Origin of the sequence: Aquabacterium sp. J223, assembly GCF_024666615.1 — a bacterium.
Classification (GTDB): domain Bacteria; phylum Pseudomonadota; class Gammaproteobacteria; order Burkholderiales; family Burkholderiaceae_C; genus J223.
This window is the reverse complement of sequence record NZ_CP088297.1, coordinates 3,306,817-3,419,935: the sequence shown is the minus strand read 5'-3', so window position 1 is coordinate 3,419,935 and position 113,119 is coordinate 3,306,817. Positions and strand designations below refer to the sequence as shown.

Annotated in this window: 100 protein-coding genes, 2 tRNA genes and 3 pseudogenes (2 of these 105 running past the window's edge); 51 read left to right on the top strand and 54 right to left on the bottom strand. The window is 72.3% G+C overall.

Annotation, left to right across the window (positions count from 1 at the left end; all coding sequences use genetic code 11):
- Positions 1-904, top strand: the 3' portion of a protein-coding gene (locus LRS07_RS16265; protein ID WP_260499021.1) for a Bug family tripartite tricarboxylate transporter substrate binding protein. Its footprint begins 86 nt before the window's first position; only the last 904 of its 990 coding nucleotides appear in the window; its start codon lies off the left edge, out of view; the stop codon is at positions 902-904.
- A 126-nt stretch (positions 905-1,030) separates the two neighbouring features.
- Here the strand turns inward: LRS07_RS16265 and LRS07_RS16260 are convergent.
- The 8 genes from LRS07_RS16260 to LRS07_RS16225 form a co-directional block, all read right to left on the bottom strand.
- Positions 1,031-1,121, bottom strand: a tRNA-Ser gene (locus LRS07_RS16260).
- 76 nt (positions 1,122-1,197) lie between these two features.
- On the bottom strand, positions 1,198-2,619 hold the full coding sequence (locus LRS07_RS16255) for a sugar transferase (RefSeq protein WP_260499020.1): 1,422 nt from the start codon (positions 2,617-2,619) through the stop codon (positions 1,198-1,200).
- A 28-nt stretch (positions 2,620-2,647) separates the two neighbouring features.
- Entirely contained in the window at positions 2,648-3,616 is a 969-nt protein-coding gene (locus tag LRS07_RS16250; RefSeq protein WP_260499019.1) for a UDP-glucuronic acid decarboxylase family protein, read from the bottom strand.
- Between the two features lie 159 nt (positions 3,617-3,775).
- Positions 3,776-5,002, bottom strand: a complete 1,227-nt coding sequence (locus LRS07_RS16245; RefSeq protein WP_260499018.1) for a GumC domain-containing protein — start codon at positions 5,000-5,002, stop codon at positions 3,776-3,778.
- The gene (locus LRS07_RS16240) at positions 4,999-5,757 is read right to left on the bottom strand and encodes an O-antigen ligase family protein (RefSeq protein ID WP_260499017.1); all 759 of its coding nucleotides are present in this window, start codon (positions 5,755-5,757) and stop codon (positions 4,999-5,001) included. Before LRS07_RS16240 ends, LRS07_RS16245 begins: the two co-directional genes overlap by 4 nt.
- Positions 5,754-6,497 (bottom strand): hypothetical protein, encoded by a 744-nt coding sequence (locus LRS07_RS16235; RefSeq protein ID WP_260499016.1) that lies wholly within the window; start codon positions 6,495-6,497, stop codon positions 5,754-5,756. Before LRS07_RS16235 ends, LRS07_RS16240 begins: the two co-directional genes overlap by 4 nt.
- The gene (locus tag LRS07_RS16230; RefSeq protein ID WP_260499015.1) at positions 6,482-6,673 is read right to left on the bottom strand and encodes a hypothetical protein; all 192 of its coding nucleotides are present in this window, start codon (positions 6,671-6,673) and stop codon (positions 6,482-6,484) included. The genes LRS07_RS16235 and LRS07_RS16230 overlap by 16 nt, the downstream gene beginning before the upstream one ends.
- Positions 6,674-6,675: 2 nt before the next feature.
- A complete protein-coding gene (locus tag LRS07_RS16225) occupies positions 6,676-6,849 on the bottom strand; it encodes a hypothetical protein (RefSeq protein ID WP_260499014.1) in 174 nt (57 codons plus the stop codon).
- Positions 6,850-7,106: 257 nt separating this feature from the next.
- Here LRS07_RS16225 and LRS07_RS16220 point away from each other — a divergent pair, with 257 nt between their 5' ends.
- The 14 genes and pseudogenes from LRS07_RS16220 to LRS07_RS16155 all read left to right on the top strand — a co-directional run bounded on the left by LRS07_RS16220 (position 7,107) and on the right by LRS07_RS16155 (position 24,179).
- Complete coding sequence (locus LRS07_RS16220; RefSeq protein WP_260499013.1) at positions 7,107-8,228, top strand: GNAT family N-acetyltransferase; 1,122 nt, start codon at positions 7,107-7,109, stop codon at positions 8,226-8,228.
- Positions 8,225-9,349 (top strand): GNAT family N-acetyltransferase, encoded by a 1,125-nt coding sequence (locus LRS07_RS16215; RefSeq protein WP_260499012.1) that lies wholly within the window; start codon positions 8,225-8,227, stop codon positions 9,347-9,349. Before LRS07_RS16220 ends, LRS07_RS16215 begins: the two co-directional genes overlap by 4 nt.
- A complete protein-coding gene (locus tag LRS07_RS16210; RefSeq protein ID WP_260499011.1) occupies positions 9,349-10,329 on the top strand; it encodes a glycosyltransferase in 981 nt (326 codons plus the stop codon). Before LRS07_RS16215 ends, LRS07_RS16210 begins: the two co-directional genes overlap by 1 nt.
- Positions 10,319-11,407, top strand: a complete 1,089-nt coding sequence (locus tag LRS07_RS16205; protein WP_260499010.1) for a GNAT family N-acetyltransferase — start codon at positions 10,319-10,321, stop codon at positions 11,405-11,407. The genes LRS07_RS16210 and LRS07_RS16205 overlap by 11 nt, the downstream gene beginning before the upstream one ends.
- Before the next feature lie 3 nt (positions 11,408-11,410).
- Entirely contained in the window at positions 11,411-13,360 is a 1,950-nt protein-coding gene (locus LRS07_RS16200; RefSeq protein WP_260499009.1) for an SDR family NAD(P)-dependent oxidoreductase, read from the top strand.
- 143 nt (positions 13,361-13,503) lie between these two features.
- Positions 13,504-14,427 (top strand): annotated as a pseudogene (locus LRS07_RS16195) (ABC transporter ATP-binding protein); the annotation flags it as partial.
- Positions 14,421-15,224 (top strand): ABC transporter permease, encoded by an 804-nt coding sequence (locus LRS07_RS16190; RefSeq protein ID WP_260499007.1) that lies wholly within the window; start codon positions 14,421-14,423, stop codon positions 15,222-15,224. The pseudogene LRS07_RS16195 and the gene LRS07_RS16190, both read left to right, overlap by 7 nt.
- Positions 15,225-15,237: 13 nt before the next feature.
- The gene (locus LRS07_RS16185) at positions 15,238-16,122 is read left to right on the top strand and encodes a PIG-L deacetylase family protein (protein WP_260499006.1); all 885 of its coding nucleotides are present in this window, start codon (positions 15,238-15,240) and stop codon (positions 16,120-16,122) included.
- A gap of 291 nt (positions 16,123-16,413) precedes the next feature.
- Entirely contained in the window at positions 16,414-17,355 is a 942-nt protein-coding gene (locus tag LRS07_RS16180) for a glycosyltransferase (protein WP_260499005.1), read from the top strand.
- Complete coding sequence (locus LRS07_RS16175; protein ID WP_260499004.1) at positions 17,352-18,638, top strand: glycosyltransferase family 4 protein; 1,287 nt, start codon at positions 17,352-17,354, stop codon at positions 18,636-18,638. The genes LRS07_RS16180 and LRS07_RS16175 overlap by 4 nt, the downstream gene beginning before the upstream one ends.
- Entirely contained in the window at positions 18,635-19,870 is a 1,236-nt protein-coding gene (locus tag LRS07_RS16170) for a glycosyltransferase (protein WP_260499003.1), read from the top strand. Before LRS07_RS16175 ends, LRS07_RS16170 begins: the two co-directional genes overlap by 4 nt.
- Positions 19,867-21,072 (top strand): glycosyltransferase family 4 protein, encoded by a 1,206-nt coding sequence (locus tag LRS07_RS16165; RefSeq protein WP_260499002.1) that lies wholly within the window; start codon positions 19,867-19,869, stop codon positions 21,070-21,072. The genes LRS07_RS16170 and LRS07_RS16165 overlap by 4 nt, the downstream gene beginning before the upstream one ends.
- Entirely contained in the window at positions 21,069-22,991 is a 1,923-nt protein-coding gene (locus LRS07_RS16160; protein WP_260499001.1) for a GH39 family glycosyl hydrolase, read from the top strand. Before LRS07_RS16165 ends, LRS07_RS16160 begins: the two co-directional genes overlap by 4 nt.
- Positions 22,992-23,045: 54 nt before the next feature.
- Positions 23,046-24,179: a glycosyltransferase gene (locus tag LRS07_RS16155; protein ID WP_260499000.1), complete on the top strand. Its 1,134-nt coding sequence runs from the start codon at positions 23,046-23,048 to the stop codon at positions 24,177-24,179.
- Positions 24,180-24,205: 26 nt separating this feature from the next.
- Here the strand turns inward: LRS07_RS16155 and LRS07_RS16150 are convergent.
- The 4 genes from LRS07_RS16150 to LRS07_RS16135 all read right to left on the bottom strand — a co-directional run bounded on the left by LRS07_RS16150 (position 24,206) and on the right by LRS07_RS16135 (position 26,981).
- Positions 24,206-24,296, bottom strand: a tRNA-Ser gene (locus LRS07_RS16150).
- A 62-nt stretch (positions 24,297-24,358) separates the two neighbouring features.
- The gene (locus tag LRS07_RS16145; RefSeq protein WP_260498999.1) at positions 24,359-25,285 is read right to left on the bottom strand and encodes an SPFH domain-containing protein; all 927 of its coding nucleotides are present in this window, start codon (positions 25,283-25,285) and stop codon (positions 24,359-24,361) included.
- 42 nt (positions 25,286-25,327) lie between these two features.
- Positions 25,328-25,768 carry an NfeD family protein gene (locus tag LRS07_RS16140; RefSeq protein ID WP_260498998.1) on the bottom strand — a complete coding sequence of 147 codons (441 nt, stop codon included), beginning with the start codon at positions 25,766-25,768 and terminating at the stop codon, positions 25,328-25,330.
- Between the two features lie 49 nt (positions 25,769-25,817).
- Positions 25,818-26,981, bottom strand: a complete 1,164-nt coding sequence (locus tag LRS07_RS16135; protein ID WP_260498997.1) for an ABC transporter substrate-binding protein — start codon at positions 26,979-26,981, stop codon at positions 25,818-25,820.
- A gap of 228 nt (positions 26,982-27,209) precedes the next feature.
- On the opposite strand from LRS07_RS16135, the pseudogene LRS07_RS16130 reads away from it, so the two are divergent.
- Positions 27,210-29,481 (top strand): annotated as a pseudogene (locus LRS07_RS16130) (Orn/Lys/Arg family decarboxylase).
- Between the two features lie 98 nt (positions 29,482-29,579).
- Here LRS07_RS16130 and fabI read toward each other — a convergent pair.
- Positions 29,580-30,362 carry an enoyl-ACP reductase FabI gene (gene fabI, locus LRS07_RS16125; RefSeq protein WP_260498996.1) on the bottom strand — a complete coding sequence of 261 codons (783 nt, stop codon included), beginning with the start codon at positions 30,360-30,362 and terminating at the stop codon, positions 29,580-29,582.
- Between the two features lie 280 nt (positions 30,363-30,642).
- Between fabI and rimP the strand changes: the two genes are divergently transcribed.
- From rimP to LRS07_RS16090, 7 genes are all read left to right on the top strand, one after another.
- Positions 30,643-31,203 (top strand): ribosome maturation factor RimP, encoded by a 561-nt coding sequence (gene rimP / locus LRS07_RS16120; protein WP_260498995.1) that lies wholly within the window; start codon positions 30,643-30,645, stop codon positions 31,201-31,203.
- Positions 31,200-32,690: a transcription termination factor NusA gene (gene nusA, locus LRS07_RS16115; RefSeq protein ID WP_260498994.1), complete on the top strand. Its 1,491-nt coding sequence runs from the start codon at positions 31,200-31,202 to the stop codon at positions 32,688-32,690. The genes rimP and nusA overlap by 4 nt, the downstream gene beginning before the upstream one ends.
- A 95-nt stretch (positions 32,691-32,785) precedes the next feature.
- Positions 32,786-35,665 (top strand): translation initiation factor IF-2, encoded by a 2,880-nt coding sequence (gene infB, locus LRS07_RS16110; RefSeq protein ID WP_260498993.1) that lies wholly within the window; start codon positions 32,786-32,788, stop codon positions 35,663-35,665.
- 80 nt (positions 35,666-35,745) lie between these two features.
- Positions 35,746-36,132, top strand: coding sequence for a 30S ribosome-binding factor RbfA (rbfA, locus tag LRS07_RS16105; protein ID WP_260498992.1), 387 nt, complete (start codon positions 35,746-35,748; stop codon positions 36,130-36,132).
- A 9-nt stretch (positions 36,133-36,141) separates the two neighbouring features.
- Positions 36,142-37,146 (top strand): tRNA pseudouridine(55) synthase TruB, encoded by a 1,005-nt coding sequence (gene truB / locus LRS07_RS16100; RefSeq protein ID WP_260498991.1) that lies wholly within the window; start codon positions 36,142-36,144, stop codon positions 37,144-37,146.
- Positions 37,143-38,972: a translational GTPase TypA gene (gene typA / locus LRS07_RS16095; protein WP_260498990.1), complete on the top strand. Its 1,830-nt coding sequence runs from the start codon at positions 37,143-37,145 to the stop codon at positions 38,970-38,972. Before truB ends, typA begins: the two co-directional genes overlap by 4 nt.
- Before the next feature lie 93 nt (positions 38,973-39,065).
- Positions 39,066-39,989 carry a DMT family transporter gene (locus LRS07_RS16090; RefSeq protein WP_260498989.1) on the top strand — a complete coding sequence of 308 codons (924 nt, stop codon included), beginning with the start codon at positions 39,066-39,068 and terminating at the stop codon, positions 39,987-39,989.
- On the opposite strand, the gene LRS07_RS16085 is transcribed toward LRS07_RS16090, so the two are convergent.
- Positions 39,965-41,164: a hypothetical protein gene (locus LRS07_RS16085; protein WP_260498988.1), complete on the bottom strand. Its 1,200-nt coding sequence runs from the start codon at positions 41,162-41,164 to the stop codon at positions 39,965-39,967. The genes LRS07_RS16090 and LRS07_RS16085 overlap by 25 nt on opposite strands.
- A gap of 127 nt (positions 41,165-41,291) precedes the next feature.
- On the opposite strand from LRS07_RS16085, the gene LRS07_RS16080 reads away from it, so the two are divergent.
- From LRS07_RS16080 to LRS07_RS16070, 3 genes are all read left to right on the top strand, one after another.
- Complete coding sequence (locus LRS07_RS16080) at positions 41,292-42,287, top strand: helix-turn-helix transcriptional regulator (protein ID WP_260498987.1); 996 nt, start codon at positions 41,292-41,294, stop codon at positions 42,285-42,287.
- 673 nt (positions 42,288-42,960) lie between these two features.
- Complete coding sequence (locus tag LRS07_RS16075) at positions 42,961-43,887, top strand: DUF808 domain-containing protein (protein WP_260498986.1); 927 nt, start codon at positions 42,961-42,963, stop codon at positions 43,885-43,887.
- Between the two features lie 61 nt (positions 43,888-43,948).
- The gene (locus LRS07_RS16070) at positions 43,949-44,533 is read left to right on the top strand and encodes a hemerythrin domain-containing protein (protein ID WP_260498985.1); all 585 of its coding nucleotides are present in this window, start codon (positions 43,949-43,951) and stop codon (positions 44,531-44,533) included.
- A gap of 34 nt (positions 44,534-44,567) precedes the next feature.
- On the opposite strand, the gene LRS07_RS16065 is transcribed toward LRS07_RS16070, so the two are convergent.
- The 6 genes from LRS07_RS16065 to LRS07_RS16040 form a co-directional block, all read right to left on the bottom strand.
- Positions 44,568-44,789, bottom strand: coding sequence for a hypothetical protein (locus LRS07_RS16065; protein WP_260498984.1), 222 nt, complete (start codon positions 44,787-44,789; stop codon positions 44,568-44,570).
- A 167-nt stretch (positions 44,790-44,956) separates the two neighbouring features.
- Positions 44,957-45,961, bottom strand: a complete 1,005-nt coding sequence (locus LRS07_RS16060; RefSeq protein ID WP_260498983.1) for a Bug family tripartite tricarboxylate transporter substrate binding protein — start codon at positions 45,959-45,961, stop codon at positions 44,957-44,959.
- Positions 45,962-45,999: 38 nt separating this feature from the next.
- Positions 46,000-46,215, bottom strand: coding sequence for a tautomerase family protein (locus LRS07_RS16055; RefSeq protein WP_260498982.1), 216 nt, complete (start codon positions 46,213-46,215; stop codon positions 46,000-46,002).
- A gap of 11 nt (positions 46,216-46,226) precedes the next feature.
- Positions 46,227-47,666: an aldehyde dehydrogenase family protein gene (locus LRS07_RS16050; RefSeq protein WP_260498981.1), complete on the bottom strand. Its 1,440-nt coding sequence runs from the start codon at positions 47,664-47,666 to the stop codon at positions 46,227-46,229.
- Positions 47,663-48,214: a VOC family protein gene (locus LRS07_RS16045; RefSeq protein WP_260498980.1), complete on the bottom strand. Its 552-nt coding sequence runs from the start codon at positions 48,212-48,214 to the stop codon at positions 47,663-47,665. The genes LRS07_RS16050 and LRS07_RS16045 overlap by 4 nt, the downstream gene beginning before the upstream one ends.
- On the bottom strand, positions 48,211-49,107 hold the full coding sequence (locus LRS07_RS16040) for a fumarylacetoacetate hydrolase family protein (protein WP_260498979.1): 897 nt from the start codon (positions 49,105-49,107) through the stop codon (positions 48,211-48,213). Before LRS07_RS16040 ends, LRS07_RS16045 begins: the two co-directional genes overlap by 4 nt.
- Positions 49,108-49,232: 125 nt before the next feature.
- On the opposite strand from LRS07_RS16040, the gene LRS07_RS16035 reads away from it, so the two are divergent.
- The 6 genes from LRS07_RS16035 to LRS07_RS16010 all read left to right on the top strand — a co-directional run bounded on the left by LRS07_RS16035 (position 49,233) and on the right by LRS07_RS16010 (position 54,829).
- Positions 49,233-50,135, top strand: coding sequence for a LysR family transcriptional regulator (locus tag LRS07_RS16035; RefSeq protein WP_260498978.1), 903 nt, complete (start codon positions 49,233-49,235; stop codon positions 50,133-50,135).
- A 73-nt stretch (positions 50,136-50,208) separates the two neighbouring features.
- Entirely contained in the window at positions 50,209-51,186 is a 978-nt protein-coding gene (locus LRS07_RS16030; protein WP_260502137.1) for a tRNA dihydrouridine synthase, read from the top strand.
- Positions 51,187-51,191: 5 nt separating this feature from the next.
- The gene (locus LRS07_RS16025; protein WP_260498977.1) at positions 51,192-51,785 is read left to right on the top strand and encodes a DUF1415 domain-containing protein; all 594 of its coding nucleotides are present in this window, start codon (positions 51,192-51,194) and stop codon (positions 51,783-51,785) included.
- 69 nt (positions 51,786-51,854) lie between these two features.
- Entirely contained in the window at positions 51,855-52,982 is a 1,128-nt protein-coding gene (locus tag LRS07_RS16020) for an aminotransferase class V-fold PLP-dependent enzyme (protein ID WP_260498976.1), read from the top strand.
- 126 nt (positions 52,983-53,108) lie between these two features.
- Positions 53,109-53,468, top strand: a complete 360-nt coding sequence (locus tag LRS07_RS16015) for a hypothetical protein (protein ID WP_260498975.1) — start codon at positions 53,109-53,111, stop codon at positions 53,466-53,468.
- A 41-nt stretch (positions 53,469-53,509) separates the two neighbouring features.
- Positions 53,510-54,829 (top strand): M16 family metallopeptidase, encoded by a 1,320-nt coding sequence (locus tag LRS07_RS16010; RefSeq protein ID WP_260498974.1) that lies wholly within the window; start codon positions 53,510-53,512, stop codon positions 54,827-54,829.
- A gap of 57 nt (positions 54,830-54,886) precedes the next feature.
- Here the strand turns inward: LRS07_RS16010 and LRS07_RS16005 are convergent, their stop codons facing one another.
- Complete coding sequence (locus LRS07_RS16005) at positions 54,887-55,768, bottom strand: nucleotidyltransferase (protein ID WP_260498973.1); 882 nt, start codon at positions 55,766-55,768, stop codon at positions 54,887-54,889.
- 151 nt (positions 55,769-55,919) lie between these two features.
- Between LRS07_RS16005 and LRS07_RS16000 the strand changes: the two genes are divergently transcribed.
- From LRS07_RS16000 to LRS07_RS15965, 8 genes are all read left to right on the top strand, one after another.
- Positions 55,920-56,135 (top strand): hypothetical protein, encoded by a 216-nt coding sequence (locus LRS07_RS16000; RefSeq protein ID WP_260498972.1) that lies wholly within the window; start codon positions 55,920-55,922, stop codon positions 56,133-56,135.
- Positions 56,136-56,139: 4 nt separating this feature from the next.
- Positions 56,140-56,895, top strand: a complete 756-nt coding sequence (locus tag LRS07_RS15995) for a metallophosphoesterase family protein (RefSeq protein ID WP_260498971.1) — start codon at positions 56,140-56,142, stop codon at positions 56,893-56,895.
- A 273-nt stretch (positions 56,896-57,168) separates the two neighbouring features.
- Positions 57,169-63,480, top strand: coding sequence for a HAMP domain-containing protein (locus tag LRS07_RS15990; RefSeq protein ID WP_260498970.1), 6,312 nt, complete (start codon positions 57,169-57,171; stop codon positions 63,478-63,480).
- Positions 63,471-65,708 carry a response regulator gene (locus LRS07_RS15985; RefSeq protein ID WP_260498969.1) on the top strand — a complete coding sequence of 746 codons (2,238 nt, stop codon included), beginning with the start codon at positions 63,471-63,473 and terminating at the stop codon, positions 65,706-65,708. The genes LRS07_RS15990 and LRS07_RS15985 overlap by 10 nt, the downstream gene beginning before the upstream one ends.
- The gene (locus LRS07_RS15980; RefSeq protein ID WP_260498968.1) at positions 65,708-66,076 is read left to right on the top strand and encodes a hypothetical protein; all 369 of its coding nucleotides are present in this window, start codon (positions 65,708-65,710) and stop codon (positions 66,074-66,076) included. The genes LRS07_RS15985 and LRS07_RS15980 overlap by 1 nt, the downstream gene beginning before the upstream one ends.
- A gap of 25 nt (positions 66,077-66,101) precedes the next feature.
- Positions 66,102-66,368 carry a DUF5985 family protein gene (locus tag LRS07_RS15975; RefSeq protein WP_260498967.1) on the top strand — a complete coding sequence of 89 codons (267 nt, stop codon included), beginning with the start codon at positions 66,102-66,104 and terminating at the stop codon, positions 66,366-66,368.
- Between the two features lie 25 nt (positions 66,369-66,393).
- On the top strand, positions 66,394-66,666 hold the full coding sequence (locus LRS07_RS15970; RefSeq protein WP_260498966.1) for a DUF5985 family protein: 273 nt from the start codon (positions 66,394-66,396) through the stop codon (positions 66,664-66,666).
- A 228-nt stretch (positions 66,667-66,894) separates the two neighbouring features.
- A complete protein-coding gene (locus tag LRS07_RS15965) occupies positions 66,895-67,512 on the top strand; it encodes a hypothetical protein (RefSeq protein ID WP_260498965.1) in 618 nt (205 codons plus the stop codon).
- A gap of 19 nt (positions 67,513-67,531) precedes the next feature.
- Here LRS07_RS15965 and LRS07_RS15960 read toward each other — a convergent pair whose 3' ends face one another.
- The 10 genes from LRS07_RS15960 to LRS07_RS15915 all read right to left on the bottom strand — a co-directional run bounded on the left by LRS07_RS15960 (position 67,532) and on the right by LRS07_RS15915 (position 76,016).
- Positions 67,532-68,548 carry an ATP-binding response regulator gene (locus LRS07_RS15960; RefSeq protein WP_260498964.1) on the bottom strand — a complete coding sequence of 339 codons (1,017 nt, stop codon included), beginning with the start codon at positions 68,546-68,548 and terminating at the stop codon, positions 67,532-67,534.
- Positions 68,476-69,168, bottom strand: a complete 693-nt coding sequence (locus tag LRS07_RS15955) for a response regulator (protein ID WP_260498963.1) — start codon at positions 69,166-69,168, stop codon at positions 68,476-68,478. Before LRS07_RS15955 ends, LRS07_RS15960 begins: the two co-directional genes overlap by 73 nt.
- A complete protein-coding gene (locus LRS07_RS15950; RefSeq protein WP_260498962.1) occupies positions 69,165-70,043 on the bottom strand; it encodes a sensor histidine kinase in 879 nt (292 codons plus the stop codon). The genes LRS07_RS15955 and LRS07_RS15950 overlap by 4 nt, the downstream gene beginning before the upstream one ends.
- Entirely contained in the window at positions 70,040-71,044 is a 1,005-nt protein-coding gene (locus tag LRS07_RS15945; protein ID WP_260498961.1) for an ATP-binding protein, read from the bottom strand. The genes LRS07_RS15950 and LRS07_RS15945 overlap by 4 nt, the downstream gene beginning before the upstream one ends.
- A complete protein-coding gene (locus tag LRS07_RS15940; RefSeq protein ID WP_260498960.1) occupies positions 71,041-71,451 on the bottom strand; it encodes an anti-sigma regulatory factor in 411 nt (136 codons plus the stop codon). Before LRS07_RS15940 ends, LRS07_RS15945 begins: the two co-directional genes overlap by 4 nt.
- A complete protein-coding gene (locus LRS07_RS15935) occupies positions 71,438-71,836 on the bottom strand; it encodes an STAS domain-containing protein (RefSeq protein ID WP_260498959.1) in 399 nt (132 codons plus the stop codon). Before LRS07_RS15935 ends, LRS07_RS15940 begins: the two co-directional genes overlap by 14 nt.
- Positions 71,837-71,897: 61 nt before the next feature.
- Entirely contained in the window at positions 71,898-72,758 is an 861-nt protein-coding gene (locus LRS07_RS15930) for an STAS domain-containing protein (protein WP_260498958.1), read from the bottom strand.
- Between the two features lie 181 nt (positions 72,759-72,939).
- Positions 72,940-73,899: a glutaminase A gene (glsA, locus tag LRS07_RS15925; protein ID WP_260498957.1), complete on the bottom strand. Its 960-nt coding sequence runs from the start codon at positions 73,897-73,899 to the stop codon at positions 72,940-72,942.
- A 37-nt stretch (positions 73,900-73,936) separates the two neighbouring features.
- Positions 73,937-75,469, bottom strand: a complete 1,533-nt coding sequence (locus LRS07_RS15920) for an MFS transporter (RefSeq protein ID WP_260498956.1) — start codon at positions 75,467-75,469, stop codon at positions 73,937-73,939.
- Between the two features lie 64 nt (positions 75,470-75,533).
- On the bottom strand, positions 75,534-76,016 hold the full coding sequence (locus tag LRS07_RS15915) for a DUF456 domain-containing protein (RefSeq protein ID WP_260498955.1): 483 nt from the start codon (positions 76,014-76,016) through the stop codon (positions 75,534-75,536).
- A gap of 71 nt (positions 76,017-76,087) precedes the next feature.
- Between LRS07_RS15915 and LRS07_RS15910 the strand changes: the two genes are divergently transcribed.
- Entirely contained in the window at positions 76,088-77,053 is a 966-nt protein-coding gene (locus LRS07_RS15910) for a ketopantoate reductase family protein (RefSeq protein ID WP_260498954.1), read from the top strand.
- Between the two features lie 29 nt (positions 77,054-77,082).
- On the opposite strand, the gene LRS07_RS15905 is transcribed toward LRS07_RS15910, so the two are convergent.
- From LRS07_RS15905 to LRS07_RS15895, 3 genes are all read right to left on the bottom strand, one after another.
- Entirely contained in the window at positions 77,083-77,997 is a 915-nt protein-coding gene (locus tag LRS07_RS15905) for an alpha/beta hydrolase (RefSeq protein WP_260498953.1), read from the bottom strand.
- A 31-nt stretch (positions 77,998-78,028) separates the two neighbouring features.
- Positions 78,029-78,733 (bottom strand): substrate-binding domain-containing protein, encoded by a 705-nt coding sequence (locus LRS07_RS15900; protein ID WP_260498952.1) that lies wholly within the window; start codon positions 78,731-78,733, stop codon positions 78,029-78,031.
- A 70-nt stretch (positions 78,734-78,803) separates the two neighbouring features.
- Positions 78,804-80,807, bottom strand: coding sequence for a hybrid sensor histidine kinase/response regulator (locus tag LRS07_RS15895; protein ID WP_260498951.1), 2,004 nt, complete (start codon positions 80,805-80,807; stop codon positions 78,804-78,806).
- A 331-nt stretch (positions 80,808-81,138) separates the two neighbouring features.
- On the opposite strand from LRS07_RS15895, the gene LRS07_RS15890 reads away from it, so the two are divergent.
- Positions 81,139-81,906: a TerC family protein gene (locus tag LRS07_RS15890; RefSeq protein WP_260498950.1), complete on the top strand. Its 768-nt coding sequence runs from the start codon at positions 81,139-81,141 to the stop codon at positions 81,904-81,906.
- Positions 81,907-81,921: 15 nt separating this feature from the next.
- On the opposite strand, the gene LRS07_RS15885 is transcribed toward LRS07_RS15890, so the two are convergent.
- From LRS07_RS15885 to phhA, 7 genes are all read right to left on the bottom strand, one after another.
- Entirely contained in the window at positions 81,922-82,392 is a 471-nt protein-coding gene (locus LRS07_RS15885) for a c-type cytochrome (protein WP_409450553.1), read from the bottom strand.
- On the bottom strand, positions 82,389-84,428 hold the full coding sequence (locus tag LRS07_RS15880) for a hybrid sensor histidine kinase/response regulator (protein WP_260498949.1): 2,040 nt from the start codon (positions 84,426-84,428) through the stop codon (positions 82,389-82,391). Before LRS07_RS15880 ends, LRS07_RS15885 begins: the two co-directional genes overlap by 4 nt.
- Before the next feature lie 125 nt (positions 84,429-84,553).
- On the bottom strand, positions 84,554-85,969 hold the full coding sequence (locus tag LRS07_RS15875) for an aminotransferase-like domain-containing protein (RefSeq protein WP_260498948.1): 1,416 nt from the start codon (positions 85,967-85,969) through the stop codon (positions 84,554-84,556).
- Between the two features lie 61 nt (positions 85,970-86,030).
- On the bottom strand, positions 86,031-86,249 hold the full coding sequence (locus tag LRS07_RS15870; RefSeq protein WP_260498947.1) for a hypothetical protein: 219 nt from the start codon (positions 86,247-86,249) through the stop codon (positions 86,031-86,033).
- A gap of 101 nt (positions 86,250-86,350) precedes the next feature.
- Complete coding sequence (locus LRS07_RS15865; RefSeq protein ID WP_260498946.1) at positions 86,351-88,393, bottom strand: spermidine synthase; 2,043 nt, start codon at positions 88,391-88,393, stop codon at positions 86,351-86,353.
- Positions 88,394-88,523: 130 nt separating this feature from the next.
- Positions 88,524-89,600 carry a 4-hydroxyphenylpyruvate dioxygenase gene (gene hppD, locus LRS07_RS15860; protein WP_260498945.1) on the bottom strand — a complete coding sequence of 359 codons (1,077 nt, stop codon included), beginning with the start codon at positions 89,598-89,600 and terminating at the stop codon, positions 88,524-88,526.
- 16 nt (positions 89,601-89,616) lie between these two features.
- A complete protein-coding gene (gene phhA, locus LRS07_RS15855; RefSeq protein ID WP_260498944.1) occupies positions 89,617-90,513 on the bottom strand; it encodes a phenylalanine 4-monooxygenase in 897 nt (298 codons plus the stop codon).
- Between the two features lie 103 nt (positions 90,514-90,616).
- Between phhA and LRS07_RS15850 the strand changes: the two genes are divergently transcribed.
- The gene (locus tag LRS07_RS15850; RefSeq protein WP_260498943.1) at positions 90,617-91,099 is read left to right on the top strand and encodes an Lrp/AsnC family transcriptional regulator; all 483 of its coding nucleotides are present in this window, start codon (positions 90,617-90,619) and stop codon (positions 91,097-91,099) included.
- A gap of 106 nt (positions 91,100-91,205) precedes the next feature.
- Here LRS07_RS15850 and LRS07_RS15845 read toward each other — a convergent pair whose 3' ends face one another.
- Positions 91,206-91,652 carry a hypothetical protein gene (locus tag LRS07_RS15845; protein WP_260498942.1) on the bottom strand — a complete coding sequence of 149 codons (447 nt, stop codon included), beginning with the start codon at positions 91,650-91,652 and terminating at the stop codon, positions 91,206-91,208.
- Positions 91,653-91,874: 222 nt separating this feature from the next.
- Here LRS07_RS15845 and LRS07_RS15840 point away from each other — a divergent pair, with 222 nt between their 5' ends.
- Positions 91,875-92,915 (top strand): lysylphosphatidylglycerol synthase domain-containing protein, encoded by a 1,041-nt coding sequence (locus LRS07_RS15840; protein ID WP_260498941.1) that lies wholly within the window; start codon positions 91,875-91,877, stop codon positions 92,913-92,915.
- Here LRS07_RS15840 and LRS07_RS15835 read toward each other — a convergent pair.
- From LRS07_RS15835 to LRS07_RS15820, 4 genes and pseudogenes are all read right to left on the bottom strand, one after another.
- On the bottom strand, positions 92,912-93,655 hold the full coding sequence (locus LRS07_RS15835) for a sulfite exporter TauE/SafE family protein (protein ID WP_260502135.1): 744 nt from the start codon (positions 93,653-93,655) through the stop codon (positions 92,912-92,914). The two genes, LRS07_RS15840 and LRS07_RS15835, sit on opposite strands and share 4 nt — an antisense overlap.
- Before the next feature lie 54 nt (positions 93,656-93,709).
- Positions 93,710-94,810, bottom strand: coding sequence for a PAS domain-containing sensor histidine kinase (locus tag LRS07_RS15830; protein ID WP_260498940.1), 1,101 nt, complete (start codon positions 94,808-94,810; stop codon positions 93,710-93,712).
- Positions 94,810-95,710 (bottom strand): annotated as a pseudogene (locus LRS07_RS15825) (alpha/beta fold hydrolase). The gene LRS07_RS15830 and the pseudogene LRS07_RS15825 overlap by 1 nt, the downstream one beginning before the upstream one ends.
- A gap of 34 nt (positions 95,711-95,744) precedes the next feature.
- The gene (locus LRS07_RS15820) at positions 95,745-96,293 is read right to left on the bottom strand and encodes an NUDIX domain-containing protein (RefSeq protein WP_260498939.1); all 549 of its coding nucleotides are present in this window, start codon (positions 96,291-96,293) and stop codon (positions 95,745-95,747) included.
- 95 nt (positions 96,294-96,388) lie between these two features.
- On the opposite strand from LRS07_RS15820, the gene LRS07_RS15815 reads away from it, so the two are divergent.
- On the top strand, positions 96,389-97,660 hold the full coding sequence (locus tag LRS07_RS15815) for a phospholipase D-like domain-containing protein (RefSeq protein WP_260498938.1): 1,272 nt from the start codon (positions 96,389-96,391) through the stop codon (positions 97,658-97,660).
- Positions 97,661-97,749: 89 nt separating this feature from the next.
- Here LRS07_RS15815 and LRS07_RS15810 read toward each other — a convergent pair whose 3' ends face one another.
- From LRS07_RS15810 to LRS07_RS15800, 3 genes are all read right to left on the bottom strand, one after another.
- Complete coding sequence (locus tag LRS07_RS15810) at positions 97,750-98,418, bottom strand: DUF4197 domain-containing protein (RefSeq protein WP_260498937.1); 669 nt, start codon at positions 98,416-98,418, stop codon at positions 97,750-97,752.
- Positions 98,419-98,420: 2 nt separating this feature from the next.
- Positions 98,421-99,617 carry a GGDEF domain-containing protein gene (locus LRS07_RS15805; RefSeq protein ID WP_260498936.1) on the bottom strand — a complete coding sequence of 399 codons (1,197 nt, stop codon included), beginning with the start codon at positions 99,615-99,617 and terminating at the stop codon, positions 98,421-98,423.
- Positions 99,618-99,706: 89 nt separating this feature from the next.
- Complete coding sequence (locus LRS07_RS15800; protein ID WP_260498935.1) at positions 99,707-100,900, bottom strand: MFS transporter; 1,194 nt, start codon at positions 100,898-100,900, stop codon at positions 99,707-99,709.
- Positions 100,901-100,997: 97 nt separating this feature from the next.
- Here LRS07_RS15800 and paoA point away from each other — a divergent pair, with 97 nt between their 5' ends.
- The 3 genes from paoA (at position 100,998) to paoC (ending at position 104,976) form a co-directional block, all read left to right on the top strand.
- On the top strand, positions 100,998-101,633 hold the full coding sequence (gene paoA, locus LRS07_RS15795) for an aldehyde dehydrogenase iron-sulfur subunit PaoA (RefSeq protein WP_260498934.1): 636 nt from the start codon (positions 100,998-101,000) through the stop codon (positions 101,631-101,633).
- A complete protein-coding gene (locus tag LRS07_RS15790) occupies positions 101,630-102,580 on the top strand; it encodes an FAD binding domain-containing protein (RefSeq protein ID WP_260498933.1) in 951 nt (316 codons plus the stop codon). The genes paoA and LRS07_RS15790 overlap by 4 nt, the downstream gene beginning before the upstream one ends.
- Positions 102,581-102,765: 185 nt before the next feature.
- On the top strand, positions 102,766-104,976 hold the full coding sequence (gene paoC, locus LRS07_RS15785; protein WP_260498932.1) for an aldehyde oxidoreductase molybdenum-binding subunit PaoC: 2,211 nt from the start codon (positions 102,766-102,768) through the stop codon (positions 104,974-104,976).
- Between the two features lie 23 nt (positions 104,977-104,999).
- Here paoC and LRS07_RS15780 read toward each other — a convergent pair whose 3' ends face one another.
- Positions 105,000-106,421, bottom strand: a complete 1,422-nt coding sequence (locus tag LRS07_RS15780) for an MBL fold metallo-hydrolase (RefSeq protein WP_260498931.1) — start codon at positions 106,419-106,421, stop codon at positions 105,000-105,002.
- A 179-nt stretch (positions 106,422-106,600) separates the two neighbouring features.
- Between LRS07_RS15780 and LRS07_RS15775 the strand changes: the two genes are divergently transcribed.
- The 3 genes from LRS07_RS15775 to LRS07_RS15765 all read left to right on the top strand — a co-directional run bounded on the left by LRS07_RS15775 (position 106,601) and on the right by LRS07_RS15765 (position 109,851).
- Complete coding sequence (locus LRS07_RS15775) at positions 106,601-107,515, top strand: LysR substrate-binding domain-containing protein (RefSeq protein ID WP_260498930.1); 915 nt, start codon at positions 106,601-106,603, stop codon at positions 107,513-107,515.
- Positions 107,516-107,677: 162 nt separating this feature from the next.
- The gene (locus LRS07_RS15770) at positions 107,678-108,874 is read left to right on the top strand and encodes a CaiB/BaiF CoA transferase family protein (RefSeq protein ID WP_260498929.1); all 1,197 of its coding nucleotides are present in this window, start codon (positions 107,678-107,680) and stop codon (positions 108,872-108,874) included.
- Positions 108,871-109,851: a hydroxymethylglutaryl-CoA lyase gene (locus LRS07_RS15765; protein WP_260498928.1), complete on the top strand. Its 981-nt coding sequence runs from the start codon at positions 108,871-108,873 to the stop codon at positions 109,849-109,851. Before LRS07_RS15770 ends, LRS07_RS15765 begins: the two co-directional genes overlap by 4 nt.
- On the opposite strand, the gene LRS07_RS15760 is transcribed toward LRS07_RS15765, so the two are convergent.
- The 4 genes from LRS07_RS15760 to LRS07_RS15750 form a co-directional block, all read right to left on the bottom strand.
- On the bottom strand, positions 109,823-110,107 hold the full coding sequence (locus tag LRS07_RS15760) for a hypothetical protein (protein WP_260498927.1): 285 nt from the start codon (positions 110,105-110,107) through the stop codon (positions 109,823-109,825). The genes LRS07_RS15765 and LRS07_RS15760 overlap by 29 nt on opposite strands.
- The gene (locus LRS07_RS22055) at positions 110,088-110,276 is read right to left on the bottom strand and encodes a CrpP-related protein (protein WP_312028379.1); all 189 of its coding nucleotides are present in this window, start codon (positions 110,274-110,276) and stop codon (positions 110,088-110,090) included. Before LRS07_RS22055 ends, LRS07_RS15760 begins: the two co-directional genes overlap by 20 nt.
- A 286-nt stretch (positions 110,277-110,562) precedes the next feature.
- Positions 110,563-111,891: a lytic murein transglycosylase gene (locus LRS07_RS15755; RefSeq protein ID WP_409450552.1), complete on the bottom strand. Its 1,329-nt coding sequence runs from the start codon at positions 111,889-111,891 to the stop codon at positions 110,563-110,565.
- Between the two features lie 70 nt (positions 111,892-111,961).
- Positions 111,962-113,119 carry the 3' end of a PAS domain-containing protein gene (locus tag LRS07_RS15750; protein WP_260498926.1) on the bottom strand. The gene runs 1,629 nt beyond the window's last position, so only the last 1,158 of its 2,787 coding nucleotides appear in the window; its start codon lies off the right edge, out of view — the gene reads right to left on this strand; it ends in the stop codon at positions 111,962-111,964.

Below are 113,119 nucleotides of genomic sequence, written 5' to 3'. Positions count from 1 at the left end.
CGGCGCCGCGGCCAACTGGCCCCGCGGGCCGGTTCGCATCATCGTGCCGAACGTGCCGGGCGGCGCGCTGGACATCACCGCCCGCCTGCTCGAAAGCGAGCTGAGCAAGATCTGGAAGCAGCCGATCGTGGTCGAGTTCAAGCCGGGTGCCGGCACGATCACCGGCACGGACTTCGTCGCCAAATCCCCGCCGGACGGGCACACGCTCGGCATCCTCGCGATCGGCGTGCTGGGCATCCAGCCGGCGCTGCGCAAGGACATGCCCTTCGACACCCTGCGCGACCTGTCCGGCACGATGCTGGTGGTGGGCAACACGGTGCTCACCGCGTCGCCGCAACTGGGCGTCAACAACCTGGCCGAGCTAATCGCCTACGGCAAGGCCAACAAGGGCAAGCTGACCTACGCCACGGCCGGATCCGGCAGTTCCATGCACCTGGCGGGCGAACAGATCAACCTGCTGACCGGCATCGAGATGACGCACATCCCGTACAAGGGCGCCGGCGGCGCCTACGGCGACGTGTTCGAGAACCGGGTGAACCTGCTGATCGACCCGCTGTTCAGCACCATGCCGCACATCAAGTCGGGCCGGCTCAAGCCGATCGCGATGATGTCGGTCAAGCGCGACCCGAGCGCGCCCGAGATCCCCGCCGCGGGAGAGACCTTCCCCGACTTCGACTTCGCCAGCAACATCGGCATCGGCCTGCCGCGTGCCACGCCGCGCGAGATCATCACCAAGATCAACGCCGACGTGAACCGCGTCATCCGGTCGGAGGCGCTGGCCCCGCGGCTGAAGGAGATGGGCCTCATCGTCACCGGCTCCACGCCGGAGCAGTTCGACGAGCACATGCGCAAGAGCCTGAGGAACTTCGCCGACATCGTGCAGAAGGCGAAGGTGACGATCTGAGGCTTCGGCGGCGCGGGCCTGGCGGACGAGAATGCCGATGTGCCGGTTCGAGCGCCCAACCATGGGGACCGGACGCGACGGTCACGTGACCGTGCCTCTTGGGGAACGCGGCTGGCACGCCTGTGTTGGCGGAGGGAGCGGGATTCGAACCCGCGGTGGGCTGTTCACCCACACACGCTTTCCAGGCGTGCGACTTAAACCACTCATCCATCCCTCCGCGGGACGAAGCGCGGCATTCTAGCCAGCCGTCCGCGCCGGCCGGGCGCGGACGCGGCGCCCGGGGTGGGGAGTGATCAGTACGCGCCCTCTCGTCGCAGCACGACCCCGGCCGTCTTCAGAAGGATGCCCAGGTCGAGCCACAGCGACCACCGGTCGATGTACTGCAGGTCGAGCTCCATCCACTGCTCGAACGACACGTTGCTGCGACCTGAAAGTTGCCACAGGCAGGTGATGCCGGGCAGCATGGTGAAGCGCCGCCGCTGCCAGTCCTCGCGGAACCCTTCCACGTCGCGCAGCGGCAGCGGCCGGGGCCCGACCAGGCTCATCTCTCCTTTGAGCACGTTGAAGAGCTGCGGCAGTTCGTCGAGGCTGGTGCGCCGCAGGAAGCCGCCGATGGCCGTGATGCGAGGATCCTTGCGGATCTTGAACACCGGCCCCGACGCTTCGTTCTGCGATTCCAGCGCCGCCTGGCGGGCCTCCGCGTCGCGGACCATGGTGCGGAACTTGTAGAGGGTGAAGGGCCGCTTGTTGAGTCCGATGCGGGACTGCTTGAAGATCACCGGACCCGCGCTGGTCATGCGAATGGCAAGCGCCACCGCGAGCATCACGGGTGAGAGGGCCAGCAGCAGCGCCAGTCCGCCGAAGAAGTCGATGCAACGCTTGGCGACCAGGCGCCAATCGTTCTCCGGCACGGCCGAAAGGTAAAGCACCGGTTGCCGTCCGATCTGTCCGACCCGGGTGCGGGCGAGGCGGGCGGCGAAGAAGTCCGTCGGCATGGTGATCAACGTGCCCTGTTCTTCACAGCGCGACACCGCGTGCTGGATGCGTTCATAGCTGGAGCGCATGGGCAGTGCCATGAACACTTCGTCGACCACCCGCTCGGACAGCACCTTGGACAAGTCATCCAGAGGACCGAGCCATGGCAACAGCGCGACATCGGTGGGGCGAATGTCGTCGACACAGCCGATCAGGCGATACCCCAGGTCGCTGCGCTGGGACAGCGCGCGCGCCAGCCGCTGGGCCCGTTCACCCGCGCCGACGATGAGCGCGAAGCGAAGGTTGCGGCCGTGGCCGTGGAGCCGGCGAAGGAAGCCGCGCAGCAGCGCGCGTTCGGTCAACGCCAGCAGGGTGAGCGAGGCCCAGAACACGGTGACGAACTCGGCATTGGCAAGCCGGGGCTGGGTGAAGAGCGCCGCCAGGGTGACGAGTGCCACGACGATGACGACGCAGCCCAGCAGATCCATCAGCTCGCGGTAAGGCTCCTCCAGGCGGTGCGACGCATAGAGGCCCCGGAGCATCAGCACCAAATGCCAGGCCAGGACCACGCCCACGGTGAAGGCCGGCGCAACGGAGATCTCGTTCCACCACAACGCGGGCGTCCATGAGCTGTTCGCCGTCGCCAGGCCGGCGATGCCGAGCGCGAACAGAACGAGCAGCGCCTCGCCCAGCTTGAAGCCCCACAGGGCCAGGCGGCGGCGCAGAGGTGTGGTGTTCAAGGCTCCTCCCTGTCGATGCGGGTCATCGTCAAAGCCGGGTGGTGCGTCCGGCGAGCAGCGCGTCGAAGTACTCGATGGTGCGCTTCAGGCCGGTCTCGAGACTCACGGTCGGCTCCCAACCCAGTTGCTGGCGTGCCCGCCCGATGTCCGGGCAGCGTTGGATCGGGTCGTCCTGCGGCAGCGGTTTGCGGACCAGCGACGACTTCGAACCGGTCAGGGCGAGGACCGACTCGGCAAGTTCCAGGATCGTCGACTCGTGCGGGTTGCCGATGTTGATCGGCCCGACCACGTCGTCCGGCGTGTTCATCATGCGCAGGCAGCCGGCGATCAGGTCATCGCGGTAGCAGAAGGCACGCGTCTGGGAGCCGTCGCCGTAGATGGTGATCGGCTCGCCCCGCAGGGCCTGCACGATGAAGTTGGACACGACACGGCCGTCGTTCGGATGCATGCGCGGACCGTAGGTGTTGAAGATGCGCACGACCTTGATCTTCACCCGGTGCTGGCGGTGGTAGTCGAAGAACAGGGTTTCGGCGCAGCGCTTGCCCTCGTCGTAGCAGGCGCGGGGGCCGATGGGGTTCACATGGCCCCAGTAGTCCTCGTTCTGCGGGTGCTGCTTCGGATCGCCATAGACCTCGCTGGTGGAGGCTTGCAGGATGCGCGCGCCCACGCGCTTCGCCAGCCCGAGCATGTTGATGGCGCCATGCACGCTGGTCTTGGTGGTTTGGGCCGGGTCGTGCTGGTAATGGATCGGCGAGGCCGGGCACGCGAAGTTGTAGATCTCGTCCACCTCCACATACAGAGGGAACGTGACGTCATGGCGAAGCAGCTCGAAGCGGGGGTGGTCGAGCAGGTGCGCGATGTTGCGCTTCGTGCCGGTGAAGAAGTTGTCGACGCACAGCACCTCGTGGCCGTGTTCGATCAACTGCTCGCAGAGATAAGAGCCGAGGAAGCCAGCCCCACCCGTCACCAGCACCGCCTTGCGTGTGCCTCCCCGCATTCCCTGCCTCCTTCGATTCATGGCCGAGACCGGCCGGCGATCGTTCGCAGGACTCTAGGGGAAAAGCCGAGGGATGTGTTCCTCGTTATAGGGACAACTTGAACACCCATTCAGGTGGCCGCGCCGGGCCGCCGACGGGTGTAAGAAGTCGCCGGAGGGTCAGGCCACGGCGGCCGCGGCGTTGCCGCGCTGGCGCCCGGCGGTGTCGAGGTATTCCAGCAGCAGCGCGTAGAGCAGTCCCGCCAGCAGCGCCACCACGGCCGCCACCGTGACGTTCAGCCAGAGGATGGGAAACACCGGCACCTGCGGGACTTGGGCGGTTTCGATGCCGATGCCGACCGGCGATCGGGAGGCCCCCAACGAGGCCTCTTCCAGGCTGTTCTTGAGAAAGGTCCTCGCCGCCTGCAGGTCGCGGTACTGCTGGTCGATCTCGGTGAGGCGGCTTTGGTATTCGGGCAGCGCCTTCAGTCGCAGGTTGCGCCGCTCGACCATGGCGGCCACCGTGTCCGCGCGGGCTTGATCGACGGTTCCGAGCGCCGCCAGCTTCTGTTGCAAGGCGGCCTGCGCCGCCTGCCGGCGTTCGATCAGCACCTGTTGGTCGGGGTGATCGGGCAGCGTCTGGACCCGCACCTTCGCCAGATCGATGTCGATCTGCGCCAGTTGCCGCTCCAACTCGTCGATGGCGGGCGTCGCGCTGGCGCGGGTCCGCTCTCCTCGACTTTCGCTCGGCGAGCGTGCGCCGATGGCGCCTCGCAATTCATCCAGTTCCTTGGCAAGGTCCTCACGGCCCTTGAACAACTCCAGCGCCTCGACGTCGCTGAGCGTCGATGCGCTGAGGTTCAGCAATTCCCGACGGCTGCGGACCGTGTCGCGCAACTGACCGTCGACCTCGGCGATGCGGCTTTGCAGCGCGGCGATCTTGGGCAGGGTGCGCTGCCGCATCTGGTTGGCCAGGAAGACGTTGAAATACTCCGCATAGGCGTTGGCGACATCGGCGGCCAGCTTCGGATCGCGATCGCGCACGTAGATCTGGATGATCCCGTCCCGCCCCGCCGTGAAGTCGACGTCGCGTTGCAGCGAGTCGGGCGACTTCATCGGGAACCGGGCATGCATTGCGGCCAACGCATCGCGGCCTTTCAGGATGCCGATGTTGGCCTTGGCGTCGTCCTGGTTCGACGCCGGCAGCGGCACTGCGGCATCGCCGGTGTTCGACCGCTGGGTGGTCGGGCTCGCGGGCACGTAGAACATCGCCCGGGCTTCGTAGATCGCGGGCAGCGACGCGCCGATCATGATGGCACCCACGATGGCGGTGCAGACCAGGACGAGGATGCTGCCGCGGCGCCGGTAGCAGATCATCCAGTAGTCGTAGAGCGTCTTGTCGTTCACGGAGGTGTGCTCAGGGCAGGATGCGCAGTGCCTCTGCGGTCCGCGCGGCGTTCGTCGGAATGATAGAGAAGCAGGGCGGCCGCTTCGGCCAGGCCGATGATCGACCACGACACCAAGCTGTTGATGAAGGGCTCAAACATAAAGTGAAGCGCCAGCCCCATAAGGCCGAGAAGAATGCCTTTTCCGGCCTTTGTCGCGTCCGATGGCGGCGTCTGGCGCAGACCGATGACCAGACGCACGAAGATGCCGAGCAGGATCAGGCACAGCAGCGCGGCCGGCAGCAGGCCGATCTCGGTGGCGAGTTGCAGGTAGGCGTTGTGCACCGGCTGCGGGGAAAGACGGCCGAAGTTGTTCAGGCCGATGCCGATGAAGGGGTGTCGTTCCATTACCTCGAGGCCCACCTGCAACAGGCCGATGCGGTCTTCCGCGCTCTTGCCTGAAATGGGCAGCAGGTACTTTTCGTAGACCCATTCCGCGACACCGGTCTGGTAGGCGATGAGCCCCACCAGCAGGAGAAACGCGACGTAGTGAATCGTCAGGCGCGGGCGAAGCATGATGGGCGTGACGAGCAGCAGAACGCTCATCACCACCAACCCGTTGCCCGTGAAGGTGAAGAACATGCCCGCCCCCATCAGCGTTCCGCCGACGATGCGCAGCCGGTTGGAGAACGGGCCGAGCATGAGCAGCGACGTGGCGATCAACAGGTAATGGGACAGGTTCTGCGCGGTGGGATGGAAGGCGGTCGCGCGAATCATCCAGCCCAGGGGGTTTCCTTGAACCAGTACTTGGGTGCGTTGTCGTCCAGCGAAAGCGGGATCTTCCAGAAGTAGAAGACGGCCTCCTGCGCCAACGCGAGCACCGCACTGGCGATGCCGAGGGCGACCAGCAGCCGGACGGTGAACACCAGTTGCGACGGTGTCCGGACCAGGTTCGCCACGATGAAGAACATCAGGAACTTGGCGATGATGGAGTACTGCGCGACGAACGAAATGACCAGCCCGTTCAGCACGGAGGCGAAGGCGAAAGCCAGGATCGCCAGCCACATCATGAGGAACGGCGGGTACAGGCGCACCGGGCGGTCATTGGTCAGCGAGTCCGCGAGCCACATGCCCGAGGTGATGAGCAATGCGATCTTCAGCGGTTCGATGTTCGCCAGGTTGAAGCCGACGAACTGCGTGGCCAGGAAGAGCAGGACGATGGGGGCGTGCTCGGCGCTCGGCAGCCAGCGCCGCAGCAAGGTCAGGGCGACGAGCACCGAGGCCAGGACGAAGGCCGCGGCCACCGCGATGAGCGGCGGTGCCTCGCCGCGCAGCCAGGGCGCCGCCCACTGAAGCGACAGTCCACGTGCCAGTCGTGCGTCGGCCAGCACGCCGATGGCCAGCAGCAGCCCGAGGCAGGCTGGGACGATCAACGCGCTCAGCCGTGCGGCGCGTGCGGTCAGGGTCTTGGACGTCTCAGCCGGGGGCCGCGCTGAAGAGCTCAGCGACCGCAGCACACCGCACCAAGCAGCAGATAGAGCAGGCCGGACAGTCCGACCAAGAGCAGGAGAAGCAGGCCGGTCTCGACCAGCGGAGCCCAGGATCCGCCGTCCTGCGATGTCCGCACCGCAGGCTCGCCGTCATCCCCGGACCCGGGGGCGGCAAGCGCATTGGCAGGCGCGCCCTGGCTCATGGTCACGAGCCCCAATGAAGGATGAAGTTGAAGACGAGGAAGGTCGCGATGACCGACAGATTGGCGATCAGCAGTCCGAGCACTCCCGCAGCCACCATCGGGCTGGTTCGCCGGGCCCACTGAAGCGCCTTTCCCTGCCGGGCGCTGCGCGGTGTCTCCGAAGCACGGGCTGTCATGTGCGGGTCTTCCCTGAATCGAGGGTCGTGTCGGGCGGCCGGCGCCGAGGTGGCCTGTCAATCCCCGAGTCCGTCGGTCACAAGGCGGCTTGCTGAAATTGCCAACCCTTGTTCAATCGCGAAAAATCATGCCGCGGGTTGCGGCTCGCGGTCAAGCTGCGACCGGGGGGACCACCCGCACTGCAGTGCCTGGACACTAGAAGATCGGTCGGGTGAAGGGGGGATGGTGCGTGGTGCTCAACAGTCACTCGTCGACGGTGTCGCCGCAGTGGGCGGGTTCGACGACGGCGGCCCTTGACGCCGGCGAGGCGGTCCAGGTCCAGGTGGTCTCGTCGCCGGCGGCGTTGCACGCGCTGGTCCCGCAATGGTCCGAGCTGTTGGCCCGCTGCCCCGAGGCCGATCTCTTTGCCCACCCCGCCTGGCATGTCGCCTGGTGGACCGCTTTCGGCGACGGCGGGCAACCCCACGTGCTGGCCTTTCGGGATGCCGGCCGGTTGATCGGCGTGATGCCGTTGATGCGATACCGCGATCGCCTGCGTGGCCTGCCGGCACGTGTCCTCGGGTCGTACAACAACGAGCATGCGTCGCGGACCGGCCTGCTGGCCGAACGGGGTCATGAAGTGGCGCTGGGCCGTGCCCTGGCGCATCACCTGAAGACCTGCGCCGGCGAGTGGGACGTGTTGATGCTGCGGCAGTTGCCGGCGGGCACGGCTTGGCTGCGTTCGTTCGTTGACGCCTGCGCGGTCAACCGCCTGGCCGCCTTCGGGCCGACGCCCGGCATCGGCAAGTGCGTCCTGTCGCTGACCGAAGGTTGGTCCGGCTTCATGTCGGGCAAGTCGCGCCACTTTCGCCGGCGCCTCAAGGAAAACGAGCGCCGTCTGGAACGCGCCGGCCGCGTCACCTACCGGCGCAGCGACGGCAGCGCCGAAGACTTCGAGCATTTCCAGCGCCTGGAAGAACGCAGCTGGAAGGGCGAGGATGGCCATGCCAGCCTTGGCGCCGCCGGCTGGTCGTTCCAGCGCGACGTGGCCCTCAACACCGCTGCGGGCGTGAGCTGCCACAACCTCTTCCTCGAACTCGACGGGCAGGTGGTGGGCGGTGTGCACGCGGTCGCCTTTCGGGGCGTCGCCTACTCGCTGCAGACGCTCTTCGACGAATCGGTGCGCGCGCTCTACGCCGGCCGGGTGCAGTTCGGCGTCCATGTGCAGGACATGTTCGAGTCCGGTCGCCACCGCGTGCTGGACCTCAACGGCAACAGCCCATTTTGCAAGAGCTGGACCGATCAGGAGCTGAGCTTCGTCGGCCTGCAGGTGTTCAACCACCACCCGTACTCCGCGCTGCTGGGGCGGTTGAAGCGCCTCCTCGGACGCCGCCGATGACCGCCGCGATCGCACCGGCCGCCCACCCCCTGGACCTGGCCGCGGGTCTCACGCTGGAGGTGCTGGACTCCCTGGACGACATGCAGGCCCTCACCCCGCAGTGGCGGCGGCTGCTGGCCGACCATCCGGGCCGCAACCTGTTCCTCACACCGGCATGGAACCGGGCGTGGTGGCGGACGTTCGGCACGGGCAAGACGCTGCGGCTGCTGGCGATGCGCGATGGCGGCCGGCTGGTCGGCCTTGCCGCGTTCATGCTCACGCGGGTTCGCCTGCGCGGTCTGCCGGTGCGGGTCTTCAGCACCTTCTCGAACCCCCACGCGTCGCGCAACGACCTGGTCGTCGCCCCGGGCTACGACGCGGTGGTGGCCGAGCGGTTGGCCGCCTACCTCGCGCAGTCCCGGCACGAATGGGACGTGGCCTGGCTGCAGCAGCTGCCGGCCGAGGCGCCCTGGATGCCCGCCTTCCTTGCCGCAGCCCGGCGCCACGGGCTGCTGGCGCAGCAGGCCGAAGGCGTGGGCAAGTGCCGCATGCCGCTGACCACCGACTGGAACGGGTACGTCGAGCAGCGCGGCGGGCACTTCCGCCGCAACAACGGCAAGACCGAGCGCCGCATCGAGCGGGCGGGACGGGTGGAGTACCGCCACTCGCTCAACCCAGGCCCCGAGGACCGTGACTTCGAGGTGTTCGCCGACGTCGAGTCGCGCAGCTGGAAGGAGGATGCCGACAGCGCCGCCCATCTGGGGCCGGCAGGTTGGGCCTTCCAGAAGGAATTCGCCACCGCCTACGACGAAGGCATCAGCTGCGACAACTGGATCGTGGAGCTGGACGGGCAGCCGGTGACCATCGTGCACACCGTCGGCTACGACCGGGTCAGCTACTGCTTCCAGACGCTGTACGACGAGCGCGTGCGCGACCTGTACCTCGGGCGGGCCGCGGTCACGCGCCACTTCCAGAGCGTGTTCGACGACGGCCGCTACGACGTGCTCGACTTCAACGGCAACAGCCCGTTCTGCAAGAGCTGGTGCGACACCGAGCAGCGCTTCATCAGCCTGCAGCTGCACCACCGGCGGCCCTATTCGCTGGCGCTGTGGGCGCTGAAGCGGCTGCGAGAGGCCCGGTGATGTCCGCCGCGCCCGAGACCCTGCGCGACCGCCCCGTCGTGTCGGTGGTCATGCCGAGCTTCAACCACGGCCGCTTCATCGACGCGGCGCTGCGCAGCGTGCACGCCCAGCAGGGGCCGGCGCTCGACGTTATCGTGGTCGATGACGGCTCCACCGACGACACCCAGCGCGTGCTGGACGGCTGGCGTGCCCGTGGGGTCCGCGTGGTCCGGCAGATGCGACAGGGAGCGTCGGCGGCGCGCAACCGCGGCATCGAACTCGCGCGCGGCGAGACCATCGCCTTCCTCGACGCGGACGACCTCTGGCCCCGCACCGACATGCTGCAGGCGGCGCTGGACCTTTTCGAAGCCCGGCCGGAGGTGCACTGGACCTACGGCGACGCCCAGCCCTTCGAGGAGCGCGACGGCGAGATCGTCTTCATCGACCGGCCCTACCTGCAAAGCGGCGGCTGGTACAGCGATCCCTCGCCCGACGGCCGGCACGGCTCGCTCACGCCGTCCGACCTGTGCAACAACGATCGTTTCTTCATTCCCACGGGCACGCTGCTCATCCGCCGGCGCTGCTTCGACGAGGTGGGCGGGTTCGACGAGCGGCTGAAGATGTTCGAGGACACCGACATGTGGCTGCGGCTGCTGCGCTACCCGGTGGCCTTCTTCCCCGACGTGCTGCTGTGGCGCCGCGTGCATGGCGCGAACATCAGCCACCGTCGTTGGGCCCATGTCGAGGACCTGCGCGTGCTGTTCGAACGCTACGACCTCGCGTCGCACGGTGTGTCGTTCGACTTCCATGCCGCGCGGGCGCACTACGGCGCCGGGCGCGAGGCCTGGCGGGCGCGGCGCTTCGCGGCCGCCGCCCGCGAGTTCCGCCGCTCCCTGCAGCACCGTCGGGCTTGGAAGCCGGGCCTGTTGTTCATGGCCGCCGCGGTGGCCGCCTGCTGCGTGCCGTCGGGCGGCCTGCGCGGAGAGCACGGTGAAGGTTGAGGTCGTCGAGTCCCTGGCGGACCTGCAGGCCCGTGCGGCGGAGTGGGCGGCGCTGTACCGCCGCCTGCCCACCGCCGGCCTGTTCGCCTCGCCGGAGTGGGCCCTGCACTGGCTGCACAGCTTCGCGCCCTCGGAGCGGCTGCATTGCACCTTCGTCAGCGACCACAACGGCCTGCAGGCGGTGTTTCCGCTCGCGCCCGCCACCACACGCTGGCGGCGGGTGCCGGTGAGGGCGATGGTCGCCTGCACCAACGCGCACTCGGTGCGGGCGGCGCTGTTGCACGACCCCGCCGGCGCGCCGGCCGCCGCGGCGGCCTGGTGGCGCGCGCTGCGCGAGCGCAAGGGCTGGGACCTGTTGCTGCTCGACGGGTGCGACGCACCGGGCACCGGCCCGGTGCTGCCGCCGCTGCCCGACGAGCTGCCGGTCGAGCGCTGGCTGCATTCCAGCCTGCCCGTGCGGGGGGCTTGGACCGATCACCTCGCCGGCCGCTCGCGCGACCTGCGGCGCAACCTGCGGCGGGCCGAGACCGACCTGGCGCGACTCGGCGCGGTGCACTTCGACCTCTTCGATCAGGATGCCGAGCAGGTCTTCGCGCTGTGGACCGAGGTCGACCGCGCGAGCTGGAAGGCCGACCGCGGCGAAACCGTCGACAGCGACGCGCAGACGACGGCCTACTACCGCGGCATGCTGCACTTGCTGTCGCGCGCCGGACGTCTGCGCGCCGGCGTGCTGCGGCTCGACGACAGACCCATCGCCGTGGTGGTGTGTGCGCAGGACAAGGGCGTGCTCTACACCCTGAAGACCGCCATGCGGGAAGACCTGTCCAGCGCCCGCCTGTCGCTGGGGGCCCTGGTCATGGCGCGCCTGCTGCAGGCCGCATGGTCGCGGCGCGACGTCGCCCTGGTCGATTTCGTCAGCAAGCAGGCCTACACCGACCGCTGGACCACCGACGCGCGCGCCTTCGAACGACGCGCGGTGATCGCCGGCTCCTGGCGCGGCCGCCTCGCGGCCGTGCTCGAACGGGCGGCGCAGCGTGTGCATAACCCGCTGGCCGTCGTAGAACCCTCCCGAAGCTGACCCATGTCCGTGACCCGCAAGATGCACCGGCTCGCCGTCAAGGCGACGATGAAGCTCAAGCGCGTGCGGGACTTCGCGCTGCACCGCGACCCGATCGACGCGGTGATCGACGAGGTGCGCCGTGCCCGGCCCGAGCCGGCCTTCGAGGAGCGCGTGGTGGTGATCACCGGCTCCAGCGAGGGCATCGGGTTCGTCGTGGCCCAGGCGTTCCTGCGCAAGGGCTCGCGGGTGGTCATCAACGGCCGGCGCGAGGCGGTGCTGCAGGCCGCCGCCGCCAAGCTCGGTTCGCCCGATCGGGTGCTGGCGGTGTGTGCCGACGTCTCCACCGCGCGCGGCGCGCAGGCCCTGCTGGACCAGACGCTGCAGCGGTTCGGCAGCGCCGACCTGCTGATCAACAACGCCGCGGTGATGGGTCCGAAGGACCGCAAGGCCTGGGACATCGGCGAGGACGACTGGTCACAGACGCTGGCGGCCAACCTCACCGGTCCGTTCCTCTGCGCCAGCCTCTTCATGCGCTGGATGGTGGGCGCCGGGGTGAGCGGCCGCATCGTCAACGTGTCGTCCGGCGCCGCCAATGCGCCGGTGCCGGGGCTGCTGCCCTATGCCGTCACCAAGGCGGCGCTCGACGCGCTGACCCGCAGCCTCGCCGCCGATGCGGAAGGCACCGGCATCGCGGTCATCGGCCTCCAACTCGGCAGCACCAGGACCGAGATGGCGAAGCGCTTTTTCGCCTGGCACGAGTACGAGCTGCTGCCGCCGCCGGACACGCTGGTGCCGGCCTTCTGGTACGCCGCGTCTGGCGATGCGCGCCTGCTCAACGGCCGGGTCATCGCCGCCTGGCGTTACCTGATGGCACGCGACGCCGAGGGCCAGATCGCCATGCCGATGGCGGTCGTCGAACGCTTCCGCTTCGTCGAGCAGCCGGTGCCCGATCACATCCCGCCCGAGGCCCGGATCGTGCTGAACCGGGCGGAGAACCAGTTCGGCATGCCGGGCACCGTGAAGGCGCTGCTCAACGGCGCGGGCATCGACGTCTCGCGCTATCCGGACCCCGACTACGGCCCGCTGCGCCAGCAGTTGGCCGCCCGCCACGGGCTGGACGCCGGCTGCGTCAGCTTCGGCAACGGCTCCGCGGAACTCGTCGAACGGGTGCTGCGCGTGTTCACCAAGCCGGGCGAGGCGGTGGTGTCGAACGAACCGAGCTGGTTCATGTTCGACCGCTTCGCCTACGTCGCCGGCGTGCGCAACGACAAGGTGCCCTTCGTCCCGTCGGCGGAGGAGGGCTTCGACCACAACCTCGACGGCGTGCTGGCCGCCCTGCGGGGCGACACCCGCCTGATCTACCTGATCAGCCCGAGCAACCCGGTGGGGGTGCCGATCCGGCACCAGCCCTTCCTGGACTTCCTGGCGCGGGTGCCCCACCACATTCCGGTGATCGTCGACGAGGCCTATGTCGAATACGCTGACCGGCCTGACATGCTCGACACCGCCCGCGTCATCCGCGACACCGGCCGCATGGTGCTGGCGCTGCGCACCTTCTCGAAGTTCTACGGCCTGGCCGGCCTGCGGGTGGGTTATGCCCTCGGCACCCCACAGACCATCGACTGGCTGGACCGTGGCGAACTGCTGTTCAACATCTCGTCCTTCGCGGCCGAGGCCGCCCGCGCGGCGCTGGACGACGCCGACCATGCCCGACGGACCTTCGACAACTGCGTGCGCGAACGACAGCGCATCACGACCTTCCTTCGGGACCATGCGCTGGACCACGTGCCGTCGCAGAGCAACATGATGCTGTTCGAACCTCCGACCGCGCCGGACACGCTGTTCGACCGCCTGCAGGCGCAGGGCATCGTGCCGGCGCGCGGGGTGGTGCTGGGCAAGTACGTCGTCTGGCCGGTCGGCCTGCCGGCGCAGAACGACCGCTTCATGGCGGTGGTCAGGTCATGCCTGTGAACGGCGCGCACCCGCCGCCCGTCGGACACGCGGCGCCCATGATCGAGGTGCGGGCGCTGGGCAAGGTGTTCGACCACGACCGCAGCTTCCGTCAGCTGCTCCGTGGCGAACGCCCGGGTCGCACGAGCGCGGTCGAGGAGATCAGCTTCGACATCGACGACGGCGAGGTGCTGGGCCTGGTCGGCCCGAACGGCGCCGGCAAGACCACGCTGCTGCGCATGCTGAGCACCCTGCTGACGCCGACCACCGGTTCGGCCCGGGTGTGCGGGCTCGACGTGGTCGGCGACGCGGCGGCGGTGCGAACGCGCATCGGGCTCGTGGCCAGCAACGAACGCAGCTTCTTCTGGCGGCTGACGGGCCGGCAGAACCTGCGCTTCTTCGCCGACCTGCACCACCTGCCGTCGCGCCAGGCGGAACGGTGGATCGACGAACTGCTGGAGCTGCTGGACCTGCGTGGCGTGGAGCACCAGCGCTTCGAGGCCTATTCCACCGGCACCAAGCAACGCTTCGCGATCGCGCGCGGCATGCTGCACCGTCCGCAGGTGCTCTTCATGGACGAGCCGACCAAGGGCGTCGATCCCAAGTCGTCGGCGGACATCATCGCCATGATCCGCGAGCGGGTGGTCACGCATGCCCGTCAGACGGTGATCATCACCACCCACAACCTGCGCGAGATCGAGCAGCTGTGCCGGCGCACGCTGATCATGGAGCGTGGCCGGGTGGCGTACCTCGGCACCACGGGGGACCTCAAGCGTGCCGTGAACGCGACCGACGTCTACCGCATCCAGCTGGCGCGGGTGCCGCCGGGCCTGCCGCAGCGCCTGTCGGCGCTGTGCGCGCTGCCGGTGAGGGAACCGCTGCCCGGGGTGCTGGAGCTGCACCTGCACCATGGCGGGCCCGCCATGGACCAGGTGATGCGGCTGGTGGTGGAGTCCCGCGGCATCCTGCTCGACTGCACCCGGGTCGAGATTCCGATCGAGGACGCCTTCGTCGCCTTCCTGGCCGGGCGTCGCCAGGCACAGGCTTCGGCGGAAGCGGCCCAACCGAGCCCTGCCATCGCATGCTGAAGACCGCCTGGGCCTTTCTCAAGCGCGATTTCCTGGTGGCGTCGAGCTACCGCACCGCGTTCCTCATGCAGACCGCCAGCATCCTGCTCGGCGTGCCGTTCATCTTCTTCATCAGCCGCTTCCTCGGCCAGTCGGACAACGCGCTGCTGCGGGAGTACAACAACAACTACTTCGCCTTCCTGCTCATCGGCGTGGCGCTGACCGACTACCTCACCGTCAGCCTGACCACCTTCAACACCAGCATCCGGGAGAACCAGATGATGGGCACGCTGGAGATCATCATGCTGTCGCCCACCAGCGTGGCGGCGCTGGTCATCTGCTCGTCGCTCTGGGGCTTCTGCTTCACCACCCTGCGCTTCTGCCTCTACCTGCTCGGCGGGCTGGCCTTCGGCATGGACGTCTCCAGCGCCAACCTGCTCAGTGCGATGGTGGTCCTGCTGCTGTCCATCGTCAGCTTCTCGTCCATCGGCATCCTCATCGCCGCCATCACGCTGGTCATCAAGCGCGGCGAGGGACTGAACGTGGCGGTGTCGGCGCTGTCGGTGGTGCTCGGCGGCGTGGTGTTCCCGACGAAGACGTTGCCGGTGTGGCTGGAGCAGCTCGGGTGGCTGCTGCCGTTCACCCATTCGCTGCAGGCCATGCGCCTGGCCATGCTGAAGGGCAGCCCGCTGGCCGACATGCAGCCGCAGCTGCTGGTGCTGTCGGTCTTCGCCTTCGTGCTGGCGCCGCTGGCGCTGTGGGTGTTCCGCATCGCGTTGCAGCACACCAAGGTGCGCGGCACCCTGGCCACCTATTGACGCGCGAGGCGTCATGCTCGACCGCGCCGCCCGCGCCCTCTACCGCCGCCTGTGGCCCACCGCCCGCAACGCCCTGCGGACCTGGCTGGTGCTGGAGGCGCGCGACCGCATGCCGCAGCCGATCGAGCAGTTCGCCGAGCGCTGCGTGCTGGTCATCGCACCGCACAGCGACGACGACGTGATCGGCTGCGGCGGTGTCATGGCCCGGCACGTGGCCGCGGGCGCCGAGGTGCACACCGCCGTCATGACCGACGGCCGGTGGGGCGATGGTCGGCTGTACTCGCGTGAACTGCCTGCGGCCGAGCGGCAACGGCTGCAGGATGAACTGGTCGCCACACGCGAGCGCGAGGCCTGTTCGGCGGCGGCGGTGCTCGGAACGCGGGGCGTTCACTTTCTCGGCCGCGTGGACGGCGCGCTGCGCCCCGACCGGCAGGCGGTGGACGCGGTGAGAACGCTGCTGCAGCACCTCCGGCCGGAACTGGTCTACCTGCCGTTCGTCTACGACCTCCACGAGGACCATTGGCAAACCAACCGGGTGTTCGCCGAGGCCGCCCAGGCGCTGGACCTGTCGGCGGCCCGCCGCCTGCGCGTGCGCGGCTACGAGGTCTGGACCCCGCTGCCTGCCAACCGCGTGGCCGACATCGGCTCGGTGATGGGCCTCAAGCGCGCGGCGCTCGCCGAGTTCCGTTCGCAGCTGGGGGACCAGGACTACCTGCGCCTGGTCGAAGGGCTGAACGCGTACCGCTCCGGCGGACCGTTCGGCGGCCGTGGCTATGCGGAGGCGTTCCATGAGACCAGCCTGCCGGCCTACCTGCGGCTGGTGCGGGCGGCGACGCTGCGCGGCGGCTCGGCGCCGGCCGTGTCGGCGCCCGAGGTGGTGGTCGAGGCCGGGCGATGAAACTGCTGGTGGTGCACGACAAGGCGCGCGACGAGGTCGGCGGCATGAGCGCGTTCATCGCGGCGCAGAACGCCCTGTTGCGCAGCGCCGGCTGGCAGGTCCGCGAGCTGATCTGCACGGCGCAGCCGCAGATCGACGCGCTTCATCTGCCGTCCAGCGGACGTCGGCTGGGCCGACAGGCGCTGGCGCAGTTGAAGGTGATGCTCGCGGCCGAACGACCGGACGCCGTGCTGCTGCACTCGGTGTACTACGCCCTCGGCCCCTCGGCGTTGCAGGGCCTGTCGTCGAGCCGTGCCGCTGGCCTACCTGCTGCACGACGTGACGCCGCTGTGCCCGCGCCTGACCCGGCTCGACCGGGACGGCCGGGCCTGTCACCGGGCGCAGGGCGTGGGCTGCGTGACGGGCGGCTGCTGGCGCCCGGGGGAGCAGGGACGCTGGGCGTCCGACGCGCACGGCCTGCTGATGCGGACGCTGCAGGTCCGGGCCATGCGCTCGGTGCCGCAGTGGATCGTGCCCAGCCGCTACCTGGCCGAACTGCTGCAGCTGCACGGCGTCGCCGACGCCGGCGCCGTCGCGGTGGTGCCGCACTTCATCGGGCCCGCCGACGCGCCCGTGCCGCCCCCGGTGCCGGGCCGCCTGTTCTTCGCCGGCCGCCTGGTGCCGGAGAAGGGGCTTCAGGTGCTGATCGACGCGCTGCCCCACCTGCACGCCGCCCACTGGCACCTGCACGTGGCCGGCGACGGACCCTCGCGCGAGGCGCTGCAGGCGCAGGCGCACCGCCTCGGCCTCGGCGAACGGGTCCGCTGGCTGGGGGCGTTGCCGCCGCACGCCATGGCGGAACAGTACGGGCAGGCGACGGCGGTGGTCATGCCGTCGCTCATCCCCGAGTCGTTCGGCCTCGTCGGACTGGAGGCGATGCGCAGCGCGCGGCCCGTCGCCGGCTTCCTGTCCGGCGGCATGGCGGAGTGGCTGCGCGATGGCGTCAACGGCGTGGTGGCCGCTTGGGGCGATGCGCGGTCGCTGGCCGGCGCCATCGACCCGCTGCTCATGCAGCCGTCGGTCGCCGCCGCGCTGGGCGAGCGCGGCCGGGCGCTGGCGCTGCGCGAGTTCTCGCCGGCCCTGCACCTGCAACGCCTGCAACGGCTGCTCGAACGCACCATCGACGCCCATGGCCGTCCCGCCGACCGGGTGTCACCGCCACGGCCGACGGACACCCGGGCCGCGCGACCATGACCGGCGGCCTCCGCATCCTGTTCGTCTCGCCGCTCGACCGGCGCACCGTGCCCAACACGCGTGAACAGAACATGGCCGACGAGTGCAGGGCCTTGGGACACGAGACCCTGTCGTTGACCCTGGCGCAGAACACCGCGCGCTCACCGGGCGCGGTGCTGCGCGATTCGCTGAGCTGGCGGGTGGCGCACAGCGACGACGGCCGGGTGGTGCGCATCGATCCGCCGTTGAACCCCTGCACCGGGCTCGAGACCAACCTTGCGACGGGGAAGGGCGACGGCGGTGCGCCGTCGATGCGGCGCCTCGTGGTCCGCTGGCTCTCGCCCCTCGGCGTCCTGCGCGACCTCACCATCGTGCCGGCCTTCCTGGTCCATGCGCTGCGCCGCGGCCGGTTCGACCTGTGCATCGCCTATGGGCCGTGGGCGGCCTGTGTCGGCTGGTGGCTGCGCCGCCTCGGGCGTGTGGGGCTGCTGGTCTACGACGACCAGGACTACGAGCCGGCCATCCTGCGCAACCGCACCCGGCAGCGCTGGGCGGTGTTCCTCGAGCGCGCGATGATGCGCCGGGCCGATGCGGTGGTGTCGGTCGGCCATCGCCTGGCGGCGCTGCGCCAGGCCCAGACCGGGCGCGACGTGACCGTGGTCCCCAACGGCGTGCCCGCGCGCAGCCTCTTGCCGCCCCGAGGGGTGGAGCCGCCGCCGCAGCCGTTCACCCTGGTCTACGTCGGCAACCTGGTGCCGTGGAGCGGGCTCGACGTGATGCTGGACGGCCTGCCGGCGGTGTTGGCCGAGGGCCTGTCGCTGCGCGTGTGGATCGTCGGCGACGGCTCGCCGCCGTACGTGCAGGGCCTGCGCGACCGGGTGGCGGCGCTGGGGCTCGGCGCGGTGGTCGAGTTCGTCGGCCGCGTGCCCAACGAACGCATCGGCGAGTGGCTGGGCCAGGCCGACGTGGGCCTCGCGCATTTCCGCGACGAGCCCTACCGCCGGTACGCCTTCCCGTTGAAGGTGATCGAGTACATGGCGGCCGGCCTGGCGGTGATCGGCACCCTCGACACCGAGACCGAGGACATCCTCGCGCGCCACGGCTGCGGCGTCGCCGTGGCCTGCGAACCGGCCGCCATCGCGCAGGCCATCCTGCGGCTGGCGAACGACGACGCGCTGCTGCAGCGCTGTCGTTCGCAGGCCCGGCACAGCGCCCCGGCCTACCTGTGGTCGACGCTGACCGCGCGCGAGCTGGCGGTGGCGGCGGCCGTGCAGGGGCGGCACCCCCGGGAGCAGCCGGTATGACCGCGCCGGGGGTCGTGTTCTTCCTGTCGTCGGAATGGTCCCGGTACCACCGGCCGGGGCTGCTGCGGGCCGTGGCCGCGGCCACCCGCGACCGCGGGCCGGCCATCGTGGTCGACAACCCGGTGTGCCTGGCCACGGCGCGCTGGCACCGGCCGCAACGCTGGCAGGCCTGGCGCCAGTCTGGCGCCGCCGCACCGCGCCTGCGCCCGGTGGCCGACAACCTGTGGCTGCTCGATGCCGGCGTGGTGCTGCACGACAAGCTGTCCGCCCTGCTGCCCGGGGCGCCGCTGCTCAACCGCCGCTGGCTGGGCGGTCAGCTGCGCGCGGCCCGCCGCCACCTCGGGCTGGAGGGGCCCTGGGTCGGCTGGTACCAGTTCCCGACGCAGCACCACTACGCCGGCCGGCTGGGCGAAGCGCTGGCCCTGTACGAGTGCTACGACGAGCACTCCGACGTGCCCGGCCTGTCGCGGCCGGCGCGACAGCGGCTGATCGGCCTGGAGCAGCGGCTGATGGCGCGCTGCGGCCTGGTGTTCACCACCTCCCGGCCGCTGTACGAGGCACGGCGTGCGTCGCATCCCAACGTGGCCCTGACGTACAACGGGGCCGACCTCGACTTTTTCGCGCCGGTCGGCGAGCAGAGCCTGCGCCGCGTCGCGGCGCCGCGCGACGGGCCGCTGACGGTCGGCTACCTGGGGACGATCCACGAGCACACCGACCTCGAACTGATGTGCGGCCTGGCCGAGCGCCGACCGGACTGGACGTTCAGCCTCATCGGGCCGGTGCAGCCCGGCGCCGCCGCCGGGCCGCTGGCCCGCCTGAGGACGCTGCCGAACGTGCAGCTTCACGGCTGGGTCGACGAGGCGGACCTGCACCGCCTGCTCGACGGCGTCGACGTGGGCGTCATCCCCTACCGGCAGGGCGCCCGCTTCAACCAGTTCGTCAACCCGAACAAGCTGCACGAGTACACCGCGATGGGCAAGCCGGTGGTGGCGTCTGCGGGCGTCGACCTGTCGTCGCATGGCGGCTCGGTGTCGACGGCCGCCGGCGTCGACGAATTCGTCGCCGCGATCGAGGCCGAGCATGCGGCGGACGACGAGGCGGCGGTGCGGCGGCGGCTGGAGACCGCGCGCGGCAACAGCTGGCAGGCCCGGGCGCAGCTGATGCTGGCGCACATCGATCGCACCTTGTCGCCCGCCGCCGCGGCGACCGTGCCCGCGGGGGTCGGCGCGTGAACCGCCCGGGCCTGCGCGTCGGCCTCGACATCCGGCTGGCCCATTGGCCCGGCATCGGGCGCTACATCGAGGAGACGGTTCGCCACCTGGCGGCCGACCATCCGGACACCGAGTTCGTGCTGTTCGGCAATGCCGAAGGGTGCGGCACGCTGCGCGCCTACGAGGACCCGCGGCTGCAGCAGCGGCTGCAGGCGCCCAACCTGCGTTTCGTGCCGTGCTCCGCCGCGCCGTTCAGCCTGCACGACCCGTTCGCGCTGGGGCGGGCGGCCCGGCTGCAGGGCGTGCACGTCTTCCACGCGCCCTACATCAACATCCCCTGGCTGCCGCGAAACGGCATCCCCCTGGTGGTGACCCTGCACGACTTCCGCCATCCCGACCTGGCGCTGCAGGCGGCGTCGCCGCGCACCTGGGCCAAGCGGGCCTACTACGAGGCGCTGACCCGCCTGGCGCTGGCGCGGGCGCAGCGCATTGTCTGCGTGTCGGAATTCCTGGCGGGGCAGCTCGGCACCTTCCGCCCCGCGCTGAGGCACCGGCTGGAGGTCATCCACCACGCCGCGTCCGACGTCTTCCGACCCGCGCCACCCGGCGTCGCGGCGGCCGAGGTGGCACGGCAGTTCGGCCTCGAAGGCCGCTACCTCCTCTTCGTCGGCACGCTCAAGCCGCACAAGAACCTGCTGGCGGTGGTGCAGGCGCTGGCGCGGGCGGACGTGCCCGGCGACGTGACGCTGGCCGTCGCGGCCGCACCCGACGAGCGCTACCCGCAGGTGCCGGCGGCGGTGCGCCGGCTGGGGCTCGAACGGCGGGTGCGCTTTCTCGGCCATGTCGACAAGCGCCACCTGTCCATGCTGTACGGCGCGGCGGTGGCGACGCTGCTGCCGTCGTCGTACGAAAGCTTCGGTCTGCCGCTGGTGGAGTCGATGGCCTGCGGCACGCCGGTGATCGCCGCGCCCTCGGCCTCGCTGCCGGAGGTCGGCGGCGATGCGGCCTGGTACGCCGAGCCGGAGCCGGCGGCGCTGGCCGCCGCGATGCGCGGCGCCGTCCTCGACGAGGCGCAACGGGCGCGCCGCCGAGCCGCCGGCCTGCAGCGCGCGTCGGCCTTCAGCTGGAAGCGCGCCGCCGCGGCGCTGCATGCGGTCTACCTCCACGCGGCACGGGGCGGGGACCGCGCGGCCGGCCGCCTCGGCCAGGCGACGCCGTCATGAAACGCCTTCGATCCGGCCTTGCGGCGCTGATGCTGCTCGCCGGCCTCGTGGCATCGGGCCCCATCGCGGCGGTGCAGATCGAGGTGGACGCCCAGCGCAGCTCGCCGATGCCCGCGGTGATGCGCCCCGGCATCTTCACCTTCAAGCCGGAGCCGCCCGCCGAAGCCCTGCAGGACTGGCTGGACCAGGTGCGGCCGGGGGTGGTCGAGGTCGACATCGGCGGGCCGGTGTTCCAGCAGGCCAGCGACGCCGCCGATGCCGTGCGACGCGCGCGCGCGCTGTTGCCGATGCTCAGGCGCATTCGTGCCGCCGGCGGCGCGCCGGTGCTGGCCATCACCCGCCTGCCGCTGTGGCTGTCCTCGCGCCCGAACGCCACCGACGCCGTCGCCGGCGACGTGGTGCCCAAGGGCAGCGTGGTCGCGCCGCGTGACGGGGGCGCGTGGTCGGACCTGGTCACCGCCGTGGTGGCCGAGCTGAAGCAAGGCCTGGGCGGGTCGCCGGACTACAAGATCGGCTGGGAACCCGACCAGTCCGCGTGGCAGGGCAGCGAGGCCGACTTCTTCAACTTCTACCGCGACACCGTGCGCGGCGTGCGACGGGCCGATGCGCAGGCGCGGGTCGGCGGGCCCTCGGTGAGCGCGCTGTACAACGGCAAGGGCGGCGAGGGCGCGCCGCCGATGATCCCGCGCTTCCTGCGCTACTGCGCCGACACGCCGCTGCCCGACCTGGGGTTGAAGCGGCTGCCCGTCGACTTCCTGATCTGGCACCAGTTCGGCACCGACGCCGTGCTCGCCTGGGACCTCGCCGCGCGGCAGGCGCGGGCCTGGCTGCGCGACGCCGGCTACCCGGAGCGCACCGAACTGTTCATCGGCGAATGGTCGAGCTGGTCCGCCTGGCCGCAGCCGCAGAGCCCCGAGCACGACCAGCCGGCCCTGGCGGCGTACATCGTGGCGTCGCTGGCGGCGATGGACACCGCCGGCATCGGCCGCGCGGCCTTCACCTCGCTGACCGAGCAGCGCGAGGTGGAAGGCCAGCCCTTCATCGGCAGCTTCGGCGTCTACACCAACCAGTTCGTGCGCAAGCCGGCGTTCTGGGCCTTCAACGCCGTGTCCCGGCTGGGCGGTGCGCGGGTCGCCGCACGCAGCAGCGACCCGCTGGTGGCGGTGATCGCCGGCCGGCCCTCGGCCGGCGAGGTCGCGCTGGTGGTGGCCGCCTCCTCGCCACAGCCGAAGGCGCTGCAGCGCAGCTTCGTCGCCAAGGCCTTGGCCGCGGGCGCCGGCTTCGACGAGCTGCGCCGCGCGCTGGACGGCCGACAGCTCGAGCGGCTGACCTTCGGCGAGGCAAGCCCCGACGAGGTGCGTGGCAACGAGGCGCTGCGCCAGGCGTTGGGCAAGGCCGCCGCCGAGGTGGTGCCGCTGGCCCGCCGCAGCGCCGCCCAGCGGGGCCGGTCGCATTCGGTGGTGATCGAGCTGAGCGGCTTCGACGGGTCGTCGGCGGAGCTGTGGCGCATCGACAGCCGGCACGCCAACGCCTTTTCGCTTCGCGAGCGGATCACCGGCCACCTGCAGCAGCGGCTGGCGCAGGAAAAGCAGTCCCTGCCACAGGGGCTGCTGCGCCGCTTCGAGGAGCGCGGCTACCGCGGCGACCAGATCGAGGCCTTCAAGCAGGTGATGAACAGCCGCGACCGAGAGCGCGCGCTGGCCGGCCGTGCACCGCAGGACCGGACCGCCGTCCGTGCCCTGGCGGACGAGTCGCAGGCCTTCATCAGCGAGCGCCTGTGGGCCGTCGGACAGGAGATCAACGCGTGGCCCGAACTCGGCTTCAAGGCCGACGAGCGCGCCCTCAGGTTGCGCGACCGCCGGCTCGAATTCGAGATGGAGGACGACTCGGTGGTGCTGGTCCGGATCATGAACCGGTGATGAGGCACCGCGAACCGCCCCCCCACCCCAGCGCCCCGGCGGCGGGTGCTGCACGTGTCCACCACGTCGGCCGGCGGGCTGGGCACCTCGCTGCTGTCCATCATGCAGGCGCTCGATCCGGGCCGCTACGCGGTGGAGGTGGCGCTCGGCCTGGGCTATCCGCTGGACAGCGCGTTCGGCGCGGCCGGCTTCCGGCTGCACCCGTTGACGCTGTCGCGCGGCATTCGCCCGCTGCAGTTCCTGCAGACGGTGGTGCGGCTGACGCGGCTGATGAAGCGCGAGCGCTACGACGTCGTGCATGTGCACGGCTCCGAGGCCGGCGTGCTGGCGCGCGTGGCGGCCTGGTTCGCTCGCGTGCCGGTGGTGGTCGTCGAACTGCACGGTTATGCCAACCGCAACCCCGACAGCATCCTCGAGCGCACCGTCTACCGCTGGATCGAGCGGGCGTTGGACGGCATGACGGACGCCTACGTCGCCGTCTCGGCCCATGTCGAGCGGCAGTGGTTGTCGCGCGGCATCTGCGCGCCGCAGAAGCTGCAGGTCATCCACCATGCGCTGCGGCTGGAGGACTTCCCCGACCGCGGGATGCAGCCCCGTCCGGGCCGCGGTGCCGGCCGCCCGGAGGTGGGCACCGTCTGCCTGCTCGAAGCGCGCAAGGGGCTGGCCAGCCTCGTCGAGGCCATGCCCGCCGTCGTGAAGGCGGTGCCCGGTGTCCGGTTCGCCATCGCCGGCGAGGGCGAACTGAGGCCGTGGATGGAGCAGCGCATCCGCGCGCTCGGGATGACCCCGCACGTCGACTTCCTCGGCTGGCGTGCCGACGTGCCCGAGCTGATGTGGCGGTTCGACCTGTTCGTGCTGCCGTCGCGGCGCGAGTCGTTCGGCCTGGTGTTCCTCGAAGCCATGGCCAGCCGGTGCCCGGTGGTCGGCTCGCGGGTCGATGGCATTCCGGAAGTGGTCGCCGACGGGGTGACGGGCACGTTGGTGCCGCCGGACGATCCGGCCGCGCTGGCGGCGGCGATCGTCGAACTGCTCACCGACACGGACAAGGCGGATCGCTTTGCGCAGGCCGGCCGCCGCCGCGTCGAAGCGGTGTTCAGCGCGGATCGCCTGTCCAGCGAATACAACGCGCTCTACCAGCGCCTTCTCGAGCGCCGACCCCTGGCGTTTGCCGAGCCGAAGGCCGGCTGAGGCGCGGCGACGGCCGAGGGGGGCGCTGGCGGAGGGAGCGGGATTCGAACCCGCGGTGGGCTGTTCACCCACACACGCTTTCCAGGCGTGCGACTTAAACCACTCATCCATCCCTCCGCGGGACGAAGGGCGGGATTCTAGCGACGCGCCCGACGGGCGCGCCCGGCGGCGCCGCAGGGTCAGCGCGGCCGGGGCGGCTCCACCGCGGCCGACTTCATCACCGCCATCGCGCTGCCGATCAGCGCCGACACCTCGCTCAGGTTGCTCGGCACGATGAGGCTGTTGTTCTTCTGCGCCAGCTGGGCGAAGGCGTCGACCGCGCGCTCGGCCACCTTCAGCTGCACCGCGGCCTCGCCTCCGGGCTCGCGGATGGCGGCGGCGATCTGGCGGATGGCGTCCGCCGTGGCGGCGGCCACCGAGGTGATGGCGGCCGCCTCGCCCTGGGCGTTGTTGATCTGCGACTGCTTCTCGCCTTCGGACCGCGCGATGAAGGCCTCGCGCTCGCCGGTGGCGATGTTGATCTGCTCCTGGCGGCGGCCTTCGGAGGCGGCGATGAGCGCACGCTTCTCCCGTTCGGCCGTGATCTGCGCCTGCATGGCGCGCAGGATCTCGGTCGGCGGCGTCAGGTCCTTGATCTCGTAGCGCAGCACCTTCACGCCCCAGTTCAGCGCGGCCTCGTCGAGCGCGCTCACCACCGCGGCGTTGATCAGCTCGCGCTCCTCGAAGGTCTTGTCCAGCTCCATCTTGCCGATCACGCTGCGCAGCGTGGTCTGCGCCAGCTGGGTGATGGCGCCGACGTAGTCGCTGGAGCCGTAGCTGGCGCGCATCGGGTCGGTGACCTGGAAGTACAGGATGCCGTCGACCGTGAGCTGGGTGTTGTCGCGGGTGATGCAGACCTGGCTGGGCACGTCGAGCGGGATCTCCTTGAGCGAGTGCTTGTAGGCCACCCGGTCGATGAAGGGCACCACGAGCTTGAGGCCGGGTGCCAGCGTGCGGTCGTACTTGCCCAGCCGTTCGACCACCCAGGCGTGCTGCTGCGGCACGATCTTGAAGGTCTTGGCCACGAAGACGACGGCGATGACGAGCAGGACGAGGGCGATTTCCATGCGGCGGGCTCCGTGGGCGAGGGGGACGGCGGTGGAGGGGCGTCAGGGCCGGTCGCGGGGCGCGAGCACGAGGCGGTTGCCCTCGACGGCGACGATGGTGTGCAGGCCGGGCCGGGGCGGCGCGCCGTCCTGGTGGCGGGCCTGCCAAGCGGCGCCGCGGTAGTGCACCTGGGCCTGGCCGTCGGCGCCCCACTGCGGCACGTTCACCGTCTCGCCGATGTCCAGCACCAGGTCGCGGTTGGCCTCGGGCCGTGCGTCGCGCGGCGCGCGTCGGCGCTGCCGGTGCCAGAGCCCGGTCGCGCCGGCGGCCACCGCCGCGCCCAGCAGCAACTGCGCCGTCACGCCGAGCCCGGCGTGCGCCGCGAGGGCGCCCGCCGCGGCGCCCAGCGCCAGCATCAGCAGGTAGAAGGTGCCGGAGGCCAGTTCGGCGGCGACCAGCACGCCGGCGACCAGCCACCACAGGGTCGAGGGCTGCAGGTCCATGGGAGCGGAGTGTGCCCCCGGCGCCGGCCCCTGGCGCGCGGCGCCGACGTCAGGTCAGCAGACGCCCTCCGGCGCCGATGACCGCCACGTCGACGAAGCGGCTGCCACGGCGGTTCTCGCCGCCGTAGCCGATGCGCATGCCGCCCAGGTCGAGGCCGTCCAGGCGTTCCAGCGCCGCCACCACCGAAGCCCGCGTCGGCGCGGCGCCGGCGCGGCGCAGGCCTTCGCACAGCACCCGGGCGTTGACGTAGCCCTCCAGCGTGAAGAGCGAGACGTCGTCGACGCCGTGCGCCTGCAGGTCGGCCCGGTAGCGGCGCACCAGCTCGTGCTTGGTGGCGAAGGGCGACGGCACGACGATGGACAGGCCCATGCCGCGGCCGTGTTCGCCGAACGCCTTGATGTTGGCGCTGCTGGCGCCCAGCGACATGCCGTAGAGGGTGCTGGTGCCGCCCGCGGCATGGAAGGCCTTGACGAACGCGGGCGCGGTGCCGGCCAGCACCAGGACGACCACTTCCGGCGCGGCCTTGAGCACCGCCTGCACCGCCGGCGCCATCTCCAGGCTGGTGGTGTTGGGCGTGGTGGCCAGCACGGCCGGCTCCAGCTTGCGCCGCTCCATCGCGGCCTTGAAGCCGGCCAGCACCGACTTGCCGAGCGGATCGTCCGGATAGACCACGCCGATGCGCCGGCGGCCGAGCGTGACGGCGGTGTCGACCAGCTTGTCCACCTCGTCGTCGTAGCTGGCGCGCACCCAGAAGACGTTGGGCGGCGACTTCTGCCGCACGGCGCTGGTGCCGGTGTTGGGCCCGACGATGGCCAGGTCGGCGGGCACCGCCTCCATCACCGCCATCGTCTGCCGGGTGCCCAGCGGGTGCAGCAGGGCGATCACCGACGGGTCGGCGGCGAAGGCCTGGGCGTTGGCCTTGGCCTTCTCCGCGTTGAAGCCGTCGTCGGCGGCGAGCAGTTCCAGCCGGGTGCCGTTGAGCCCGCCGGCCGCGTTGAAGGCGCGCAGGTAGGCGGCCGCGCCGAGCTGGGTGCCGCCGCCGTTGGCCTTCTCGCTGCCGCTCAGGTCCACCGTGGCGGCGATGCGCAGCACATTGGAGGCGGCCAGTGCGGGCAGCCCCAGGCCGGCGGCCATGCCGGCGCCCAGCCTGCGCAGCAGGTGGCGGCGTGCGGGGCGGGCGGGCAGGGCAGGGCGGGAGGGGCGGGGATTCATCGGCAGGCTCCGGGCGTCGAGGGCGAGCGCCGGCACTATGCCCCGGGCGCCCGTGGCCGACGCGGGGCAGGCGGGCGAAAGCGTGAACTCCGCGGCGGCCGGTGCCGGGTCACGAGGGGGAAAAAGCCCCGTCCTACACTCGCGGCCTTGCCCCGAGCGGGCCGCGTGCCGCAGGGCGCCGCGGTCGCCGCCCGGTCCACCCCCGCCGTCTGCCAAGGCCGTCGCCGCATGCTGCGTTTCCGCTTCCCCATCGTCATCATCGACGAGGACTTCCGCTCCGAGAACACCTCCGGCCTGGGCATCCGCGCCCTGGCCGACGCCATCCAGAAGGAGGGCTTCGAGGTGCTGGGCGTGACCAGCTACGGCGACCTGTCGCAGTTCGCCCAGCAGCAGAGCCGGGCCTCGGCGTTCATCCTGTCCATCGACGACGAGGAGTTCACCCCGGGCCCCGAGGTGGACCCGGCGGTGCTGAACCTGCGCAAGTTCATCGAGGAGATCCGGCTGAAGAACGCCGACATCCCGATCTACCTGTACGGCGAGACGCGCACCAGCCAGCACATCCCGAACGACATCCTGCGCGAGCTGCACGGCTTCATCCACATGTTCGAGGACACGCCGGAGTTCGTCGCCCGGCACATCATCCGCGAGGCGCGCAGCTACCTCGACGGCCTGGCGCCGCCCTTCTTCAAGGCGCTGATGGACTATGCGCAGGACGGCTCGTATTCCTGGCACTGCCCGGGGCATTCGGGCGGCGTGGCCTTCCTCAAGAGCCCGGTGGGCCAGATGTTCCACCAGTTCTTCGGCGAGAACATGCTGCGCGCCGACGTCTGCAACGCGGTGGAGGAACTGGGCCAGCTGCTCGACCACACCGGCCCGGTGGCCGCCAGCGAGCGCAACGCCGCGCGCATCTTCAACGCCGACCACTGCTACTTCGTCACCAACGGCACCAGCACCTCGAACAAGATGGTCTGGCACCACACGGTGGCGCCGGGCGACGTGGTGGTGGTGGACCGCAACTGCCACAAGTCGGTGCTGCACTCCATCGTGATGACCGGCGCGGTGCCGGTGTTCCTCACGCCCACCCGCAACCACTACGGGATCATCGGCCCCATCCCGCAGGCCGAGTTCAGCCGCGAGGCCATCGAACGCAAGATCGCCGCCAACCCGCTGCTGGCGGGCGTCGACCCGAGCACGGTGCGCCCGCGCGTGCTGACGGTGACGCAGAGCACCTACGACGGCGTGCTCTACAACACCGAGACCATCAAGAACCTGCTCGACGGCTACATCGGCACGCTGCACTTCGACGAGGCCTGGCTGCCGCACGCCGCGTTCCACCCCTTCTACAGCTGCTACCACGCCATGGGCAAGAACCGCCCGCGGCCGAAGGAGGCGATGGTCTACGCCACCCAGTCCACCCACAAGCTGCTGGCGGGGCTGTCGCAGGCGTCGCAGGTGCTGGTGCAGGACTCGCAGACGGTGAAGCTGGACACGCACCTCTTCAACGAGGCGTACCTGATGCACACCAGCACCTCGCCGCAGTACGCCATCATCGCCAGCTGCGACGTGGCCGCGGCGATGATGGAGCCGCCCGGCGGCAAGGCGCTGGTGGCCGAGAGCATCAGCGAGTCGCTGGAGTTCCGCCGCGCCATGCGCAAGGTGGAGAAGGACTTCGGCCACGACTGGTGGTTCACCGTCTGGGGGGCCGGACGACCTGCCTGACGAGGGCGTGGCCACCTCCGACGACTGGATGCTGGAGGCCGACGAGGAATGGCACGGCTTCGGCAAGCTGGCGCCCGGCTTCAACATGCTGGACCCGATCAAGTGCACGGTGATCACACCCGGCCTCGACGTGTCGGGCAAGTTCGCCAAGACCGGCATCCCGGCGTCCATCGTCACCAAGTACCTGGCCGAGCACGGCGTGGTGGTGGAGAAGACCGGGCTCTACAGCTTCTTCATCATGTTCACCATCGGCATCACCAAGGGCCGCTGGAACACGCTGGTGACGGCGCTGCAGCAGTTCAAGGACGACTACGACCGCAACCAGCCGATGTGGCGGATCCTGCCGGAGTTCTGCGCCATCTTCCCGCGCTACGAGCGCATGGGGCTGCGCGACCTCTGCCAGGCCATCCACGAGACCTACGCCGAGAACGACATCGCGCGACTGACCACCGAGATGTACCTGTCGGACCTGCAGCCGGCGATGAAGCCCAGCGATGCCTTCGCCCACATCGCGCACCGCAAGACCGAGCGGGTGGGCATCGACGACCTGGAAGGCCGCATCGCCACCTCGCTGGTCACGCCGTACCCGCCGGGCATCCCGCTGCTGATCCCGGGCGAGCGCTTCAACCGCAAGATCGTCGACTACCTGAAGTTCGCCCGCCGCTTCAACGCGCTGTTCCCCGGCTTCGACACCGACGTGCACGGGCTGGTCGAATCCGACGAGCGAACGCCGGACGGCAGCCGCTCCTACTACGTCGACTGCATCAAGGCCGACGCCTAGGTCACCGGGGCGACGCCTGGAGGTCCCAGCGGACAGGCCGCGAAGCGGTCAGGGGCGGGCTTGCCGACCGTTGGGGCGGCCGCCCGATGGCCGGCGGCTCATTCCGGCACGCCCATGGCGTGGCTGAAGCCGGCGTCGACGTAGGTGATTTCGGCCGTCACGCCGGCGGCCAGGTCGGACAGCAGGAACGCGGCCACGTTGCCCACGTCGTCGATGGTGACGTTGCGGCGCAGCGGCGCGTTCTCCTCGACCACCTTGAGGATGCTGCCGAACCCCTTGATGCCGGAGGCCGCCAGCGTCTTGATCGGCCCGGCCGAGATGCCGTTGACCCGCACGCCCCTGGGGCCCAGGCTGCCGGCCAGGTAGCGCACGCTCGCCTCCAGCGACGCCTTGGCCAGGCCCATGGTGTTGTAGCTGGGCACGATGCGCAGCGCGCCGAGGTAGGTCAGCGTCAGCAGCGCCGCGTTCGGCCGCAGCTGCGCGGCGGCCGCCTTGGCCATCGCGGGGAAGCTGTAGGCCGAGATGTCGTGCGCCACCTTGAAGCCTTCGCGGGAGAAGCCCTCCAGGAAGTCGCCGGCGATGGCTTCGCGCGGGGCGAAGCCGATGGCGTGCACGAAGCCGTCGAAGCCCTCCGGCCAGGCGGTGCGCAGGTCGCTGAACAGCCGCTCGATCTGGGCGTCGTCGCCGACGTCGCAGTCGAACACCAGGTCGGAGCCGAACTCGCGGGCGAAGTCGGTGATGCGGTCCTTGAAACGCTCGCCGACGTAGCTGAAGGCCAGCTCCGCGCCTTCGCGCCGGCAGGCGCGGGCGATGCCGTAGGCGATCGAGCGGTTGGACAGCAGGCCGGTGATCAGCAGCCGCTTGCCGGCGAGGAACCCCATGGTGTCTCCAGGAATGGCGAAAGCGGCGATTCTCCCATCGCCGCCTGCCGCGCCCCCCGGCCGCCACGGCGGCGGGCGCGGGCGCCGACCCTGCGCCCGGCGAGCCGTGCGGCGTTCCGGCTTGTCGCCCCACCCGGTGCGGGCTACAATCGCGGGCTTTCGCTGGACAAGCAAAACGGTGGGCGGATTTCTTCCAGCCCATTTTTTTGCTCGACCGGCGGCTTTTGCCGTGATGTTGCGGCCGGCGCGTCCGGCTGGGGACGGGACTTCTTCTTTGTCGATGAGCTGGCACACCGCCGTGGAACGCACCGTCACCGGGTTGGGATACGACCTGGTGGACGTCGAGCGCAGCGCGCGCGGGCTGCTGCGCATCACCATCGACCGCCTGCCGGGGGCGCAGTACCCCACCGGCGAGGGCGAGTTCGTCACTGTGGACGACTGCGAGGCGGTGACCCGCCAGCTGCAGTACGTCTTCGAGGTGGAGAACGTCGACTACGAGCGGCTGGAGGTGTCCTCCCCCGGGCTGGACCGGCCGCTGAAGCGGCCGGCCGACTATGCCCGCTTCGCCGGGCAGGCCGTCGACCTCACGCTGAAGTCCCCCTTCCAGGGCCGGCGCAAGTTCCGCGGCCTGCTGGTGTCCCGCGGCGCCGACGCCGCGGACGGCTGGCGCCTGGAACTCCAGGACGGCAAGGTGGAACAAGCACTTGATTTTTCGCTCGACGAGGTCCGCGAGGCCCGGCTGGTGCCGGTCGTGGACTTCAAGGGGCGGCGGGCCGCAGGCGGCACGGGGGGCGCGACCCCGGCACAGGCGGCGACGAACGACGGAGGTCAGGAACAATGAACCGCGAAATGTTGATGCTGGTGGACGCCATCTCGCGCGAGAAGAGCGTCGAGCGCGAGGTGGTGTTCGGCGCGGTCGAGGCGGCGCTGGCCTCCGCCACCAAGAAGCTCCACGGCGGCGAAGTCGACATCCGCGTCACCGTCGACCGCGACACCGGCGAGTACGAGACCTTCCGCCGCTGGCACGTGGTGCCGGACGAGGCCGGCCTGCAGATCCCCGATGCGGAGATCCTGCTCTTCGAAGCCAAGGAGCAGATCGGCGACATCGAGGTCGACGACTACATCGAGGAGCCGATCGAGTCCGTGACCATCGGCCGCATCGGCGCCCAGGCGGCCAAGCAGGTCATCCTGCAGAAGATCCGCGACGCCGAGCGCGAGCAGCTGCTCAACGACTTCCTCGCCCGCGGCGAGAAGATCATGGTCGGCAGCGTCAAGCGGCTGGACAAGGGCGACATCATCGTCGAGTCGGGCCGGGTCGAGGGGCGCCTCAAGCGCAACGAGATGATCCCGAAGGAGAACCTGCGCTCGGGCGACCGGGTGCGCGCCTTCATCCTCGGCGTCGACACCACCCAGCGCGGGCCGCAGATCATGCTGTCGCGTTCGGCGCCGGGCTTCATGATCGAGCTCTTCGCGCAGGAGGTGCCGGAGATCGAGCAGGGCCTGCTCGAGATCAAGAGCTGCGCCCGCGACCCCGGCAGCCGGGCCAAGATCGCCGTCGTCTCGCACGACCGCCGGGTCGACCCGATCGGCACCTGCGTCGGCGTGCGCGGCTCGCGCGTCACCGCCGTCACCAACGAGCTGGCCGGCGAGCGGGTCGACATCGTCTTGTGGTCGGAGGATCCGGCCCAATTTGTCATCGGTGCGCTGGCCCCGGCCAACGTGCAGTCCATCGTCGTCGACGAGGAACGGCACGCCATGGACGTGGTGGTCGACGAGGAGAACCTCGCCATCGCCATCGGCCGCGGCGGCCAGAACGTGCGCCTGGCCTCCGAGCTCACCGGCTGGCGCATCAACATCATGACCGCCGAGGAGTCCCAGGCCAAGCAGGCCGAGGAGTCCGAGTCGGTGCGCAAGCTCTTCGTCGAGAAGCTGGACGTGGACGAGGAGGTCGCCGACATCCTCATCGCCGAGGGCTTCGCCAGCCTGGAAGAGGTGGCCTACGTCCCGATGCAGGAGATGCTCGAGATCGAGTCCTTCGACGAGGACACCGTCAACGAGCTGCGCAACCGTGCCAAGACCGCCCTGCTGACGATGGAGATCGCCCGCGAGGAGAAGGTCGACGAGGTGTCGCAGGACCTGCGCGACCTCGAGTTCGAAGGCAAGGGCCTGAGCGCCGAAGTCATCGGCCGGCTGGCCGATGGCGGGGTGCACACCCGTGACGACCTGGCCGACCTGGCGGTCGACGAACTGACCGAGATGACCGGCATCGACGAGGCCCAGGCCAAGGCGCTGATCATGAAGGCGCGCGAGCACTGGTTCACCGCCTGACCCACGGAAGCAGACCCATCCGACCCGACCCCGATACCCGCCCGCTGACCTCCCTCACGCCCAGCGCCGCGCAGCAGCAAGCAAGGATTTCCACAATGGCCGTGACCACCGTCGCCCAGTTCGCCGCCGAGCTGAATCGCCCTGCGGCGACGCTGCTCGAGCAGCTGCAGTCTGCCGGCGTCAGCAAGCGCTCCACCGACGACGCGCTGACGGAATCGGACAAGGAGCGCCTGCTGGAGTACCTGCGCACCGCCCACGGCTCCGGCAGCGGTGACCGCAAGAAGATCACGCTCACCCGCAAGAGCACGAGCGAGATCAAGCAGGCCGACGCCAGCGGCCGCGCCCGCACCATCCAGGTCGAGGTGCGCAAGAAGCGCGTCTTCGTCCGCCGCGACGACGTCGGCGGTGCCGAGGAGGTGCCGGCGGTCGACCCGCAGGAAGAGCTGCGCCGCCGCGAGGAAGAGGCGCGCGCCGAGGCCGAGGCCCTCGCCCGCCAGGAGGCCGAGCTGGCCGAGCAGCGCCGCCAGCGCGAGGAGGAGGACCGCCGCCAGCGCGAGGCCGAGGAGGCCCGCCGCCAGGAGGCCGAACGCGCCGCCGCCGAGGCCGCCGCCGCCGAGGCCGCGCGCCAGGCCGAAGCCGCGCTCGCCGCCGCCAGCGCCACCGCCCGCCACGCCGAGGCGCCCGCCGCCGCGCCGGCGGCGCCGGCCGCGCCTGCACCCGCCGCGGCACCGGTCGCCGAGCCCGCCGCCGCGCCCAAGCCCGGGCTGCGCGTGGTGAAGGCGGCCGACGCCGACGCCGCCGAGAAGCAGCGCGCCGCCGACCTCGAGCGCCGCCGCAAGGCCGCCGAGAGCGAGGCCGCGGCCATCCGCGCGATGATGAACGCGCCGCGCAAGGTGCTGGTGGCCAAGAAGGAAGAGCCGAAGCCGGCCGATCCGAGCAAGGAAGGCATCAAGGGCACCATCCACAAGCCGGCCGCCAAGGCCGGTGCGCCGGCCGCCCCGGGCACCGCCGCCAAGCCGGGCGACAAGAAGTCGGTCAAGTCCGAGAAGCTGTCGTCCAGCTGGGCCGACGACGCCGCCAAGAAGCGCAACGCGCTGAAGGGCCGCGACGTGCCGGGCGCCGGCCGGCCGGGCTGGCGCGCGCCGCGCGGTGGCGCCGGTGGCCGCCGTGGCGACCGCAGCGAGGGCAACGGTAGCTACGTGGCGCCGAACGACCCGGTGGTGCAGGAGGTGCACATCCCCGAGACCATCTCGGTGGCCGACCTCGCCCACAAGATGTCGGTCAAGGCCGGCGAGGTGATCAAGCAGCTGATGAAGCTGGGCCAGATGGTCACGATCAACCAGCAGCTCGACCAGGAGACGGCGATGATCGTCGTCGAGGAGATGGGCCACAAGGCGCTGGCCGCCAAGCTGGACGACCCGGAGGCCTTCCTCGAGGAGGACGCCACCGAAACCAGCGCCGAGGCCCTGCCGCGCGCGCCGGTGGTCACCGTCATGGGCCACGTCGACCACGGCAAGACCTCGCTGCTGGACTACATCCGCCGGGCGCGCGTCGCCGCGGGCGAGGCCGGCGGCATCACGCAGCACATCGGCGCCTACCACGTCGACACGCCGCGCGGCACGATCACCTTCCTCGACACCCCGGGCCACGAGGCGTTCACCGCCATGCGCGCCCGCGGCGCCAAGGCCACCGACATCGTCATCCTGGTGGTGGCGGCGGACGACGGCGTCATGCCGCAGACCAAGGAGGCCATCGCCCACGCCAAGGCGGCCGGCGTGCCGCTGGTGGTGGCGATCAACAAGATCGACAAGCCGGGTTCCAACCTGGACCGCGTGCGCAGCGAGCTGATCGCCGAGCAGGTGGTGCCGGAGGACTTCGGCGGCGAGTCGCCGTTCGTGCCGGTGTCGGCGAAGACCGGCGAGGGCATCGACAACCTGCTCGAGCAGGTGCTGCTGCAGGCCGAGGTGCTGGAACTCACCGCGCCCAAGGATGCGCCGGCCAAGGGCCTGGTCATCGAGGCCCGGCTGGACAAGGGCCGCGGCCCGGTCGCCACCGTGCTGGTGCAGTCCGGCACGCTGAAGAAGGGCGACGTGGTGCTCGCCGGCTCCAGCTACGGCCGCGTGCGCGCCATGCTGGACGAGGACGGCAAGTCGACCGACGAGGCCGGCCCGTCGATCCCGGTGGAGATCCAGGGCCTGACCGAGGTGCCGGCCGCCGGCGACGAGTTCATGGTGCTGGCCGACGAGCGCCGTGCGCGCGAGATCGCCACCTTCCGCCAGGGCAAGTACCGCGAGGTGACGCTGAACCGCCGCCAGGCCGCCAAGCTGGAGAACATGTTCGACCAGATGGGCGAGGGCCAGGCGCAGACGCTGGCGCTCATCATCAAGGCCGACGTGCAGGGCTCGCAGGAGGCGCTGGCCGCCTCGCTGCTCAAGCTGTCCACCGCCGAGGTCAAGGTGCAGGTGGTGCACGCCGCAGTGGGTGGCATCACCGAGTCGGACGTCAACCTGGCGATCGCGTCGAAGGCCGTCATCGTGGGCTTCAACGTCCGTGCCGACGCCGGGGCGCGCAAGCTGGCCGAGAACAACGGCGTCGACCTGCGCTACTACAACATCATTTACGACGCGGTCGACGAGATCAAGGCGGCGATGAGCGGCATGCTGGCGCCCGAGCAGCGCGAGGAAGCGCTGGGCACCGCCGAGATCCGCGTGGTGTTCGTCGCCTCCAAGATCGGCACGGTGGCCGGCTGCATGGTCACCTCCGGCCTGGTGCGCCGCAACGCGCGCTTCCGCCTGCTGCGTGAGAACGTGGTGATCTACACCGGCGAGATCGACTCCATCCGGCGCGAGAAGGACGACGTGCGCGAGGTCAAGGAAGGCTTCGAGTGCGGCATCAAGCTGAAGAACTACAACGACATCAAGGAAGGCGACCAGCTCGAGGTCTTCGAGGTCAAGGAAGTGGCCCGAACGCTGTAAGCGAGCTCGCCGCCTCAGCACAGACCCCGCCCGACACCGGCGGGGTTTGTGCTTGAGGGCGACACGCGAAGGACCCCGCCATGCGACACAAGCGATCCATCCCCAACCGCGGCTTCCGCGTCGCCGACCAGATCCAGCGCGACCTGGCGGAGCTCATCCGCGAGCTGAAGGACCCGCGCATCGGCATGGTCACCGTCAACGCCGTCGAGGTGACGCCGGACTATGCGCACGCGAAGGTGTTCTTCTCGCTGCTGGTGGGTGACCCCGCCGAATGCGAGGTGGCCCTGAACGAGGCCGCCGGCTTCCTGCGCAACGGCCTGTTCAAGCGGCTGGCCATCCACACCGTGCCGACGCTGCACTTCCAGTTCGACCGCACCATCGAGCGGGCGGCGGAGCTGTCGGCGTTGATCGCCAAGGCCAACGCGCAGCGTGCGCGCGACGATGCGCCGTCCGAGGGCGAGGACTGACGCCACCGCATGGACACCGCCGTGCCGCACACCGACGCCGTCGCGCCGCGCCCCGCCGCGCGCCCGCCGCGCGGGCCGCGCCTGCCGCGCCGCGCGCTGCACGGCGTGCTGCTGCTGGACAAGCCGGTCGGCCTGTCGAGCAACGATGCGCTGCAGCGGGTCAAGCGCCTGCTGCGCGCGGAGAAGGCCGGCCACACCGGCACGCTGGACCCGCTCGCTTCGGGCCTGCTGCCGCTGTGCTTCGGCGCGGCGACCAAGTTCTCGCAGGTCAGCCTCGACGCCGACAAGGCCTACCGCGCCACGCTGCGGCTGGGACGGACCACGACCACCGGCGACGGCGAGGGCGAGGTGCTGGAGGACCGGCCGGTGGCCGTGACCCGCGAGCGGGTCGAGGCCGCCTGTGGCGCGCTGACCGGCGACATCGACCAGGTGCCGCCGATGCACTCGGCCCTGAAGCACCAGGGCCGGGCGCTGTACGACTACGCGCGTGCCGGCCAGGTGGTCGAGCGCGCGGCCCGGCGCGTCACCATTCACCGGCTCGACATCGTCGAGTGGCAGGCTGAGCGGCTGGTGCTCGACGTGCGGTGTTCCAAGGGCACCTACGTCCGCACGCTGGCCGAGGACCTGGGGCGTGCGCTCGGCTGCGGCGCCCACCTGGCCGGCCTGCGCCGCACCGGCAGCGGGCCGCTGTCGGTGGACGACGCGGTGACGCTGCAGGCGCTGGAGGCGATGGAGGAGGACCAGCGGGTGACCTGGCTGCGGCCCGCCGACGCGCTGGTCGCCGACTGGCCGGCGGTGCCCCTGCCGGCCGACGAGGCCGGCCGATTTCTCACCGGTCTGCGCCGCAAGGTGGCGCTGGCCGACACGCCGGCGGTGCGGGTCTACGGACCCCTGCCGACCGGTGCCCCGGGCGCCGTCTTCCTCGGCAGCGCCCATGTCCATCAAGGCGAGTTGATCGCCGACCGTCTGTTGAGCCCGGCCGAGGTGCAGGGGCTCGTCGAAAGCCTGTCATGACCCGTCCGATCCGCAACATCGCGATCATTGCCCACGTCGACCACGGCAAGACCACCATGGTCGACCAGCTGCTGCGCCAGTCCGGCACCTTCGCCGAGCACGAGAAGGTGGTCGACACCGTGATGGACAGCAACGCCATCGAACGCGAGCGCGGCATCACCATCCTCGCCAAGAACTGCGCGGTGAGCTGGGAAGGCACGCACATCAACATCGTCGACACCCCCGGCCACGCCGACTTCGGCGGCGAGGTGGAGCGCGCGCTGTCGATGGTCGACGGCGTGGTGCTGCTGATCGACGCCCAGGAGGGCCCGATGCCGCAGACCCGCTTCGTCACCCGCAAGGCGCTGGCCCTCGGCCTCAAGCCCATCGTGGTGGTGAACAAGGTCGACAAGCCCGGCGCCAACCCGGACAAGGTGATCAACGCCGCCTTCGACCTCTTCGACAAGCTCGGCGCCAACGACGAGCAGCTCGACTTTCCCGTCGTCTACGCCTCGGGCATCAACGGCTGGTCGTCGCTGGAGGAGGGCGCTCCGGGCGAGCAGTGGGGCCCCGACATGTCGGCCCTGTTCAACACCATCCTGAAGCACGTGCCCGCGCACCAGGGCGACCCCGAGGCGCCGCTGCAGCTGCAGATCTCGGCGCTGGACTACTCCACCTTCGTCGGCCGCATCGGCGTCGGCCGCATCAGCCAGGGCACGCTCAAGCCCGGCATGGACGTGCTGGTGATGGAGGGCCCGGACGGCAAGAGCTTCAAGGGCCGCATCAACCAGGTGCTGACCTTCCAGGGCCTGGACCGGGTGCAGGTGACCGAGGCGGGCCCGGGCGACATCGTGCTGGTCAACGGCATCGAGGACATCGGCATCGGCGTCACCGTCACCAGCACGGCCGAGCCGGCGCCGCTGCCGATGCTCAAGGTCGACGAGCCCACGCTGACGATGAACTTCTGCGTCAACACCTCGCCGCTGGCCGGCAAGGAAGGCAAGTACGTCACCAGCCGCCAGATCTGGGACCGGCTGCAGAAGGAGCTGCAGAGCAACGTCGCCCTGAAGGTGAAGGAGACCGAGGAAGACGGCGTCTTCGAGGTCTCCGGCCGCGGCGAGCTGCACCTGACCATCCTGCTGGAGAACATGCGCCGCGAGGGCTACGAGCTGGCGGTGGGCAAGCCGCGGGTGGTGTTCAAGGACATCGACGGCGTCAAGCACGAGCCGATCGAGCTGGTGACCGCCGACGTCGAGGAGCAGCACCAGGGCGGCGTCATGCAGGCGCTGGGCGAGCGCAAGGGCGAGCTGGTCAACATGGAGCCGGACGGCCGCGGCCGCGTGCGGCTGGAGTACCGCATCCCGGCGCGCGGGCTGATCGGCTTCTCCAACGAGTTCCTCAACCTCACCCGCGGCTCGGGCCTCATCAGCAACATCTTCGACGGCTATGAGCCGCACAAGGGCGACATCGCCAGCCGCAAGAACGGCGTGCTGATCAGCATGGACGCCGGCGAGATCTTCACCTACGCGCTGGGCAAGCTGGACGACCGCGGCCGCATGTTCGTCAAGCCGAACGACCCGGTGTACGAGGGCATGATCGTCGGCATCCACAGCCGCGACAACGACCTGGTCGTCAACGCCACCCGCACCAAGCAGCTGACCAACTTCCGCGTCAGCGGCAAGGAAGACGCGATCAAGGTGACGCCGCCGATCGAGCTGACGCTGGAGTACGGCGTGGAGTTCATCGAGGACGACGAGCTGGTGGAGATCACGCCGAAGAGCATCCGCCTGCGCAAGCGCTTCCTGAAGGAGCACGAACGCAAGCGTGCATCGCGCGAAGCGGCATAGCCGCTTCGCAGGTGGGCGTTTCGCTCCCCGTGCGCCCTCCGGGGGGTTCCAGTCAGATGATTGCCCGGCCCGCGTTGCGGGCCTCTTTCGTTCATGACGCATCGGTCGGCAGTCCTTTTGATGGTGCTCGTCGCGTTCCTGTGGAGCATCGCCGGCATCGTCACGCGGCAGCTGGAATCGGCCGGCAGCTTCGAGGTGACGTTCTGGCGCAGCGCCTTCACCGCGCTGTCGCTGGGGGTGGCGCTGTCGGTGCTGCGCGGGCCCGGCCGGCTGTGGCGGTCGGTGCGCCAGGGCGGCTGGATGCTGTGGGCCAGCGCGGTGTGCTGGTGCGTGATGTTCACCGCCTTCATGCTGGCCCTGACGCTCACCACCGTGGCCAACGTGCTGCTCACCATGGCCCTGGGGCCGCTGGTGTCGGCGTTGATCGCCCGCTTCGCGCTCGGCCACCGGCTGGCGGCCCGCACCTGGTGGGCGATCGCCCTGGCGGCCGTGGGCATCGTCTGGATGCAGCGCGAGGGGCTCGCCGCCGGCACCGCCGGCTGGGGCAGCGCGGTGGCCTTCGTGCTGCCGCTGGCCGGTGCGCTGAACTGGATCGTCATCCGCCGGGCCGGTGCGGCCACCGCCGGCGGCACCGCCGCCCCGGACCTGCGGCCCTCGGTGCTGCTGGGCGCGCTGCTGTCGGCGCTGCTCACCCTGCCGGCGGCGTGGCCGCTGCAGGCCTCAACGCACGACCTGGGCTGGCTGGCGCTGCTCGGCGCCTTGCAGCTGGCGCTGCCCTGCCTGCTGGCGGTCCGGGTGGCGGCGGTGCTGCCGTCGCCCGAGGTGGCCCTGCTGGCGCTGCTCGAGGTGGTGATGGGCGTGCTCTGGGTCTGGCTCTTCGCCGGCGAGCGGCCGTCGGCCTCGGTGCTGGGCGGCGGCGCGCTGGTGCTCGGCGCGCTGGCGCTCAACGAATGGCTCGGCCTGCGCGGCGAGCGCGCCGGTCGCGCGGCGGCTCAAGCCAGCGGCAGCGCGCGCTGAGCCTGCGCGGTGACCGGCTCGCCGGCCCGCGGCCGGCGCCGGCGCTCGATCGCGACGAGGCGGGCGGGCGCCGGGTCCTCCGCCGTCCCCGGCGTGGCCGTCGCCCCTGGCGCCGCCGCCTCCACGGCCCAACCGTCGGTCGCCATCGCCTTCGGCAGGCTGCGCAGCCCGCCGACCAGCCCGCGGCGCAGCGCCTGCTCGACCAGGGCCTCGCACTGCGAGGCCTCCAGCGCCAGCGCCAGCCGCGTCCACCGGCGCTGCACCAGCGGCTGGCCCCAGGCGACGAGCAGCGCCCGCTTCAGGCCCGCCCGGTCGACCGGACCGGCGGCGACGCGGCGCGCCAGCAGGGTGTGCATGAAGACCTGGAACTCGCTGTGCACCGCTGCCGGCAGCATGGCCGCCAGCGCCTGCACCGGCGGCGGGCCGTCCGGATCGGTGAAGGCCAGGGTCAGCAGCACCTGCAGCGACTGCACCGGGTTGAGCAGCCGCAGGCGCGTGGTCGGCCAGGCGCGCAGCGCCAGCTGCGCGGCCTGCGCCTGCGGCAGCGGCGTGACGAAGGACAGCAGCGTCGCCAGCCGCCACCAGGCGTTCGCGTCCAGCCCGTCGACCAGCTCGCCGGGCTCGGCCTCGTCCAGCCGGCGGGCGATGGCCAGCGCCTCGTCGGCCGCGCGCTGGCGCCACGCCTGCGCGGCCCGGCGGCTCATCAGCACCAGGTGGCCGGGACTCAGCGCGGCGTCGGGCCGAAGCGCGACCACCACCGCGTCGCTGTCGGCGCCGGCGTCCTGGCTCAGCCGCTGGCCGGTCACCGGGCAGGCGTCGGCGTGCAGCCGGCGCAGCAGCGCGGGGGTGACCTGCAGCGTGTCCACCGCCTGGCCGCGCAGCCAGGCCGCCAGCCGCAGCGACAGCCAGCGCCGCACGTGCACCGTGGCCTCGCGGGTGCGGCCGGCGAAGGCGATGCGGCCGGCCGCCCAGCCCGCGCGCACCGGGTGGCCCGGGTGCAGGTGCTCCGCCGGCGGCACCAGGCCCCAGCGGGCATGGTCGCGGCCGAGGTCGAAGCCGGTGCGTTCCAGCGCGCAGTGCGGCGCCTTGGGCGGTGCACCGGCGGCCGCGGGCAGCGGCAGGCCGAAGGCGGGCTGGACGTTGGCGGTACGCAGGGTGGGCTGAAGGGCGGACATGGCGGCTCTCCTGGACGGGTTCGCGGCCGGGAACAGCCCCGGCGGTGAACACAGCATGGAGGCGCCGAGGCTCATGGCGTGAGCCTGCCGCTGCTAGCATCGGCCGGTCGCCCTTCCACGCGTCGCCATGGACCGCACCGAGCGCTTCTACAAGATCGAACGCCTGATCCGCAGCCGCCGGCCGGGCGAGCCGCTGGTCAGCTTCGTCGAGATGATGGACGAGCTGGGCGTCTCCCGCGCCACGCTGAAGCGCGACCTCGAGTACCTGCGCAGCCGGCTCGACGCGCCCATCGTCTACGACCGCTACGGCAACGGCTACCGCTTCGAGTCCGACCCCCGCGACCGGGCGGGCGACACCCAGCACGAGCTGCCAGGCGTCTGGTTCAGCGAGCGCGAGCTGCACGCGCTGCTGTCCATGCACCACCTCATCCGCGACCTCGACGAGGGCGGGGTGCTGGGCCGCCACCTGCAGCCGCTGCTGGACAAGCTGCAGGGCCTGCTGGGCGACGAGGCCGAGGCCCGCGAACTGATGAAGCGCATCCGCATCGCCAGCCCGGCGCGCCGCCCGGTGCCGGCGCGCCACTTCGAGCTGCTGGGCAGCGCCCTGGTGCAGCGCCGGCGGGTGCACCTGGGCTACTACACCCGCAGCCGGCGCCAGCGCAGCGTGCGCACCGTGTCGCCGCAGCGGCTGGTCCACTGGCGCAACACCTGGTACCTCGACGCCTGGTGCCACGACAGCGACGGCCTGCGCCGCTTCGCGCTGGACGCGGTGGAGGAGGCGACCCTGCTCGACCAGAAGGCGAAGGAGGTGTCGCTCAAGACGGTGCAGGAGCAGCTCGACGCCGGCTACGGCGTCTTCAGCGGCGCCGCGTTGCACTGGGCCGAGCTGCTCTTCAGCGCCGAGGCCGCGCAATGGGTGGCGCAGGAGCAGTGGCATCCCGCGCAGGAGGGCGAGCGCCTTGCGGACGGGCGCTGGCGGTTGCGACTGCCCTATGCGGAACCCACGGAGCTGCTGATGGACGTTCTGCGGCACGGGGCGGACGTGGAGGTGGTGTCGCCGGCGTCCTTGCGGCGACAGGTGAGGGAGCGGTTGAGGGGGGCGGTTTCGTTGTACGAGGGGTGATTGGGTGGTTTTGCAGTGTTGGGTCTTGTGGGCGTTGCAGCGCGTGGGCCTGCGCGGCCCACACCCGCGGTAACTTTCTTTTGGTCTTGCCCAAAAGAAAGTCACCAAAGAAAAGGGCGCTTCAACATCCGATTTCGCTCTCGCACTGGATGACGGGGCCCGCTTCTCGCGCCAGTTTCTGCCCGCCACCAGGCCCTGCCTCAGTCTGCAAGGGCGTCTGACACTCACGCGCTGCCGGCTTCCGAATGCGCTCGTGTCTGGGTCCGCGCCGCTTCGCTTCGCTCTTGCAAGCCCGAAGGCACCTCGTGCCCCCACTGTCTGTTGTAGGCGAGCGCAGCGACGCCGCATGGGCCAAGACACGAGCGCTGTCGGAAGCTGCCGCGGGTGGCGCGTTCCCCTTCCTCGCAGACTGAGGCAGGGCCTGGTGGCGGGCAGGAACTCGCTCGACAAGCGGCCCCCCGTGGCCGTGAGGGAGCGAAATCGGATGTTGTGTTGAAGGCCCTTTTCTTTGGTTCCTTTCTTTTGGGCCACCAAAAGAAAGAACCGCGGGGGTGGGCCGCGCAGGCCCACGGGCTCCACCGCAACAATGAACACGCAAACGCACAAGCCGGCTCCGCCACCGGCGCGCCACTTGCCCCACCACCCCCCAAAGCACGCAAGCACAACGAACACCATGGCCTTCGGCAGCCTGCTCGCCCTCCTGGACGACATCTCCACCCTCCTCGACGACGTGTCGGTGCTCACCAAGGTGGCCGCCAAGAAGAGCGCCGGCGTGCTCGGCGACGACCTGGCGCTGAACGCGCAGCAGGTCACCGGGGTCAGCGCCGCGCGGGAACTGCCGGTGGTGTGGGCGGTGGCCAAGGGGTCGCTGGTCAACAAGGCCATCCTGGTGCCGGCGGCGCTGGCCATCAGCCGCTTCGCGCCCTGGGCGGTGACGCCGCTGCTGATGCTGGGCGGCCTGTTCCTCTGCTACGAAGCGGCCGAGAAGCTGGCCCACCGCTTCTGGCCCGGGCCGCATGCGCACGCCCATGCGGCGCACGCCGCGACGGCGGCCGCGGCCGATCCGGCCGGGGAGGAGCGCGACAAGGTGCGTGGCGCCGTGCGCACCGACTTCATCCTCTCGGCGGAGATCATCGCCATCACCCTGGGCGCGGTGGCCGGCCAGGATTTCGTGACGCAGGCCGGCGTCATGGTGGGCATCGCGCTGCTGATGACGGTCGGGGTCTACGGGCTGGTCGCCGGCATCGTCAAGCTCGACGACGGCGGTCTGTGGCTGGCGGCCCGCCAGGGCGCGGGTGCGGCGCCGGCGCGGGCGCTCGGTCGCGGCATCCTGCGGGTGGCGCCCTGGCTGATGAAGTTCCTGTCCGTCGCGGGCACGGCGGCGATGCTGCTCGTCGGTGGCGGCATCCTGGTCCACGGGGTGTCGGTGCTGCACCATGGCATCGAGCACCTGGCCGAAGGCGCCGGCAACCGCCTGGTGTCGGCCCTGCTGCCCTCCCTGGGCAACATGGTGGTCGGCCTGGCCGCCGGCGCGGTGGTGCTGCTGCTCGTCATGCTGTGGCAGCGGCTGCGCCGCGGCGCCACGCCGCAGCGCGCGTGAGCGGGGAAGCGGGCGAGCGGGCCACCCGCCGGGGCGGGCACGCCGCCTGCACGCAGGCGGCATGAACAACACCACCCCCACGCCCGACCCCGCCGCCAACGGCGCCACCCCGCTGGCGCAGATGCCGCAGGCCTTCGCCGACCCCCGCGTCACCGACGCCGTGCAGTTGCTCATCGCGCAGCACCGCGCGCTGGAGCACCGCATGGACCGCTTCGACGACCTGTCGCCGCCCGAGCGCGCCGCCCTGGTCGCCGAGGTGGGGGACGAACTCGGCGTGCACCTGGCCTCCGAGGAGGAAGTGTTCTACCCCGCCGTCCGCGAGCGCTCGACCGAGGGCCAGCTGCTGGAATCGCTGGAGGAGCACCTGTCCCTCAAGCGGCTGCTGGCCGACCTGCTGGCCATGGACCCGGCCGACCCGACCTACGAGCCGAAGTTCAAGGTGCTGCGCGAACAGACCGAGCACCACGACCGAGAGGAAGAGGAGGACCTGTTCCCGAAGGTCCAGCGGTTGCTCGACGCCGGGCAGCGCGAGGCGCTGGGACAGCGCATGCTGGACTGGCAGCACCGCATGGCCCGGGGCGAACGCGGCGAGGCGCCGCGCGACACCATCGCGGGGCAGACCGACAAGGCCATGCCGCTGGACTGACGCAGGGCGGGCCGCGTCGCGGCCCGCGGCAGGTTCAGTTCAGCAGGGGCTCCACCCGCGGGTGGGCGTATTCCATCCCCATCACCGCCCGGGCGTAGAGGTAGTTGCGCCGCGCCGTCTCGCTGAGGCCGTCGAGGTCGACCCGGCCTGTGGCGTCGCAAGGGAAGGCCAATGCCCGCCCTTCCTGGTACAGCGAGGCGAAGCACAGCATGAAGCCGGGTCGCTGGACGGGAGAGGTGGCGCTGGCGCTCGACATCGGTGGAACTCCTTGCCCCGCAACGGCGGGACCCGATGGCCTCACTCTGGACCTTCGTGCAGGCGCGGCCTATCGGGACATCTCGACAGTGGTTGTCAGGCGGTGGGCGGTGGTGCCTGTCATCCGTTGGCTGACACGCCGCCGGCGCCCGGGGCGCCGGGCGAACGTCATTCGATGCGGATCTGGGTCTCCCGCACCGCACGGCCCCACTTTTCGTCCTCGGCGACCAGGAAGCGCTGGAAGTCCGCCGGCCCCAGGGGCGCCGCCTCCAGGTGCAGGTCGGCGAAGCGCTTGAGCGTCGCGGGATGCCGCAGCGCCGCCAGGAACTCGTCGGCCACGCGCTGCACGACGGCGGGCGGCGTGCCGGCGCGCGCCACCAGCCCGCCCCACAGCATCGAGTTGTTGAGCTGCGGATGGCCGAGCTCGGCGAGCGTCGGGACGTCCGGGAATTCGGCCATCCGCTTGGTCGCCCGCACGGCCAGGGCCCGCAGGCGGCCGTCGCGGACGAAGGGCGCGCTGGTGACGGCGTTGTCCCACATGAACTGGATGCGTCCCGTGGCCAGGTCCTGCAGCGCCGGCACCGACCCCTTGTACGGCACATGGACCAGGCGGCCGCCGACCTGGCGCTGCATCAGCTCAGTGAAGAGGTGGCTGCCCAGGCCGGTGCCCTGCGAGCCGTAGAGCAGGCCCTGCTCCCCGCTGCGCGACTCCTGCACCAGCGCGTCGAAGCTGCGCAGGGGGCTGTCCGCCGGCACCACCAGCAGCACCGGCGTCAACGTCAGGCGGGCCACGCCGACGAAGTCGTTCTGCATGTCGTAGCTCAGCTTGTTGTAGAGATGCCGGCTGGTGGCGAACGGGCCGACATCGCCCAGCCACAGCGTGTGGCCGTCGGCCGGTTGCTGCTTGACGTGGCTGGCGGCGATCTGGCCGCCGCCGCCCGGCCGGTTCTCCACCACCACGGTGACCTTGAGCTTCTCGGTCAGCCGCTCGCCGAGCACACGGGCGATGACGTCCGAGAAGCCGCCGGCCGGGTAGGCCGACACGATGGTGATGGGTTTGCCCGCGACCGGCCAGCCCTGGGCCTGTGCCGCGGCAGCGGTCAGGCCGAGCAGCAGGCCGGCCAGGCGGGCCCGCCATTGCCGGAAGACCGGCGGAAGTGCTTCGGTGAACATGTCGTCGTCTCCTGTCTTTTGGGCCTCATCGGCCGGCGCTACGGCCCGGTGCGCGGCCGGGCCTGCTCGGTGGTCAGCGGCTTGCCGGCGACGCCCCAGCGGCCGCTGCGGACCTCCTGGATGGCGCACCGGGTCATCGGGCGCAGGCCCTCGCCGCCGACCCGCACCACCGCCTCGGTGATCTCCGCGATCAGGGCCTGGTACTGGGCCTCGTCGAGCACGCCTTCGATGATCTTCACGTCGATGAAGGGCATGGCGGGACCTTTCAGGCGAAGGTGTAGGAGGTCTTGACCGCGGTGAAGAACTCGGCCGCGTACCGCCCCTGTTCGCGTGCGCCCATGCTCGACGCCTTGCGGCCGCCGAACGGCACGTGGTAGTCCACGCCCGCCGTCGGCAGGTTGACCATCACCATGCCCGCCTGGGCGTGCCGCTTGAAATGCGAGGCGTGCTTCAGGCTCGTCGTGCAGACCCCGCTGGACAGGCCGAACGGCGTGTCGTTGGCCACCGCCAGCGCTTCGTCGTAGTCGCGCACGCGGATGACGTTGGCCACCGGGCCGAACACCTCCTCCCGGCTGATGCGCATCGTGTTGTCCGTCTCGGTGAAGAGCGCCGGCTGCAGGTAGAAGCCGGGATGGCCGCGGGCGTCGCGCGCCATCGGCTGTCCACCGAAGGCCAGCCGAGCCCCCTGCGCCTGGGCGTCGCGGATGTGGCCGAGATCGGTGTCGAGCTGCCGTTCGTCGACCACCGGCCCGAGGTCGGTGCCGGGGCTGCGCGCGTCGCCCACCGTCAGCGAGCGCAGCCGGGTCACCAGCCGGTCGACGAACCGGTCGTGCACGCCCTGGGTGACGATCAGGCGGCTGGACGCGGTGCAGCGCTGCCCCGTGGAGAAGAACGCGCCCTGCACCGCGCAGTGCGTGGCCAGCTCCAGGTCCGCGTCGTCGAGCACCACCAGCGGGTTCTTGCCGCCCATCTCGAGCTGGAACTTCGCGCCACGCGCCGCGCAGGCCTGCGCCAGCGACCGGCCGGTGGCGGTGGAGCCCGTGAAGCTGAGCCCGGCCACGCGCGGGTCGTCGACCAGCGCCGGCCCGACCTCCGCGCCGCGGCCCATCAGCAGGTTGAAGGCCCCCGCCGGCAGGCCGCTGCGCGACAGGATCTCGGCCAGCGCCCAGGCCGACCCGGGCACCAGTTCGGCCGGCTTGAAGACCACCGTGTTGCCGAAGGCCAGCGCCGGCGCGATCTTCCAGGCCGGGATGGCGATGGGGAAGTTCCACGGCGTGATCAGCGCGACCACGCCGATCGGCTCGCGGGTGATGTCCACCGTGACGCCGGGACGCACCGAGGCCAGCGACTCGCCCGACAGCCGCAGCGCCTCGCCGGCGAAGAACTTGAAGACCTGGCCGGCGCGCACCACCTCGCCGATGGCTTCGGGCAGGGTCTTGCCCTCCTCGCGCGCCAGCAGGTCACCGAGCGCCTCGCGCCGGGCGAGCAGCTCGCCGCCGACCTGGTCCAGCACGTCGAAGCGCTGCTGGGGCGAGGTGGCGCTCCAGGCCGGCAGGGCCTGCGCGGCCGCGTCCACCGCATGGCGTGCCTGCGCGGCGTCGGCCTGTGCATAGTGGTCGATGAGGTCGCGGGTGTCCGACGGGTTGACGTTGGGCAGGGCGCGCGCGCCCGCGACCCAGGCACCGCCGATGAAGTTGCCCTTCATGGTTCACGCCCCGGGCCCCGCCCGCGGAAGCGCGCCTGCCAGGCGTCCAGCGGCATGAAGCTCGGGTCGTCGCGCACCATCCGCTCGGTCTCGGCGAGCAGTTCCGCCTCGGTGCGGTCCAGGTCGAGCGGCGTGCCGTAGGGCTGCGACACGTAGAAGGGCGTGTCGAGGTAGACCTCGATGCGGTTGCCCTCCGGGTCGAAGTAGTACAGCGACCAGGCGTTGCCGTGGTTCATCGGCCGCAGCTCGGTGGCACCGTGGGCGCTGGCGAGGTCTCGGTTGAGCCGCAGCTCGGCCAGGTCGGGCACCAGGAAGGACAGCTGCATCACCGTGCTGACCGGCGACCGCTCCGAGCGCCCGGCCGACAGCACCAGCTGGTGGTGCTGGTCCTCGCTGGCGCTCATGAAGACCAGCCGGTTGCCGAAGTTCTTGCCCAGGCCCTCGTCGGTGATCGTGAGCCGGAACACGGTGGTGTAGAAGTCCACCATCCGGTCCAGGTCGAAGACGAACAGGCCGAAGTGGGCCGGCGTCGGGCGGGTGACCTTCATTGCGGCACCTGCGTGCGCGGCGATGGCGCCCCGTCGGCCTGCACGACGTGGTTGCGCAGCACGCCGATGGCCTCGATCTCGACTTCGACCACGTCGCCCGGCGCCATGAAGCGCGGCGGCTTCTTGCTCCAGCCGACGCCGCCCGGGGTGCCGGTGACGATGACGTCGCCGGGCACCAGCGTGAAGATGGTCGAGGCGTACTCGATCTGGCGCGCGACCGAGAAGATCATCCTGTCGGTGCTGGTGCTCTGCACCAGCTCGCCGTTGAGCCGTGTCTGCAGCGCGAGCGGGCGGTCCGGCGCGATCTCGTCGGCGGTCACCATCCAGGGACCGAATGCGCCGGTGGCCTCGAAGTTCTTGCCCGCGGCGATCGCCTTGGCGTGGAACTGCCACTCGCGGACGCTCGCGTCGTTGTAGATGGAATAGCCGGCCACGTGCTCATGCGCGCGCTCGCGCGGGATGTCGCGGCCGGCCTTGCCGATGACCACCGCCAGTTCGCCCTCCCAGTCGAGCGAGTCGGAACACCGCGGGCGCACGATCGGTCCTTCGTGGGCCGTCTGCGAGCGCCACACGCGCAGGAAGATCGGCGGGTGCTCCGACAGCTCGCGGTCCAGCCCGGCGGCCACCACCTCGCGGTGGTGGTCGTGGTAGTTGCGGATGGCGCAGACGATCTTCTCCGGCTGCGGGATCACCGGCAGGTAGCGGACGGCCGCCAGCGCCAGGTCGGCCGGCGTCGCCTGGACGTCGGCGCGCAGCTGGGCCAGGCGGCCCGCGGCGAGGTAGGACTGCAGCGTCGGGTGCTGCGGCAGCGCCCAGCCCAGGTCGGCGATGCGGTCGCCGACGACCGCACCCCAGCTGTCGCGCCCCGCGTGGTGGAAGGAAAGCAACTTCATGCGTGCGATCTATGCCGTTTGGTCAATGAGTCAGCTGGACTCTAAGATTGTCTCCATCGGTGAACAACCGATTTGTATGCACCGATCGATGCAGGTCACTCACAGGTGGGGCGAAAACCATGGCCATGCGCCGCAAGATTCCGAACACCGCCGCGCTGACGGCGTTCGAGGCCGCCGCGCGCCACTCGAACTTCACCGCGGCGGCCCAGGAGCTGTCGCTGACGCAGGGCGCCGTCTGCCGTCAGGTGGCCTCGCTGGAGACGTTCCTGCGCACCAAGCTGTTCCGGCGCGCCGGCCGCGGGGTGGTGCTGACCGACGCCGGCGTGGCCTACCACCGGCAGATCGCCCGCCGGCTCGACGAGGTCGAACGCGACACGCTGGACCTGATGGCCCGCCAGGGGCGCGGCGGTGCGATCGAGCTGGCCATCGTGCCCACCTTCGGAACCCGCTGGCTGCTGCCGCGGCTGCCCGACTTCGCCCGGCTGCACCCGGACATCACGGTCAACCTGTCCAGCCGCACCCGGCCGTTCCTGTTCGAGGACAGCGGGCTGGACGCCTCCATCTACGCCGGCGACGGCCACTGGCCGGGCGCCGCCGTGGACTTCCTGATGCCCGAGCGGCTGGTGCCGGTGTGCAGCCCGGCGCTGATCGCGCCACGCAAGCGGCTGACCCCGGAGCAGCTGGCCCGGCTGCCGCTGATCCAGCAGAGCACGCGGCCCTACGCCTGGCGCCACTGGTTCGAGTCGGCCGGCCTGCGGCCGCAGGTCGACCTGGTGGGGCCGCGCTACGAGCTGTACTCGATGTCGCTGCAGGCGGCCGCCGTGGGCCTGGGCGTGGCGCTGGTGCCCGAGTACGACCTCGACGACGAACTGGCGGCCGGCCGGCTGGTGGTGCCGGTGAGCCACCACTGCCCCAGCGACCGCTCCTATCACCTCGCCACGCCGCAGAGCAAGCGGTCCGACCCGGTGATGGTGACGTTCCGCGACTGGCTGCTGGGGCAGGCGGCGCAGGCCGGCCACAAGGCATGACGGCGTTAGCATGCCGATCGCATTGTTCTGATCCGGTCGTCGCGTGTCCCTGCCCCGCCTGCTGCTGGCCCCGATGGAAGGCCTGCTCGACGCACCGCTGCGCGACGTGCTGACCCGCGTCGGCGGCGTCGACCGTGCGGTGGGCGAGTTCATCCGCGTCACCGGCACGCTGCTGCCGGAGCGGGTGTTCCTGCGCGTGGTGCCGGAGCTGGCGAACGGCGGCCGCACGCCGGCCGGCACGCCGGTGCGGCCGCAGCTGCTCGGCTCCGACCCGGCCTGCCTGGCCGACAACGCCGCGCGGCTGGCGTCGCTCAGCCCGCACGGGGTGGACCTCAACTTCGGCTGCCCGGCCAAGGTGGTCAACCGCCATGGCGGCGGGGCGATGCTGCTGCAGTGGCCCGACCAGCTGGAGCGCATCGTCGGCGCCGTGCGCCGGGCGGTGCCGGCGCACCGGCCGGTGAGCGCCAAGATGCGCCTGGGCTTCGACGACGACGCGCTGGCCGAGGACTGCGCCCGCGCCCTGCAGGCCGGCGGCGCCGACGAACTGGTGGTGCACGCCCGCACCAAGGCCCAGGGCTACCGGCCGCCGGCGCATTGGGCGCGCATCGCCGCCGTGCGCGAGGCGGTGCGCATCCCCGTGGTGGCCAACGGCGAGGTGTGGACGCTGGCCGAGGCGCTGCGCGCCCGCGCCGAATCGGGCTGCGACGACCTGATGCTCGGCCGCGGCATGGTCGCCGACCCCGGGCTGGCGCTGGCGCTGCGCGCGCACGACGCGGGGCAGGGCGGCGGCGGCATCCAGTGGGCCGACCTGCAGCCGCTGCTGCCCGTGTTCTGGCGCCTGGTCGAGCGGCGCGTGGTGCCGCGGCACCGCGCCGGCCGGCTCAAGCAGTGGCTCAACCTGCTGCGCCGCCGTTTCGCCGAGGCCGAGGCGCTGTACCAGGCGCTGCGGCCGCACAACGACCCCCAGCTGGTGGCCCGGCTGTGCTTCGGCGCGGGGCTTGCCGCGGACGACGCGCCACCCCGGTCCCTGCCCGAGGCGCTCGCCGCCTGATGCCCATGTCCGACTCCGACACCGCCGCCACCTTGCCGCCCGGCGCCGAACGCGCGCTGGCCGAGACCCGTGCCTGGGTCGAGCGGGCCGTCATCGGGCTCAACCTGTGCCCCTTCGCCAAGGCGGTGGCCGCCAAGGGCCAGATCCGCTACGTGCACAGCGACGACACCGACCCCGAGGACCTGCTGAGCACGTTGTGCAACGAGCTGGAGTTGCTGGCCCGTGCCGACCCGGCCGAGGTCGACACGACGCTCATCGTCCACCCGCGCGTGCTGACGGACTTCCTCGACTACAACGACTTCCTCGACGTGGCCGACGAGGCGGTGGCCCAGCTGGGCCTGGAGGGCGTGCTGCAGGTGGCCAGCTTCCACCCCGACTACCAGTTCGAGGGCAGCGAGCCCGACGACCCGGCCAATGCCAGCAACCGCAGCCCGTGGCCGACGCTGCACCTGCTGCGCGAGGACAGCGTGGACCGTGCGGTCGACGCCTTCCCGGAGGCCGAGCGCATCTACGAGGTCAACATCGAGACGCTGCGCCGGCTCGGGCCCGAGGGCTGGGCCGAGGTCCAGGCGCAGATCCGACGCGACGCGGAGGGCTGAAGGGTCGGCCCGGCGGACCGCCTGGCGCTGATAAGCTGGATCCCACAACAACGCTGAGAGAACACCGCCATGCCCGGACTGCTGCCCCAGGTCGACCCGGACGGCCTGCTCGAATACTCGGTGGTCTACACCGACCGCGCGCTCAACCACATGAGCGCCAAGTTCCAGCACGTGATGCGCGACATCGCCGCCACGCTGAAGGAGGTCTACCGCGGCCAGGCGGCGGTGGTGATGCCGGGCAGCGGCACCTTCGGCATGGAAGCGGTGGCCCGCCAGTTCGCCACCGGCCAGCGGGTGCTGGTCCTCCGCAACGGCTGGTTCAGCTACCGCTGGAGCCAGATCTTCGAGATGGGCCGGATCCCGAGCGCGGAGACCGTGCTGAAGGCGGCCCGCATCGCCGACGGCCCGCAGGCGCCGTGGGCGCCGGCGCCGATCGACCGCGTGGTCGAGACCATCCGCCGCGAGAAGCCGGCGCTGGTGTTCGCGCCGCACGTGGAGACCGCGGCCGGCATCGTGCTGCCCGACGACTACCTGCGCGCCGTCGGCCAGGCCGTGCGCGAGTCGGGCGGCCTCTTCGTCCTCGACTGCATCGCCTCCGGCGCGCTGTGGGTCGACCTGCAGGCCTGCCAGGTGGACGTGCTGGTCAGCGCGCCGCAGAAGGGCTGGAGCGGCTCGCCGGGCAGCGCCTTCGTGGTGCTGGGCGACCGCGCCCTCGAGCGCCTGCCCGCCACCACCAGCACCAGCTTCGCCGCCGACCTGAAGCGCTGGCACCAGATCATGCAGACCTACGAAGGCGGCGCCCACGCCTACCACACCACCATGCCCACCGACGCGCTGACCCGCGTGCGCGACGTCATGGCCGAGACCCGCGCCTGGGGCTTCGAGACGGCCCGCCAGGCCCAGCTCGACCTCGGCCGCAAGGTGCGCACGCTGCTGGCGCAACGCGGTTTCGCCAGTGTCGCCGCCCCGGGGTTCGAGGCCGCGGGCGTGGTCGTCAGCTACACCGACGACCCCGACATCGCCAACGCCCGCAAGTTCGCCGCGCAAGGCCTGCAGACCGCGGCCGGCGTGCCGCTGCAATGCGACGAAGGCCCGGACTTCCGGACCTGGCGCATCGGCCTGTTCGGACTCGACAAGTGGCGCGACGTGGAGGGCGCGGTGGGCCGGCTGGCGCAGGCGCTGGAGCGGCTGCGCTGACGTGAAACCCCGGGCCCGCCAGGTGCGTGGCCACCCCCCGCTGTTTCGTCTTGTTCCTTCGTGGGGCTCGGTTCGAGCCCTTTCCCGTGCCAGCATCCCCGGCGCGTTACTTGCCCGCCCGCCCGCATGCTGCAACTGGATCCTCAATGGCCCCCGCTCGACCCCCTGGAAGTGCTCACCGGCTGGCGCCGTGAGTTCTGCGTCGAACTGCTGGGGGAGGGGAAGGCCCGCCTCTTCGTGCGCGCCGTCGGTGGTCCGTCGTTCAAGGCGCAGGAGCTGAAGCGCGGGCTGCTGTTCCACCGACTGGGCGCCAACTTCCAGGACCTGCCCGGTTGCGTCGCCTCGCTGGAGCCCGACCTGGAGGCGCTGGCCGCCAGCGCCAAGCGGGTGCCGCCGACGCGGGACAACCTCTTCTCCGTGGTCACCTTCGACCGCGAAGCCTGGGAACGGGTGGTGCGCGGGCTTGAGCGCTGGCAGCGGCGCTGACGGGGCGTGGGGTCGGCAGGGCGGGCGTATCCTCTGCGCCGATGCCTGCTTCACCGCCCACCCGCCGCGCCGCGGCCGCCCGTTCGGTCCCCCGTCCCGATGCCGTCGAGGTGGCCACGCTGCCCAACGGCCTGCGCCTGCTGGTGCTGCCGCTGCCGCAGGTGGACAGCGCCAGCGTCAGCGTCTTCATCCGCTGCGGCAGCCGCCACGAGGGCCCGCGCGAGAACGGCATCAGCCACGTGGTCGAGCACATGGCCTTCAAGGGCACGGCCACCCGCAACTGCCAGCAGATCAACCTCGACGCGGAGCGGCTGGGCGCCGAGGTCAACGCCCACACCGACAAGGACCACACCGCCTTCCACATGCGCGGGCTGGCGGCGCACGCGCCCCGCTTCGTGCACATGCTGGCCGACATCGTGCTGCATGGCACCTACCCCGAGGCCGAACTGGAGCGCGAGCGCCAGGTCATCCTGCAGGAGGTGGCCGAGGACGAGGACGATGCGTTCTCCACCGCCTTCAAGCTCTACGACCGGCAGGCCTGGGGCACGCACCCGATGGCTCGGCCGGTGATCGGCCAGCGCCGCAACATCGAGCGCTTCGGCCGCGGCGACCTGCAGGCCTGGGTGCGCCGGCAGTACGCGGCGGGCCACACCGTCGTCGCGGTGGCCGGCCGGGTCGACCCGCAGGCGCTGCTGCGCGAGGTCGAGGCGGCCTTCGGCGCCATGCCCGGCGGCCCGGCGCCGCAGGACCAGCCGGCGGCCTGGCAGGGCGGCTTCGCCTCGCGGCGACACGCCGGCGTCAGCCAGAGCCACGTGGTGCTGGGCTTCCCGCTGCCGTCGCTGCGCGAGCGCGGCCATGCCGCCGGCATCGTCGCCGCCACGCTGTTCGGCGAGGGCATGAGCTCGCCGCTGATGGACGAGGTGCGCGAGCGCCAGGGCCTGGCCTACTACGCCGCCTGCTCGGCCGACCTGAACGACCTCGGCGGCCAGCTCATCGTCGAAGGCTCGATGGCGCCCGAACACGTGGAGCCGTTCGCCGCCACCGTGCAGCGGCTGCTGCAACGGCAGGCCGAGCGCATCGCGCCGCAGCACCTGGACCGCGCCCGCCACCAGCTGGCGGTGCGCGCCCTCGACAGCCAGGAGCGGCCCTACCGTCGCATGGAAGAGGCGGTGCTCGACCTCTTCTGCGTCGGCCGCGTGCGCAGCCCGGCCGAACGGCTGGAGGCGCTGCACGCCGTCGGCCCGCAGCGCCTGCGCTCGTTGTTCGAGGGCCTGCTGCAGTCCCCGGCCGCCGCGGCGGTCGCCGGCCGGGTGCCGCGCGACGGCGACCGCACCCTGCGCGCGCTCGCCGCCACGGCCTGAGCGGTCCGCCGGCTGGCCCGGCCCGCCGCGAGCCGGTTCGGCGGTGTTCGGGCCGGGTCAGTGAGGGGGATGGGCGCCGGTGTCGCCCGGCTCGTCGTGCCGGCCGGGGATGGCCTCGGTCCAGCCCGCCACGTCGTCCGGCGTCATCGTGCTGAGGGCCGTCAACCGGCCGTCGACATAACCCAGCCGCTCGACGTCGTGCAGGTACTGCTCGCGCGACAGCAGCGTGCCGGCGCAGACGTGCGGGTCGTCGGCGGGCGGCTGTCGCACCTCGGCGGCCAGGCGCTGCAGCAGGGTGTCCATCACGCGCCGCGGCACCCGGTGGCGCTCGCCGGGGTAGATGAAGCCGAACAGCACCAGGTGGGCCAGCAGCACCCGCCAGTGCGGTCCGAAGCGGCGCAGCAGGCCCTCCCAGTCGAGCTGCTCGGCGTTGGCGTGGATCAGGTGCGCGATGTCGGCGCCGTCGTAGCGCTCGCGCTCCATGATGAAGGCCTTGGACAGGATGCCGTCCTCGACGTTGGCGATGCGCACCGGCACGCCCAGCACCTCGGCCTCGGCGTTGTCGCGGAACCAGCGCTCGTCCACCGGCGTGACGCCGTTGCCGGAGTTGAAGATGAGGTCGATGAAGTCGCCTTCGGCGTCGCCGCCGGCGTGGACCTTGGCCAGCCAGTGCGGGTAGGTCATCTCGGTGCGCCAGCCCTCGGCCTGCCCTTCGGCCTGCATCAGCGACGCGACCCGGTCGTAGTCGCTGCGGCGGATGAACAGGTCGAGGTCCTTGGTCGACCGACGGATGCCGGTGAAGCAGGCGTGGGCGAAGGCGCCGCCGACCAGGAAGGGCACCTCGGCCTCGACCAGCGCGCGCAGCGCCCGCCGGTAGAAGGCCGCCGTGGCGGGGTCGACTTCGTCCTCGAGGGACGGTGCAAGCGGCGCGGAAGACATGCGGCCCGGTCGGGCAAGGCCTGTGCCGATCGGTGGTGCCCCGCAGCCGTGTCGTCCATCGCCTACAGGCCGCCACGGCGGCGGTGACCTGCACCGCCCTGCCATGGGCCGGCAGCATGCACGAGGTCTTCCACCCCGAGACGAGAACCCCATGCCCAATGCCAAACGCCCGGCCGGCCCGGCCACCCCGATGCGCATCCGCAAGGAGGACGTCAACGCCCGCGAGGAGATCGAGGAGACCTTCGCCACCCACCCGCAGAAGGCGGTGAAGGAAGGCCACGCCGACAGCCGCCAGCAGCCGTCCCCCAAGCCCGGCGGCGAGACGCGGCCGTCGAGCGGCGATCCGGTCGACCGGGAAGGCGCATGAGCCGATGAACCAGCATCCCTCGCACAGCGTCCGCTTCGCCGCGGTGGGCGACGTCCACGTCACGAAGGACTCGACCGGCAGCCTGCGGTCGTTCTTCGCGCAGGCGTCGGAGGCCGCCGACGCGCTGCTGCTGTGCGGCGACCTCACCGACTACGGCACCGCGGAGGAGGCCCAGGTGCTGGCCGACGAACTGTCGGTGGTCAAGGTGCCCATCGTGGCGGTGCTCGGCAACCACGACCACGAGTCCGGCACGCCTGAGGTGGTCATCGAGGTCCTGACCAAGGCCGGCGTGCGCGTGCTCGACGGCGAGGCGTGCGAAATCGAGGGCGTCGGCATCGCCGGCACCAAGGGCTTCGCGGGCGGCTTCGGCCGCGGCTCGCTCGGCGCCTGGGGCGAGCCGGCGATCAAGGCCTTCGTCCAGGAGGCGTTGAACGAGGCGATGAAGCTGGAGGCCGCGCTGGCCAAGCTGCGCACGCCGCGCCGCATCGCGCTGCTGCACTACTCGCCCATCGCCGGCACCATCGAAGGCGAGCCGGTGGAGATCTTTCCCTTCCTCGGCAGCAGCCGGCTCGAGGACCCGCTGCTGCGCTACCCGGTCGACGCCGTCTTCCACGGCCATGCCCATCGCGGCACGCTGGAGGGCAAGACGGTCAACGGCGTGCCCGTGTTCAACGTCGCCAAGCCGCTGCTGCAGCGGGCCTGGCCGGACCAGCCGGCGTTCCGGCTGTTCGAGGTGCCGCGGGAGGCGCCCGCCGCCTGAGGCCGGCCCACCAGGCTTCCCCCGGGCCGCCGCCCGTGTGGCCCGACCCTTGCTGTTTTCCGGCGCCGCTGAAAGCGGCAGGTGCGCGGCACGCTCGTAAGGGGGAGGCAGGCCCGCACGTCGGAGGGGGCTGACCGGTCAAAAGGTCGGCAGGATTTGCCGTGACCCGGCCAGATTTGCGCCGGGTGGCAAGCCCTCGGCGTGCCTTGCTTTGGTGTTTTCCCGACCTTGGCGTACCGCCATCCGCGATGTACGGCATCTCAAGGGAGACACATGAAAGTCCTCGAAGACCCCGTTCTGGCACCGGCCGACGAGCTGTCGGCGCTGCTGGTGGCGCTGACGGCGCTGCGCGACGGCAAGGCCGACACCCGATTGCCCCTGCACTGGACCGGCCTGGCCGGCCGGGTCGCCGACGTCTTCAACCAGGTGGTCGAGCAGAACGCCGACATGGCCGCCGAGCTGGCGCGCCTTCGCCAGGTGGTCGGCAAGGAGGGCAAGCTCAAGCAGCGCGCCGCGCTGCGCGCGCCGCGTGGCTTCTGGGCCGAGTCGGTGGACTCGATCAACTCGCTGATCGACGACCTGGTGCACCCCACCTCCGAGGTGGCCCGGGTGATCGGCGCGGTGGCGCAGGGCGACCTGTCCAAGTCGATGGCGCTGGAGGTCGAGGGCCGGCCGCTGCAGGGCGAGTTCCTGCGCACCGCCAAGACCATCAACACCATGGTCGAGCAGCTCGGCGACTTCTCGGCCGAGGTGACGCGGGTGGCGCGCGAGGTGGGCACCGAGGGCAAGCTCGGCGGCCAGGCCACGGTGAAGGGCGTGGCCGGCACCTGGAAGGACCTGACCGACTCGGTCAACTCGATGGCGTCGAACCTGACGAGCCAGGTGCGCAACATCGCCGACGTCACCACCGCGGTGGCCAAGGGCGACCTCTCGAAGAAGATCGAGGTGGACGTCAAGGGCGAGTTCCTGACGCTGAAGAACACCATCAACACCATGGTGGACCAGCTGCGGTCCTTCGCCTCGGAGGTGACGCGGGTGGCGCGCGAGGTGGGCACCGAGGGCATCCTCGGCGGCCAGGCGCGGGTGGAGGGGGTGTCGGGCACGTGGAAGGACCTGACCGACTCGGTCAACTCCATGGCCGGCAACCTGACCAGCCAGGTGCGCAACATCGCCGACGTGACGAAGGCGGTGGCCGCGGGCGACCTGTCGAAGAAGATCACGGTGGACGTGAAGGGCGAGATCCTGGAGCTGAAGAACACCGTGAACACCATGGTGGACCAGCTGCGGTCGTTCGCGGCCGAGGTGACCCGCGTGGCGCGGGAGGTCGGCACCGAGGGCAAGCTGGGCGGCCAGGCCGACGTGCAGGGCGTGGCCGGCACCTGGAAGGACCTGACCGAGTCGGTGAACTTCATGGCCGGCAACCTGACCTCGCAGGTGCGCAACATCGCCGAGGTGACCACCGCGGTGGCGGCGGGCGACCTGTCGAAGAAGATCACGGTGGACGTGAAGGGCGAGATCCTCGAGTTGAAGAACACCATCAACACGATGGTGGACCAGCTGCGAAGCTTCGCCGCGGAAGTGACCCGCGTGGCGCGCGAGGTGGGCACCGAGGGCAAGCTGGGTGGCCAGGCCGACGTGCAGGGCGTGGCCGGCACCTGGAAGGACCTGACCGAGTCGGTCAACTCGATGGCGTCCAACCTGACCTCTCAGGTGCGCAACATCGCCGACGTGACGAAGGCGGTGGCGGCGGGCGACCTGTCGAAGAAGATCACGGTGGACGTGAAGGGCGAGATCCTGGAGCTCAAGGCCACCATCAACACCATGGTGGACCAGCTGTCCTCGTTCGCCGCGGAGGTGACCCGCGTGGCGCGCGAGGTCGGCACCGAAGGCCGGCTGGGCGGCCAGGCCGAGGTGAAGGGCGTGTCGGGCACCTGGAAGGACCTGACCGACTCGGTGAACTCGATGGCCGGCAACCTGACGTCCCAGGTGCGAAACATCGCCGACGTGACGAAGGCGGTGGCGGCGGGCGACCTGTCGAAGAAGATCACGGTGGACGTGAAGGGCGAGATCCTGGAGCTCAAGGCCACCATCAACACCATGGTGGACCAGCTGCGCAGCTTCGCGGCGGAGGTCACGCGGGTCGCGCGCGAGGTGGGCACCGAAGGCAAGCTCGGCGGCCAGGCGGAGGTGCAGGGCGTGGCCGGCACCTGGAAGGACCTGACCGACTCGGTGAACTCCATGGCCGGCAACCTGACGAGCCAGGTGCGCAACATCGCCGAGGTGACGAAGGCGGTGGCCGCCGGTGACCTGTCCAAGAAGATCACGGTGGACGTGAAGGGCGAGATCCTGGAGCTCAAGGCCACCATCAACACCATGGTGGACCAGCTGTCCTCGTTCGCCGCGGAGGTGACCCGGGTGGCGCGCGAGGTGGGCACCGAGGGCAAGCTGGGCGGCCAGGCCGACGTGCAGGGCGTGGCCGGCACCTGGAAGGACCTGACCGACTCGGTGAACTCGATGGCGGGCAACCTGACCTCGCAGGTGCGCAACATCGCCGACGTGACCAAGGCGGTGGCCGCCGGAGACCTGTCGAAGAAGATCACGGTGGACGTGAAGGGCGAGATCCAGGAGCTGAAGAACACCGTGAACACCATGGTGGACCAGCTGCGGTCGTTCGCGGCCGAGGTGACCCGCGTGGCGCGGGAGGTCGGCACCGAGGGCAAGCTGGGCGGCCAGGCCGACGTGCAGGGCGTGGCCGGCACCTGGAAGGACCTGACCGAGTCGGTGAACTTCATGGCCGGCAACCTGACCAGCCAGGTGCGCAACATCGCGGAGGTGACCACCGCGGTGGCGGCGGGCGACCTGTCGAAGAAGATCACGGTGGACGTGAAGGGCGAGATCCTGGAGCTGAAGAACACCATCAACACGATGGTGGACCAGCTGCGGTCGTTCGCCGCGGAGGTGACCCGCGTGGCGCGCGAGGTGGGCACCGAGGGCAAGCTGGGCGGCCAGGCCGACGTGCAGGGCGTGGCCGGCACCTGGAAGGACCTGACCGAGTCGGTCAACTCGATGGCGTCCAACCTCACGGTGCAGCTGCGCGACGTGTCCAAGGTGTCGGCGGCCATCGCCGGCGGCGACCTGACGCAGAAGATCACCGTCGACGTGCGCGGCGAGATCCTGCAGATCAAGGACGTGATCAACACCATGGTGGACCAGCTCAGCTCGTTCGCCGCGGAGGTGACGCGGGTGGCGCGCGAGGTGGGCACCGAAGGGCGGCTGGGCGGGCAGGCCCAGGTGAAGGGCGTGTCGGGCACCTGGAAGGACCTGACCGACAACGTGAACTTCATGGCCGGCAACCTGACCGGCCAGGTGCGCGGCATCGCCAAGGTGGTGACCGCGGTGGCCAACGGCGACCTGAAGCAGAAGCTGACGGTGGAGGCCAAGGGCGAGATCGCCGCGCTGGCCGAGACCATCAACTCGATGACCGACACGCTGGCCATCTTCGCCGACCAGGTGACCACCGTGGCGCGCGAGGTGGGCGTGGAAGGCAAGCTCGGCGGCCAGGCCAAGGTGCCGGGCGCCTCCGGCACCTGGAAGGGCCTGACCGAGAACGTCAACGAGCTGGCGGCCAACCTGACGACGCAGGTCCGCGCCATCGCGGAGGTGGCCACCGCGGTGACGCAGGGCGACCTGACGCGCTCCATCACGGTGGAGACGCAGGGCGAGGTGGCGTCCCTGAAGGACACCATCAACGAGATGATCCGCAACCTCAAGGACACCACCCAGAAGAACACCGAGCAGGACTGGCTGAAGACCAACCTGGCCAAGTTCTCCCGCCTGCTGCAGGGCCAGCGCGACCTGGTGCAGGTGGGCCAGACCATCCTGGCCGAGCTGGCGCCGGTGGTGGGCGCGCAGCAGGCCGAGTTCTACGTGATGAGCAGTGCCGACGAGGCGCCCAAGCTCAAGCTCTTCGCCAGCTACGCCTCGGGCGGGCAGGGCACCCACGGCAAGGAGGTGGCGCTGGGCCAGGGCCTGGTCGGCCAGTGCGCGCTGGACAAGGAGAAGATCCTCGTCACCAACGTGCCGTCGAGCAGCTTCCGCGTCGCCACCGGCCTGTCGGCCACCGCGGCGATGGACGTGCTGGTGCTGCCCATCGTCTTCGAGGGCGGCGTGCGCGGCGTGCTCGAACTCGCCTCGCTGCAGCGCTTCAACCCGTCGCACGAGGCCTTCCTCGACCAGCTGACCGAGTCGATCGGCATCGTCATCAACACCATCGAGGCCAACACCCGGACGGAGGACCTGCTCAAGCAGTCGCAGTCCCTCGCCCAGGAGCTGCAGAGCCGCCAGCAGGAGCTGCAGCAGACCAACCAGGAGCTGCAGGAGAAGGCCCGCCTGCTGGCCCACCAGAACCAGGAGGTGGAGCGCAAGAACCGCGAGGTGGAGCAGGCCCGCCAGGCGCTGGAGGAGAAGGCCGAGCAGCTGGCCCTCACCTCCAAGTACAAGTCGGAGTTCCTGGCCAACATGTCGCACGAGCTGCGCACGCCGCTGAACTCGCTGCTCATCCTGTCCGACCAGCTGTGCAAGAACGCAGAGGGCAACCTCACGGTCAAGCAGGTGGACTTCGCGAAGACCATCCACAGCTCGGGCAACGACCTGCTGATGCTGATCAACGACATCCTCGACCTGTCGAAGATCGAGTCCGGCACGGTGGCGGTGGACGTGTCGGAGCTGCGGCTGGACGACCTGCAGCGGTCGGTGGAGCGCAGCTTCCGCCACTTCGCGGACTCCAAGCACCTGGCCTTCAAGGTGGACATGGAGCAGCCGCTGCCCAAGAGCATGGTCACCGACGTCAAGCGGCTGCAGCAGATCATCAAGAACCTGCTGTCCAACGCCTTCAAGTTCACGCACGACGGCCAGGTCTCGCTGACCATCGCGCCGGCGCAGGGCGGCTGGTCGCCCGACCACGAGGAGCTGAACCGCGCGCCGCAGGTGATCGCCTTCTCGGTGACCGACACCGGCATCGGCATCCCGCCGGAGAAGCAGCAGATCATCTTCGAGGCCTTCCAGCAGGCCGACGGCTCGACCAGCCGCAAGTACGGCGGCACCGGCCTCGGCCTGGCCATCAGCCGCGAGCTGTCGCGGCTGCTCGGCGGCGAGATCCGGCTCGTCAGCGTGCCCGGCCAGGGCTCGACCTTCACGCTGTACCTGCCGCAGAGCCACAGCCCGTCGCGCAGCGGCCGGCCGTCGGCCCGCAACGCCGCCGCCTCGGCGCGTGACGCCCGGGCCGCGCTGCCCCAGCCGGCCGAGCCGTCGCCGGCGCGGGCCCAGCCGGTGGTGCCGGTGGACGAGCCGGCCGCCGACCAGGAGGAGCCGGAGAGCTTCCGCAACCATGCCGACGACGACCGCCAGAACATCTCCTCGGTCGACCGGGTGCTGCTGGTGGTGGAGAACGACCTCGGCTTCGCCAAGGTGCTGCTGGAGTCGGCGCGCCAGGCCGGCTTCAAGGGCCTGGTGTGCACCACCGGCGCGTCGGCGCTGGCGATGGCACGCGAGTTCCACCCGTCCGTCATCACGCTGGACATCCACCTGCCCGACATGCAGGGCTGGCGCATCCTCGACCGGCTGAAGACCGACCCGCAGACGCGGCACATCCCCATCTGCGTCGTCTCCACCGACGAGTCGCGCGACCGCGCGCTGCAGTCGGGCGCGCTGCACTTCCTGGCCAAGCCGCTGCGCTCGCGCGACGTGGTCGACGAGGCGGTGGTCGCGCTGCACCGGCTGGTCGAGCGGTCCACCCGCCGCCTGCTGGTGGCGGTGCCGGACCCGGCGGTGCGCCAGGCGCTGCGTGGGGCGCTGGAGCATGGCGTCGAACTGGTGTGCGTCGACGACGCGGCCGGCGCGCAGGCGGCGCTCAAGGAGGCCGACTGCCTGGTGGTGAGCGCCGATTTCCGCGGCCTGTCGCCGGAGGACGTGCGCGAGGCGATGGAGCAGCGCGGTGCGGCGCTGCACCTGCCGGTGGTGCTGCTCGAGACGCCGACCCACGGCCTGGACGACAACCCCTGGCATCGCCGCGCCGGCGGCTTCGCGCTGCGCCGGGCGGCCGACACCGACGAGCTGCTGGCCCACGTCAGCGTCTGGCTGCACCGCGACCCGGCGGTGATGTCGGTGGCCGAGCTGGCGGCCACCGGACGGGTGCTGGACGGCCGCCGCTCGCTGGCCGGGCGCAAGGCGCTGATCGTCGACGACGACATGCGCAACATCTTCGCGCTGGCCACCGTGCTCGACGACCAGGGCATGGTCATCGTCTCGGCCGACAATGGCCGCGAGGCCATCCGCCTGATCGAGGCCGACCCCGGCATCGACATCGTGCTGATGGACATCATGATGCCGGAGATGGACGGACTGACGACGATGCAGCACATCCGACGCCTGCCGCGCGGCCGCGACCTGCCGATGGTGGCGGTGACCGCCAAGGCGATGAAGGGCGACCGCCAGAAGTGCATCGAGGCCGGGGCCTGGGACTACCTGTCCAAACCGGTGGACCCGGGCCACCTGCTGTCGGTGATGAAGGGGTGGCTGTGCCCCTGACCCGGGCGTCCTCGCTCAAGTCGGGCGCCATCGCCGCCGACGTGATGGCCGAGGTCGAGGCCGACGCCACCGGCCAGGACCGCAGCGCCATCCTCATCGTCGACGACCTGCCGGAGAAGCTGCTGGTCTTCGGCACGGTGCTGGAAGACCTCGGCCAGGAGCTGGTGTTCGTGCGCTCCGGCAGCGAGGCGCTGAAGGAGGTGCTCAAGCGCGAGTTCGCGGTGATCCTGCTCGACGTCAACATGCCGGACATCGACGGCTTCGAGACGGCCAGCCTGATCCGCCAGTACAAGCGGTCGGCGCACACGCCCATCATCTTCATCACCGCCTACGCCGACGAGATGCAGACCCACCGCGGCTACGAGCTGGGCGCGGTGGACTACATCCTCTCGCCGGTGGTGCCGCAGGTGCTGCGCAGCAAGGTGCAGGTCTTCGTCGACCTGCACATCATGCAGCGTCGGGTGCGCCGCCAGGCCGAGCAGCGGCTGGCGCTGGCGGCGGCCGAGGGCGCGCGCCTGGTGGCGGAGGAGAACACCCGGCGCTCCAACTTCCTGTCGCAGGTCAGCCAGGTCGTCAGCGGCTCGCTGGAGGTCGAGGTGGGCATGCGCGCGCTGCTGGAGCTGGTGGTGCCGGCGCTCGGCCCCGGTGCGGCGCTGTGCGTGCAGCCGGACGTGAGCGGCAAGGGCGGTCCACCGGCCGAGGCCGCCGGCGTGGTGAGCCTGCGTCGGCTGGAGGACGGCGGCGCGCTGTTCCGCCGCACCGAGGTGGCGCTGATGCCCGCGCCGCAGCGCCAGGCCTTCGAACGCGCGCTGGCGGGGCAGGCGGTCGAGCCGTCCGGGGCGCCGTCGCCCGAGGTGCTGGACGGCCCGCTGCCGTGGGCCGGCCGGGTGGTGCCGCTGCGCCATGGCGAGCGGGTGCTGGGGGCGCTGTTCGTCGCCGGCCCGCCCGAGGCCGAGCTGCAGCACCAGGTGGCCGAGCGGGCCGCGGTGGCCTTCGAGAACGCGCGGCTGTACCGCGAGCTGCGCAACGAGATCGACGAGCGGCGCGAGGCCGAGCGCCGGCTGCAGGATTCCAACCGCCGCAAGGACGAGTTCCTGGCCATGCTGTCGCACGAGCTGCGCAACCCGCTGGCGCCGATCCGCAATGCGGTGGAGGTCATCCGCCGCGTCGCGGGCGCCGACCCCAAGCTGACCTGGGCCACCGACATCACCGACCGCCAGGTGCGCCAGCTCACCCGGCTGGTCGAGGAACTGCTCGACGTGGCGCGCATCAGCCAGGGCAAGATCACGCTGCAGATGGAGTCGGTCGACCTGCTGGCCGTCGTCGCGCACGGCGTCGAGACGGTGCGCCCGACGATCGAGGGCCGCGGCCACCGGCTGCAGCTGCAGCTGCCGGCGCATCCGGTGTGGCTGCGAGGCGACTTCGCCCGCCTGTCGCAGGTGGTCGCCAACCTGCTGCACAACGCGGCCAAGTACACGCCCGACGGCGGCGCGCTGCAGCTGGGCCTGTGCAGCGAGGGCGGGCAGGCGGTGATCAGCGTGCGCGACAACGGCATCGGCATCGAGCCCGAGCTGCTGCCCAACGTGTTCGAGCTGTTCGAGCAGGGCAAGCGCTCGCTCGACCGCAGCCAGGGCGGCCTGGGGGTCGGCCTCACGCTCGTCCAGCGGCTGGTGCAGCTGCACAACGGCCGCATCGAAGCGCGCAGCGCCGGCGCGGGCCAGGGCGCGGAGTTCCTCGTCCGCCTGCCCTGCCTGCGCGAGGTGGCGGCGCCGTCGCCGGTCGCCCCGACGCGCCCGGGCCAGGCCGAGGTGGCCTGCCGGGTCCTCGTGGTCGACGACAACCTGGACGCCGCCGACACCGTCGCCATGTTCCTGCGGCTGGAGGGCCACAGCGTGGAGACCGCGGCCGACGGGCCGCAGGCGCTGGCCCGCGCGGTCACCTTCCAGCCCGAGGTGGTGGTGCTGGACATCGGCCTGCCCGGCCTCGACGGCTACGAGGTGGCGCGCCGGCTGCGGCAGGCACCGCGCGGCGCCTCGCTGCTGCTGATCGCGCTCACCGGCTACGGCCAGCGCGGCGACCAGGCGCAGGCGATGGCCGCCGGCTTCGACCGCCACCTCGTCAAGCCGGCCGACCCCACGCTGCTCACCCAGCTGATGGACGAGTGGCGGCGTTCGCAGGCCGACGCGGCCGTGGCGCCGCCGCCTGCCTCGGGAGCCCGTCGGTCCTGATGAAGCTTCCCGAGGACCTTCAGCGCTTCATCCTCGTCAGCGTGCCCTCGGTGCCTTACCTGGAGGCACTGCTGCTGATGCGCAACGGCCCGCCGTCCGGGTGCAGCGCCGCCGAGCTGGCGCGCTCGCTGTACATCGCCGACCGGCCGGCCGCCGACCTGCTGGCGGCGCTGGCCGCCGCGGGCGTGGTCGCCCCGGCGGATGCGGCGGGCCGCTTCCGCTACGCACCCGCGCCCGCGCTGGCGGCCATGCTGGACCGGCTGGCGGAGGCGTATGCGCAGGACCTGATCGCGGTCACCCGCCTCATCCACGACGGCGTGCACCGCAACGCCCAGCGTTTCGCCGACGCCTTCCGGCTGCGCAAGTGACCCCCATCCCATCGAGGAGACCCCGATGCTGGCTGCCGTCATCTACACCCTCTGCGCGTCCACCGCGGCGCTGGCCGCCACGCTGCTGCTGCGCAGCTTCGTGCGCAGCCGCCACCGGCTGCTGCTGTGGAGCGGCCTGTGCTTCGTCGGCCTGACGTTGAACAACGTGCTGCTGGTGGTCGACCGGCTGATCCTGCCGACGGAGGTCGACCTGGGCCTGGCCCGCCTGCTGTCCGCGCTGGCCGCGGTGCTGCTGCTGGTCGTCGGGCTGGTGATGGAGCACGAGGCATGACGCCGCGTCGGCAACGGGAGGTGGCATGACCGGCGGCGGCACGCTGGGCCCGCTGCTGCTGGGGGCCATCGCCACCGCGTCGGCCACCGCGGGCCTGTTCTTCCTGCGCTACTGGCTGAGCACGCGGGACCGCTTCTTCCTGCTCTTCGCGGCGTCCTTCTTCATCGAGGCCGCCAACCGGGTCGAGATGGCGTTCTCGCCCGGCATGCACGAGGCGGAGCCGCTCAACTACGCGGTGCGCCTGCTGGCCTATGCGCTGATCCTGCTCGCCATCTGGGACAAGAACCGCTCGCCCTGACGCCCGCGGTCGGCGCGGCGGAACCGGTCCCGTCGTCCGCCGCCTGCGGTCGTGGGGCCTCGCCGTCGGACGTGTCGGCGGGCGCCGACATTTGTGTGAAGCGACGTCACGGCTGCATCGGGGTGCTTCTTGGTGGAAACCCGGCGCCCAGCCGGCCTTCTGACAGGCATGGCCACGTGCCGTGGCCCCGTGTTCAACCCTTGCACACCGCTGCAGAAGGAGCGTCCCGTGAAGATCCATCGCATCACCGCCGCCGCCGTCTCGACCCTGCTGCTCGCCGCCGGCGCGCAGGCCGCCGGCCCGCGCGACACGCCCATGGCCCGGGTGGCGCAGGAGCAGATCGCCACCTACGCCATCAGCCCCGATGCTGGCCGTCCGGAGGCGGCGGCCTGGAGCAGCCGCCTGCCGTCGGCGGATGCCGCGTCGCGGCCGCATTCGCGGCATGGCGAACGCCTGGGCGCCGCCGGCGAGCAGAACCTGCCCGCGACCCTGATCTACAGCCCCGATTCGGGCCGCCCGGAAGCCGCCGGCGCCCATGCGCAGGTGCAGCGCATCGAGGACGAACGGCTGGCCGCGGCCCAGGCCGATGTTCGAGCCACCCCGGGGGCCGCGGCGGGTGACGGCCTGGTCCTGGCGGACGTCGCCGCCGCGGCCGACGAGGCGTGGATGGACGGCGCCGGCGAGGACGACACCCTGGCCTACGAGGTGCTGACCGACGAGCCGCTCACCGACGAGGAAGTGGCCTACATCAGCGAGAGCCTGAAGCCGGACGCGGTGATCGTGCTGGACGGCCAGCAGTACCACGTCTATTGGGAGCAGTCGCCCGAGCAGGGCGCGGTGCAGTGACCCGGGGCCGCGGTGCGGCCTAGCGGCCGGACCGCCGGTCCACCAGCTCGGCCACCGTGCGCAGCACCTCGGTGGTGTCGACCGGCTTCGCGCAATGGGCGTCGAAGCCGGCCTGCAGCGCCTGCTCGACGTCGCGCGCCCGGGCGTAGGAGGTGAGCGCGATCGTGGCCGGCCGCGGCCCGGCGGTGGCCGCCAGCGCGCGCGCCAGTTCGTAGCCGTCGCGCCCCGGCATGCCGATGTCGCTGATCACCACGTCGGGCCGCAGGTCCGGCAGCACGGCCAGCGCCGCGTCGACGCCGTCCGCGGTGTGCGCCTCGGCACCCCGGTCGCGCAGCACCAGCGCCAGCAGCGAGCCCGCGTCGCGGTCGTCGTCGACCACCAGCACGCGCACGCCGTGCAGCCGCTGCGGGGCCGACTCCGGGTCCAGGCTGCCGAAGGCGGATTCCAGCGTCGGCGCCGACGCGCCCGCGCCGGTCGCCAGGGCCGGCAGGCAGACGGTGAAGCGGGCGCCATGGCCCAGCCCGGCGCTGTGCGCGTGCACCCGGCCACCGTGCAGTTCCACCAGGTGGTGCACGATGGACAGGCCCAGCCCCAGGCCGCCGTGCTGCCGGTTGGTCGCCGCGTTGCCCTGTTCGAAGCGGTCGAACAGCCGCGGCAGGAACTCCGGCGCGATCCCTTCGCCCTCGTCCTCCACGTGCAGGCAGACCTCGCCCTCGTCGTCCGACCGCTGCACGCCCAGGCGCACCTCCCCCGGGGCGGAGAACTTGACGGCGTTGGTCACCAGGTTCCACACCACCTGCTGGAAGCGGGCGGCATCGGCCAGCACGACCGGGCTGTCGGCGGCCGGCTGCCACGTCATGCGGATGCCCCGTTCCTCGCCCAGCGTGCCGAGGCCCTCGAGGGCGGAGCGCACCAGCTCGTTGGCGTCGCAGGCGCGCAGCTCCAGCCGCAGCTTGCCCATCGTCAGCCGCGACAGGTCGAGGATGTCGGCGATGAGCTGGGCCTGCAGCCGGCCGTTGCGTTCGATGGCCGCCACGCCGCGCGGCACCTCCGGCGGCAGCCCCCGCCGGCATCGCGCTGCAGCGCGCGCTGCAGCACCGTGGTCCAGCTGAGGATGGCGTTCAGCGGCGTGCGCAGCTCGTGCGACAGCACCGCCAGCAGCTCGTCGCGGAACCGGCTCACCCGCTCGGCCTCGGCGCGGGCGGCCTGCTCGCGGCGAAGGAGGTCGGCCTGCGCGTCGTGCAGCGCCTGTTCGGCGGCCCGGGCGCGCAGCAGGGTCTGCACCGTGGCCAGCAGCACCGTCGGTTCCACCGGCCGCGTCAGGTAGGCGTCGGCACCGCCCTGCAGGCCGCGCACACGGTCGTGCACCTCGGTGTAGGCCGCCGACAGGTGCACCACCGGCACGTTGACGGTGGCCGGCTGCTCGCGCAGCAGGCGGCAGCATTCGAAGCCGTCGATGTCGGGCAGCTGGATGTCCAGCACCACCAGCGCGATGCCGTCGCCGGCCTTGGCCAGCGCCTCGCGGCCGGTCGAGGCCTCCACCGTGTGGAAGCCGGCGGCGCGCAGCTGCCGCGCCGTGGCGTAGCGGCTGGCCAGGTTGTCGTCGACGACGAGGATGCCGGCCGAGGCGGCCGCCGGACGGCCCGGCGTGCTCATGCCGCGCCCTCCGGCGGCCAGCGCAGCGGCAGCGTGACGTGGAAGGTGGAGCCTTCGCCCGGCGTGCTGTGCACGCCCACCTGGCCGCCGAGCAGCAGCGCCAGCTTCTTGCTCAGCGCCAGGCCGAGGCCGGTGCCCTTGACCATGTGGTGCAGCGGCGTCTCCAGCTGCGAGAAGTCCTCGAACAGCGCGCCCTGCAGTTCGGGCGGGATGCCGATGCCGGTGTCGCTGACGAGGAAGGTGACGCGGTGGTCGCCGTCGCGGCGCACGCTGACCCGGACCTCGCCGCGCTGGGTGAACTTCAGCGCGTTGGAGATGTAGTTGCGCAGGATCTGCGCCAGCTTCTTGTCGTCGGAGAACAGCGTCAGACCCTCCGGCGGCGGCTCGAAGGCGAGGGTCACGTCGGGGTTGGTCAGCACCGGCTTGAACATGCCGCGCAGCGCGGCGAAGAGCTGCACCATGTCGAACCACGCCGGGGCGATGGTCACCCGGCCGGCCTCGACCTTGGCCAGGTCCAGCAGGTCGTCGACCATGCTGCTGAATTCCAGCGCGGTGTCGCGGATCAGGCCCACCTGCAGCGTCTGCTCCGGTGCCAGCGGACCGTCCACCTGGTCGAGCAGCAGCCGCGAGATGCTGAGGATGGACGCGATCGGCGTGCGGAACTCGTGGCTCATGTAGGCCAGGAAGCGGCTCTTCAGCTCGTTGGCCTGGGCCAGCGCCTGCGCCTGCACGTCGAGCTCGGCGTACAGCGCGAGCACGCCGCGGTTGGTCTCTTCCAGTTCGGCCGACAGCGCGTCGATCTGCGCCTGCTGGGCGGCCAGCCGTTCCTCGAGGCCGGGGGCCGGCGGCTGCGGCGGGGTGGGGTGGTCGGTCATGCGTTCCTCGCGGCGCCCCGGCGCAGCACCACCACGCTGGCGTCGTCCCGGCCGCGCCGGTGCCGGCGCAGCAGCCAGGCGGCGATCACCGCCGGGTCCTGCTGCAGCAGGCCGGGCTCGTCGGCCAGGGTCCAACGGCTGGCCAGGCCGTCGCTGTGCAGCAGCGCCAGGGTGTGCGGCGGCCAGGCCAGCACCTGGTCCTGCGCGCGGCGGGTCTGCAGCCCGAGGGTGCCGTGGCCGCCGAGCAGGCTGCGGTCGGCCACGCCGGAGAGCAAGCGCCCGGTGACGTTGCCGATGCCGGCGAAGCGCACGTTGCCCTCCGCGGCGTCCAGCGACAGGGCGCTGCCGGCCGCCCCGCGGCTGCCCTGCAGCGCACGGTGCACCTCGTCGAGCAGGGCCGCCGGGCCCGGCGGCCGCCGCGGCGCAGCCAGCACCGCCAGCCCGGCCTGCGCCGCCGCGGCGGCCTGCGGGCCATGGCCCAACCCGTCGAGCAGCAGCGCGCAGGCACCGTGGCCGTCGACCTGCACGGCGAAGCCGTCGCCACAGACCGTCTCGCCGGGCGCGGGCAGGTGGGCGGCGCCCCAGGCGATGGCCGGCACCGGCACCGGCGGTCCCACCCGGGACAGCACCACCGTGCCGACCCCCGGGCGCGAATACACCCCGAACTCGCGCGACAGCCGGCGCACCGCGCCGAAGCCCGTGCCCGGCGTCGGCCCGGTGGAGAAGCCGTCGTCCAGGCAGCGCTGCGGGTCGTCCATGCCGGGACCGTGGTCCAGTGCCAGCAACTCCACCGTGCCCGCGTCCGGCGTGCCGACCAGGCACCAGCCGTCCTGCGCATGCCGCACCAGGTTGTGACCCAGTTCGGTGGCCACCAGCGCGGCGCGGCCGGCGGCGACCTCGTCGAAGCCCAGCCGCGCGGTGTGCTGTGCCACCGCACGGCGCAGCTGCCCGACCTGGGAGGCCTCGCGCACCTCGAATGCCTGCTGCTGCAGCACCGTCACACCGTCCAGCGGGCCACGGTGACGCAGGTGCCCTCGCCCGGCGCGCTGCGGATGTCGAAGTCCTGCACCAGGCGCTTGCTGCCGGACAGGCCGAGGCCGAGGCCGCCGCCCGAGGTCCAGCCGTCCTGCATGGCCTGGGTCAGGTCGGGGATGCCGGGCCCCTGGTCCTCGAAGCTCAGCCGCAGGCCGCGCTTCAAGCCCTGGCTGAGCACCTCCCAGCGCATCTCGCCGCCGCCGCCGTAGACCAGCGTGTTGCGCGACAGCTCGCTGGCCGCCGTCACCAGCTTGGTCTGGTCGACCAGCGAGAAGCGCAGCGACTGCGCCAGGCGCCGCACCTCCTGCCGCGCCAGCACGATGTCCTGCTCGCTGCGCAGCGGCAGCCGTCCCACGGTCTCAGGCGCGGGCATTGCGGGCCGCCACGGCAGGCGCGGCAAAGCCGCCGGTGCGCCGCTCCAGCAGCGCCATGCCCTTCTCGACGTTGAGCGCGGTGGACACGCCGTGCAGCGACAGGCCCAGTTCGACCAGCGTGATGGCGACGGCGGGCTGCATGCCGACGACGACCGTCTGCGCGTCCAGCACGCTGGCGATGCCGGCGATGTCGGACAGCATGCGGCCGATGAAGGAGTCGACGATCTCCAGCGCCGAGATGTCGATCAGCACGCCGCGGGCACGGTGGCGCTGCACCTCGTTGGCCAGGTCGTCCTGCAGCTGCAGCGCCGTCTGGTCCTGCAGGTCGACCTGGATGGTCACCAGCAGGAACCGACCCATGCGCAGAATCGGGACCCTGTTCATGGGGCCTCCCAGAGGGGCTCGCGGGCCGGCTCGGGTGCGGTCCGGCGCTCGGTCCGCGTGTTCATTCGACGGTGTCGCGCGTGATGCGGTAGCCGGTGCGCTGCAGCGCCAGGGCCAGCGCATCGGCCAGCGACGCCTTGGTGGTGATGCCCTGCAGGTCGATGCCCAGGTGCACGATGGTCTGCGCGATCTGCGGCCGGATGCCGCTGATGATGCAGTCGGCGCCCATCAGCCGGATGGCGGTGACGGTCTTCAGCAGGTGCTGGGCCACCAGCGTGTCCACGGTCGGCACGCCGGTGATGTCGATGATGGCGATCTCGCTGCCGGTCTCGACGATGCGCTGCAGCAGCGCCTCCATCACGAGCTGGGTGCGGCTGGAGTCGAGCGTGCCGATCATCGGCACCGACAGCACGCCGTCCCACAGCTTGACCACCGGCGTGGACAGCTCCAGCAGCTCCTGCTGCTGGCGGTTGATGACGTCCTCCCGCGACTGCTGGTACAGGCCCACGGTCAGCTCGGCGGCCCGGTCGACCACGCTGGAGATGCGCCACACGGTGGCCACCAGCGCCTTCGGCTGGTCGGCCAGGCGTTCCTGCACCCGCTGGAACAGCGGCCGCTTGAGCGACAGCACGAAGCGGCTGGTCTCGTCGACCGCGGCGCCCTGGGCGGCGCGGGCACCGGACAGGCTCTGCAGCTCGCGGCGCAGCGGTTCCCAGGCCGGGCCGCCGAGGTCGTCCGCGCCGTCGGCGGCGAGGCCCTGGCGCAAGGCCTTGAGCAGCGGCAGGGCCTCTTCACGCGTGGCCGGCATGCGCGGGGCACGGCCGCCGACGCTGGGCGCGGCGGCTTCCTGCAGCCATTCCTGCAGCACTTTCGTCTCATCGTCGCGAAGCACTGCTTCGAGGACGACGTTCTCCTCGGTCATCGACTCCTCCTCGATCCATTCTGATCGACGCGTGCGCGCCGACGCCGTGCAGGGCGTGCGGCGCGAGCGCCGCAATCGGGGGCAACGAGTGTGCCCAATCTGGCCCACGCCAACCTGTCGATCGGCTGTCGATGCGTCGTTGCAACAGGTGGCGCCGCGTGCCGGTGGCGCCGCGTCCGGCTCACCCGTGGTGGTCGAACAGGCTGAGCCGCCAGCGCTGCGCCAGCGCCTTCAGCGCCTTGATGCCGCGCACGCTGTGGCCCGCGCCGTCGAGCCGCGGCGACCAGGCGGCCAGCGCGAAGCGGCCCGCCACCACCGCCAGCACGCCGCCGCTGACGCCGCTCTTGGCCGGCAGCCCGACCTCGTAGGCCCAGCGGCCGGCCGAGTCGTACATGCCGCAGGTCAGCATCAGGCTCAGCAGGTCCCTGACCAGGTCCTGCGGCAGCACCGTTCCGCCATGCTGCGGCTGGCGGCCGCCGGCGGCCAGCGTGGCGCCCATGCGCGCGAGGTCGCGCACGTCCACCTGCAGCGCGCACTGGCGCAGGTACAGCGCCAGCAGGTCCTCCACCTCGGCCGCCATCACGCCGTGGTGCTTCAGCAGGTGGGCGATGGCCCGGTTGCGGTGGCCGGTGGCGAGCTCCGACCGGAACACCGCCTCGTCCACCGACAGCGACCGGCCGGCGAAGCCGTCGAACAGCGACTGCACCCGCGGCCACGCCTCGCCGCCCGCCGCCTCGGCGATCAGCGCCGACACCGCCATGGCGCCGGAGTTCACCATCGGGTTGTACGGCCGGTGGCTGCCGTCCTCCAGTTCGACCAGGGAGTTGAAGGCGTCGCCGGTGGGCTCGACGCCGACGCGGCGGTGCACGGTGTCGCGGCCGCACAGCGTCAGCGCCAGGCCGAAGGCGAAGGGTTTGCTCAGCGACTGCAGGGTGAAGCGGTGGTCGGCGTCGCCGACGGCCAGCACCCGGCCGTCCACCGTGGCCAGGGCCAGCGCGAAGCGCTCGGCCTCGACCTTGGCCAGCTCCGGGATGTAGTCGGCGACCCGGCCGTCGGTCAGCGGCGCGTGCACGCGGTGCAGTTCGGCCAGCACGGCCTCGGCGTCGTCGGGCAGCGGCAGGCGGCAGGGGGGCGTGGTCATGCCGCGCACGGGCAAGGCGCGCGCCGCCGTGGTGGGGTCAGGCCGGCGTGGTGCGCGCGCCCTGCGGCCCGGCCGGCGTGCGCAGCAGGCGCGCCGCCAGCCACGCCGCGCCCAGCACCAGCGCCATGGCCGCCAGCGCCGCCAGCGTCAGCGCGTCGACGAAGGCGGCGCGGGCGGCGGTGCGCAGCGCCTCCCCGGCGGCGGCGGGCAGCGCCTGCGCGGTGTCCAGCGCGGCCCCCAGCGTGGCCACCGACGTGCGGTCGGTGCCCGCCGCCAGCCCGGGCAGCAGCCGGGCCTGGTACAGCGCGGTGCCGAGGCTGCCGAAAAGCGCGATGCCGAGCGCGCCGCTGAACTCGGCGCTGGTCTCCGACAGGGCGGAGGCGGCGCCGGCGCGCTCGGCCGGCGCGCTGGTGATGATCATCTCGTTGCCCACCGCGAACACCGGCGCCATGCCCAGCCCCATCAGCACCGTGCCGCCGACAAGCAGGCCCAGGCCCCAGGCGGTGCCGGCCAGCGCGATGAGGCCGAAGCCGGCCGCCGCCAGCAGCAGCCCCCGCACGAACACGGCCGACGGGCCCCAGCGGCGCGTGGCCCACGCGGTGCCCAGCGAGCCCACCGCGAAGGCCAGCGACGACGGCACCGTGGCCAGCCCCGCCATCAGCGGCGACAGGCCGAGCACGCCCTGCAGGTACTGCGCGATGGAGATGAACAGGCCCATCATCGCCAGGCAGGACAGCCCATAGGCGGCGATGGCGGCGCCGAAGCGGCGCTGGCGCAGCAGCGCCACGTCCAGCAGGGGGTAGTCCAGCGTGGCCTGCCGGCGCACGAACACCCAGCCCAGCAGCACGCCCGCGGCGGCGGTGAGCAGCGCCTGCGCGTCGGGCCCGTGCTCGGCCAACCGCTTGAGCCCGTAGACCACGGACAACACCGCCGCCAGCGACAGGCCGACGCTGGGCAGGTCGATGCGGCCGGCCTGCGGGTCGCGGTACTCCGGCAGCAGCCAGGGCCCGAGCAGCAGCAGCAGCGCCATCACCGGCACCGCGACCAGGAACACCGAGCCCCACCAGAACCATTCCAGCAGCACGCCGCCGACCAGCGGCCCGATGACGCCGCCCACCGAGAAGCTGGCGATCCACACGCCGATGGCGAACTGGCGCTGGGTGTCGTCGTGGAACATGTTGCGGATGAGGCTGAGCGTCGACGGCGCCAGCGTCGCCCCGGCCACGCCGAGCAGCGCCCGCATCGCGATCAGCATCGCCGCGCTGTCGGCGAAGGCCGCCAGCGTGGACGCCGCCGCGAACGCCGCCGCGCCGATCAGCAGCAGCCGCCGTCGGCCGAAGCGGTCGCCCAGCGTGCCCATGGTGATGAGGAAGCCGGCGACCAGGAAGCCGTAGATGTCGACCATCCACAGCAGCTGGCTGGCGCTGGGCCGGAAGGTGGCGGCCAGCGTGGGCAGCGCCAGGTTGAGCACCGTCATGTCCATGGCGTAGACGGCACAGGGCAGGGCGATGACGGCCAGACCCACCCAGTCGCGGGCGGTGGCCCGCGGGGCGGGTGGTGCGATGTTCATGCCGGCGATTCTGGTTGGCGCATCGTGACGACGGTCCGCCCCCTGCCGTTTCGACAGCGCGGCCTCAGAACATCAGCGCCAGGGCGAACACGCCGACCATGATGAAGGCGATGACGACCTTGGCGACCAGGCCGGCCATCAGGCCCATCCAGGTGGCGATGCCGACGCGCATCGCGGCGCCGTGGTGGCGGCGGGCGATGAACTCGCCGATGGCCGCGCCCGCCAGCGGCAGGAAGAGCACGCCGATCAGCCCGAGGAAGAGGCCGGCCACCGTGCCGATCGCCGCCCCCACCATGGCCTGCTTGCTGGCGCCGGCGCGCTTCGCGCCGAGCACGCCGGCGACGTACTCCAGCACCCACGACAGCACGGCCAGCAGCACGAGCACGGTGATGCTCAGGCTGCCGACGCGGGTGAAGTCGTCGATCCAGGCGCCGAGCAGCGTGCCGGCCAGCACCAGCGCCGTGCCGGGCAGCACCGGCAGCACGGTGCCGGCCAGCCCGGCGACGATGAGCAGCCAGGACAGGGCCCACCAGGCCGTGGGGTTCATGAAGGGTCCTCCGTGTCGATCGGCAACCGCTGGCACATGCCATTCCCGAGGCAGTGCTACAAGAGGGTCCCATGAACCGCCTTTGCATCTTCGGCGCCGGCGCGGTCGGCGGCCACCTCGCCGCCCGCCTGGCACGGGCCGGGCTCGACGTCTCGGTGGTCGTGCGCGGGCCGGCCCTGGCCGCCATCCAGGCCCGGGGCCTGCGCCTGGTCACGCCGGACGAGGACTTCACCGTGCGCCTGCGCGCCACCGACCGCGCCGAGTCGCTGGGTCCGCAGGACCTGGTGATCTGCACGGTGAAGGCGCATGGCCTGCCGGCCGCGGTGGACGGGCTGAAGCCGCTGCTGGGGCCCGACACGCCGGTGGTCTTCGCGCTCAACGGCCTGCCCTGGTGGTACTCGCACGGCGTGCCGGGCATGCCGCCGCTGACCCGGCTCGACCCCGACGGCCGCCTGTGGCGCGAGATCGGCCCCGAGCGCGCCCTCGGTCTGGTGGTGGTGTCGCCCAACGAGGTGACCGCGCCCGGTGTGGTGCGCAACAACCACGCGGTGAACACCTTCACCCTCGGCGAGCCGGGCGACGCGATGACCCACCGCCTGCAGGCCATCGCGCGCACGCTGGCGCCGGCACTGCCCGGCACGTCGGTCACCGCGCACCTCCGCAGCGCCATCTGGAACAAGCTGCTGACCAACCTGGCCAGCTCGCCGCTGGCCGCACTGGCCGATGCCGCCTGCGCCGAGCTGCTGCCGCTGCCGCGGCTGCGCGAGGTGTTCGTGCGGCTGATCGACGAGGGCGCCGCGGTGGCCCGGGCGCTGGGCGTGCCGGACATCCGGCCCGACGTCGAGCACCGGATGGAGCGCCTGGTCGCCAGCCGGCATCCACCGTCCTTCCTGCAGGACCTGCGCGCCGGCCGCCCGGTGGAGATCGACGCGCAGATGCTGGCGGTGCAGGACCTGGCGCGCCAGGCCGGCGTCGCCACGCCGGTGCTCGACAGCCTGGCCGCGCTGCTGATGTGGCGGCTCGGGCGCAGCGACTGACACGCGGCGGCGCGGTCCGCGCCGCACCGTCACACCATCGTCGGGGCCTTCGCCGCGCCCGGCGCCTCGATGAAGTCCAGCACCGGCGGCAGCACCGGTGCCAGCCAGCGCAGCGGCGCGGCGATGGCGCCGACCAGCGTGGCGTGGTTGACACGCTCCAGCACCTCGGCGCGCACCGGCACCCCGGCCGCGCGCAGGCGGGCGGCCAGCGGCAGCGTGTTGCGCTCGGGATAGACCAGCCGGTCGTTGGCCGCGGCCAGCAGCAGCGCGGGCGGCGCGCCCGCGGCGACGTGGTGGATGGGCTGGCTGTCGCGCGGGGTGTCGGGCCAGGAGAAGGCGACCCGTGTCTCCGGGTCGCCGATGGGCAGGAAGTCGTAGGGGCCGGCCAGGCCGATCCAGCCGGCCAGCTGGCGCGGCGATAGCTGCTGCGCGCCCAGCCAGCGGCCGTCGAGCGCCAGCATGGCGGCGTTGTAGCCGCCGGCGCTGTGGCCCATCAGGATCAGCCGCGCCGGGTCGGCGCCGAAGGTGGCCGCCTCGCGCCGCGCCCAGGCGGTGGCCGCCGCGCAGTCGGCGAGGATGTCGCGCCAGCCGACTTCGGGGCTCAGCCGGTAGTCCGGCAGCACCGACACCACGCCATGCGCGGCCAGCGCCTCGCCGACGAAGCGGTAGTCGGCGCGCTCGCCGCGGGTCCAGTTGCCGCCGTAGAAGAAGACCACCAACGGCGGCCGGCGGGCGGCCGCCGCGCTGTCGGGCAGCGGCCGGTAGACGTCGAGCCGCTGACGCGGGTGCGGCCCGTAGGCGATGCCCGATTCGCCGCGGTAGCTGTCGCGCGGCACCAGCGCGTTGAGCGCGCCGGTGGCCGAGCAGCCCGTCAGGCCGAGGGCGGAGAGCCCACCGAACAGGAAGGCCGCGCGTCGGCCGGGGAGGAAGCGTTGGAACGGCATGCCGGTTGTACGGCAGCCGTCGCCGTCCGGTTCAGGCCGGCTCCATGCCCTGACGGCGCTTCGCGTCGTCGGCGTCCGCCGACGCCAGGAAGGCCAGCAGCGCCCGCGCCTCGTCGCCACGGGCGCTGGCCGTCGTCACGCCGCCGGAGAAGGTGGTGACGATGCCGACCTCGGCCGGCATCGGACCGACGATCTGGATGCCGGGCAGCGGCAGCAGCTCGCTGAGCTGCTGGAAGCCGAGCATCACCTTGCCGTCGGCCACCAGCGAGCCCACCGGCGTGCCCGGTGGCGGGGTGACGATGCGGTCCTTCACCTGGTCGGCGATGCCCCAGCGCTCGAACAGCTTGGCGAGCGCCACGCCGCTGGGCCCGGTGGAGTAACCGAGGCTGGGCGCGGCCAGCACGGCGGCCTTCAGCGCGGCCTCGGTGGTGACGTCGGGCATCCCGGTGCCGGCCGGCACCGCGATGGCGGTGGGCGAGCGCACCAGCGCGGTCACGCTGTCCGGCCGCACGGTCGCGCCCGCGGCCGGCGCGGCCAGCTTGGCCAGCGCATCGGCCCCCAGCACCACCACGTCGAACGGCTCGCCCGCGGCCACCCGCTTGGCCGCGTCCACCCCGCCGATCGAGGTCAGCGCCACCGCCCTGCCATGGCGCTGTTCGTACAACGCGAGCAGCTCGGCCAGCAGCGGCTTGGTCGCCATGGAGGAGATGAGGGTCAGCGGGGCGGAGTCGGCCATGTCGGGCGGTGGGTGGGTCGGCAGGGGCCGCATTATCGGAGCCGCTGCGCCGGGCGGGCGGCGGGCGCTCTCAGCCGTCCGCCCCGGCACGCCCGGCCTGCACCCGGGTGATGGTGGCGTACACCTCGGCCAGGTCGGCGGGCTTGAGCAGGTGGGCGTCGAAGCCGGCGTCGCGGCTGCGCTGGCGGTCGCTGCGCTGGCCGTAGCCGCTCATGGCGATGAGCACCACCTCCCGCATGGCCTCGTCGGCGCGCAGCGCACGCGCGACCGCGAAGCCGTCCAGCCGCGGCATGCCCAGGTCCAGCAGCAGCACCCGGGGGCCGAAGGCCCGGGCCTCGGCCAGGGCCTGTTCGCCGTCGAAGGCCAGCCGCACGCGGTGGCCGTCGGCCTCCAGCAGCATGGCGAGGCTCTCCGCCGCGTCGCGGTTGTCGTCGGCGACCAGCATGGTGGTGGGCGAGGGCCGCGGCATGGCGACCGCGACCGGGGCGCCCGAAGGCGCCCGCCGCTCGGCGCGCCGGTCCTCGCGCGGCAGGCAGACGGTGAAGGTGGTGCCGTGGCCGAGGCCGGCGCTGGCCGCCCGCACCGTGCCGCCGTGCAGCTCGACCAGGCTCTTGACCAGCGACAGCCCGATGCCCAGGCCGCCACGCGCCCGGTCCAGCGTCGCCTCGCCCTGCGCGAAGAGGTCGAACACCCGCGGCAGCAGCTCCGCGTCCAGGCCGATGCCGTTGTCGCGCACCTCGATCTCCACATGGCGGCCGGCGTCGACGGTGCGCGCGGCGACGTGGATCTCGCCGCCTTCGGGCGTGTACTTGGCGGCGTTGTTCAGCAGGTTGGCCAGCACCTGCACCACCCGCGCCGGGTCGGCCACCAGGTCGATGTCGGTGGGCACGTCCAGCGCCAGCGTCTGCCGCTGCTCGCGCACCAGCGGTCGCACCGTCTCGGCCGCGGAGAGCACCGCGGTGGCCACCAGCAGGTTCTCCTTGCGCAGCTCGATGCGGCCCTGGGTGACGCGGCTGACCTCCAGCAGGTCGTCGACCAGCCGCGCCAGGTGGGCCGACTGGCGCTTGATCATCTGCGTGGCCAGGCCCAGCAGTTCCGGCCGCTCGCCGGCGCGCTCCAGCAGCCGCACCGCGTTGTGGATCGGCGCCAGCGGGTTGCGCAGCTCGTGCGCCAGCATGGCGAGGAACTCGTTGCGCCGGCTGTCGGTGTCCTGCAGCGCCTGCTCCACCGCCTTGCGTTCCGTGATGTCGAAGTTGACGCCGATGAAGCGGTCGGGCGCCCCGTCCGCGCCGGCGACGAAACCGGCCCGCGTGGACAGCCAGCGGGTGACGCCGTCCGGCGTGCGGACGCGGTAGTCCAGGCTGAAGTCGGTGCGGTCGAGCAGGGCACGGGCGACGGTGGCTTCGAGCTGCGGGCGGTCGGCCGGGTGGACGAAGCTGCGGAACTGCTCGCCGCGCCGCACCGCCCGGCCGGGCGATCCCAGACCGAGCCGGTCGAAGGTCGGCCCGAAGCCCTTCAGTTCGTCGGTGCCGGGCACCAGCTCCCACACGCCCATGCCGCCGGCGGCGAGCGCCGACTCGAGCCGCCGTTGCGAGGCCTGCAGCTCCTGGTCGCGCTCGGCCAGCGCGCGGGCCGTCTCGTCGGCGTCGGTGCGGGCGGCCAGCAGGTCGCTGACGTCCATCGCGATGCCGCACAGCGCACAGGGGCGGCCGCCGGCGTCGCGCAGCAGGAACCTCTCCAACCGGTACTGGCGCACCACGGCGTCCAGCGGGAGGGGCTCGTCCACGCGGTGCGGCAGGCCGGTGGCCCAGACCTGGTGGTCGTGGGCCCGCAGCCTGGCGGCGACCGCCGGCGCGAAGACCTCGTCGTCGCGGCGGCCGATCAGCGCCTGGCGGGGCCGGCCGGTCAGCAGCTCCAGCTGGCGGTTGACCCAGCGGTAGCGGCCCTCGCGGTCCTTGACGAAGACGGCGGCCGCCGCACCCTCGACCACCGCCTGCCACACCGCGTCCAGGCCACCGTCCGGCGGCTGCGCGCCGTCGTCGGGGGAGGGAATGGCCGGTTGGCGAAGCGACATCGGCGGGCGTCGTGGCGGGCGTGTGGCGGCAGCGCTGCGCGGCAGTCGGCGTACCCGGCGCCGTCGGCCGCGCCGGCCGGCCGGCGCCATCGGCCCGCAATTTGCCGGCGGTCGCTGCCATGTCCGTCGTCCCCCGCCAGCGGCCCCGGGTCGCCAATCGCCGTGTGCCGGGTCTCGGCGATCGGGGGGTGGCGCGGTCGCGCGTCGAGCCCGTCAGCGCGCCGTGGACCGTGGTCGCGGCGCGGTCGGTGCGAGGCGGCTCGAACCGGAAGAAACCTTCCACGCAACGCGGTTCTAATCGCGTCCACCAACAACAACCGCTGCTGCGTCCATGGAAATCCTGCTCGACCCCAACACCTGGATCGCCTTCGCGATGCTGACGGCCCTGGAGATCGTCCTGGGCATCGACAACATCATCTTCATCTCCATCCTGGTCGGCCGCCTGCCGCCGGAGCAGCGGCAGAGCGCCCGGCGCCTGGGCCTGGGCTTCGCGCTGATCTCGCGGCTGGCGCTGCTGCTGTCGCTGAGCTGGGTGATGGGGCTGACCGCCGACCTGTTCAGCGTCGCCGGCCAGGGCATCAGCGGGCGCGACCTGGTGCTGCTGCTCGGGGGCGTGTTCCTGCTCTACAAGGCCTCGCACGAGATCTTCAAGGAGGTGGAGTCGCCCGAGGCCCACGCCCATGGCGAGGCCGCCGGCGCGGCCGCGGCCAAGGCCGGCCGCAACGCCTTCTGGGGCGTGATCGCGCAGATCGGCATCATCGACATCGTGTTCTCGCTCGACTCGGTCATCACCGCCGTCGGCATGGTCGACCAGATCCCGGTGATGGTCGCCGCGGTGATCGTCGCGGTGGGCGTCATGCTGCTGGCCGCGCGGCCGATCGGCGAGTTCGTCGAGGCGCATCCGTCGGTCAAGGTGCTGGCGCTGGCCTTCCTGGTGATGGTCGGCATGGCGCTGACCGCCGAGGCCTTCGACGTGCACATCCCCAAGGGCTACATCTACAGCGCCATGGCCTTCTCGCTGGCGGTGGAGGCGCTGAACCTGCGCTCCAAGGCCAAGCGCGCGCGGCTGAAGGCCGCCGCCGCGCCGGGCAGCCACTGAGGCGGCGCCGCGGCGTCACCGCGCCGCGGCGTTCACCTCGTCGTGCTTGGCGCGGATGGCCGGCGGCCACTGCGCCTTGATGAACGACAGCACGGCGACGATGTCCTCGTCGCCGAGCACGCCCTCGTAGGCCGGCATGGCCGAGCGGTAATCGGACAACCCGGCGGCCTTGGCCACGCCGAGCTTGGTGATGGCGATCAGCTGGGCGTCCGGGTGGTGCCAGGTGTGGCCGCTGGCGTCGTGCGGCGGCGCCGGCAGCAGGCCGTCGGCGCCGCGGCTGCGCCAGTCGGCCTGGCCTTCCAGCCGCGCGCCATGGCAGGCGGCGCAGTGCTGGGCGTAGACCTGCCGGCCGCGCTCGACCAGCGCCGCGTCGTCGGGCCGCAGCCGGGGGCCGGCGCCGGGTGCCGGTCGCAGCGTCCACACCGCCACGGCCGCCAGGCCGAGCGCGGCGCCCACCGCGACGAGCGTGCGCCGGTGCCCGCTCACGTGGCGGCGGCCGCCACGTCGCCGAGCAGGCGCAGCAGCAGCTTGGGTTCGACCGGCTTGGTCAGGTGGGCATCGAAGCCGGCCTCGGTGGTGCGGGCGCGGTCGCGGGCCGTGCCCCAGCCGGTGAGCGCGATCAACGCGCGCAGCGGGGCCGGCGGGTCGCGGCGCAGCGCGCGGGCGACCGTCAGGCCGTCGATGCCGGGCAGCCCGAGGTCGAGCAGCACCACCTGCGGGCCGAAGCTGCGCGCCAGCGTCAGCGCGGTGTCGCCGTCCCCGGCGGCGGCCGTCTCGTGGCCGGCCTGCTCCAGCAGCGACACCAGCGACCGGCGGCCGTCGACGTTGTCCTCCACCACCAGCACGCGCAGGCCGGTGGGCGCGCCGTCCAGCGGCATCGCCATCGAGGCCGTCGGCGCGTCGTCGGCCGCCGCCGCCTCGGCCAGCAGCGGCAGCCGCACGGTGAAGGTGCTGCCCTGGCCGACGCCGGGGCTGGCGGCGCCGACCCGGCCGCCGTGCAGCTCGACCAGCGACCGCACCAGCGACAGCCCGATGCCCAGGCCGCCCTTGCCGCGGCCGACGGTGTGGTCGAGCTGCGTGAAGGGCTGGAACAGGCGGCCCAGGCCCGCCGGCGGCAGGCCGAGGCCATCGTCCGCGACCTCCACCACCGCGTCCTCGCCGTCGGCCCGCGCCGCCAGGCGGACGTGGCCGCCGTCCGGCGTGTACTTGGCGGCGTTGGTCAGCAGGTTGCCCACCACCTGCACCAGCCGGGCGCCGTCGACGTCCAGCCACAGCGGCGCGTCGGGCAGGTCGATCGCGAAGTGGTGGTGCGCCGCCTCCATCTCCGGCCGTGCGGCCTCGGCGGCCTGGCGCAGCAGGGGCTGCAGCGCCTGCGGCCGCCGCTGCAGCTCGACCAGCCCGCGGTTGATGCGCGAGACGTCGAGCAGGTCGTCGATCAGCCGCGCCATCTGGCTGACCTGGCGGTCGATGATGTCGCGCGACTGCGCCAGCCGCGCCGCGTCGAGGTTGGGCTTGCGCATCAGCGCGACCGCGTACTTCACCGGGGCCAGCGGGTTGCGCAGCTCGTGCGCCAGCGTGGCGATGAAGTCGTCCTTGCGGCGGTCCTGCTCGCGCAGCATGGCGGCGTCGCGCACGCGCTCGATGTGCACCCAGCAGCGCTCGACCACGTCCTCGATCAGCGCCAGCTCGTCGGCGGTCCAGCGCCGCGGCGTGTCCTGGTGCACCGCCATCAGCGCCACCAGCCGCTGGCCCTTGACCAGCGCGGCGCACACCACGGCCTTGATGCCGATGGCGTTGAACATGCGCGCGCCGCCCTCCTCGCCGAGTTCGGCGTCGACGTCGTTGACCGCCACCGACCGGCCCTGCCGCAGGCTGCCCGCCGCCAGCGGGCCGAACAGGTCCAGCGAGTAGTGGCCGCGGCTGGACGGCACGCCGGGCACCGACCAGTCGGCGCGGATGGTGAAGCGGTCGTTGTCGATCTCCACGTCGGCATAGGCGCAGCGGGTGGTGCGCAGGTGCTCGCCCAGCAGCCGGGTGGTGGCGGCCATGACCTCGTCGGCGTCGACCAGCGTGCGCGTCGCCTGCCCCAGACGGTCGAGGAAGCGCAGCCGTGCCTCGCTGGTGCGCAGGGCGGCCTCGGTGCGCAGGCGCTCGGTGACGTCGACCGCGATGCCGACCCACTCGACCACCGCCCCGTCTTCCTGCACCGGGTGGCCCTCCACCTGCATCTCGCGGTACTCGCCGTCGCGGCGGCGCAGCCGGTAGCGCATGGACAGCGCCTGCCGGTCGCGCACCGCCGCGGCCCAGGTGGCGCGCGCCCGCTCGCGGTCGTCGGCGTGCACCGCGGCGAGCCAGCCGCTGCCGCGGTGGGCCTCGAAGGCCTGGCCGGTGAAGCTCTCCCACGACGGCAGCGACTGGTGGACCCGCCCGTCGGCGTCCGCGATCCAGATGACGGTGGCGTTGAGGTCGGCGAGCGCGCGCAGCCGGCGGTCGCGGATCAGTCGTTCTTCGTGGTCGTTCATGCAGGGTCCGCGGGCAGACCCCGCGAGGGCGCGGCGAGCTTAGCCCAGCGACGCCGGTGCGGCACCGGCCAGGGCCTCCCCGGTGGGTCGTCATCGGTCCGCCCGGGCAATGCCCGTGCCGCCGCTCAGGGGTGCGCGGCGAGCCCGGCCTGCAGGCGCGGGCGCAGGAAGTCGACCAGCCGCTGCTGCTGGCTCCAGCTCACGTTGAAGCGGATGTGGCGGTCCTCGGTCTGCGCGTCGGCGCGGAAGTGGCGGCCGCTGGCCAGCACGATGCCCTCCTGCCAGGCCTGCTCCACCAGCGCCGTCATCGCGATGCCCGGCGGCACCGCGCCCCAGAGGAAGAGGCCGCTGTCGGCCATGCGCGGCAGGCCGATGCCGGCGCTCGTCAACTGCTTCGCCGCCACCTGGCGGGCCCGCGCCACCCGCTGGCGCAGGCGTTCCAGGTGCTTGTGGAAGCGCCCGGTGGACAGCAGCTCCAGCAGCACCAGCTCGGTCAGCGCCGGCGTGCTCAGCACGGCGTAGATCTTCTCGCGCAGCAGGGCCTTCAGCAGCGGCGGCTCGGCCGCCACGTAGCCCAGCCGCAGCGCGGGGCTGAGCACCTTGCAGAAGCTGGCGTAGTGGATGACGCCCTGCAGCCCGGCCAGCTGCGACAGCCGCACCGGCTCGCCGGCCTGCAGGTGGCCGTAGGCGTCGTCCTCGGCGATGAGCACCCCGTGGTCGGCGGCGATGCCCAGCACCCGGTGCAGGTTGGCCGGGCTGCTGCCCCAGCCGGTGGGGTTGTGCAGCACCGGCTGCAGGAACGCCAGCTTGGGCCGGTGCTGCACGCAGGCGGCCTCGAACTGGGCCAGGTCGACGCCGTCGGGCCGGCGTTCCACCGGCAGCACCCGCACGCCGGCCTGGCGCAGCCGGCCGAAGAGCAGGAAGTAGCCGGGGTCCTCGGCGATGACCGCGTCGCCCGGCTTGAGGAAGGCGCGGCAGAGGAGGTCGATGGCCTGCGTGCCGCCGTTGACGGTGAGCAGCCGCCCGGCGTCGACCGGGATGCCCTGCCCGCGCAGCAGCAGCGCCAGCCGCTCGCGCAGCGCCGGCAGCCCCTGCGGCGGACAGCGCATCGCCGCCGGCGCGGCGTCGCGCGAGAAGGCGCGCTGCAGCACGGCCAGCGGCACGCCGTCCTCCAGCCAGGCCGCGGGCACCGAGCCGCTGCTGGCCTGCAGCACGCCGGCGCGCAGGTCGTGCGCCTGCTGCGCCAGCCACAGCGGGTCTTCCAGGTCCGCCGCCTCCAGCGGTGGCGAATCGGCCTGCGGCTGCGGCCCTTCGCCGACGTAGCAGCCGGTGCCGCCGCGCGACAGCAGCAGGCCGTCGGCGGCCAGGCGGTCGTAGGCGGCGACCACGGTGTTGGGCGCCACCTGCAGCTGGGTCGCGAGCCTGCGGATCGAGGGCAGCCGGCTGCCCGGCGCGAGCTGGCCGCGGCCGATCAGCTCGCGCAGGCGCTGCACGATCTGGTCGGCCAGCGGCTGGGCGGACTGGCGGTCCAGCGAGAACATGGCGAGGCTCCTCGTCCGGGCGGGTTCAGGCTCGGCGGATTGTCGGCGGCCGCAGCCCGGTTCAGGTCGGCCAGCGGGCCGGCAGGCCGTCGCGCTCCAGCGCGCGCTGGCGGCGTTCCAGCTCGGCCAGGTCGGCGGCCTGCGCGAGGTAGCGCTCGTCGGTGCCCGGTGGCCGGCGGCGCTGCCAGCGCTGCCAGAGGGCGGTGGGGGACCAGCGGCCGATCGCCGCCGGGCGGTCGCCGGCCGCGGCCAGCGTGGAGGGGAGGGGCAGGGTGGTCATGTCGCCACCTTAGGCGTGCGGTCCTCCCGTGCCCAGGTACGGCGGGCCGGGTGTGCGCCTGCGCTGTGTCAGCGGGCCGACCGATACGGCACCGGTGCGCGCTACTTCAGCACGCCGAAGAGGTTGTTGAAGTCGTCGGTCCAGGGCCGCAGGCCGGGGATGGCCGGGAACGGCACGGACGCCTCGCGGATCCCCGGCCGGTCCAGCGTGGCCGCCTCGCGGGCCACCAGCACCCAGTCGGTGGCGCGCAGGTGGGCGCGCTCGCCCTCGTCGTGGACCAGCACCGCGTGCAGGCCGCGCGCCTGCGCGACCTGCTGCACCACCGGCGGCAGCGCCAGGAAGCGGTTGGTGACGTGGAAGGCGATCACGCCGCCGGGCTTCAGGTGCCGCAGGTAGACGTCCATCGCCTGCACCGTGATCAGGTGCACCGGCACCGAGTCGCCGGAGAAGGCGTCGATGGCCAGCACGTCGAACCGCTGCGGCGCCTCGCGCTCGAGCGCCAGGCGGGCGTCGCCGAGCACGTTCTCGATGCGTGCGCGGCTGTCGCCGACGAAGCTGAACTCGCGCGCCGCCAGGTCGAAGACCTCGGGGTTGATCTCGTACAGCCGGATCACGTCGCCTGCCCGGCCGTAGGCGGCCAGCGTGCCGGTGCCCAGGCCGATCACGCCGATGCGGCGCGGCCCGTCGGGCGCGGCGGCGAGGGCGCGGCCGATGCCGGAGGTCTCGCCGTAGTAGGCGGTCGGTTCGCGGCGGCGGTCGGCGGCCAGCAGTTGCTCGCCGTGCTTGACCGAGCCGTGGAACATGACGCGCACGTTGTCGCGCGCGTCGTCGCGCTGCACGTCGGCGGTGATGAGCGTGCCGTAGAAGTTCCGGCTCAGGTGCCGTGCGTCGCGCAGGTCGTCCTGCACCTGCAGCGCCAGGAAGCCGGCGCAGGCCAGCGCCAGCAGCAGGGACAGCGCCACCCCCCAGCGCCGGCCGCGCAGCACCCAGGCGCCGGCGGCGGCCGTGAGCACCAGGCCGATGCCGAGCTCGTAGTAGGCCGGCAGCACCTGAGGCGCGACCAGGCCGACCGCGATGCCGCCCAGTGCGCCGCCCAGCGACAGCATCAGGTAGAAGCGGGTGAGGTGGCGCGGGCCCGGCCGGCGCCGCGCCATCTCGCCGTGCAGGAACAGGCACAGCACGAACAGCCCGCCCACGTACAGCGGCAGCGCGGTCTGCAGCCGCGAGCCGAGGTGCGACTGCAGGCCGACCGCGCAGCCCAGCAGCAGCGCGCCGGCCAGCGGCAGCACCAGGCGGCGGCGGTACCAGCGGTCGCTCTCGAAGGTGAGCACGAAGGACAGCAGGTACACCGACAGCGGCAGCACCCAGAGGAAGGGAATGGCGGCGACGTTCTGCGTGATGTGGTTGGTGACCGCCAGCAGCAGCCAGGAGCCGAGCGCCGGCAGGGCCAGCCACAGCAGGTGGTCGGCGAGTCCGGGCGGCGGGCCGACCTCGGGCTCGACGGCCTGGGCGGCGGCGTCGGCGAGGGCCGGCGAGCTGGCCGCCAGCCGCGCGGCGTACAGCGTCGTCCCGGCGCACAACACCGCGAACACCGCGTAGCCGATCGACCAGCCCCAGGCCTGCTGCAGCAGGGTGCTGTGCGGCTCGATCAGCACCGGGTAGGCCAGCAGCGAGGCCAGCGACGCCCCGTTGGACAGCGAGAAGTAGCGGTACACCTGCGAGCCCCATGGCGCCCGCGCCAGCCACGACTGCACCAGCGGCCCCGTGGTCGACAGCAGGAAGTAGGGCAGGCCGATGGTGGCCAGCAGCAGGCCCAGGATCCACAGCGTCGGGTCCTCGTCGCCGGCGGGCTTCCACTGCGTGCCCGCGACGATGGGCAGGAAGGCCAGGCTGGCGGCCAGCAGCAGCAGGTGCAGCCGCGACTGCCCGCGCGGCGACAGGCGGCGCGTCACCCAGTCCGCATAGCCGTACCCGCCCAGCAGCACCACCTGGAAGAACACCATGCAGATGGACCACACGGCGGCCGAACCGCCGAACCAGGGCAGGATCTGCTTGGCGATGAGCGGCTGGACCAGGAACAGCAGGAAGGCACTGCTGAAGATGGTGCCGGCGAACAGCAGCTTCTGGCGACCGGCGCCCTTCACCCGCGCACCCGACGGCTCGTCGACGGCCGGGCCGCGAAGATGGCGTGGGAGGCGGGGCGAGGGGGTGCGATCGAGGCCATGGGATCCGTTCCGGTCAATGGAACGAACCGTAACACGGCCTTTGCGGAGGTCAGGCCGTCTCCAGCACCCCGCGGCGGATCTGGTCGCGCTCCATGCTCTGGAACAGCGCCTTGAAGTTGCCCTCGCCGAAGCCGTCGTCGCCCTTGCGCTGGATGAACTCGAAGAACACCGGGCCGAACAGCGGCTGCGAGAAGATCTGCAGCAGCAGCCGCTTCGATCCTTCCGCCGTCGTGCCGTCCATCAGGATGCCGCGCGCCTGCAGCGCGCCGACGTCCTCGCCATGGCCCGGCAGGCGTTCGGCCAGCATCTCGTAGTAGATGTCGTTGGGCGCGGACATCACCGGGATGCCGGCCAGCTGCAGCGCGTCCACGCTCTTCAGGATGTCGTCGGTCCGCAGCGCGATGTGCTGGATGCCCTCGCCGTTGAACTGCATCAAGAATTCCTCGATCTGGCCGGAGCCCTTCTTCGATTCCTCGTTCAACGGGATGCGGACGCGGCCGTCGGGCGCGGTCATGGCCTTGCTGGTCAGGCCGGTGTACTCGCCCTCGATGTCGAAGTAGCGGATCTCGCGGAAGTTGAAGAGCTTCGAATAGAAGTCGGCCCAGTAGCCCATGCGGCCGCGGTAGACGTTGTGCGTGAGGTGGTCGACCTCCAGGAAGCCGTGGCCCACCGGCCGGCGGTCCACGCCGTCGAGCCATTCGAAGTCGATGTCGTAGATGGAGCGTCCATCCTCGTAGCGGTCGATCAGGTACAGCGGCGCGCCGCCGATGCCCTTGATGGCCGGCAGGCGCAGCTCCATCGGCCCGGTGGGGATGTCGATGGGCTGCGCGCCCAGCTGCAGCGCGCGGGCATAGGCCTTGTGCGCGTCCTTCACCCGGAAGGCGAGGCCGCAGGCCGAGGGGCCGTGCTCGGCGGCGAAGTACGACGCGATGCTCTTCGGCTCGCGGTTGACGATGAAGTTGATGCCGCCCTGGCGGTACAGCAGCACGTCCTTCGACCGGTGGCGGGCGACGAGGCTGAAGCCCAGCTTCTCCAGCACGGGTTCGAGCAGGCCCGCTACCGGCGAGGCGAACTCGACGAACTCGAAGCCGTCCAGGCCCATGGGGTTGTCGAACAGGTCGGGCATGCAGGGTCTCCTGATGTCAGTGCGAGGCAGGGCGGGCAGGGTGGTGGTGGGAGCCGTCCCCGCGGTGCAGGACGGTGTCGCTGTCGAGCAGCTGGCCGGGGTCGTGCTCGGGCCCATGGTCGAGCCGGCGGTACAGCGGCGCGAAGTCGATGCGGGCCAGCGCCAGCAGCTCGTCCAGCCCGTCGAGCACGAAGTAGGCTTCCTGGAAGTCGTCGATGCGGTAGCGGGTGCGCATCACCCGTTCGAGGTCGAAGCGCAGGCGGTGCGGCGACGCGCTGTCCAGCGCGAAGCGGCTTTCGGCGTAGGACGAGGCGATGCCCGCGCCGTAGAGGCGCAGCGCGCCGTCCTCTCGCAGCAGGCCGAATTCCACCGTGTACCAGTACAGCCGCGCCAGTTGGTCGAGCTTGCCCAGCGCCTGCGCCCGCAGACCGCCTTCGCCGTAGGCCTGCATGTAGTCGGCCATCACCGGGTTGAGCAGCAGCGGCACGTGGCCGAACACGTCGTGGAAGACGTCGGGCTCCTGCAGGTAGTCCAGCGAGTCGGCGCCGCGGATGAAGCGGCCCGCCGGGAAGCGCCGGTGCGCCAGGTGGTCGAAGAACACCGCGTCCGGCACCAGGCCGGGCACGGCGACCACCTGCCAGCCGGTGCGTTTCATCAGCGTGTCGGACAGGCGGCGGAAATCGGGGATGCGGTCGTGCGACAGGGGCAGCGTGTCCAGGCCCTGCAGGAAGGCCCGACAGGCGCGGCCGGGCAGCAGCGCCGCCTGTCGGCGAAAGAGCGTCGACCACACCGCGTGTTCCTGTGGCGAGTGGTCGGCCCAGCGCTGGTCGACGGTCCAGTCCGCAGCCGCACCGACCGGTGGCCGAGGGGCGCCGATGGCGACGTTGGGGGCGGTGGGCGTGGCGGTCGACATGGCGTTGCGGTCTGCAGCCACTGTAGGCCGCGGGCGGCGCAGTTTTCCTGCTGATTCGGCGCGAAACGACCAGCGGACGCATGGATCCTGCAAAATAACCCGCATGGCACAGGAAGTCAGACTGGATGCAGTGGATCGGCGCATCCTTGATGCGCTGCAGAACGACGGCCGCATGACCTACGACACCCTGGCCGAACGCGTCGGCCTGTCGGCCTCGGCCGCCCTGCGCCGGGTCAAGCGGCTGGAGGAGACCGGTGTCATCGCCGGTTATGCGGCGCGGCTCAGCGCCGAGCGGGTGGGCCTGGGCCTGACGGCGTTCATCACCGTGCGCACCGAGAAGCACGAGCGCATCGACAAGCGCCGGCCGATGGACCTGTTCAGCGCGGCGGTGCAGGCCTGGCCGGAGGTGGTGGAGTGCGTGTCGCTCACCGGCGAGATGGACTACCTGCTGCGCGTGATGGTGGCCGACATGGCGCACTACTCGCGCTTCGTCATGGACACGCTGCTCAAGCACCCCAGCGTGCAGGATTGCAAGACCAGCTTCGTGCTGGAGCGGGTGAAGGCGGCGGCGCTGCTGCCCCTGTAGCGGTCTGCCCCAAGGCAGCGGCCCCGACGCTCATCCCTGAACGAGGGGGCCGCTGCGGGGGCTGGGCCCCCGGGGCTCGATGCGTCGGCTCGACCTGCGCGGTCGATCAGCCCGGCGACGGGTTGTTGGTCTGGCGCGCCGGCGGGCTGGACGGGCCGTCGCCCACCTTGCTGCGGATGGCGCTGTCGGCCTTCGCGGCCGCGTTGCTCACCGCGTTGCCGGTGCGTTGGGCGCCGCGCTTCACCACGCCGCCGGCGGTCTGTGCGCCTTCCTTGACCGCGGTGCCGGCGCGCTTGGCGCCGGCCGTCACCCGGGTGTCGTCCTTCTCGGGCGTGAGGATGGAGCGGTTGGAGGTCGACGCCTGGCCGCCCTGCGTGCCGCTGCGCGAGCTGGTGTTGGCCACGCCGCTGCCGCCGCTGCGGTAGCTGTCGTAGGCCGAGTTGATGCGCTCCTTGCGGGCGCTGCTGTTCAGGTCGGTCGACTGGGCGAACGACGCGCCGGTGGCGGCGGCCAGCAGCACGGCGATCGGTGTCAGGCGAAGCAGTCGGTTCATGGTCACTCCCCAATCGTTGGCGTGACCCACGGGCCACGGGACGGTGCTCACGTTGCACCGGATGAGGCCACTGTAGGGACCGTGGCGCGCGCCGTCGGCCGGCCGGCGCCGCGACGCCGTGTCGGTGGCGGCTGACCCACGCCACCGGGGTAGGGGAGGGCTGACAGCCGACGGGCGCCGTGCGGGCTGTGCAGCCGGGCGGCGGGCGTCGACCATCGCTCGATGACGATCAGCCGCGGCCACACCGCCCCCTCGCCCGATGCCGCGGCCGGTCACGCCGCGGTCGGCCCCTCCTCCTGGCGGGCGGCCTGGTGGCCGCGCATCCGCCGCTGGGCGGTGCCGGCCCTCGGCGTGCTGGTGTTCGGCCTGCTGGTGTCGCACGCCCACAAGGTGGACTGGTCGGGCGCCTGGCAGTCGCTCCAGCGCACCCCGCTGCCGGTGCTGGCGGCGGTGCTCGGGTTGTCGGTGGCCAGCCATGCGCTGTACGGCAGCTTCGACCTGCTGGGCCGTCGCCACACCCGCCATGGCCTGCCGGTGTGGCGCACCTGGGCCATCGCGGTGGCCAGTTATGCCTTCAACCTGAACCTCGGCTCGCTGGTTGGCGGGGTCGCCCTCAGGGCGCGCCTGTACGCACGCGCCGGGCTCGACGAGGCCACCGTGGCGCAGGTGGTCGGCATGAGCATGGCGACCAACTGGCTGGGCTACGGCGTGCTGGCCGGCGCGTTGTTCGCCGCGGGCGTGATCGAGCCGCCGCAGCAGGCGCGCATCGGCGAGCACGGCTTCCGGCTGCTCGGCGCGGCCATGCTGGGGCTCGCTGCGGCGTACCTGGTGGCCTGCCGTGCCTGCCAGGGGCGCAGCTGGCGGCTGCGCGGCCGGCCGCTGCGCCTGCCGTCGGCGCGCACCGCCATGCTGCAGATGGCGTTGTCGGCGGCGAACTGGGCGCTGATGGGCCTGGCCATGTCGCTGCTGCTGGGCGACAAGGTGGGCTATGGCACCGCCCTCGGGGTGCTCATGGCCGCAGCGGTGGTGGGCGTGGTGACGCCGATCCCGGCCGGCCTCGGCGTGCTGGAGGCGGTCTACCTCGGCCTGCTGTCCGGCACCCTCGGCCAGGGCCGGGTGATGGGCGCGGTGCTGGCCTACCGCGCGCTGTACTACCTGCTGCCGCTGGGCTGGGGACTGGTGCTGTACGCGCTGCTCGAGCGCCACGCCAGCGTGCACCCGGCCGCCGAGACGTCCGATGCCGGCGGCACGCCGCCGGCCTAGACCGGACGCACGAACAGGCCCACCGTCAGCGCCACGCCGATCAGCACGATCGCGCCGCGCAGCCACCGCTCGTTGACCCGCTGCAGCACCCAGCTGCCGGCCAGGCCGCCGGCCATCGCGCCGGCACCGAGCACCAGCGCCTCGCGCCAGTGCACCTCCGGCGAGAAGACGAACAGCGCCACCGCCGAGGCGTTCATCACCGCCGCCAGCACGTTCTTCGTCGCCCCGGCATGTCGGGTGGCCAGGCCGGCCAGCGTCAGCGCCGCCAGCATCAGGAAGCCGATGCCGCCGCCGAAGTAACCGCCGTAGATGGCAATGCAGAACTGCGCCGCGCCCGCGCCCCAGGCCCCCAGGCGCGGGGCGGCGACCTCGCCGGCGGGCCTGCGCCGGAAGCTGCCCCAGGCGAAGACCACCGTGGCGAACAGCACCAGCCAGGGCACCAGCCGCGCGAACACCCGCGACGGCGTGTTCAGCAGCAGCAGCCCGCCGACCACGCCGCCGGCCAGGCTGATCAGCAGCAGGGCGCGGAAGGACAGCGACGGCGTGCCGGTGACCAGCCGGCGCCCGGCCCAGCCGGCGGTCACCTGGCCCGGGAACAGCGCCACGGTGGAGGTGATGTTGGCCGCCAGCGGCGACAGGCCGGCCACGATCAGCGCCGGCAGGGTGACGAAGGAGCCGCCGCCGGCCAGCGCGTTCTGCAGACCGGCCCACAGGCCGGCGACGAGGATGAGCAGCCACAGCATGGGGGGCGCAGCATGCCACGCCCGCCGGGTGCACCCCCCGGCGCCGGCCGTTCAGGGGGTGGGCAGGTGCAGCCGAACCTCGGTGCCCCGTCCCGGCGCGGAGAGCACCGCCAGACGACCGCCCATGGCCTCGGCCAACGCGCGGCTGAGCGGCAGGCCGAGGCCGAGGCCGCCGCTCGGGTGCTCGGGTTCGGCGCTGCCGTGCAGCGGCGCGAACACCCGTGCCAACCGTTCGGGGGCGATGCCCCGACCGTCGTCGGCGACCACCACATGCCAGCCGCCCTCGGCCGCTTCGGTCGACAGCCGCACCTGGCCGCCGCGACGGTGGTGCTGCACGGCGTTGCGCAGCAGGTGGCCCAGCACCCGGCGCAGGGCCTCGGGGTCGGCCAGCACCTGGGCATCGGCCGGCACCGGATCGGCGAGCAGCGTCACCGCCTGTTCATCGGCCAGCCGCCGCACCGGATCCGCCGCCTCCCGCAGCGCGCGCTCGAGCGCGAGCGGCTGCAGCCGCAGCTGGGCGCCGCGCTCCAGCCCTGCCAGGTCGAGCAGGTCGTCGACCATCTGCAGCAGATGCCAGCCGGCGCGTTCGATCTGCGCCGCATAGCGGCGGTGGTCGGCCGGGTCGACCCGGCCCGGCTGCTGCATCAGCTGGGCGAAACCGAGCACCGCGTTGAGCGGGGTGCGCAGGCCGTGGTGCATCAGCCCCATCAACCGCCCGACCGCGCGTTCGGTGGCCACCTGCTGCTGCGCGAGCAGCCGCCGCTGCTCCGCCTCGCGGCGGCCGGTCAGCTCGGTCAGCGTGCCGATGGCGCGCAGCGCCCGGCCCTCGCCGTCGCGCTGCACCACCCGCCCACGCGACAGCACCCAGCGGTAGCCGCCGTCGGCGCCGCGCAGGCGGAACTCGGTCTCGTAGTCCGACCGGCCGCCTTCGAGCAAGGAGGTCAGCGCCTGCAGCATCGGCCCCAGGTCGTCGGGGTGGACCCGGCCGCGCCACAGGCTGGTGGGCTCGGCGCCCTCGGTGGCCGGGTAGCCCAGCAGCGCCTTCCATTGCGGCGAGTAGTGCACGACGTTGCCCGGCACGTCGAGGTCCCAGACGCCGAAGCCGGCGTTCTGCTCGGCCCACCACCACCGCTGTTCCCAATCTCCCTGCATCAGCCGGCCCGCAGGAAGGGCAGCGCTTCGCACAGCAGGTCCTCGGGCGCTTCCTCCGCCAGGTAGTGGCCGCAGGGCAGCCCGGTGCCCCGCACGTCGTCGGCCACCGCGCGCCATTCGGCCAGCGGGTCGAAGCAGCGCTCGATGACGCCCTGGCGCCCCCACAGCACCAGCAGCGGCGCCGCCAGCCGCCGCTGCGCCTCGCGGTCGGCACGGTCGTGCGCCAGGTCGATGCCGGCCGAGGCCCGGTAGTCCTCACACATGGCGTGCACCGCGCCGGGCAGCTGGATGCAGCGTTCGTACTCGGCCCAGGCGCGGGGGTCGAAGGGCAGCACGCCGGAGGGGAAGCGCCGGGCCATCGTGTCGCGCAGCCAGGCCGCGGTGTCGGCCTGGATGGCGCGCTCCGGCAGCGGCGCCGGCTGGATGAGGAAGAACCAGTGCCAGTAGGCGCGGGCGAAGGCCTCGCGGGTGCCCTCATACATCGCCAGCGTGGGCGCGATGTCCAGCAGCACCAGCCGGCTGACGCGCGGCGCGTGGTCCATCGCCAGCCGGTGCGCCACCCGGGCGCCGCGGTCGTGGGCCAGCACCGCGAAGCGCTCGTGGCCGAGCTTCCGCATTACCTCGGCCACGTCGGCGGCCATGGCGCGCTTGCTGTAGGCCGCGTGGTCGTCGCCGCCGGGCGGCTTGGAGGAGTCGCCGTAGCCGCGCAGGTCGCACAGCACCAGGCGGAAATGCGGCGACAGCGCGGGCGCGACCCGGTGCCAGAGGGCGTGCGTCTGCGGGTAGCCGTGCAGCAGCAGCAGCGGGGGGGCCCTCGCCGCCGGTGACGGTGTGGATCCGCACGCCGTCGCCGACGTCGATGTCGCGGGCCGCGAAGCCGGGAAAGAGCGGGTCGCCCATGGATGGTTCTCCTGCAGAAGCGGTCAGGCGGGGCTCAGTCGGCGAGCAGGCCCTTCAGCCGCAGCAGCCCCATCACGGCCACGGTGGTGGCGTCCACCAGGCGGCCGTCGCGCATCATCGCGTCGAGTTCGGCCAGCGGCACGGCGCGGGCGATCAGGCCCTGCTCCTCCGGCTCGCGCTGCGGCGGGTGCTCGGTCAGGCCGGTGGCCAGGAAGATGTCGTAGGCCTGCGGGGTCAGGCCGTAGGCCAGGCACAGCCGGCCGGCGTGCTGCAGGTGCTCGGCCTCGAGGCCGGTTTCCTCGCGCAGCTCGGCGCGGGCCAGCCCCTCGGGGTCCACCGTGTCGCGGTCCCAGGTGCCCTGCGGCAGCTCCCAGAAGCGGCCGCGCACCGGGTAGCGGTACTGCTCGACCAGCCAGACGCGCCCGTCCTGCACCGCGGCGATGACGGCAAAGTCCTTCTTGTCGACCACGCTGTACAGCCCGTCGCTGCCGTCGGCGCGGCGGATGCGGTCCTCGCGCACCGAGATCCAGCGGTTGCGGTAGACCTCTCGGCTGGAAACGGTCTGGATCTCGGGGTCGGACATGGTGCAGTGGACGATGTGGCGCCGGCCGGATGATGCCGGAGACCACCGCCACGTTTGCTCACAGGCAAAGGGTACGGCCCTTGCCTGTGGGTGCCATGGACTCGATGGCCTCGCCCCTGCTGGCGGCCGTGCTGGCGTTCGCGGTCGTGGTGATGGGCATCGTCATCTGGTCGATCAAGCGCCACCGCGACCCCGAACTCACCCTCGACTGCCGCGACCCGCTGGAGCGGCTGCTGCCCTCGCTCAGCGGCCTGACGCATGCCTCGCTTCTTGACGGCAACCGGGTGGAACTGCTGGAGAACCAGGCTTTCTTCGACGCGCTGTTCGAGGAGATCGAGCGCGCCCGCACCTCCATCCACTTCGAGACCTTCCTGTGGAAGGAGGGCCGCGTCGGCCGGCGGCTGGCGGCCGCGCTGGCGCAGCGGGCCCGCGACGGCCTGGTGGTGCGGGTGATGCTCGACGACCGCGGCTGCAGCGGCATGGGCGAGGCCAGCGAACGCGAGATGCGCGACGCCGGCTGCAAGGTGGTGCGCTACCACACCGCGCGGCTGCGCAACCTGGGTGTGCTCAACCGGCGCAACCACCGCAAGGCGGTGGTGTTCGACGGCCGGGTGGCGCTGGTCGGCGGCCACTGCATCGTCGACGACTGGCTGCACGACGGCGGCCCCGGCCTGCGCTTCCACGACCTGGCGCTGCGGCTGCACGGGCCGGCGGTGCATTCGGTGCAGTCGTCGTTCAGCGAGAACTGGGTGGCCGAGACCGGCGAGCTGTTCGTCGGCGAGGGCGTGTTCCCGGTGCTGGCGCCCGCCGGCGACGTGCCCATCCACGCCGCCCGGGCCAAGCCCGAGCGCGCCGCGCCGGCGGTGAAGATCCTGCACCACATGGTGCTGTGCATCGCGCGCGAACGGCTGTGGATCCAGAACCCCTACTTCCTGCCGCAGACCGAGGCGGTGCGGGCGCTGTGCGCCGCGGTGAAGCGGGGCGTCGACGTGCGGGTGATGGTGCCGGCGGCCGAAGCGTCCGACATGCCCATCGTGCAGCACGCGGCGCACCACCGCTTCGCCGAACTGCTGGCCGGCGGCGTGCGCATCTTCGAGTACCCGCACACCCTGCTGCACCAGAAGGTGATGACCGTCGACGGCCGCTGGTGCGCGGTGGGCTCCAGCAACTTCGACGACCGCTCGTTCGAGATCAACGACGAGATCACGCTGGGCCTGCTCGACCCGGCGCTGGCGCAGCGGCTGATGGCCATCTTCGAGCGCGACCAGGCCGAATGCCGAGAGCTGCAGCTCGACCGCTGGCAGCGCCGCGGCCTGCGCCACCGGCTGCTCGACCGCACGCTGTACCTGCTGCACGAGCAGCTTTGAACAGGCGAAGTCCAGCCGGCGCCGGGCCGACCACGCCGGCTGAACACCCCCGCGGGGGTGGTCCCGGTACACCGGGGCCGGGGGCTCCATCAGCCGCCGAAGACCTTCTTGAGGATGGCGCTGCCGGTGCCCACCGGGTCCTGGCGGATGCGGCGCTCCTCTTCGCCGATGGCCAGGTACAGGCCGTCCAGCGTCTTGGCGGTGACGTGGCGTTCGAGCTGCACCTCGTCCTGCCTGACCAGGCCGGCGCGTGCCAGCCGCTCGGCCAGCGCGTTGTAGCGCTGCGCCAGTGCCACCTTCTCGGTGGCGCGGGTGACCAGCGGCAGCAACTGGGCGAACAGCGGCTCGCGGGTCTTGCCCGCGAAGAAGCGGGTCACCGAGTCGTCGCCGCCGCGCACGACGGCCAGCGCGTCCTCCACGCTCATCGACTTCACCGCGTTCACCAGCAGCGGCCTGGCCTGCGGCACCGCCGCTTCGGCCGCCCGGTTCATCGCCAGCACCAGCTCGTCGACCTTCTGCTGCTGGCCGGCCAGCCGCAGCAGCGCCGACGCCTGCTCCAGCGGTCCGGGCAGCGGGATGCGCAGCCGCGGGTCGGCGAAGAAGCCGTCGGGCCGGCCCAGCCGTGCCACCGCCAGGCCCGCGCCCCGCTCCAGCGCCGCGCGCACGCCGGCGCTGGCGTCGCCCTCGGACAGCGCGGCGACCGCGCGGTGCGGCGGCACGAGCAGCAGCAGGGCGAGGCTGGCGTGGCGGCGTTGCATGGTCAGGGCTCCTGTGTGGCGGCCTGCGGCGTGGACGGACGGGTCGCGGCGGCGACCGCCCCGTGCACCCGGTTGCGCCCGGCGCGCTTGGCCTCGTACAGCGCGGCGTCGGCGGACTGGAACAGCGCCGCCGCGTCGTCGGTCGCACCCAGCAGGGCGACGCCGGCCGACACGGTCACCGCCAGCGGCCGCGACGCGCCCACCTCGACGGCCAGCGCCTGCACGGCCTGGCGCAGCTGCTCGGCGACATGGCGGGCGCCGTCCGCCGAGGTGGCTGGCAGCAGCACGGCGAACTCCTCGCCGCCCACCCGGCCCAGCACGTCGGAGGCGCGCAGGCGTTCCCGCACGGCCTGCGCGAAGCGCTGCAGCACGTGGTCGCCGGCCTGGTGGCCGTGGCCGTCGTTGATGGCCTTGAAGTGGTCGATGTCCAGCAGCACCAGCGCCAGCGGCTGGCCGTCGCGGCGGGCGCGCCGGCAGGCTTGTTCCAGCAGCGTGGTGAAGACGCTGCGCCGCAAGCAGCCGGTCAGCCCGTCGTAGGTGGCCTGCTCGCGCAGCTGGCCGGCGGTGCGTTCCAGGTTGGCGACGATGAAGCCGATGCCCGCGCCGAGCGGGAACAGGTAGCCGGCCAGGTAGGTGGCGCCGTTGCCCAGGCTGGTCTGCCAGAAGGTGGCGTAGTCGGCCGGGGACGACAGGGCGTGCACCGTCCGCGCCGCGAGCGCGACCACGCCGAGGGCCACCGCGATGCCGACGGTGCGCAGGGAGGGTTCGGCGGCGCGGCCGCCGCGCAGCGCCACCCACACCATCGGCAGCCCCTGCAGCGCCAGCGTCACCGACACCACCGCCGTGCGCTCGGCCACCGGCCGGGTGTGCAGCAGCGTGATCAGCACCGCGCCCGCCACCGGTGCGAGCAGCTGCCAGCGCGGCGGCGGCCCGCCGGTGACGAAGCGGTGCAGCGCCCGGCCGTTGAGGTGGATGGCGACGAACATCAGCACGTTGCCGCCGATCACCGACACCCATTCGGGTCCGACCAGCCGCAGCGCCAGCAGCACGAAGGCACCGACCATGCACCAGGTGCCGGTGGCCCAGGCGGCCAGTTCGGGCCGGTCGGGCAGCGAGCGGCGCGACATGGTCAGCGTCAGGCCGAAGAGCAGGAAGGCGGCGAACATCGCCACGAAGAGCGTCTGGACGTCGAGCTTCACCGGGGGCGGTTGGTGCGGGTGGCGGGCGCCGGCCGGGCCGGCGGGGGCGGCGGCAGCGGCCGCGACGGGGGCGGATTCTGCCCATCCCCTCAGGGGCGGCGCCGGCTGCGCGGTATCCAGTACCCCAGCTGCGCCGCCGCGGCCAGCGCCAGCAGGCCCGTGGCAGCAATGCCCGCGCCCAGCGACAGCGCGGCGGTGAGGAAGGACAGCAGCGCCGGGCCGCAGGACGAACCGATGTCGGACATCAGCCGCCAGACGCCGAGGAAGTGCGCCCGGCCCTGGCGTGGCGAGTGGTCGGCACCGAGCGTCATGATCACCCCCGAGCCGATGCCGTTGCCGAAGCCGATGGCCGCGGCCACCAGCAGCAGCCCGGCGGCCGAATGGGCCAGCGGCATCAGCAGCAGGCCGCCACCCATGATGAGCATGGACGGCACCACCACCCACAGCCGGCCGCGCCGGTCCATGACCTTGCCGGCGGGGTAGAAGACCAGCATGTCCAGGCCGGCCGAGACGCCGTAGATCAGCGACACCACCGACGGCGCCAAGGCCAGCTGGTCGGCCCACAGCGGAACGACCACCTGGCGTGCCGCCCGCACCGCGCTGATGAACATCACGCCGAGGCCGAGCGTGAGGAAGACGCGCCGGTGATCGCGCAGGGTGGACCGCAGCGTCGGCCGGGGGGCCGCCGCCTCGCCCGGCGCGACGCGCTGCGACTCGGGCACCAGGTCGGGCAGCCGGGCGGCGACGGCCGTGGCCGCGAGCAGCGCCACCACGCCGACGGCGTAGGCCGCCGGCAGGCCGAAGCGGTGCATCGCCGCCGCGGCGGCGAACGGGCCGATGAACATGCCGATGCGCATCACCCCGCCGAGCGTCGACAGCGCGCGGGCGCGAAAGCCGATCGGCACGGCTTCGGTGAGGTAGCTCTGCCGCGCCAGGTTGAACGTGGCCTGCGACATGCCCACCATGAAGCAGCCGACGGCGAACAGCGCCAGGTCCGAGGTGAGGGCGCACAGCGCCATGCCGAGCGCGCACCAGACCCCGGCCACGACGATGGCCCAGCGTTCCCCCCAGCGCAGCGTGACCAGCGACGCGGGGATGTTGCTGACCAGCGCGCCCAGGCCGATGAGCATCGCCACCAGCGCCGCCACCGGCACCGAGGCGCCGAGCTCGCGCGCGGTGATGGGCACCACCGGGAGGATGGCGCCTTCGCCGATGCCGAAGAGCAGCGACGGGCCGAAGGCGGAGACGGCGATGCGACGGAGCGAGAACGGGGCGTCGGCCATGCGCCGCACCATACCCGGCGCCGTCGGCGTCCCGGGTCCGGCCCGGGCACGACGTTGGCTGCCGCCGCACGTCTATGCCCTTCACGAGGATCCGCCGATGGACGATTTCCACGAGGCCGCGGCGATGTCGCGCCGCGAGCTGCTGATCGCCGGCGCCGCGTCGACCGCCGTCGTCGGCGGCACCGCCGCGCCGGCGGCGCACGCCGCCACGCCCGAGCTGCCGTCCGCCACCCTCACGCTCACCGTCAACGGCACGCCTCGAACGCTGGCGGTCGACCACCGCACCAGCCTGCTCGACCTGCTGCGCGAGCACCTGCAGCTCACCGGCACGAAGAAGGGCTGCGACCACGGCCAGTGCGGCGCCTGCACGGTGCTGCTCGACGGACGGCGCATCAACAGCTGCCTGACGCTGGCGGTGATGCACGAGGGCGCGCAGGTCACCACCATCGAGGGCCTGGGCTCGCCCGAGAAGCTGCACCCGCTGCAGGCGGCGTTCGTCCGGCACGACGGCTACCAGTGCGGCTACTGCACCCCGGGTCAGGTCTGCTCGGCGGTCGGCGCGCTGGACGAACTGCAGCGCGGCGTGCCCAGCCACGTCACCGCCGACCTGACGGCGCGCCCGCTGCTGTCGGCCGACGAACTGCGCGAGCGGCTCAGCGGCAACCTCTGCCGCTGCGGCGCCTACAGCAACATCATCGACGCGGTGGGCGAGGTGGCAGGGGTGAAGCCATGAAGCCCTTCACCTACGAGAAGGCCAAGCTGCCGGCGGACGCCGCCGCGGCGATCGCCCGCACGCCGGGCGCCAAGTTCATCGCCGGCGGCACCAACCTGCTCGACCTGATGAAGCTGCAGATCGAGGCGCCGCCGCACCTGGTCGACGTCAACGGCCTGGGGCTGGACCGCATCGAGCCGATGCCCGACGGCGGCCTGAAGGTGGGCGCGCTGGTGCGCAACACCGACCTCGCGGCCGACGAGCGGGTGCGCCGCGACTACGGCGTGCTGTCGCGCGCCCTGCTGGCCGGTGCGTCGGGCCAGCTGCGCAACCGCGCCACCACCGCCGGCAACCTGCTGCAGCGCACCCGCTGCGCCTACTTCTACGACACCGCGCAGCCCTGCAACAAGCGCCAGCCGGGCAGCGGCTGCAGCGCGCAGGGCGGGGTGTCGCGGCAGCTGGCGGTCATCGGCGGCAGCGAGGCCTGCATCGCCACCCACCCGAGCGACATGGCGGTGGCGCTGCGGGTGCTCGACGCCTCGGTGGAGACCATCCGCCCCGACGGCCGCGCCCGCGTCATCCCGATCGCCGACTTCCACCGCCTGCCCGGCAGCACGCCGCACGTCGAGACGGTGCTGGAGCGCGACGAGCTGATCACCGCGGTCAACCTGCCGCGGCCGGTGGGCGGGCGGCAGCTCTACCGCAAGGTGCGCGACCGCAGCTCCTACGCCTTCGCCCTGGTGTCGGTGGCGGCCATCGTGCAGCCCGACGGCAGCGGGCGGGTGGCGGTGGGCGGCGTCGCCCACAAGCCCTGGCGGGTCGAGGCCGCCGAGCCGCTGCTGCCCCAGGGCGCGCGGCCGATGGCCGCCCAGCTCATGGCCGGCGCCCGGCCCAGCCACGACAACGCCTTCAAGCTGCCGCTGGTCGAACGCACGCTGGCCGCGGTGCTGGCCGAGGCGCGGGCCTGACATGACCACCCCCGGCCGTCTGGCGGCCGCCCCTGCGGCGGCACCCAACCCGACTGGAAACCCGGATCGGGTCGGGCGCGGACTGCATGACCGCAGCCCCTGGTCGCCTGCGGCGACCTGTCCCCACGGGGATCAGCCACCGCGTCGTGCGTCGCATGCGCCCGATGTTCGACGGAGCCATTGACATGAAGTTCGACACCCCCGCCACCACCAACCCGATCGACCAGCTCAAGGTCGTGGGCCGGCCCGTCGACCGCATCGACGGCCCGCTGAAGACCAGCGGCCGGGCGCCCTACGCCTACGAGCGGCACGACGTGGCGCGCAAGCCGGCCTACGGCGTCGTCGTCGGCGCCGGCATCGCCAAGGGCCGCATCGCCTCGATGGACCTGCGCGAGGCGCGCGCCATGCCGGGCGTGATCGCCATCGTCACCGCGCGCAACGCCGGCAAGCTGGACAAGGGCCAGTACAACACCGCCCGGCTGCTGGCCGGGCCCGAGGTGCAGCACTACCACCAGGCGGTGGCGCTGGTGGTGGCGGCGACCTTCGAGCAGGCGCGCGACGCCGCGCAGCGGGTGAAGGTGGCCTACGAGCGCCAGCCCGGCAGGTTCGACCTCGCCGCCGAGAAGTCCGCCGCCCAGCCGCCCGAGCCCACCCCCTTCGCCGGGCCGTCGGAAACCAAGGTCGGCGACTTCGACGCCGCCTTCGCCGCGGCGCCGGTGCAGCTCGACGCGGCCTACACCACGCCCGACCAGTCGCACGCCATGATGGAGCCGCACGCCACCCTCGCCGCCTGGCGCGGCGACCGGCTGACGGTGTGGACCTCCAACCAGATGATCGACTGGAGCGTCGGCGACCTGGCCAAGACGCTCGGCCTGCCGAAGGAGAAGGTGCGGCTGGTGTCGCCCTTCATCGGCGGCGGTTTCGGCGGCAAGCTCTTCGTGCGCGCCGACGCGGTGCTGGCGGCGCTGGGCGCGCGCGCCGCGCGGCGGCCGGTGAAGGTGGCGCTGCAGCGGCCGCTCATCGCCAACAACACCACCCACCGGCCGGCCACGCTGCAGCGCATCCGCATCGGCGCCGGACGCGACGGCCGCATCACCGCCATCGCGCACGAGAGCTGGTCGGGCGACCTGCCCGAAGGCCAGGCCGAGACCGCGGTCAACCAGACGCGGCTGCTCTATGCCGGCGCGAACCGCATGACGTCCACCAAGCTCGCGGTGCTGGACCTGCCCGAAGGCAACGCCATGCGCGCCCCCGGCGAGGCGCCGGGCATGATGGCGCTGGAGGTCGCCATCGACGAGATGGCCGAGAAGCTGGGCCTGGACCCGGTGGAGTTCCGGATCCTCAACGACACCCAGGTCGACCCCGAGAAGCCGCCGCGGCCGTTCTCGCAGCGCCGCCTGGTCGAGTGCCTGCGGCTGGGCGCCGAGCGTTTCGGCTGGGCGCAGCGCGCGCCTAAGCCGGCGCAGCGGCGCGAGGGCCGCTGGTGGGTGGGGCAGGGCGTGGCGGCGGCGTTCCGCAACAACCTGGTGACCAAGTCGGCGGCGCGGGTGCGGCTGGACCCGCAGGGTGGGGTCACCGTCGAGACCGACATGACCGACATCGGCACCGGCAGCTACACCATCATCGCCCAGACCGCGGCCGAGGTGATGGGCCTGCCGCTGGAGCGGGTGAAGGTGCGGCTGGGCGATTCGGCCTTTCCCGCGTCCTGCGGTTCCGGCGGGCAGTGGGGCGGCAACAACTCGACCGCGGGCGTCTACGCCGCCTGCATGAAGCTGCGCGAGGCGGCGGCGCAGCGGCTCGGCCTGCCGGCCGACGCGACGTTCGCCGACGGCGAGGTCCGCCACGGCGGCCGCAGCCGGCCGCTGTCGCAGGCGGCCGGCCTGACCGGCCTGGCGGCCGAGGACGGCATCGAGTACGGCGACCTCGACAAGCGCTACCAGCAGGCCACCTTCGGCAGCCACTTCGTCGAGGTGGGCGTGGACGCCTACACCGGCGAGGTGCGCGTGCGCCGCATGCTGGCGGTGTGCGCGGCCGGCCGCATCCTCAACCCCAAGTCGGCGCGCAGCCAGGTCATCGGCGCCATGACCATGGGCGTGGGCGCGGCGCTGATGGAGGAGCTGGCGGTGGACAAGCGCCAGGGCTACGGGTTCTTCGTCAACCACGACCTGGCCGGCTACGAGGTGCCGGTGCACGCCGACATCCCGCACCAGGAGGTGATCTTCCTCGACGAGACCGACCCCATCTCGTCGCCGATGAAGGCCAAGGGCGTGGGCGAGCTGGGCATCTGCGGCATCGCCGCCGCGGTGGCCAACGCCGTCCACCACGCCACCGGGGTGCGCGTGCGCGACTACCCGGTGACGCTGGACAAGCTGATCGACCGGCTGCCGGCGGTGTGACGCCGGCGCCGGGGCGGCCGCCGTCAGCGCGGCGGCGTGCGGCCGGTGGCCTCGTACAACGCGGCCAGCGGCACCACCCGGCCGTGCAGCGGCAGGATGCGGTCCACCGGCAGCTTCAGCCGCTCGATGTTCTCGACCAGGTTGACGTTGTTCGCGTTGGGCACGGCCGGCGGCGGCGTGTTGGGCGGCGGCGGGGTGAAGGCGTCGGCCTCGATCAGCAGCCGCTCGCGCGGCAGCCAGACCATCACCATGCCGTCGTGGTGCGGCCCGCCGGTGATGCGGTGCAGTTCCACCGGCCGCGCCGCATCGCCGATGTCGGCCCGGTCGCCGACGCCACGCAGGCGCGGCGGCTTGCCGGCGCGCGCCATTGCGTCGGGCCGCACGCTGTTGGGCTGCGCGAACAGCCGCTCCAGCCACGGCACGTTGGCCTGGTGGGTGACGATGGTGGCGCCCTCGGCCACCGCGGTGCGCAGCCCGCCGGCATGGTCGAAGTGCGGGTGGCTGTTGACCAGCCAGCGGATGGGCTTGTTCGGCACCAGCGCCTTGGCGCGGTCGATCACCGCCTGCGAGCGCGCGTCGCCCAGCGGCGCCTCGACCAGGATGAGGTGGTCGGTCTGCTCGATCAGCACGCTGTTGTGCGAGCCGCCGCCGAGGAACCAGACGCCGGGCGCGGCCACGTCGGCGGTGACGCGCTCGGTGGTGTCGCGGGCGGCGTCGGGCACCGGCAGCGACACCGGCGCGTTCGGCTGCACGGCGGTGACCGCCAGCGCGAGCGTGGGGTGCCCGCCCACGCTCTGCTCGATGCGCATCGGGAAACGCACGCCGCCGCCGGCGTCGCGCCAGTCGCCGTAGCGGGTGACGGCGCGGGTGTCCCCCATCACCGGGTCGGGGAAGGTGGAGTCGATGCGGCGGACCAGCCCGTCGGCGCCGACGTGCACCGTGGCCGCCAGCCGTCCCGGCACGGTGAAGGCGATGGCGCTGCCGCCGTCCTCGCCGCGGGCGGCGGTGGCGCCGTGGCGCTGCGCCGCCTTGAGCGCGCCGTGCGGCGTCACCCAGAGCTGGTGGATGCGCTCGGCGACGAAGCGGCCGCCGGGCGTGACGTTGGTGCCGGCCAGGTTCCAGGCCAGCTCGCCCGACAGGTACTGGTCGTTGCGCTGCTGGCCCGACAGCGGGTAGCCGCCGCCGCCCTGCGGCTCGGCCCGGCTGAGCATGATCTCCTCGCGCATGGCGGCGGCGCGGTAGTCGATGTGGCGGGTGACGCCATGCACGGTGATGCGCGGCCAGGCGCCGCCGGCGGTGTAGGCCTGGCCGAAGGTGGCGCCGGTGCCGGCGGCTTCGTAGCGCAGGCTGTCCAGCCGGTCGGCGCCGGTGGCCTTGAGCGCCCGGTCCAGCACCTCGGCCGGCGGTGGCGACGTGGCGCAGCCGGCCAGCGCCAGCGCGGCCACGAGCAGGAGACGACGGGAGGGGGGTTCATGGCGGTCCTTGCATCGGCTTTCGACAAGCGCGAGTGGAACCCGGCCGGCCCGGCCCTGCCATCGGGTGATCACGCGGTGGGGCCGGCCGGCCGCGCCGCGCCGGCGGCGGTTACGCTGCCGCGTCCGCCGCCGCTCCCACCGCCGCCGCCGTGAACCTGCACCGCCTCGACCTCGTCTCGCTGTCGCTGTTCAACCTCGTCGTGCGCAGCGGCAGCATCAGCCGTGGTGCCGAGCTGGCGCACCTGGCGGTGGGCGCCGCCAGCAAGCGCATCTCGGACCTGGAGGACGCGGTGGGCGCGGAGCTGCTGGAGCGGCATTCGCGCGGGGTGACGCTCACCCTGGCCGGCGAGGCGCTGCACCGGCATGCGCAGCGCATCCTGGCCGACGTCGACCTGCTGGCGGCCGACCTGTCGGACCATGCCGCCGGCATCGTCGGCGTGGTGCGGCTGGTGGCCAACACCTCGGCGGTGACGCAGTTCCTGCCCGCCGACCTGGCGCGCTTCGTCGCCGCGCACGCCGGCCTGCGCCTCGAGCTGGAGGAGCTGAACAGCCGCGAGGCGGTGCTGGCGGTGGTCGACGGCCGGGCCGACCTGGGCATCTTCGCCGAGCGCACGCCGGCCTTCGGCCTGCAGACGCTGCCGTACCGCCGCGACCGGCTGGTGCTGGTGGTGCCGGCCGACCATGCGCTGGCGGCACGCGCCGACCAGGGCCCCATCCCGTTCGTCGAGTTGACCGACCTGGACTTCGTGAGCCTGCCGGCCGGCACCTCGCTGGCGCAGCGGCTCGACGCCGAAACGACCGCGCTGGGCCGCCGCCTGCGGGTGCGCATCCACGTGCGCAGCTTCGACGCCATGTGCCAGATGGTGGCCGCCGGCCTCGGCGTGGCGGTGCTGCCCGACGCCGCGGTGCAGCCGCACCTGCGCTCCATGGGCCTGGCCCGGCTGGAGATCGCCGACGCCTGGGTGGCGCGCGAGCTGCTGCTGGGCGTGCGCGACCTCACCGCCCTGGCTCGGCCGGTGCGGCTGCTGCTGGACCACCTGGTGGCCGGCGCGGCGCCGGGTTAACCCGTCGTTTCACGCTTCGCGAAAGCAGGGCTCGCGAACCGGTCATTCCGCCGCGCCCGGGCGATGACCAGAATCGCACCATCAACCCATCGTGCCCCAGCCGCGGGCGAAGCCCGTCGAGGAACGCGGCGCGACCCTGGATCGAAGCGAGAGGAGCGAGAGATGCAACCGCAAGCCCTGCAGGGCCTGAAGGTCGTCGAGATGGGCCAGCTCATTGCCGGACCGTTCGCCGGCAAGACGCTCGGCGACTTCGGCGCCGACGTGGTCAAGATCGAGCCGCCGGGCGCCGGCGACCCGCTGCGCAACTGGCGGCTGATCCAGGACGGCACCTCCGTCTGGTGGCAGGTGCAGTCGCGCAACAAGCGCTCGGTGGCGCTGGACCTGCGCAGCCGCGAAGGCCAGGACATCGCCAGGAAGCTCATCGCCCAGGCCGACGTGCTGGTCGAGAACTTCCGCCCCGGCACGCTGGAGGGCTGGGGCATGGGCTACGACGAGCTGTCCAGGCACAACCCGGGGCTGATCATGCTGCGCATCAGCGGCTACGGGCAGACCGGCCCCTGCCGCGACCTGCCGGGCTTCGGCGCCATCGGCGAGGCCATGGGCGGCCTGCGCCACCTGACCGGCGAGCCGGGCCGGGTGCCGGTGCGCTGCGGCATCTCCATCGGCGACACGCTGGCCGCGCTGCACGGCGTCATCGGCGTGCTGACGGCGCTCTACCACCGCAAGGTGAACGGCGGCAAGGGCCAGGTCATCGACGTGGCATTGCACGAGGCGGTGTTCAACGTCATGGAGAGCCTGGTCCCCGAGTACAGCGCCTTCGGCGTGGTGCGCGAGCCGGCGGGCTCCGCCCTGCCGGGCATCGCGCCGAGCAATGCCTACCGCTGTGCCGACGGCGGCGTGGTGCTGGTCGCCGGCAACGGCGACAGCATCTTCAAGCGGTTGATGACGGCCATCGGCCGCGACGACTTGGGGCAAGACCCGGCGCTGGCCGACAACACCGGCCGCGTCGAGCGGGTGGACGAGCTGGACGCCGCGATCGAGGCCTGGACGCTGCAGCACCCCACCGACCAGGTGCTGGCCGTGCTGGGCGAGGCCAAGGTGCCGGCCGGCCGGGCCTACACCGCCAAGGACATCGTCGAGGACCCGCACTACCGGGCGCGCGACATGATCCTGAAGCAGACCACGCGCGACGGCCATGTGGTCGACGTGCCGGGCATCGTGCCCAAGCTGCTCGGCACGCCGGGCGCGGTGCGCTCGTCGGCGCCGAAGCTGGGCGACGACACCGACGCCGTGCTGGGCGAGATCGGCTTCTCGCAGCAGGACATCGCCGCCCTGCGCGGCAGGAAGGTGGTGGCATGACGAACGACGTGTGGAACGGCGGCGGGCGGCGCCTCCACCTGCAGGAGGTCGGCACCCGCGACGGCCTGCAGGTCGAGGCGCAGTTCGTGCCCACCGAGGACAAGATCGCGCTGGTCAACGCGCTGGCCGATGCCGGCCTGGCCAAGATCGAGGTCACCTCCTTCGTCAGCCCCAAGGCCATCCCGCAGCTGCGCGACGCCGAGATCGTGCTGCGCGAGATCCACCGCCGGCCCGGCGTGGTCTACAGCGCGCTGGTGCCCAACGCGCGCGGCGCCGAGCGGGCGGTGGAATCGAAGGCCGACGAGCTGAACCTGGTGATGTCCGCCACCGCCAGCCACAACCTCACCAACCTGCGCATGACGCAGGCGCAGAGCTTCGCCGCGCTGAAGGACACCGCGGCGGTGGCGCGCGAGGCCGGCGTGCCCATCAACGTGTCGCTGTCGTGCTGCTTCGGCTGCCCGATGGAAGGCGACGTCGCCGAGGACGTGGTGCTGGACTGGTGCGCGCGGTACGTGCAGGAGATGGGCAGCGACGGCATCAGCCTGTGCGACACCACCGGCATGGCCTACCCGACGCAGGTGGAGCGGCTGACCCGCGCCTTCCGCCGGCGCTTCCCGCACACCCAACTGACCCTGCACTTCCACAACACCCGCGGCATGGGCCTGGCCAACGTGCTGGCCGGCATCGCCGCCGGTGCCGACCGCTTCGACGCCAGCGTCGGCGGCATCGGCGGCTGCCCCTACGCGCCCGGCGCGACGGGCAATGTCTGCACCGAGGAGATCGCCCACGCGCTGGCGCTGATGGGCTACGACACCGGAGTGGACCTGGAGCGCCTGCTCGCCGCCGGCCGCCGCCTGCCCGGACTCATCGGCCACGACATCCCCAGCCAGCTGGTCAAGGCCGGCCGGCGGCTGGACCTGCACCCGCGGCCGGCCGACTTCGAGGCCATCAAGGCGCGGGCCGAGGCACGCGGTTGATACCGGCGCCCGGGCCGCAGTGCCCGGCCTCGTCGGGGCCGACGTGCACCGGCAGGTCGTACTCGCGACCGATCAGCGCGCGGGCCAGCAGGTAGCGCACCCGACCCTGCTCGCCCAGGCCGTCGAGGTCGACCATGCCATGGTCGTTGCAGGGCACCCGCATGGCGGGCCCGCCGCTGAGCGAGGCGTAGATCAGCACATGCTCCTGGGCCGCCGGCGTCGGAGCGGCGGCCGGGTCAGGTGCGGGATTGAGCATCGAAGCCCTCTTGCCACGCATCGTGGCGCGCCTCCCACTGGCCCTGCGGCTCGCCGGTGACCGAGGCGGTGTTCTGCGGCTCCAGCATCGGGTTGGTCTTGGGGGCGTCGCCGCGGGCCGCCGCCTTGGCGCCCTGGCGTTCGAGTTCGGCGCGCTCGCGGTCGCACAGCAGGTCGTTCGCCGTGGCGGCGTCGGGTCGCGGGTCGGTGGGGACGGTATCGGTCAGGGCAGGTCCTTCAACTCAGGGGAACAGGCCGGCGTTCGAACGCGAGGCAGCCGTCACACGGTACACCCACCGCCGGTGTCCCTTCTGCCGCCGCGAGGTTGCGCCGCCACAGTGGACGGCCACCTCGGGCGGCGGCTGCGTGCCGCCGCCCGACCGCGGGGGTGCGCGGCCGGCTGGGCCAGCTGTTGCGGGCGAGGGCACCCCCGGCGTTGCCGACCGGGCGGCCGGTTCAGGGCAGCAGCCGCTGCAGCAGGGCCGCATCGGCAAAGCCGTCCGGCGGCAGGCCGACGCTGCGCTGGAAGCGCCGCACCGCGTCACGGGTGGCGGGGCCGAGCAGGCCGTCGGCCGCACCGCTGTCGAAGCCGCGGTCGTTGAGCGCGGTCTGCAGCGCGATCACCTCGCTGCGGGCCAGGGGCCGCAGCTCGCGCGGCCAGGCGGCCTGCACGCCGGGCCCGTCGGCGAGGCGCTGCGCCAGCAGGCCGATGGCCAGCGCATAGGCGGCCGCGTTGTTGTAGCGCAGGATGGCGCGGAAATTGGGCCCGACCAGGAAGGCCGGGCCGCGCGCGCCGGCCGGCAGCAGCACCGAGGCGTCGGCCAGCGTCGCGGGAAGGGGGCCGCCGTCCGCGGTGCGCAGGCCCTCGGCCATCCACTCGTCGGCCGACCGGCGCAGCCGGTCGTCGGCCCGCAGCAGGTCGAAGCCGGGCGGCAGGCGCACCTCGACGCCCCAGGGTTGCCCGGCCTGCCAGCCGACGCGCGACAGGAAGTTCGCGGTGGACGCGACGACATCGGCGGTGCTGCCCCACAGGTCGCGCCGGCCGTCGCCGTCGGCGTCCACCGCGTAGGCGAGGAAGTTGGTGGGCAGGAACTGGGTCTGGCCCATGGCGCCGGCCCAGGAGCCGACCATGCGGTCGTGGTCGATGTCACCGGCCTGCACGATGCGCAGCGCGGCCAGCAGCTGGTCCTCGGCCCAGGCACGTCGGCGGCCGTCGAAGGCCAGCGTGGCCAGCGCGTCCAGCGTCGGGACGTCGCCGACGTTCCGGCCGTAGTTGCTCTCCAGCCCCGAGATGGCGACGACCACCTCGGCCGGCACGCCGTGGCGTTCGGCCAGGGCCGGTGCCTCGGCCCGGACCTGCTGCAGCCGTTCCCTGCCGCGCGCCACCCGCTGGGGCGAGACCGCGCTGTCCAGGTAGTCCCAGACCGTGCGTGTGAACTCGGGCTGCGCGCGGTCCAGCTCGACCACGCGCGGCAGCGGTTGCACCGGGTCGAGCGCGGCGCGCAACGTCGCCTCGGTGATGCCCGAGGCCGCGGCCCGGGCGCGGAAGGCGCTGCGCCAGGCGCCGAAGGCGGCGCTCGGGCCGGCGTCGGCACCTGCGACGGCGGGCGCGGGCGAGGGCGCGGGTGGCGCGGCGGCGGACGGTGCGGCGGCGGTCGGGGCGCCCGGGGCGGTGGTGCAGCCGGCCAGAGCGGCCAGAGCGGCCAGAGCGGCGAGGGCGGCGAGGGCGGCGAGGGCGGCCAGACGCCGGGCCGGGCGGGCGACAGGCAGGAAGGGCAAGGTCATGGGCCGGGACGGTACCGCGGTGGTGGAACGGGCAGGGCCCGCAGCCACCGTGCCCGTCAGCCGCCGGCGGTCAGCCGCCGGCCACCCGGTCCAGCCAGGCCAGCAATTCGGCCGTCTCCACGGGTTTGACGAAGTGGACCAGGCCCTGCGCCTGGGACGCCTGGAGGTCCTGCGGCTGGCCATAGCCGCTGACCACCGCGATGGTGACGGCCTGCAGCCCCGGCAGCAGGCGCAGCCGCCGGGCGAGGGTGCGGCCGTCGAGGTCCGGCAGGCCGATGTCCAGCAGGCAGACCTGCGGCCGCAACCGGGTCGCCGTCTCCAGCGCGGCGACGGCGCGGCGCTCGACGTGCACCTCGTGGCCCAGGTCGCGCAGCAGCAGGCCCAGCGACTCGCCGGCGTCCGGGTTGTCGTCGACCACCAGCACGCGCAGGCCGGTGACCGCCGGCAGACCGCCGGCGGTCGTCGTCGCGGTCGCCGTGGCCGCGCCGTGCGCCGCCAGCGGCAGCACCACCAGCAGCTCGCTGCCGTGGCCGGGTCCTTCGCTGTGGCCCGACACGCTGCCGCCGTGCAGCTCGACGATGCGCCGCACCAGGGCCAGGCCGATGCCCAGGCCGCCCTGGCTGCGGTCGGGCGTGCGTTCGCCCTGCACGAAGAGGTCGAACATGCGCGACAGCAGGGCCGGCGTCATGCCCAGGCCGTTGTCGCGCACCGAGACCACCACCTGCCCGTCCTCCAGCCGGGCGCCGACGTGGATGCGGCCCTCGCGCGGGGTGTACTTGCCGGCGTTGTTGAGCAGGTTGGCGAAGACCTGCACCAGGCGGTTGCGGTCGCCGAGCACCGAGAGCGGCCCGCTGCCGGCGTCGATCGACACCCGGTGCGCCTGTGCATCCATCAGCGGGCGGGTCTGCTCCAGCGCCTCGGCGAGCACGCTGCGCAGGTCCACCGGCTGGCGGACCAGCGCCACCAGCCCGCTGGTGACGCGCGACACGTCGAGCAGGTCGTCGACCAGGCCGCGCATGTGCGCCGCCTGGCGGGCGATCAGCGCGCCGATGTGGCGGACGCGCACGGGGTCGTCGGCGACCCGCGGCAGCAGCGCCGCCGACGAGGTGATCGGTGACAGCGGGTTGCGCAGTTCGTGCGCCAGCATGGCCAGGAACTCGTCCTTGCGGCGGTCTTCCTCGCGCAGCATCTCCTGCGCGCGCACCTGGTCGTGGATGTCGGTGCAGGT

Coding starts and splice junctions, on each gene's coding strand:
- LRS07_RS16250 (WP_260499019.1), bottom strand. CDS start 3,616: ATGCGGGGAGGCACACGCAAGGCGGTGCTGGTGACGGGTGGGGCTGGC.
- LRS07_RS16240 (WP_260499017.1), bottom strand. CDS start 5,757: ATGATTCGCGCGACCGCCTTCCATCCCACCGCGCAGAACCTGTCCCAT.
- LRS07_RS16230 (WP_260499015.1), bottom strand. CDS start 6,673: ATGAGCCAGGGCGCGCCTGCCAATGCGCTTGCCGCCCCCGGGTCCGGG.
- LRS07_RS16225 (WP_260499014.1), bottom strand. CDS start 6,849: ATGACAGCCCGTGCTTCGGAGACACCGCGCAGCGCCCGGCAGGGAAAG.
- LRS07_RS16215 (WP_260499012.1), top strand. CDS start 8,225: ATGACCGCCGCGATCGCACCGGCCGCCCACCCCCTGGACCTGGCCGCG.
- LRS07_RS16210 (WP_260499011.1), top strand. CDS start 9,349: ATGTCCGCCGCGCCCGAGACCCTGCGCGACCGCCCCGTCGTGTCGGTG.
- LRS07_RS16200 (WP_260499009.1), top strand. CDS start 11,411: ATGTCCGTGACCCGCAAGATGCACCGGCTCGCCGTCAAGGCGACGATG.
- LRS07_RS16190 (WP_260499007.1), top strand. CDS start 14,421: ATGCTGAAGACCGCCTGGGCCTTTCTCAAGCGCGATTTCCTGGTGGCG.
- LRS07_RS16185 (WP_260499006.1), top strand. CDS start 15,238: ATGCTCGACCGCGCCGCCCGCGCCCTCTACCGCCGCCTGTGGCCCACC.
- LRS07_RS16175 (WP_260499004.1), top strand. CDS start 17,352: ATGACCGGCGGCCTCCGCATCCTGTTCGTCTCGCCGCTCGACCGGCGC.
- LRS07_RS16170 (WP_260499003.1), top strand. CDS start 18,635: ATGACCGCGCCGGGGGTCGTGTTCTTCCTGTCGTCGGAATGGTCCCGG.
- LRS07_RS16160 (WP_260499001.1), top strand. CDS start 21,069: ATGAAACGCCTTCGATCCGGCCTTGCGGCGCTGATGCTGCTCGCCGGC.
- LRS07_RS16145 (WP_260498999.1), bottom strand. CDS start 25,285: ATGGAAATCGCCCTCGTCCTGCTCGTCATCGCCGTCGTCTTCGTGGCC.
- LRS07_RS16140 (WP_260498998.1), bottom strand. CDS start 25,768: ATGGACCTGCAGCCCTCGACCCTGTGGTGGCTGGTCGCCGGCGTGCTG.
- LRS07_RS16135 (WP_260498997.1), bottom strand. CDS start 26,981: ATGAATCCCCGCCCCTCCCGCCCTGCCCTGCCCGCCCGCCCCGCACGC.
- fabI (WP_260498996.1), bottom strand. CDS start 30,362: ATGGGGTTCCTCGCCGGCAAGCGGCTGCTGATCACCGGCCTGCTGTCC.
- rimP (WP_260498995.1), top strand. CDS start 30,643: ATGAGCTGGCACACCGCCGTGGAACGCACCGTCACCGGGTTGGGATAC.
- nusA (WP_260498994.1), top strand. CDS start 31,200: ATGAACCGCGAAATGTTGATGCTGGTGGACGCCATCTCGCGCGAGAAG.
- infB (WP_260498993.1), top strand. CDS start 32,786: ATGGCCGTGACCACCGTCGCCCAGTTCGCCGCCGAGCTGAATCGCCCT.
- rbfA (WP_260498992.1), top strand. CDS start 35,746: ATGCGACACAAGCGATCCATCCCCAACCGCGGCTTCCGCGTCGCCGAC.
- truB (WP_260498991.1), top strand. CDS start 36,142: ATGGACACCGCCGTGCCGCACACCGACGCCGTCGCGCCGCGCCCCGCC.
- typA (WP_260498990.1), top strand. CDS start 37,143: ATGACCCGTCCGATCCGCAACATCGCGATCATTGCCCACGTCGACCAC.
- LRS07_RS16090 (WP_260498989.1), top strand. CDS start 39,066: ATGACGCATCGGTCGGCAGTCCTTTTGATGGTGCTCGTCGCGTTCCTG.
- LRS07_RS16085 (WP_260498988.1), bottom strand. CDS start 41,164: ATGTCCGCCCTTCAGCCCACCCTGCGTACCGCCAACGTCCAGCCCGCC.
- LRS07_RS16080 (WP_260498987.1), top strand. CDS start 41,292: ATGGACCGCACCGAGCGCTTCTACAAGATCGAACGCCTGATCCGCAGC.
- LRS07_RS16075 (WP_260498986.1), top strand. CDS start 42,961: ATGGCCTTCGGCAGCCTGCTCGCCCTCCTGGACGACATCTCCACCCTC.
- LRS07_RS16070 (WP_260498985.1), top strand. CDS start 43,949: ATGAACAACACCACCCCCACGCCCGACCCCGCCGCCAACGGCGCCACC.
- LRS07_RS16065 (WP_260498984.1), bottom strand. CDS start 44,789: ATGTCGAGCGCCAGCGCCACCTCTCCCGTCCAGCGACCCGGCTTCATG.
- LRS07_RS16060 (WP_260498983.1), bottom strand. CDS start 45,961: ATGTTCACCGAAGCACTTCCGCCGGTCTTCCGGCAATGGCGGGCCCGC.
- LRS07_RS16055 (WP_260498982.1), bottom strand. CDS start 46,215: ATGCCCTTCATCGACGTGAAGATCATCGAAGGCGTGCTCGACGAGGCC.
- LRS07_RS16050 (WP_260498981.1), bottom strand. CDS start 47,666: ATGAAGGGCAACTTCATCGGCGGTGCCTGGGTCGCGGGCGCGCGCGCC.
- LRS07_RS16045 (WP_260498980.1), bottom strand. CDS start 48,214: ATGAAGGTCACCCGCCCGACGCCGGCCCACTTCGGCCTGTTCGTCTTC.
- LRS07_RS16040 (WP_260498979.1), bottom strand. CDS start 49,107: ATGAAGTTGCTTTCCTTCCACCACGCGGGGCGCGACAGCTGGGGTGCG.
- LRS07_RS16035 (WP_260498978.1), top strand. CDS start 49,233: ATGCGCCGCAAGATTCCGAACACCGCCGCGCTGACGGCGTTCGAGGCC.
- LRS07_RS16030 (WP_260502137.1), top strand. CDS start 50,209: ATGGAAGGCCTGCTCGACGCACCGCTGCGCGACGTGCTGACCCGCGTC.
- LRS07_RS16025 (WP_260498977.1), top strand. CDS start 51,192: ATGTCCGACTCCGACACCGCCGCCACCTTGCCGCCCGGCGCCGAACGC.
- LRS07_RS16020 (WP_260498976.1), top strand. CDS start 51,855: ATGCCCGGACTGCTGCCCCAGGTCGACCCGGACGGCCTGCTCGAATAC.
- LRS07_RS16015 (WP_260498975.1), top strand. CDS start 53,109: ATGCTGCAACTGGATCCTCAATGGCCCCCGCTCGACCCCCTGGAAGTG.
- LRS07_RS16010 (WP_260498974.1), top strand. CDS start 53,510: ATGCCTGCTTCACCGCCCACCCGCCGCGCCGCGGCCGCCCGTTCGGTC.
- LRS07_RS16005 (WP_260498973.1), bottom strand. CDS start 55,768: ATGTCTTCCGCGCCGCTTGCACCGTCCCTCGAGGACGAAGTCGACCCC.
- LRS07_RS16000 (WP_260498972.1), top strand. CDS start 55,920: ATGCCCAATGCCAAACGCCCGGCCGGCCCGGCCACCCCGATGCGCATC.
- LRS07_RS15995 (WP_260498971.1), top strand. CDS start 56,140: ATGAACCAGCATCCCTCGCACAGCGTCCGCTTCGCCGCGGTGGGCGAC.
- LRS07_RS15990 (WP_260498970.1), top strand. CDS start 57,169: ATGAAAGTCCTCGAAGACCCCGTTCTGGCACCGGCCGACGAGCTGTCG.
- LRS07_RS15980 (WP_260498968.1), top strand. CDS start 65,708: ATGAAGCTTCCCGAGGACCTTCAGCGCTTCATCCTCGTCAGCGTGCCC.
- LRS07_RS15975 (WP_260498967.1), top strand. CDS start 66,102: ATGCTGGCTGCCGTCATCTACACCCTCTGCGCGTCCACCGCGGCGCTG.
- LRS07_RS15970 (WP_260498966.1), top strand. CDS start 66,394: ATGACCGGCGGCGGCACGCTGGGCCCGCTGCTGCTGGGGGCCATCGCC.
- LRS07_RS15955 (WP_260498963.1), bottom strand. CDS start 69,168: ATGAGCACGCCGGGCCGTCCGGCGGCCGCCTCGGCCGGCATCCTCGTC.
- LRS07_RS15950 (WP_260498962.1), bottom strand. CDS start 70,043: ATGACCGACCACCCCACCCCGCCGCAGCCGCCGGCCCCCGGCCTCGAG.
- LRS07_RS15940 (WP_260498960.1), bottom strand. CDS start 71,451: ATGCCCGCGCCTGAGACCGTGGGACGGCTGCCGCTGCGCAGCGAGCAG.
- LRS07_RS15935 (WP_260498959.1), bottom strand. CDS start 71,836: ATGAACAGGGTCCCGATTCTGCGCATGGGTCGGTTCCTGCTGGTGACC.
- LRS07_RS15930 (WP_260498958.1), bottom strand. CDS start 72,758: ATGACCGAGGAGAACGTCGTCCTCGAAGCAGTGCTTCGCGACGATGAG.
- glsA (WP_260498957.1), bottom strand. CDS start 73,899: ATGACCACGCCCCCCTGCCGCCTGCCGCTGCCCGACGACGCCGAGGCC.
- LRS07_RS15920 (WP_260498956.1), bottom strand. CDS start 75,469: ATGAACATCGCACCACCCGCCCCGCGGGCCACCGCCCGCGACTGGGTG.
- LRS07_RS15915 (WP_260498955.1), bottom strand. CDS start 76,016: ATGAACCCCACGGCCTGGTGGGCCCTGTCCTGGCTGCTCATCGTCGCC.
- LRS07_RS15910 (WP_260498954.1), top strand. CDS start 76,088: ATGAACCGCCTTTGCATCTTCGGCGCCGGCGCGGTCGGCGGCCACCTC.
- LRS07_RS15905 (WP_260498953.1), bottom strand. CDS start 77,997: ATGCCGTTCCAACGCTTCCTCCCCGGCCGACGCGCGGCCTTCCTGTTC.
- LRS07_RS15900 (WP_260498952.1), bottom strand. CDS start 78,733: ATGGCCGACTCCGCCCCGCTGACCCTCATCTCCTCCATGGCGACCAAG.
- LRS07_RS15895 (WP_260498951.1), bottom strand. CDS start 80,807: ATGTCGCTTCGCCAACCGGCCATTCCCTCCCCCGACGACGGCGCGCAG.
- LRS07_RS15890 (WP_260498950.1), top strand. CDS start 81,139: ATGGAAATCCTGCTCGACCCCAACACCTGGATCGCCTTCGCGATGCTG.
- LRS07_RS15880 (WP_260498949.1), bottom strand. CDS start 84,428: ATGAACGACCACGAAGAACGACTGATCCGCGACCGCCGGCTGCGCGCG.
- LRS07_RS15875 (WP_260498948.1), bottom strand. CDS start 85,969: ATGTTCTCGCTGGACCGCCAGTCCGCCCAGCCGCTGGCCGACCAGATC.
- LRS07_RS15870 (WP_260498947.1), bottom strand. CDS start 86,249: ATGACCACCCTGCCCCTCCCCTCCACGCTGGCCGCGGCCGGCGACCGC.
- hppD (WP_260498945.1), bottom strand. CDS start 89,600: ATGCCCGACCTGTTCGACAACCCCATGGGCCTGGACGGCTTCGAGTTC.
- phhA (WP_260498944.1), bottom strand. CDS start 90,513: ATGTCGACCGCCACGCCCACCGCCCCCAACGTCGCCATCGGCGCCCCT.
- LRS07_RS15850 (WP_260498943.1), top strand. CDS start 90,617: ATGGCACAGGAAGTCAGACTGGATGCAGTGGATCGGCGCATCCTTGAT.
- LRS07_RS15845 (WP_260498942.1), bottom strand. CDS start 91,652: ATGAACCGACTGCTTCGCCTGACACCGATCGCCGTGCTGCTGGCCGCC.
- LRS07_RS15840 (WP_260498941.1), top strand. CDS start 91,875: ATGACGATCAGCCGCGGCCACACCGCCCCCTCGCCCGATGCCGCGGCC.
- LRS07_RS15830 (WP_260498940.1), bottom strand. CDS start 94,810: ATGCAGGGAGATTGGGAACAGCGGTGGTGGTGGGCCGAGCAGAACGCC.
- LRS07_RS15820 (WP_260498939.1), bottom strand. CDS start 96,293: ATGTCCGACCCCGAGATCCAGACCGTTTCCAGCCGAGAGGTCTACCGC.
- LRS07_RS15815 (WP_260498938.1), top strand. CDS start 96,389: ATGGACTCGATGGCCTCGCCCCTGCTGGCGGCCGTGCTGGCGTTCGCG.
- LRS07_RS15810 (WP_260498937.1), bottom strand. CDS start 98,418: ATGCAACGCCGCCACGCCAGCCTCGCCCTGCTGCTGCTCGTGCCGCCG.
- LRS07_RS15800 (WP_260498935.1), bottom strand. CDS start 100,900: ATGGCCGACGCCCCGTTCTCGCTCCGTCGCATCGCCGTCTCCGCCTTC.
- paoA (WP_260498934.1), top strand. CDS start 100,998: ATGGACGATTTCCACGAGGCCGCGGCGATGTCGCGCCGCGAGCTGCTG.
- LRS07_RS15790 (WP_260498933.1), top strand. CDS start 101,630: ATGAAGCCCTTCACCTACGAGAAGGCCAAGCTGCCGGCGGACGCCGCC.
- paoC (WP_260498932.1), top strand. CDS start 102,766: ATGAAGTTCGACACCCCCGCCACCACCAACCCGATCGACCAGCTCAAG.
- LRS07_RS15770 (WP_260498929.1), top strand. CDS start 107,678: ATGCAACCGCAAGCCCTGCAGGGCCTGAAGGTCGTCGAGATGGGCCAG.
- LRS07_RS15765 (WP_260498928.1), top strand. CDS start 108,871: ATGACGAACGACGTGTGGAACGGCGGCGGGCGGCGCCTCCACCTGCAG.
- LRS07_RS15760 (WP_260498927.1), bottom strand. CDS start 110,107: ATGCTCAATCCCGCACCTGACCCGGCCGCCGCTCCGACGCCGGCGGCC.
- LRS07_RS15755 (WP_409450552.1), bottom strand. CDS start 111,891: ATGACCTTGCCCTTCCTGCCTGTCGCCCGCCCGGCCCGGCGTCTGGCC.